Source organism: Devosia sp. (genome assembly GCF_025809055.1).
In the GTDB taxonomy this organism is placed as follows: domain Bacteria; phylum Pseudomonadota; class Alphaproteobacteria; order Rhizobiales; family Devosiaceae; genus Devosia.
On sequence record NZ_CP075529.1, the window covers coordinates 1,358,858 to 1,472,102 of the forward strand.

The 113,245-nt window shown below is 62.9% G+C and carries 109 protein-coding genes and 1 tRNA gene (2 of these 110 cut by a window edge); 68 read left to right on the forward strand and 42 right to left on the reverse strand.

All coding sequences use genetic code 11. From position 1 onward, the window contains the following. Window positions 1-361 carry the start of a M23 family metallopeptidase gene (locus KIT02_RS06650; protein ID WP_297583917.1) on the reverse strand. It extends 1,595 nt beyond the left edge of the window, so 361 of the gene's 1,956 nt are visible here — the first part of the coding sequence; it begins with the start codon at window positions 359-361; the stop codon falls past the left edge of the window. A 146-nt stretch (window positions 362-507) separates the two neighbouring features. After that, the gene (locus KIT02_RS06655; RefSeq protein WP_198874863.1) at window positions 508-936 is read right to left on the reverse strand and encodes a helix-turn-helix domain-containing protein; all 429 of its coding nucleotides are present in this window, start codon (window positions 934-936) and stop codon (window positions 508-510) included. Window positions 937-1,003: 67 nt separating this feature from the next. Here KIT02_RS06655 and KIT02_RS06660 point away from each other — a divergent pair, with 67 nt between their 5' ends. The 6 genes from KIT02_RS06660 to KIT02_RS06685 are packed head-to-tail and all read left to right on the forward strand — an operon-like array spanning window position 1,004 to window position 6,084. After that, entirely contained in the window at window positions 1,004-3,289 is a 2,286-nt protein-coding gene (locus KIT02_RS06660) for a heavy metal translocating P-type ATPase (protein ID WP_297583920.1), read from the forward strand. Further along, window positions 3,286-3,750, forward strand: coding sequence for a hypothetical protein (locus tag KIT02_RS06665; RefSeq protein WP_198874865.1), 465 nt, complete (start codon window positions 3,286-3,288; stop codon window positions 3,748-3,750). Before KIT02_RS06660 ends, KIT02_RS06665 begins: the two co-directional genes overlap by 4 nt. Before the next feature lie 33 nt (window positions 3,751-3,783). Then, the gene (locus KIT02_RS06670) at window positions 3,784-3,951 is read left to right on the forward strand and encodes a hypothetical protein (RefSeq protein ID WP_198874866.1); all 168 of its coding nucleotides are present in this window, start codon (window positions 3,784-3,786) and stop codon (window positions 3,949-3,951) included. Next, entirely contained in the window at window positions 3,948-4,427 is a 480-nt protein-coding gene (locus tag KIT02_RS06675) for a copper chaperone PCu(A)C (protein WP_198874867.1), read from the forward strand. The genes KIT02_RS06670 and KIT02_RS06675 overlap by 4 nt, the downstream gene beginning before the upstream one ends. Further along, on the forward strand, window positions 4,424-5,017 hold the full coding sequence (locus KIT02_RS06680) for an SCO family protein (RefSeq protein WP_198874868.1): 594 nt from the start codon (window positions 4,424-4,426) through the stop codon (window positions 5,015-5,017). Before KIT02_RS06675 ends, KIT02_RS06680 begins: the two co-directional genes overlap by 4 nt. Then, window positions 5,014-6,084, forward strand: a complete 1,071-nt coding sequence (locus KIT02_RS06685) for an NAD(P)/FAD-dependent oxidoreductase (protein ID WP_297583926.1) — start codon at window positions 5,014-5,016, stop codon at window positions 6,082-6,084. The genes KIT02_RS06680 and KIT02_RS06685 overlap by 4 nt, the downstream gene beginning before the upstream one ends. 309 nt (window positions 6,085-6,393) lie before the next feature. On the opposite strand, the gene KIT02_RS06690 is transcribed toward KIT02_RS06685, so the two are convergent. After that, window positions 6,394-7,017, reverse strand: coding sequence for a transglutaminase-like cysteine peptidase (locus KIT02_RS06690; RefSeq protein ID WP_236020629.1), 624 nt, complete (start codon window positions 7,015-7,017; stop codon window positions 6,394-6,396). A gap of 244 nt (window positions 7,018-7,261) precedes the next feature. Here KIT02_RS06690 and KIT02_RS06695 point away from each other — a divergent pair, with 244 nt between their 5' ends. From KIT02_RS06695 to KIT02_RS06710, 4 genes are all read left to right on the forward strand, one after another. Beyond that, on the forward strand, window positions 7,262-7,609 hold the full coding sequence (locus tag KIT02_RS06695; RefSeq protein ID WP_198874870.1) for a hypothetical protein: 348 nt from the start codon (window positions 7,262-7,264) through the stop codon (window positions 7,607-7,609). A gap of 129 nt (window positions 7,610-7,738) precedes the next feature. Beyond that, window positions 7,739-8,986 carry a L,D-transpeptidase family protein gene (locus KIT02_RS06700; RefSeq protein ID WP_198874871.1) on the forward strand — a complete coding sequence of 416 codons (1,248 nt, stop codon included), beginning with the start codon at window positions 7,739-7,741 and terminating at the stop codon, window positions 8,984-8,986. A gap of 13 nt (window positions 8,987-8,999) precedes the next feature. Continuing rightward, window positions 9,000-10,694: a penicillin-binding protein 2 gene (locus KIT02_RS06705; RefSeq protein WP_297583933.1), complete on the forward strand. Its 1,695-nt coding sequence runs from the start codon at window positions 9,000-9,002 to the stop codon at window positions 10,692-10,694. Window positions 10,695-10,735: 41 nt separating this feature from the next. Continuing rightward, window positions 10,736-11,665: a cation diffusion facilitator family transporter gene (locus KIT02_RS06710; RefSeq protein WP_198874873.1), complete on the forward strand. Its 930-nt coding sequence runs from the start codon at window positions 10,736-10,738 to the stop codon at window positions 11,663-11,665. A 4-nt stretch (window positions 11,666-11,669) separates the two neighbouring features. Here the strand turns inward: KIT02_RS06710 and KIT02_RS06715 are convergent, their stop codons facing one another. Further along, window positions 11,670-12,854: a ZIP family metal transporter gene (locus tag KIT02_RS06715; protein ID WP_297583936.1), complete on the reverse strand. Its 1,185-nt coding sequence runs from the start codon at window positions 12,852-12,854 to the stop codon at window positions 11,670-11,672. Between the two features lies 1 nt (window position 12,855). Next, complete coding sequence (locus KIT02_RS06720; protein ID WP_198874875.1) at window positions 12,856-13,992, reverse strand: multicopper oxidase domain-containing protein; 1,137 nt, start codon at window positions 13,990-13,992, stop codon at window positions 12,856-12,858. Between the two features lie 81 nt (window positions 13,993-14,073). Here KIT02_RS06720 and KIT02_RS06725 point away from each other — a divergent pair, with 81 nt between their 5' ends. From KIT02_RS06725 to KIT02_RS06735, 3 genes are all read left to right on the forward strand, one after another. Next, window positions 14,074-14,733 carry a hypothetical protein gene (locus KIT02_RS06725; protein WP_297583939.1) on the forward strand — a complete coding sequence of 220 codons (660 nt, stop codon included), beginning with the start codon at window positions 14,074-14,076 and terminating at the stop codon, window positions 14,731-14,733. A 112-nt stretch (window positions 14,734-14,845) separates the two neighbouring features. Further along, complete coding sequence (locus tag KIT02_RS06730) at window positions 14,846-15,883, forward strand: DNA cytosine methyltransferase (RefSeq protein ID WP_297583941.1); 1,038 nt, start codon at window positions 14,846-14,848, stop codon at window positions 15,881-15,883. Then, a complete protein-coding gene (locus KIT02_RS06735) occupies window positions 15,880-16,296 on the forward strand; it encodes a very short patch repair endonuclease (RefSeq protein WP_297583943.1) in 417 nt (138 codons plus the stop codon). Before KIT02_RS06730 ends, KIT02_RS06735 begins: the two co-directional genes overlap by 4 nt. A 194-nt stretch (window positions 16,297-16,490) precedes the next feature. Here the strand turns inward: KIT02_RS06735 and KIT02_RS06740 are convergent, their stop codons facing one another. Continuing rightward, a complete protein-coding gene (locus tag KIT02_RS06740; RefSeq protein WP_198874878.1) occupies window positions 16,491-17,225 on the reverse strand; it encodes a hypothetical protein in 735 nt (244 codons plus the stop codon). A 263-nt stretch (window positions 17,226-17,488) separates the two neighbouring features. Between KIT02_RS06740 and KIT02_RS06745 the strand changes: the two genes are divergently transcribed. Both KIT02_RS06745 and KIT02_RS06750 read left to right on the forward strand, forming a co-directional pair. After that, window positions 17,489-20,449 (forward strand): ATP-binding protein, encoded by a 2,961-nt coding sequence (locus tag KIT02_RS06745; protein WP_198874879.1) that lies wholly within the window; start codon window positions 17,489-17,491, stop codon window positions 20,447-20,449. Window positions 20,450-20,464: 15 nt separating this feature from the next. After that, window positions 20,465-22,231: a response regulator receiver domain gene (locus KIT02_RS06750; protein ID WP_198874880.1), complete on the forward strand. Its 1,767-nt coding sequence runs from the start codon at window positions 20,465-20,467 to the stop codon at window positions 22,229-22,231. 74 nt (window positions 22,232-22,305) lie between these two features. Here the strand turns inward: KIT02_RS06750 and KIT02_RS06755 are convergent, their stop codons facing one another. After that, window positions 22,306-23,940, reverse strand: coding sequence for a hypothetical protein (locus KIT02_RS06755; RefSeq protein ID WP_297583948.1), 1,635 nt, complete (start codon window positions 23,938-23,940; stop codon window positions 22,306-22,308). A gap of 223 nt (window positions 23,941-24,163) precedes the next feature. On the opposite strand from KIT02_RS06755, the gene KIT02_RS06760 reads away from it, so the two are divergent. Beyond that, window positions 24,164-25,057, forward strand: coding sequence for a hypothetical protein (locus tag KIT02_RS06760; RefSeq protein ID WP_297583950.1), 894 nt, complete (start codon window positions 24,164-24,166; stop codon window positions 25,055-25,057). A gap of 142 nt (window positions 25,058-25,199) precedes the next feature. Here KIT02_RS06760 and KIT02_RS06765 read toward each other — a convergent pair whose 3' ends face one another. Together KIT02_RS06765 and KIT02_RS06770 are read right to left on the reverse strand one after the other, a co-directional pair. Then, window positions 25,200-25,961: a hypothetical protein gene (locus tag KIT02_RS06765; RefSeq protein ID WP_297583951.1), complete on the reverse strand. Its 762-nt coding sequence runs from the start codon at window positions 25,959-25,961 to the stop codon at window positions 25,200-25,202. Between the two features lie 259 nt (window positions 25,962-26,220). Beyond that, window positions 26,221-26,296 (reverse strand) — tRNA-Ile (locus KIT02_RS06770). Between the two features lie 217 nt (window positions 26,297-26,513). On the opposite strand from KIT02_RS06770, the gene KIT02_RS06775 reads away from it, so the two are divergent. From KIT02_RS06775 to phoB, 7 genes are all read left to right on the forward strand, one after another. Then, window positions 26,514-27,269 carry an IclR family transcriptional regulator C-terminal domain-containing protein gene (locus KIT02_RS06775; RefSeq protein WP_297583953.1) on the forward strand — a complete coding sequence of 252 codons (756 nt, stop codon included), beginning with the start codon at window positions 26,514-26,516 and terminating at the stop codon, window positions 27,267-27,269. Between the two features lie 357 nt (window positions 27,270-27,626). Next, window positions 27,627-28,643, forward strand: coding sequence for a substrate-binding domain-containing protein (locus KIT02_RS06780; RefSeq protein ID WP_297583954.1), 1,017 nt, complete (start codon window positions 27,627-27,629; stop codon window positions 28,641-28,643). A 65-nt stretch (window positions 28,644-28,708) separates the two neighbouring features. Next, window positions 28,709-30,088: a phosphate ABC transporter permease subunit PstC gene (pstC, locus tag KIT02_RS06785; protein ID WP_297583956.1), complete on the forward strand. Its 1,380-nt coding sequence runs from the start codon at window positions 28,709-28,711 to the stop codon at window positions 30,086-30,088. Next, a complete protein-coding gene (pstA, locus tag KIT02_RS06790) occupies window positions 30,085-31,440 on the forward strand; it encodes a phosphate ABC transporter permease PstA (RefSeq protein WP_297583957.1) in 1,356 nt (451 codons plus the stop codon). Before pstC ends, pstA begins: the two co-directional genes overlap by 4 nt. Window positions 31,441-31,511: 71 nt before the next feature. Continuing rightward, window positions 31,512-32,294 (forward strand): phosphate ABC transporter ATP-binding protein PstB, encoded by a 783-nt coding sequence (gene pstB, locus KIT02_RS06795; protein ID WP_297585137.1) that lies wholly within the window; start codon window positions 31,512-31,514, stop codon window positions 32,292-32,294. Between the two features lie 17 nt (window positions 32,295-32,311). Beyond that, a complete protein-coding gene (gene phoU / locus KIT02_RS06800; protein WP_297583959.1) occupies window positions 32,312-33,022 on the forward strand; it encodes a phosphate signaling complex protein PhoU in 711 nt (236 codons plus the stop codon). A 155-nt stretch (window positions 33,023-33,177) separates the two neighbouring features. Next, on the forward strand, window positions 33,178-33,879 hold the full coding sequence (gene phoB, locus KIT02_RS06805) for a phosphate regulon transcriptional regulator PhoB (RefSeq protein ID WP_297583961.1): 702 nt from the start codon (window positions 33,178-33,180) through the stop codon (window positions 33,877-33,879). 29 nt (window positions 33,880-33,908) lie between these two features. On the opposite strand, the gene KIT02_RS06810 is transcribed toward phoB, so the two are convergent. Further along, on the reverse strand, window positions 33,909-34,265 hold the full coding sequence (locus KIT02_RS06810) for an iron chaperone (protein ID WP_297583963.1): 357 nt from the start codon (window positions 34,263-34,265) through the stop codon (window positions 33,909-33,911). A gap of 209 nt (window positions 34,266-34,474) precedes the next feature. Between KIT02_RS06810 and KIT02_RS06815 the strand changes: the two genes are divergently transcribed. From KIT02_RS06815 to KIT02_RS06825, 3 genes are all read left to right on the forward strand, one after another. Then, a complete protein-coding gene (locus tag KIT02_RS06815; RefSeq protein WP_297583965.1) occupies window positions 34,475-35,200 on the forward strand; it encodes a phosphotransferase in 726 nt (241 codons plus the stop codon). 137 nt (window positions 35,201-35,337) lie between these two features. Then, entirely contained in the window at window positions 35,338-36,351 is a 1,014-nt protein-coding gene (locus KIT02_RS06820; protein ID WP_297583973.1) for a LacI family DNA-binding transcriptional regulator, read from the forward strand. 35 nt (window positions 36,352-36,386) lie between these two features. Beyond that, the gene (locus tag KIT02_RS06825; RefSeq protein ID WP_297583976.1) at window positions 36,387-38,303 is read left to right on the forward strand and encodes a beta-L-arabinofuranosidase domain-containing protein; all 1,917 of its coding nucleotides are present in this window, start codon (window positions 36,387-36,389) and stop codon (window positions 38,301-38,303) included. Window positions 38,304-38,350: 47 nt separating this feature from the next. Here the strand turns inward: KIT02_RS06825 and KIT02_RS06830 are convergent, their stop codons facing one another. Further along, window positions 38,351-39,790: an aldehyde dehydrogenase family protein gene (locus KIT02_RS06830; RefSeq protein WP_297585139.1), complete on the reverse strand. Its 1,440-nt coding sequence runs from the start codon at window positions 39,788-39,790 to the stop codon at window positions 38,351-38,353. Window positions 39,791-39,836: 46 nt separating this feature from the next. Beyond that, on the reverse strand, window positions 39,837-40,988 hold the full coding sequence (locus KIT02_RS06835; protein ID WP_297583979.1) for a fumarylacetoacetate hydrolase family protein: 1,152 nt from the start codon (window positions 40,986-40,988) through the stop codon (window positions 39,837-39,839). Window positions 40,989-41,181: 193 nt separating this feature from the next. Between KIT02_RS06835 and KIT02_RS06840 the strand changes: the two genes are divergently transcribed. Further along, window positions 41,182-41,898: an SIMPL domain-containing protein gene (locus KIT02_RS06840; RefSeq protein WP_297583982.1), complete on the forward strand. Its 717-nt coding sequence runs from the start codon at window positions 41,182-41,184 to the stop codon at window positions 41,896-41,898. A gap of 283 nt (window positions 41,899-42,181) precedes the next feature. On the opposite strand, the gene KIT02_RS06845 is transcribed toward KIT02_RS06840, so the two are convergent. Next, window positions 42,182-43,012, reverse strand: coding sequence for a sulfite exporter TauE/SafE family protein (locus KIT02_RS06845; protein WP_297583985.1), 831 nt, complete (start codon window positions 43,010-43,012; stop codon window positions 42,182-42,184). Between the two features lie 2 nt (window positions 43,013-43,014). Continuing rightward, window positions 43,015-43,434, reverse strand: a complete 420-nt coding sequence (locus tag KIT02_RS06850) for a secondary thiamine-phosphate synthase enzyme YjbQ (protein ID WP_297583988.1) — start codon at window positions 43,432-43,434, stop codon at window positions 43,015-43,017. A gap of 256 nt (window positions 43,435-43,690) precedes the next feature. Here KIT02_RS06850 and KIT02_RS06855 point away from each other — a divergent pair, with 256 nt between their 5' ends. The 3 genes from KIT02_RS06855 to KIT02_RS06865 all read left to right on the forward strand — a co-directional run bounded on the left by KIT02_RS06855 (window position 43,691) and on the right by KIT02_RS06865 (window position 47,123). Further along, entirely contained in the window at window positions 43,691-45,934 is a 2,244-nt protein-coding gene (locus tag KIT02_RS06855; protein WP_297583991.1) for an OmpA family protein, read from the forward strand. Between the two features lie 133 nt (window positions 45,935-46,067). Next, window positions 46,068-46,583, forward strand: a complete 516-nt coding sequence (locus tag KIT02_RS06860; RefSeq protein ID WP_297583993.1) for a TIGR00645 family protein — start codon at window positions 46,068-46,070, stop codon at window positions 46,581-46,583. 135 nt (window positions 46,584-46,718) lie between these two features. After that, the gene (locus tag KIT02_RS06865) at window positions 46,719-47,123 is read left to right on the forward strand and encodes a hypothetical protein (protein ID WP_297583995.1); all 405 of its coding nucleotides are present in this window, start codon (window positions 46,719-46,721) and stop codon (window positions 47,121-47,123) included. 86 nt (window positions 47,124-47,209) lie between these two features. Here the strand turns inward: KIT02_RS06865 and KIT02_RS06870 are convergent, their stop codons facing one another. After that, on the reverse strand, window positions 47,210-47,830 hold the full coding sequence (locus tag KIT02_RS06870; RefSeq protein ID WP_297583997.1) for a GyrI-like domain-containing protein: 621 nt from the start codon (window positions 47,828-47,830) through the stop codon (window positions 47,210-47,212). Between the two features lie 90 nt (window positions 47,831-47,920). Here KIT02_RS06870 and KIT02_RS06875 point away from each other — a divergent pair, with 90 nt between their 5' ends. Together KIT02_RS06875 and KIT02_RS06880 are read left to right on the forward strand one after the other, a co-directional pair. Next, window positions 47,921-48,604 (forward strand): tellurite resistance TerB family protein, encoded by a 684-nt coding sequence (locus KIT02_RS06875; RefSeq protein WP_297583999.1) that lies wholly within the window; start codon window positions 47,921-47,923, stop codon window positions 48,602-48,604. Between the two features lie 192 nt (window positions 48,605-48,796). Further along, window positions 48,797-49,399 (forward strand): hypothetical protein, encoded by a 603-nt coding sequence (locus tag KIT02_RS06880; protein ID WP_297584002.1) that lies wholly within the window; start codon window positions 48,797-48,799, stop codon window positions 49,397-49,399. A gap of 21 nt (window positions 49,400-49,420) precedes the next feature. On the opposite strand, the gene KIT02_RS06885 is transcribed toward KIT02_RS06880, so the two are convergent. From KIT02_RS06885 to dnaG, 6 genes are all read right to left on the reverse strand, one after another. Continuing rightward, complete coding sequence (locus KIT02_RS06885) at window positions 49,421-49,912, reverse strand: hypothetical protein (RefSeq protein ID WP_297584005.1); 492 nt, start codon at window positions 49,910-49,912, stop codon at window positions 49,421-49,423. Window positions 49,913-49,926: 14 nt separating this feature from the next. Then, complete coding sequence (locus tag KIT02_RS06890) at window positions 49,927-50,148, reverse strand: hypothetical protein (protein ID WP_297584008.1); 222 nt, start codon at window positions 50,146-50,148, stop codon at window positions 49,927-49,929. A gap of 74 nt (window positions 50,149-50,222) precedes the next feature. After that, complete coding sequence (locus tag KIT02_RS06895) at window positions 50,223-50,513, reverse strand: HlyU family transcriptional regulator (RefSeq protein ID WP_297584011.1); 291 nt, start codon at window positions 50,511-50,513, stop codon at window positions 50,223-50,225. 10 nt (window positions 50,514-50,523) lie between these two features. After that, window positions 50,524-50,817: a DUF2442 domain-containing protein gene (locus KIT02_RS06900; protein ID WP_297584014.1), complete on the reverse strand. Its 294-nt coding sequence runs from the start codon at window positions 50,815-50,817 to the stop codon at window positions 50,524-50,526. A 10-nt stretch (window positions 50,818-50,827) separates the two neighbouring features. After that, window positions 50,828-52,879: an RNA polymerase sigma factor RpoD gene (gene rpoD / locus KIT02_RS06905; RefSeq protein ID WP_297584017.1), complete on the reverse strand. Its 2,052-nt coding sequence runs from the start codon at window positions 52,877-52,879 to the stop codon at window positions 50,828-50,830. Window positions 52,880-53,070: 191 nt separating this feature from the next. After that, window positions 53,071-55,011 (reverse strand): DNA primase, encoded by a 1,941-nt coding sequence (dnaG, locus tag KIT02_RS06910; RefSeq protein ID WP_297584019.1) that lies wholly within the window; start codon window positions 55,009-55,011, stop codon window positions 53,071-53,073. A gap of 58 nt (window positions 55,012-55,069) precedes the next feature. Between dnaG and KIT02_RS06915 the strand changes: the two genes are divergently transcribed. Further along, the gene (locus KIT02_RS06915) at window positions 55,070-55,459 is read left to right on the forward strand and encodes a hypothetical protein (protein WP_297584021.1); all 390 of its coding nucleotides are present in this window, start codon (window positions 55,070-55,072) and stop codon (window positions 55,457-55,459) included. Here KIT02_RS06915 and KIT02_RS06920 read toward each other — a convergent pair. After that, window positions 55,456-56,502, reverse strand: coding sequence for a cellulase family glycosylhydrolase (locus KIT02_RS06920; protein WP_297584023.1), 1,047 nt, complete (start codon window positions 56,500-56,502; stop codon window positions 55,456-55,458). The genes KIT02_RS06915 and KIT02_RS06920 overlap by 4 nt on opposite strands. Before the next feature lie 4 nt (window positions 56,503-56,506). Next, complete coding sequence (locus KIT02_RS06925; protein WP_297584026.1) at window positions 56,507-57,070, reverse strand: DUF308 domain-containing protein; 564 nt, start codon at window positions 57,068-57,070, stop codon at window positions 56,507-56,509. A 225-nt stretch (window positions 57,071-57,295) separates the two neighbouring features. Here KIT02_RS06925 and KIT02_RS06930 point away from each other — a divergent pair, with 225 nt between their 5' ends. Together KIT02_RS06930 and KIT02_RS06935 are read left to right on the forward strand one after the other, a co-directional pair. Then, window positions 57,296-58,483, forward strand: a complete 1,188-nt coding sequence (locus KIT02_RS06930) for an MFS transporter (protein ID WP_297584029.1) — start codon at window positions 57,296-57,298, stop codon at window positions 58,481-58,483. A 108-nt stretch (window positions 58,484-58,591) separates the two neighbouring features. Continuing rightward, window positions 58,592-59,737: a GGDEF domain-containing protein gene (locus tag KIT02_RS06935; protein ID WP_297584032.1), complete on the forward strand. Its 1,146-nt coding sequence runs from the start codon at window positions 58,592-58,594 to the stop codon at window positions 59,735-59,737. Between the two features lie 3 nt (window positions 59,738-59,740). On the opposite strand, the gene KIT02_RS06940 is transcribed toward KIT02_RS06935, so the two are convergent. Further along, window positions 59,741-60,196, reverse strand: coding sequence for a GatB/YqeY domain-containing protein (locus KIT02_RS06940; protein ID WP_297584035.1), 456 nt, complete (start codon window positions 60,194-60,196; stop codon window positions 59,741-59,743). A gap of 189 nt (window positions 60,197-60,385) precedes the next feature. On the opposite strand from KIT02_RS06940, the gene carA reads away from it, so the two are divergent. From carA to KIT02_RS06955, 3 genes are read left to right on the forward strand one after another with little or no spacing between them, the layout of a single operon-like run. After that, entirely contained in the window at window positions 60,386-61,597 is a 1,212-nt protein-coding gene (carA, locus tag KIT02_RS06945; RefSeq protein WP_297584043.1) for a glutamine-hydrolyzing carbamoyl-phosphate synthase small subunit, read from the forward strand. A 33-nt stretch (window positions 61,598-61,630) separates the two neighbouring features. After that, window positions 61,631-62,344 (forward strand): AzlC family ABC transporter permease, encoded by a 714-nt coding sequence (locus KIT02_RS06950; RefSeq protein WP_297584046.1) that lies wholly within the window; start codon window positions 61,631-61,633, stop codon window positions 62,342-62,344. Beyond that, window positions 62,341-62,649, forward strand: coding sequence for an AzlD family protein (locus KIT02_RS06955; RefSeq protein WP_297584049.1), 309 nt, complete (start codon window positions 62,341-62,343; stop codon window positions 62,647-62,649). The genes KIT02_RS06950 and KIT02_RS06955 overlap by 4 nt, the downstream gene beginning before the upstream one ends. Before the next feature lie 6 nt (window positions 62,650-62,655). On the opposite strand, the gene KIT02_RS06960 is transcribed toward KIT02_RS06955, so the two are convergent. Both KIT02_RS06960 and KIT02_RS06965 read right to left on the reverse strand, forming a co-directional pair. Beyond that, window positions 62,656-63,579, reverse strand: a complete 924-nt coding sequence (locus tag KIT02_RS06960) for a neutral zinc metallopeptidase (protein ID WP_297584053.1) — start codon at window positions 63,577-63,579, stop codon at window positions 62,656-62,658. 70 nt (window positions 63,580-63,649) lie between these two features. Then, on the reverse strand, window positions 63,650-65,125 hold the full coding sequence (locus tag KIT02_RS06965; RefSeq protein WP_297584055.1) for a mannitol dehydrogenase family protein: 1,476 nt from the start codon (window positions 65,123-65,125) through the stop codon (window positions 63,650-63,652). Window positions 65,126-65,253: 128 nt separating this feature from the next. Here KIT02_RS06965 and KIT02_RS06970 point away from each other — a divergent pair, with 128 nt between their 5' ends. The 3 genes from KIT02_RS06970 to KIT02_RS06980 all read left to right on the forward strand — a co-directional run bounded on the left by KIT02_RS06970 (window position 65,254) and on the right by KIT02_RS06980 (window position 69,462). Further along, entirely contained in the window at window positions 65,254-66,177 is a 924-nt protein-coding gene (locus KIT02_RS06970) for a sugar kinase (RefSeq protein WP_297584058.1), read from the forward strand. A gap of 251 nt (window positions 66,178-66,428) precedes the next feature. Continuing rightward, window positions 66,429-68,414 (forward strand): bifunctional 2',3'-cyclic-nucleotide 2'-phosphodiesterase/3'-nucleotidase, encoded by a 1,986-nt coding sequence (locus KIT02_RS06975; protein ID WP_297584061.1) that lies wholly within the window; start codon window positions 66,429-66,431, stop codon window positions 68,412-68,414. A gap of 64 nt (window positions 68,415-68,478) precedes the next feature. After that, window positions 68,479-69,462: a ribonuclease gene (locus KIT02_RS06980; RefSeq protein ID WP_297584064.1), complete on the forward strand. Its 984-nt coding sequence runs from the start codon at window positions 68,479-68,481 to the stop codon at window positions 69,460-69,462. 49 nt (window positions 69,463-69,511) lie between these two features. Here the strand turns inward: KIT02_RS06980 and KIT02_RS06985 are convergent, their stop codons facing one another. Both KIT02_RS06985 and KIT02_RS06990 read right to left on the reverse strand, forming a co-directional pair. Beyond that, entirely contained in the window at window positions 69,512-69,703 is a 192-nt protein-coding gene (locus tag KIT02_RS06985; protein WP_297584067.1) for a hypothetical protein, read from the reverse strand. A 62-nt stretch (window positions 69,704-69,765) separates the two neighbouring features. Further along, window positions 69,766-70,218, reverse strand: a complete 453-nt coding sequence (locus KIT02_RS06990) for a MarR family transcriptional regulator (RefSeq protein WP_297584070.1) — start codon at window positions 70,216-70,218, stop codon at window positions 69,766-69,768. 100 nt (window positions 70,219-70,318) lie between these two features. On the opposite strand from KIT02_RS06990, the gene KIT02_RS06995 reads away from it, so the two are divergent. From KIT02_RS06995 to KIT02_RS07005, 3 genes are all read left to right on the forward strand, one after another. After that, window positions 70,319-70,750 (forward strand): organic hydroperoxide resistance protein, encoded by a 432-nt coding sequence (locus KIT02_RS06995; protein WP_297584073.1) that lies wholly within the window; start codon window positions 70,319-70,321, stop codon window positions 70,748-70,750. 86 nt (window positions 70,751-70,836) lie between these two features. Continuing rightward, window positions 70,837-71,589 (forward strand): ABC transporter ATP-binding protein, encoded by a 753-nt coding sequence (locus tag KIT02_RS07000; protein ID WP_297584075.1) that lies wholly within the window; start codon window positions 70,837-70,839, stop codon window positions 71,587-71,589. Further along, window positions 71,586-73,118: a permease gene (locus KIT02_RS07005; protein WP_297584078.1), complete on the forward strand. Its 1,533-nt coding sequence runs from the start codon at window positions 71,586-71,588 to the stop codon at window positions 73,116-73,118. Before KIT02_RS07000 ends, KIT02_RS07005 begins: the two co-directional genes overlap by 4 nt. Before the next feature lie 32 nt (window positions 73,119-73,150). Here KIT02_RS07005 and KIT02_RS07010 read toward each other — a convergent pair whose 3' ends face one another. Together KIT02_RS07010 and motA are read right to left on the reverse strand one after the other, a co-directional pair. After that, window positions 73,151-74,071 carry a flagellar motor protein MotB gene (locus tag KIT02_RS07010; RefSeq protein WP_297584081.1) on the reverse strand — a complete coding sequence of 307 codons (921 nt, stop codon included), beginning with the start codon at window positions 74,069-74,071 and terminating at the stop codon, window positions 73,151-73,153. Between the two features lie 24 nt (window positions 74,072-74,095). Beyond that, window positions 74,096-74,959 carry a flagellar motor stator protein MotA gene (motA, locus tag KIT02_RS07015; protein WP_297584084.1) on the reverse strand — a complete coding sequence of 288 codons (864 nt, stop codon included), beginning with the start codon at window positions 74,957-74,959 and terminating at the stop codon, window positions 74,096-74,098. A gap of 179 nt (window positions 74,960-75,138) precedes the next feature. Here motA and KIT02_RS07020 point away from each other — a divergent pair, with 179 nt between their 5' ends. Next, a complete protein-coding gene (locus tag KIT02_RS07020) occupies window positions 75,139-75,585 on the forward strand; it encodes a hypothetical protein (RefSeq protein WP_297584088.1) in 447 nt (148 codons plus the stop codon). Here the strand turns inward: KIT02_RS07020 and KIT02_RS07025 are convergent. Together KIT02_RS07025 and yghU are read right to left on the reverse strand one after the other, a co-directional pair. After that, window positions 75,582-77,141 (reverse strand): hypothetical protein, encoded by a 1,560-nt coding sequence (locus KIT02_RS07025; protein WP_297584090.1) that lies wholly within the window; start codon window positions 77,139-77,141, stop codon window positions 75,582-75,584. The two genes, KIT02_RS07020 and KIT02_RS07025, sit on opposite strands and share 4 nt — an antisense overlap. 137 nt (window positions 77,142-77,278) lie before the next feature. Beyond that, entirely contained in the window at window positions 77,279-78,145 is an 867-nt protein-coding gene (yghU, locus tag KIT02_RS07030) for a glutathione-dependent disulfide-bond oxidoreductase (protein ID WP_297584092.1), read from the reverse strand. 136 nt (window positions 78,146-78,281) lie between these two features. On the opposite strand from yghU, the gene KIT02_RS07035 reads away from it, so the two are divergent. From KIT02_RS07035 to KIT02_RS07095, 13 genes are all read left to right on the forward strand, one after another. Continuing rightward, window positions 78,282-79,391, forward strand: coding sequence for a class I SAM-dependent RNA methyltransferase (locus KIT02_RS07035; RefSeq protein ID WP_297584095.1), 1,110 nt, complete (start codon window positions 78,282-78,284; stop codon window positions 79,389-79,391). Window positions 79,392-79,506: 115 nt separating this feature from the next. Beyond that, window positions 79,507-79,875, forward strand: a complete 369-nt coding sequence (locus KIT02_RS07040; RefSeq protein WP_297584098.1) for a response regulator — start codon at window positions 79,507-79,509, stop codon at window positions 79,873-79,875. Window positions 79,876-79,954: 79 nt separating this feature from the next. Further along, complete coding sequence (locus KIT02_RS07045) at window positions 79,955-80,155, forward strand: CsbD family protein (protein ID WP_297584100.1); 201 nt, start codon at window positions 79,955-79,957, stop codon at window positions 80,153-80,155. A gap of 128 nt (window positions 80,156-80,283) precedes the next feature. Continuing rightward, window positions 80,284-80,793 (forward strand): Rrf2 family transcriptional regulator, encoded by a 510-nt coding sequence (locus KIT02_RS07050; RefSeq protein ID WP_297584103.1) that lies wholly within the window; start codon window positions 80,284-80,286, stop codon window positions 80,791-80,793. After that, window positions 80,790-81,143, forward strand: coding sequence for a DUF2200 domain-containing protein (locus KIT02_RS07055; RefSeq protein WP_297584105.1), 354 nt, complete (start codon window positions 80,790-80,792; stop codon window positions 81,141-81,143). The genes KIT02_RS07050 and KIT02_RS07055 overlap by 4 nt, the downstream gene beginning before the upstream one ends. A gap of 18 nt (window positions 81,144-81,161) precedes the next feature. Then, a complete protein-coding gene (locus KIT02_RS07060; RefSeq protein WP_297584107.1) occupies window positions 81,162-82,232 on the forward strand; it encodes a DUF4037 domain-containing protein in 1,071 nt (356 codons plus the stop codon). A 122-nt stretch (window positions 82,233-82,354) separates the two neighbouring features. Beyond that, on the forward strand, window positions 82,355-82,837 hold the full coding sequence (gene greA / locus KIT02_RS07065) for a transcription elongation factor GreA (RefSeq protein ID WP_297584109.1): 483 nt from the start codon (window positions 82,355-82,357) through the stop codon (window positions 82,835-82,837). Between the two features lie 362 nt (window positions 82,838-83,199). Next, the gene (locus KIT02_RS07070; RefSeq protein ID WP_297584111.1) at window positions 83,200-83,943 is read left to right on the forward strand and encodes a class I SAM-dependent methyltransferase; all 744 of its coding nucleotides are present in this window, start codon (window positions 83,200-83,202) and stop codon (window positions 83,941-83,943) included. A 180-nt stretch (window positions 83,944-84,123) separates the two neighbouring features. Continuing rightward, the gene (gene carB / locus KIT02_RS07075; RefSeq protein WP_297584113.1) at window positions 84,124-87,435 is read left to right on the forward strand and encodes a carbamoyl-phosphate synthase large subunit; all 3,312 of its coding nucleotides are present in this window, start codon (window positions 84,124-84,126) and stop codon (window positions 87,433-87,435) included. Further along, window positions 87,432-88,298, forward strand: a complete 867-nt coding sequence (locus KIT02_RS07080; RefSeq protein WP_297584115.1) for an aminoglycoside phosphotransferase family protein — start codon at window positions 87,432-87,434, stop codon at window positions 88,296-88,298. The genes carB and KIT02_RS07080 overlap by 4 nt, the downstream gene beginning before the upstream one ends. A 162-nt stretch (window positions 88,299-88,460) precedes the next feature. Next, window positions 88,461-88,964: a hypothetical protein gene (locus KIT02_RS07085; protein WP_297584117.1), complete on the forward strand. Its 504-nt coding sequence runs from the start codon at window positions 88,461-88,463 to the stop codon at window positions 88,962-88,964. Between the two features lie 217 nt (window positions 88,965-89,181). Beyond that, entirely contained in the window at window positions 89,182-89,805 is a 624-nt protein-coding gene (gene catB / locus KIT02_RS07090; protein WP_297584119.1) for a type B chloramphenicol O-acetyltransferase, read from the forward strand. Window positions 89,806-89,900: 95 nt separating this feature from the next. Next, a complete protein-coding gene (locus KIT02_RS07095; RefSeq protein WP_297584121.1) occupies window positions 89,901-90,815 on the forward strand; it encodes a hypothetical protein in 915 nt (304 codons plus the stop codon). On the opposite strand, the gene KIT02_RS07100 is transcribed toward KIT02_RS07095, so the two are convergent. The 4 genes from KIT02_RS07100 to KIT02_RS07115 form a co-directional block, all read right to left on the reverse strand. Next, complete coding sequence (locus KIT02_RS07100; RefSeq protein ID WP_297584123.1) at window positions 90,812-92,104, reverse strand: oligosaccharide flippase family protein; 1,293 nt, start codon at window positions 92,102-92,104, stop codon at window positions 90,812-90,814. The genes KIT02_RS07095 and KIT02_RS07100 overlap by 4 nt on opposite strands. A 9-nt stretch (window positions 92,105-92,113) precedes the next feature. Continuing rightward, window positions 92,114-93,280, reverse strand: a complete 1,167-nt coding sequence (locus KIT02_RS07105; protein ID WP_297584125.1) for a GNAT family N-acetyltransferase — start codon at window positions 93,278-93,280, stop codon at window positions 92,114-92,116. 207 nt (window positions 93,281-93,487) lie between these two features. Continuing rightward, window positions 93,488-94,504 carry a low-specificity L-threonine aldolase gene (ltaE, locus tag KIT02_RS07110; protein ID WP_297584127.1) on the reverse strand — a complete coding sequence of 339 codons (1,017 nt, stop codon included), beginning with the start codon at window positions 94,502-94,504 and terminating at the stop codon, window positions 93,488-93,490. A gap of 48 nt (window positions 94,505-94,552) precedes the next feature. Beyond that, window positions 94,553-95,545: a methyltransferase gene (locus tag KIT02_RS07115; protein ID WP_297584130.1), complete on the reverse strand. Its 993-nt coding sequence runs from the start codon at window positions 95,543-95,545 to the stop codon at window positions 94,553-94,555. Between the two features lie 459 nt (window positions 95,546-96,004). Between KIT02_RS07115 and KIT02_RS07120 the strand changes: the two genes are divergently transcribed. Beyond that, window positions 96,005-96,214, forward strand: a complete 210-nt coding sequence (locus KIT02_RS07120) for a cold-shock protein (protein ID WP_297584133.1) — start codon at window positions 96,005-96,007, stop codon at window positions 96,212-96,214. Between the two features lie 64 nt (window positions 96,215-96,278). Here KIT02_RS07120 and KIT02_RS07125 read toward each other — a convergent pair whose 3' ends face one another. Next, a complete protein-coding gene (locus tag KIT02_RS07125; protein WP_297584135.1) occupies window positions 96,279-97,424 on the reverse strand; it encodes a PQQ-dependent sugar dehydrogenase in 1,146 nt (381 codons plus the stop codon). Window positions 97,425-97,716: 292 nt separating this feature from the next. On the opposite strand from KIT02_RS07125, the gene greA (KIT02_RS07130) reads away from it, so the two are divergent. From greA (KIT02_RS07130) to KIT02_RS07145, 4 genes are all read left to right on the forward strand, one after another. Then, window positions 97,717-98,190 carry a transcription elongation factor GreA gene (gene greA / locus KIT02_RS07130; RefSeq protein WP_297584138.1) on the forward strand — a complete coding sequence of 158 codons (474 nt, stop codon included), beginning with the start codon at window positions 97,717-97,719 and terminating at the stop codon, window positions 98,188-98,190. 156 nt (window positions 98,191-98,346) lie between these two features. Next, complete coding sequence (gene trxB / locus KIT02_RS07135; protein ID WP_297584141.1) at window positions 98,347-99,297, forward strand: thioredoxin-disulfide reductase; 951 nt, start codon at window positions 98,347-98,349, stop codon at window positions 99,295-99,297. A gap of 115 nt (window positions 99,298-99,412) precedes the next feature. Beyond that, the gene (locus KIT02_RS07140; RefSeq protein ID WP_297584144.1) at window positions 99,413-100,306 is read left to right on the forward strand and encodes a LysR family transcriptional regulator; all 894 of its coding nucleotides are present in this window, start codon (window positions 99,413-99,415) and stop codon (window positions 100,304-100,306) included. Between the two features lie 23 nt (window positions 100,307-100,329). Next, on the forward strand, window positions 100,330-101,037 hold the full coding sequence (locus tag KIT02_RS07145) for an HAD family hydrolase (RefSeq protein WP_297584147.1): 708 nt from the start codon (window positions 100,330-100,332) through the stop codon (window positions 101,035-101,037). 1,099 nt (window positions 101,038-102,136) lie between these two features. Here KIT02_RS07145 and KIT02_RS07150 read toward each other — a convergent pair. The 3 genes from KIT02_RS07150 to KIT02_RS07160 all read right to left on the reverse strand — a co-directional run bounded on the left by KIT02_RS07150 (window position 102,137) and on the right by KIT02_RS07160 (window position 104,328). Further along, window positions 102,137-102,649 carry a 2'-5' RNA ligase family protein gene (locus tag KIT02_RS07150; RefSeq protein WP_297584149.1) on the reverse strand — a complete coding sequence of 171 codons (513 nt, stop codon included), beginning with the start codon at window positions 102,647-102,649 and terminating at the stop codon, window positions 102,137-102,139. Then, window positions 102,649-103,851 (reverse strand): pyridoxal phosphate-dependent aminotransferase, encoded by a 1,203-nt coding sequence (locus KIT02_RS07155; RefSeq protein ID WP_297584151.1) that lies wholly within the window; start codon window positions 103,849-103,851, stop codon window positions 102,649-102,651. The genes KIT02_RS07150 and KIT02_RS07155 overlap by 1 nt, the downstream gene beginning before the upstream one ends. A gap of 63 nt (window positions 103,852-103,914) precedes the next feature. Further along, entirely contained in the window at window positions 103,915-104,328 is a 414-nt protein-coding gene (locus tag KIT02_RS07160) for a DUF4864 domain-containing protein (RefSeq protein ID WP_297584154.1), read from the reverse strand. Between the two features lie 251 nt (window positions 104,329-104,579). Between KIT02_RS07160 and KIT02_RS07165 the strand changes: the two genes are divergently transcribed. Both KIT02_RS07165 and KIT02_RS07170 read left to right on the forward strand, forming a co-directional pair. Then, the gene (locus KIT02_RS07165) at window positions 104,580-104,837 is read left to right on the forward strand and encodes a hypothetical protein (protein ID WP_297584156.1); all 258 of its coding nucleotides are present in this window, start codon (window positions 104,580-104,582) and stop codon (window positions 104,835-104,837) included. 118 nt (window positions 104,838-104,955) lie between these two features. Beyond that, window positions 104,956-105,384, forward strand: coding sequence for a CBS domain-containing protein (locus KIT02_RS07170; RefSeq protein WP_297584158.1), 429 nt, complete (start codon window positions 104,956-104,958; stop codon window positions 105,382-105,384). A 6-nt stretch (window positions 105,385-105,390) separates the two neighbouring features. Here the strand turns inward: KIT02_RS07170 and KIT02_RS07175 are convergent, their stop codons facing one another. Further along, entirely contained in the window at window positions 105,391-105,780 is a 390-nt protein-coding gene (locus KIT02_RS07175; protein ID WP_297584160.1) for a GNAT family N-acetyltransferase, read from the reverse strand. Between the two features lie 123 nt (window positions 105,781-105,903). Between KIT02_RS07175 and KIT02_RS07180 the strand changes: the two genes are divergently transcribed. The 3 genes from KIT02_RS07180 (at window position 105,904) to dgt (ending at window position 110,571) form a co-directional block, all read left to right on the forward strand. Then, a complete protein-coding gene (locus tag KIT02_RS07180) occupies window positions 105,904-106,566 on the forward strand; it encodes a Spy/CpxP family protein refolding chaperone (protein ID WP_297584162.1) in 663 nt (220 codons plus the stop codon). A 156-nt stretch (window positions 106,567-106,722) separates the two neighbouring features. Further along, the gene (locus tag KIT02_RS07185) at window positions 106,723-107,955 is read left to right on the forward strand and encodes an aminotransferase class V-fold PLP-dependent enzyme (RefSeq protein WP_297584165.1); all 1,233 of its coding nucleotides are present in this window, start codon (window positions 106,723-106,725) and stop codon (window positions 107,953-107,955) included. A gap of 1,128 nt (window positions 107,956-109,083) precedes the next feature. Next, window positions 109,084-110,571: a dGTP triphosphohydrolase gene (gene dgt / locus KIT02_RS07190; RefSeq protein WP_297584167.1), complete on the forward strand. Its 1,488-nt coding sequence runs from the start codon at window positions 109,084-109,086 to the stop codon at window positions 110,569-110,571. Between the two features lie 1,269 nt (window positions 110,572-111,840). Here dgt and uvrB read toward each other — a convergent pair. After that, a protein-coding gene (gene uvrB, locus KIT02_RS07195; RefSeq protein ID WP_297584169.1) for an excinuclease ABC subunit UvrB crosses the window boundary here: on the reverse strand, window positions 111,841-113,245 show its 3' portion. Its footprint extends 1,196 nt past the window's final position; 1,405 of the gene's 2,601 nt are visible here — the last part of the coding sequence; its start codon lies beyond the right edge, outside the window; the stop codon is at window positions 111,841-111,843.

The following is a 113,245-nucleotide window of genomic DNA, read 5'->3' on the forward strand; positions in this document are numbered from 1 at the left end:
CCTCCCGGTCGGACCGCGTCTCCAGCACCGGTCGCGCCCTGCTCGTCTTGCCGTCAGCGGCAGCCGGCGGCACATCGCGTTCGACCTCGAGCGATTTGTAGGCGGTCGAGTAGCCCTCGATATCCGAGAACGAGACGTAGAGCGCGGCCCCCATGAGAAGGACCGACGTTAGGCCCGTGAGGACGGTTCCGGCGAGCCAGGCGCCGCTCAGTTCCCGCGACCCGGGCTCCTTTCCGTCCGCCGAACGCGTGGTGAGAGCCGCCTCGTCCCTGTAGTCCAGGGCCCGTGCGCCGAGCCCGTCGAAAGTCCCGACGCGCCGTCTCCCCGATTTCTTGTGCCCGCCCAGCATCTGCCCCGTCATGTCCCCGCGATTCGTGGGTGGAATTTGAAGGCATGGAAAAAGGCGGACAATCGGCGACCACGTTCACGACCACGTGATGTCGTGCTGACGCGGTGGGTTTCGGTGCGGTTCCGACCGTATTGCGCTGAACTGTCGCAGGCCGGGTGTCAGGTCTCACCGTGATACCGGCATTTGCCGTGATCGGCCAGGATCTCGATGACCCGGCAGGTCTCGACGCGACCGTGGCTGCAGCCCTCGACCATGCGCTCCAATTCGTGCTGCAAGGCGGTGAGGCTGGCGATCTTCTTCCTGACCTCCACCAGGTGCGCCTTGGCGATCCCGTCCGCCTGCTCGCAGGACTGGTCGGGCGAATCCTGCAGCTCCAGCAAGGTCTTGATCTCGTCAATATCGAAACCGAGCTCGCGGGAATGGCGGATGAAGGTCAGGCGTTCGGTATCCTTGCCGTCGTAGGTGCGCCGTCCGCCATCCGTGCGCGGCGGGGCGGGCAGCAGGCCGATCTGCTCGTAGTAGCGGATGGTCGGCACCTTCACCCCGCTGGCCTCCGACACCTTGCCGATCGCAATCCCGTGATTCATTTTTCGCTTGCTCCTATAGCGGCTAGAGCATGTAGGCCGGCACGAAGGTTTGCAAGGAGCGATTGCGATGTCGGCAAGGATTGAAACGTCACGCTTCCGTGTCGAGGGCATGGATTGCGCGAGCTGTGCCTCCAAGGTGGATACCGCTGTGCGACGCCTGCCCGGCGTGGAAGACGTCTCGGTCTCCGTCGTGGGCGCCTCCATGACCGTCAAGCACACGGATGCCGACCTGGGCGCCATCGCCCGGAAGGTGTCGAGCCTCGGGTACAAGACGGCGCCATTGCCGGCGCGCGGTGCAGGAGCCGACAAGAGCGAGGAGGCTCATGATCATGCCGGTCACGACCAATCCGGCCATGACCATGCGGAGCATGATCACTCGGGACACGACCATGCCGACCACGACCACGGCCCGTCGGAAAAGCCGAAGCGGGCCGAGACCCTGTCGGGTATGCACGGCCACGACCATGGCTTCGAGGACGGACCCTGGTGGCAGTCCTCCAAGGCCAAGCTGACGATCCTGTGCGGCATCGCCGTGGCTCTGGCCTTCGTCGCCGGCCAGCTCATCCCCGCTATCGCGCAGTGGGTCTTCATCGTCGCCATGTTCGTCGGGCTGATCCCCATCGCCCGGCGCGCCTGGATGGGGGCGATCAACGGCAGCCCGTTCTCCATCGAAACGCTGATGACGGTCGCCGCGATCGGCGCCGTCTTCATCAACGCGGCGGAAGAAGCGGCCATCGTGGTACTGCTCTTCCTCGTCGGCGAACTGCTGGAAGGCGTCGCAACCGGGCGGGCGCGGGCCAGCATCAAGGCACTGGCCAATCTGGTTCCGCGCATCGCGTTGCGGGAAGCGGGCGACAAGGTCGTGGAAGTGCTCGCAGATCAATTGGCAGTGGGCGATGTGGTCCTGGTTCGACCGGGCGACCGCGTCCCTGCCGATGGCGTCGTCGTCTCCGGCGACAGTGCCGTGGACGAAGCGCCGGTCACCGGCGAATCCGTGCCCAAGCGCAAGCAGGTCGAGGATCAGGTCTTCGCCGGCACCATCACCCAGGAAGGCGCATTGCGTGTTCGGGTCACCGCCGCAGCGGCGGACAACACGATCTCGCGCATCATCGCCCTGGTGGAGGAGGCGCAGGAATCCAAGGCGCCCACCGAACGCTTCATCGACCGCTTCTCGAAATACTACACGCCCGGCGTCATGGTCGTGGCCGCGCTCATCGCCGTGCTGCCACCCCTGTTCCTGGGCGAGCCCTGGAGCGAATGGGTCTACAAGGGTCTTGCAGTGCTTCTGATCGGCTGCCCGTGCGCCCTGGTCATCTCGACGCCCGCCGCCATCGCCGCTGCGCTTTCGGCGGGTGCCCGTCGCGGCCTTCTCATGAAGGGCGGCGCGGTGCTTGAGCAATTGGGCAAGATCGACATGGTGGCGCTCGACAAGACCGGCACTCTGACCGAAGGCAGGCCGAAGGTCACCGATATCATCGGCGTCGGCAGGCCGGAGCGAGAGGTTCTCGCGCTGTCGGCGGCGCTCGAGGTCGGATCGAGCCATCCGCTCGCCACGGCGATCCTGGCCCGCGCCAAGGCGGACGGGATCGAACCGGCCCGGGCCGACAAGGCCGGTGCGGTCGGCGGCAAGGGCGTGGTCGGCACCGTGGATGGCAAGGAGTTGTTCCTCGGCTCGCCCAAGGCCGCGGCCCAAATGGCCGGCGTCGCCGGCGATCTGATGACCCGGATCGAAAAGCTCAACGACGAGGGCAAGACCGCCTCGGTGCTGCTCGTCGACAACACTTTCGCCGGCATCATCGCCATGCGCGACGAACCACGCGACGACGCCCGTACCGGTCTCGCGGAAATCAAGCGCCTCGGCGCCGATATCGTAATGCTGACCGGCGACAACAAGCGAACGGCCGCCGCCATCGGCGCGAGCCTCGGCATCGAGCCGCGCGCCGAGCTGCTGCCGCAGGACAAGCAGCGCATCGTCGGAGAACTCAAGGCACAGGGCCGGATCGTCGCCAAGGTCGGGGACGGCATCAACGACGCGCCCGCATTGGCCGCGGCGGATATCGGCATCGCCATGGGCGGCGGTACCGACGTGGCGCTCGAAACCGCCGACGCCGCCGTGCTGCACGGCAGGGTGACCGACATCGCCAACATGATGGTCCTGTCGCGGTCCACCATGGCCAATATCGGCCAGAACATCACCATAGCTCTCGGCCTCAAGGCGGTGTTCCTGGTGACGACGGTCATCGGCATCACCGGGCTCTGGCCCGCCATCCTCGCCGATACCGGCGCCACCGTCCTCGTCACAGCCAACGCCATGCGATTGCTGGCCTGGAAGGGGATCGGACCACGTGCATGAAGGGAATAGTGCCGTATTTCGTGTTCGTCTGGCTCATGGCCCTCGACTTGGCCTCGAGAACCCTGGCCGCGGAGCTGGTGGGGGCGATGGACGGCTTCCACGGTCTTCTGCCCGGGATCTCGATCGACTATCTGGTTCGCCCGAACGCCGCGCTGCCAGTCTGGCCGACACTCGCGGTGACGATCATTGCCCTCGTGGTTCTGATCCGGCTCCGCGGCAGCCACCGCAGCGTCGAGCATCTGGCCTGCGCGGCGCTGCTGGCGGGTGGGGCCGCCAATCTGCTCGAGATCGTCTTCAGCGGAACGATGACGACGTTGGTGTCGATCGGGCCCGTCTCCGCGCCCCTTCTTCGCCTCAATCTCGCTCATGTCTGGATCGCCGGAGCGGTGCTGCTCGCCCTGGGCGATGCGTTCGGTCGCGCGGGCGCCAACCTCAGGCCCGGGGAAACGGAAGCCTCATGAGACTTCGCGACGCATTCAAATCCGGCGGGCACCATGCAGACTAAGCCGCCACTGGTCCTCCGCATCTTCCAATGGACGCTATGGCTCCTGATGCTCGCGCTGTTCGCCTATGCGTTCCTGCCGGGCATCCTCTTTCGACTTACGGGCGGCCACGACGCGCCAGTCGTCACGCCGCCGGCCACCGAACAGGTATCGCAATGAAAAGACTTCTCCTGATCGCCATCGCGGCGTTCGCCATCACTCCCGGGGCCATTGCCCATGATTTCGATGCCGGGGCGATCTACATCGATCACCCAATGATCGAGGAGGCGCCACCGAGCGCCCGCGTGCTCGGCGGCTACGTGTCGCTGTACAATCAAGGCGACGAGGACGATCGACTGATCGGGATCGAGAGCACCGCCGCCGAGAAGGTCGAACTGCATCGGTCGGTGGTGACCGACGGTATCGCCCGTATGCAGCCTCTGACCGATGGCATCGAACTGCCCGCCGGCGAGATGGTCTGGCTCGGCTCGGACGGCACGCATGCCATGTTCATCGGCCCCGACAAGCGCTATGTTGTCGGCGATGAGCTGCCGGCCATTCTCGTCTTCGAGAAGGCGGGGCGGGTCGAGGTCACCTTCAGGATAGAAGAGCGCTCGACCACCCGAGCGCCCGGCCACGGGGAACACGCCCAGTGAGCTCCCTGCGTCTCCTCCGTATTGTCCTGTGGTCTCTCGTCGTGGTGGCGGGAGCTGGGTTGGCCTATGTCTATTTCGTCCCGCGCACTGCATCGACGGACGCCGGCCAGACCGTCTATGCGACGGCGTTCACGCTGGTGGACCAGGACGGCGAGGAGGTCACCGAAGCCGACTTCCTCGGCAAGCCATCGGCCTGGTTCTACGGCTTCACCCAGTGTCCCGACGTCTGCCCGACCACATTGTCGGAAATGTCGGCGCTGCTGGAAGCGCTCGGACCGGACGCCGACCGACTGCAGGTCGTCTTCGTGAGCGTCGATCCCGAACGCGACGACGTGGCGACCATGAAGGACTACGTCGACTATTTCGACGACCGCATCGTCGGCCTGACCGGGACCGTCGCGGACGTATCGAGCATGGCCAAGGCCCGCTACATCTTCTTCGAGAGGGTTCCGCTCGAAGGCGGTGACTACACGATGGAGCACAGCGCCAGCGTCCATCTCGCCGATGCCGACGGTGCCTTCTTCGGCACGCTGGATGGCGAGGAACCGTTCGAGACGCGCCTCCAAAAGCTGCGGCGCCTCATCCAATGAAGCGGCTCGACGTCGTCGTCATCGGTGCCGGCCAGGCGGGCCTTGCGACAGGACGGTTGCTCGCCGATGCCGGCCTGGATTTCGCTATCTTCGATGCCGGGGATCGCACAGGCGATTCCTGGAGACGGCGATATGAGGGGCTGACGCTGTTCACCCCGCGCGTTTATAGCGGCCTGGGCGGGATGGCAATGGCCGGCGAGCCGACCGGATATCCCGACAAGGACGAGTTCGCCGACTATCTCGAAGCCTATGCCGCACGCTTCCGCCTGCCCGTAGAGCACCGAGCCGTGGTCGCCTCGATCACCCGGGATAGCGGGGGCCGATTTATCGTCTCGGGTTCCGGTTTCGACACCATCGCCGCCGATGCGGTCGTCATGGCGACCGGCGCGTTCCGTGACCCGATCGTCCCCTCCTGGGCCGCGGCGCTCCCGTCCGAGGTAGCGGCAATGCCTGCCGAGGAATTCGGCGACGGCAGCCATCTGCCGCCGGGGCCGCTCCTGGTCGTCGGCGACGGCGCCAGCGGGCGCGATATCGCCGTGCTGGCGAGACCGAAGCGCGAAGTCGTTCTCGCCACCGGGCGACCGAGACGGCTCCTGCCCGAACGCCTGTTGGGGAAGAGCCTCTGGTGGTGGCTGGACGTCACCGGCCTGGTGCGAGCGCCGACGCGATCCCTGCGCGGAAGGGCGATGCGGCGGAGCGATCCGTTCCCCAACAGGGGGCGGCGGGCGCTGAGCGATCTCGCTGCCGAGGGCATCCGGATCAAGCCGCGCGCAACGGGCGTTGCCGCTGGCATGGTTGGCTTCGCGGACGGGTCCGCGGTACGGCCAGCCGCCGTCGTGTGGGCGATCGGCTATAAAGCGGACTGGTCCCTCATCGACGTCGAGAACGTGCTGGACGGGAACGGCGTCGTGCGGCACGACGACGGCATATCTCCCGTAGAGGGTCTCTATTTCGTCGGGCTGCCCTGGCAGAGGAACCGGGCCTCGGGGCTGGTGATGGGGGTCAGCGCGGACGCCGCCGTCATCGTCGATCACCTGCTGCGAAGACACCTGGCTCGACACCGCTGAGCGAATGGTGCGGCGGATGCATGGGCATCCACGAGGCGAGCATGAAGACCGTCATCACCCCCAGCACGAGCAGGACCACATCGAAAATACGCAAGACGCACCGCCGGAATTGAACGCCCCATGCTGACCTCCGCCTCGTCGTTCCGCAACGACGGCGACTTCAAAGCCCCGTGAAGCCGCGGACAAGTATCGTCGCCGCCGGTTCGAGGCTGCCATAGGACACCGTTGTCACCGCGCAAGCCGACAGGGGTCGATGCGAGAAGCGCAGGCAGCATCGCCGGCAGCGAAACAGGCTTCGCTCGCCCTAGCCTAGTAGCCCGCCGTCACCGTCGTCGCGCCATTCCGTCCGCCGAGGATGTCGACCCATTGGGCGGCATGGGCCTGGCTCTGACGCTTCAGATAGGTATAGGGCGTATCGGTCCACAGCTTGATCTCGGCCGCTTGGTTGTCGAGGACGAAATCGCCCCGGTCGGTCCGAACCATCAATACCGCATGACCAGCCCCGTTGGGCTGGGTCACCACTGTCAACAGCAAGGTGGACGGGGCCCAGTTGCGTTCGATTAGCGCGGCTCGCTTGGCCAGCGCATAGTCCTCGCAATCGCCGTACCCGTCGGTGGGATAGGTCCAGAATTCCTCGACGCCGTAGAAATCCTGGTCGCTGATGGGCTTGATCGCGACATTGTAGTGGTAGTTGACCTCCACCAGGTCGCGCCAGAGCGCTTCATCGAGCGCAACGCTCCGGACCATGTCGGTGGATTGGCATTCGGAAGGCCGACGCTGGCAGAATTCGGCATGGCCGAAGGGAATCGACGTCCGGTCGCCTATCGAGGCGAAGGCGGAGTGGCCTTCGTTCGCGGCTGCCGGTGCGGCAACGCTCAACGACAAAACTATCGCGACAAGTGCCAATAGAATGGTGCCAGCAGCTTTCATCATCACGATCTCCCTGATGGAGACCACGATGGGCGTCGCGAATTGCCCTGATCGAAAAACTACGAAGCAATTTTGAATCGAGTTTTAGTCGGCCGCCTAACGGACTGTTAGCCATGCCATCGGCGCGCCCGGCTCGCTCTCGGGAACACCGTGCTCCGGCTCGGGCGATATCGTCATGCACCGACGTCCATTCCCCAATATCGCCGGATTTAACCGTACGATAAGGATGATCCGCTGATATGACCTCGTGCGTCCGCTGGGTGAAGATGTGTTGGATTTAGGCCGCAGGGTGCTGCCCGCTCTCATCGCGATCTTGGCGCTGGTGATCGCATTGCACCAGCCGGTTGCGCTCGAGTCCGGAACCGGCGTCGCGAACGCGGTCGCGGTCGCGCACACGTCAGCGCCCGAAATCGGCTCCGGCACGGAGCCCCTCCATTCCACCCCGTGCTGCTCCGTGGTGGCGTTCCTGCCCACAACTGCCTTCGAACAGATCCTCTGGGACGGTTCCGCCCAGGTCGCCCATGGCAATACCCGGGATGCCGCCGACCTGCCGAAGCCTCCGTCCAAGCCTTTCCGGCCTCCGCGCATCGCCTGAGCGCCAGCCGTGAACCGAAGGAGCCGAGCGGCTCCGCGGCCTCGCGGATGAACGAGCGAGCAATCGACGATTGCGGCCATCGAGCGCCCATTCGTCGCCCATTCGGACCGGAATCCATTGGACCGCACCATGAAACGCAGAGACTTCATTCGACTCTTTCCCCTGGGAATGGCGGCGACCTTGCCGTTCGCCTCCCCGACCTACGCCCAATCGCTCTGGAGCATGATGAACCGCGACCGCTCCCTCACGGACGCGGACCGCGAAGCCAACAGCGCCGCGGCGCTACAGGCCATCGACACGGTGGAGCCTATCCTCTCCTACGACACCGCCAACAACCTGCAGATGGCGATCGCCCAATACGAACCATTCGTGCTGGCCGGCGGCTGGGAACAGGTGCCGCAGGAGACCTACGGCGTCACCATGGGCGTCTCCCGCGACGGGGTGATCCAGCTCAAGCGTCGCTTGCTCTCATCCGCCGACATGGCGATGGTGGACAATGTCGATGAGGTCTTCGACGCGCCAACCGATGCCGCCCTGCGGCGGTTTCAGGCTCGTCACGGCTTGCGCGTGAGCGGGGAGGTCGACGAGGCAACCTGGTATGCTCTCAACGTCCCCGCGGAAACGCGTCTGCACCAGTTGCGCCTCAATCTGCTACGGGTGCAGAACATGGCGGCCCGTCTCGCCGACCGCTATGTCGTGGTCAACATCCCCGCCGCCTTCATCGAGATCGTCGAGGGCGGCATGGTCTCCCGCCGCCACACCGCCGTGGTGGGGCGCATCGACCGGCAAACGCCGATCCTCAAGAGCCGCATCCACCAGATCAACTTCAATCCGTTCTGGAACGTCCCGGTCTCGATCATCCGGAACGATCTCATAAAATACATGAACGAGAACCCGAACTACCTCACCGAGCAGGGCATCCGCATCTACGACGGCGACGGGCGGGAACTGCAGCCGACCGACATCGACTGGCAGACCGAGCAGGCGGTCAACTACCGCTTCCGGCAGGACCCAGGACCGCTCAACGCCATGGGCAATGTCAGGATCAATTTCCACAACCCGCATTCCGTGTTCCTGCACGACACGCCGACCAAAGGCCTGTTCGGCGACAATGCCCGCTTCCTGTCCTCCGGCTGCGTCCGCGTCGACCAGGTGCAAGATTTCGTGGCCTGGGTCCTGCGCGACAACGGCGACTGGGGGCCCACGGAAATAGCGGATGTCTTCACCAACGGTGCTCGGACCGACGTGGATGTCCGCAATCCGGTCGAGATCCATACGACCTATATCTCGGCCTGGGCCAACAGGCAGGGCATCGTCAGCTTTCGGGACGACGTCTACGAATTCGACATGGCGGGCAAGGTCACGTTCGAGAGTTGATGGAGCCACGACCATGGCAATGGCCGAGACCATCGCGCTCGACGGCGCCCGCAAGCAGCGCGGCGACCTCACGCGGTCGCGCATCCGCTGGATGATCCTGGGCGTCGTGCTCGGCTTCGTCCTGGTCGGCGGGCGGCTGGTGCAGCTCGGTATGGTCGAGACCGACCAGACCATCGAGGGCCAGACGCGTGACGCCATCACCGCCACCAGACCGCCGATCCTCGACCGCAACGGCCTGGAGATGGCGGTCGATATCCGCGTGCCCTCGCTCTACGCCGAGCCGCGCCGCATCGTCGACGTGGAGGAGGCGGTTGAGAAATTGCGGACCGTCCTGCCCGATCTCGACGAGTCCTGGCTGCGCAACCGGCTGACCGGCGAGCAGGGTTTCGTCTGGGTAAAGCGGGAGTTAACGCCGGCCATCGAGCAGCAGGTCATGCGGCTGGGCATTCCCGGCATCGACTTCATCACCGAATCCAAGCGGTTCTACCCCGGAATGCGGGAGGCCTCGCACATCCTTGGCTCCACCAATGTGGACAACCAGGGAATCTCCGGCATCGAGCGCTATATGGATACCGAATCCGTGGCGCTGCTGCAGGAGCTCGGGTTGGCGCGCGGCAATGCGCTGACGCCAGTGGAGCTGAGCGTGGACATGCGCGTCCAGCACGTCATGTATGCCCAGTTGACCGATGCCATGACCCGCTATCAGGCCATTGCCACAGCAGGCGTCATGATGGACATCCGTACCGGCGAGGTCGTGGCATTGGCCTCGCTGCCGGATTTCGACCCGAACGAGCCGTCGACCGCTCTGGTCAAGGATACCTTCAACCGCGTCACCTCGGGCATTTTCGAGGTCGGCTCGATTTTCAAGACAATCACCCTGGCCGGTTCTCTCGACGCGGGTGCCGTGTCAATGACCGACACGTTCGACGCCCGCTTCGGGGTCCGCTTCGGTCGCTACACCATCAGCGACTTCCGCGGCAAGAACAGGATCCTCAGCCTGCCTGAAGTGTTCAAATACTCATCCAACATCGGCACGATCCGCGTCATGCAGGCCATGGGCGCGGACAATTTCCGCGCGTTCCTGACCACCATCGGCCTCGACCGGCGCGTGCCCTTCGAATTGCCGGAGATGCGGCTGCCGTCGGTCAAGTCCTCCTTCGCGGAGGTCGAGGCGGCGACGGCCTCGTTCGGCCACGGCCTCTCGGTCTCTATGCTGCACATGGCCGCTGCCTATTCGGCCATAGCCAATGGCGGCAACTACATCGCGCCGACCCTGTACAAGCGCGAGATGGCCGATGCGGAAGCCGTGTATCAGCGCGTCCTGGCGCCCGAGACGAGCGCCGCCATGCGCTACCTCCTGCGCCTCAACGCCTTGGAGGGGTCGGGGACGCAGATGAACCGGGAGACCCTCGGTTACCGGACCGGCGGGAAGACGGGAACGGCGGAAAAGGTGGTGGACGGCGCCTATTCCTCGAGCAAGGTCACGAACTTCTTCGCCTCGGTCTTCCCCATGGACGCGCCGCGCTACGCCATGGTGATCATGGTGGACGAACCCAAGGCCGAGAACCCGCAATCGGGAACCACCGCCGGGTGGAACGCCGGCGCGGTCAGCGGGAGGATAATCCAGCGCGTGGCGCCGATGCTCGGCGTGGCACCGGATTTCTCGGAGGCACTGGACAGGGATCTTGTACCGGTCACCTTGAGATAGAGACGAGCAGGCAGCAACGATCCGAAAGGAACAGGTCGAAAATGGCGGGAAACGAAGCGGCCACTGGCCACGGGAACGACGACGGGCACGATCACGGCCAGACGGTGACGGCTGACAACGAGAGGCGCATCCGTTTCGTCTTCATCTTCACGGCAGGCTACGCGGCGGTGCAGGCCGTCGGCGGGTGGTTCTCGGGATCGCTAGCCCTGATCGCGGATTCCGGCCACATGGTCTCGGACGCCGCCGCTCTGCTCCTGGCGCTCATCGCCTATCGCGTGGCGCGCCGTCCCGTGGACAGCACGCGCACCTACGGCTTCCATCGCGTGCGGGTGCTGGCGGCCCTGGCCAACGGCGCCTCACTCCTCCTCCTCGTCGCCTGGATAACCTGGGAGGCGATCAACCGCATCAACGATCCGCACGAAGTGCTGGCGGGGCCGATGCTGGTCGTCGCCGTCATCGGCTTGATCGTCAACCTCGCGGGCGCCTGGATTCTCTCACACGGAACGAAAGGTGATAGCAACCTCAAGGGCGCCTTCCTTCACGTCATCGGCGATCTCCTAGGCTCGGTGGGCGCCATCGCCGCGGCCATCGGCATCATGCTGACCGGCTGGACGCTGCTCGATCCGATCCTGTCCGTCCTGGTGGCCATCCTGGTCGTCCGCTCGGCCTGGACGCTGGTCAAGGAATCCATACGCGTCCTGCTGCAGGCCGTGCCCCGCGGGCTGGATGCGCGCAGGGCGGAAGCGGAAATGGCGGAACTGCCCGAGATCGACAAAGCCGGGCATTTCCACGCCTGGACCCTCACCGACGAGACGGTGGTCGCGACCGTTCACGTCGTGCCCGCGGACGGGATAGATCCTCTGACCCTGCCCACCCTGGTGTCGGGATGGCTAAAGTCCCGGTACGACATCGATCACGTCACCGTCCAGGTCGACCCGCGCGGCACTGTCTGGGAGGCGGACACGATTTGAGTAGCTAGATCTTGATCACCGCCGCGGTCACATACATGAATGCCAGGCCGATCAAGAAGCCCGACAGCACCGGGGCCGAGAGCCAGGATTGTCCCTCCCGTTCGGCCCGGCGCAGGAAATAGCTCGTTACCTCGACGATGACCTGCAGGATGGCGCCGGCCCCGATACCCAGGGCGAGCGCCGACCATTGCGGGCCGTAGGCAAGGCTGCCCAACCACATGCCGAAGACCGCTGGCAGGCCCGCGACCAGGGTCAGGGCGCCGAAGGTCCAGAGCGGCGGGCGCCTGTCGACCATGGGGGCGGCGATGCCGATGCCTTCGGTGACATTGTGGATGGCGAAGCCGAGAACGAGGAAGGTGCCGAGGCCCGCGGAGCCGGCGGTGAAGGCGGCGCCGATCGCCAGCCCCTCGCCGAAATTGTGCAGACCGATGCCGAAGGCGATGTAGAAGGCGAGGGCCAGGCCTTCCGGCTGCCCGGATCGACGCCCGATCCCCATCAGGATCAGGAAGGTGGACAGGGCCGCGAGGATAACCATGGCCTGTCCCTGGAACAGGGCGGCTGATTGCAGTGAGAGTTCCAGCGCCTCGAACGTCATGTCGACCAGGAGGAAAGCGAGCAGGCCCACCGTCAGCGCGAGCAGGAATCCCATGCCCAAACTACCCATCCCGCGCAGCGCCGGATAGAACATGAGCCCGATGGCCACCGGCAGGATGCCCACGATTGCCCCCACGATCGCCTGCTGGGTGAGCTGGCCTTGCGTGGCCACCGGCGTCGGCACGGCCACTGGGATCTCGTGCTCGAAGGTGGCACCGGTATTGGTGACGAGATTGATCCGATGTGCCTCTCCGAGCACCCACGGATACGGAACCTGCAACCAGGCCGTGCTGCCGCGCGCCAGCGGCCCGGGCGGGTCCATGGTAAAGGTCCAATAGGCGTTGTCTATCTGGACTTGGGCGATCGTCATCGGTTCGGAGCCGCCCGCGCGGATGAAGGTCTTGATGCCGCCGCTGTCGAGGACGACGCGCTCGAAGGCGATCGCCTCGACCGGCGGAGCACCGTTGTTGAAGCTGCGCAGGGGATCGACCGAAGCGATCCAAGCCACCGCAACCGCGAGTACCAGCAGCGGCGCGAGCAGCCAGGCGAAGCGGCGCCATCCGGCGGTCGGCGCACCAGGGGACGTGTCGGTCATCTCAGGCCTCCACCACATCGAACATGCCCATCCAGCCCAGTTCCGTGAACTCGGCCTGATGGGCGTGGAACATGTATGGACCGGCTTCGTGCTCGGCATAGCTGAACTCGAGGATGCCCCGTTGCGCCTGGCACTGCATGATGAGGTCCACCGTGCGCAGCGTCGGCGTCAGGGTCGTACCGGTATCGAAATAGTCGAAGAAATTGGCGTGCAGGTGAAACGAGTTGATCGGGTCAAACTCGGTGACGTTGACGAGATAGATGCGTACCGGTCGCGACTTCTCGATGCGGATCGGCTGCTGCGCGAAGGCATGGGCGACGGTGTTGACAGCGTAGAACTCGTTCGCGTTGTCGAAATTGGTGTCGAAGGCGTTCATCACCATCACCAGTTCCTGCCAGCGTGCGTTCTCCGGCGTGCCGTAAAGGCGCGATCGCGCGGCATCGGCGAATTCGGGATGCAGCTCCGGGTCGGGATCGATGACGAAGGCGCCGTACATGCCCTTGTGCATGTGCCGCTTCAGCGGCAGGGCATGGCAATGGTAGAGATGGCAGCCGAACGGCCTGGCGTCGAACTCATAGATGAATTCCTCGCCCGGATTGATGAGGCCGGCTCCCGGCACGCCGTCCATGCGCCAGGAATGAATGCCGTGGAAATGCATGGAATGAGGATGGGACCCGTAGTTGCGGAAGACGATCCGCAACCGCTCGCCCTCCTTGGCTCTCAGGGCGGGGCCGGGCACGCGACCGTTGAAGGTCCAGGCCGGAAACGTCACGCCGGGGGCAATCTCGATGTCCTTGTCGATGGCCTCCACCTCGAAGGTGCGCAAGACCCTGCCATCCTCCATGAGCGACACCGTCCCGAAATCCCAATCGGTGAGCATGGCCGTGGGGTCGAAGCCGTTGGCCGCCGCATCCACTCGCCCCACGGTGATCATCTGCCCATGACCACCTTCGTGAATGGACGGAGCCGAGTAAGGGTTCACAGCGCTGGGGGCATCGTCTTGCATCGCCGCCATGTCATGCCCGGGCATGGATTGAGCCGCGGCGACGCCGGCAAATGCCGCAGTGCCGCCGGCAGCCGCGATGCCGGCGATGAGGCTGCGCCGCGAAACCTTCTCTGTTTCATGCTGGGTTGTCATGGGTCGCCCTTGTTGCGAACGGTTCGCAATAAGACGCTCGAACGATAGTTTTTGCAAGTAGGAATTATTTGCAACTTTGGAATGCCGCGTCGCTCGGGTGCGTCCAAAGGCGGCTGCCTCACTCGGGTGACGTCGAAATCCCATCGCGAGATGTCGAAATGCCATCAGCTGATGGCGAATGGCGATCGGCTGATGGTGAAATGTCTTCTGAAGATGTCGAAATGCCATCAGATGATTTCGAAATCCCATCCGAAGATGGCGAAATGCCATCAGCCGGTGGCGAAATCCCGTCATCGTCAACAGTTTCTTCAAGCGTCCGTGCCAGCCTGGGAGCCAGGAGGCACGATGGCGACCAGACCCAAGCTAGAACCCGATGTCACGCTGGGGGAGCTGCTGCTCTTGGCGCGGTTGGCGGAATTGCTCTACGACGATGGCAAGGCGGCGCCGGCAGGAGCCTACGGCTCTGAGACGGGAGTCTCGAAAACCCGTATCAGGAATGCCTTGTTGCGCATCGAGAGCGCTCTGGGCATTGTAGAAATGCAGGGCGCCGGTCGCCGGACCCAGAAGCCGAACGCATTCGGAAGAAACATCGGCAGTGCCGCGCGGCTCGTCGAGCGCCTCATCTATGTAGCCCGCCAGCACGCCACGGATCAGGACAAACTGCATCTAGCCATCCGTACCGCCGAACAAGGGCTCGAACGGCAATGGCGAGCCGGTGATTTCGACAAGGCCGCGTCGTGATGGACGGTTGCGGACACAAGGCCATTCGTCCGGCGAGCTCGCGTCGACCTGCCATCGTCGCGCCGGCTTGCCAGTCGTTCCGTTGTGCTATACTCCCGCGCCCGAGGTGAGTATGCCAACTGCGGTCGATATCTTCTGCGGGTCGGGCGGGGTGACGCAGGGTTTGCGCAGCGCCCGATGGCGCGTATTGGCTGCTTGCGACAACGATCCCGTGGCCGCCGCCACGTATCGTGCCAATCACGCCCGCACTAAGTTGGTCGACGGCGATATCCGGCTGGATGACACCATCGATCGCATCGCGTCCGCCGTGCGTGGGCGAACCGTCGATCTGCTCGTCATCTGTGCCCCCTGCCAGCCGTTCAGCAGCCAGAACCGGCATCGCGGCGACGACGAGCGCGAACAGCTCATCGTCAGGGCTCTGGCGGTCGCGGAACGGCTGAAGCCTGCCATGGTGTTCTTCGAGAACGTCCCTGGGTTGGCGACGCCGACCTATGCATCCATCGTGGCGCAGGTGAGGACGAAACTCGATGAACTGGGTTATGTCGTCTCCGATCCGCTCCTGAGGGATGCGGCGGATTTCGGGGTGCCCCAGCGGCGACGCCGTTGCATCATGCTGGCGGCCAGAACCCGGGACGCCGTCGATACGTTCGTCTCCCTGGACATGACGATGCCGAGAAAGACCGTATTCCGTGCCATAGCGGATCTCGAAAGACTGGAATCAGGACAGGCCAGTGCCGAGGATGCGCTGCACAGGGCCCGCACTCATCAATCGATAGCGGTCGAGCGCCTCAGGCACATTCCCGCGGACGGTGGTAGTCGATCCAGCCTTCCCGCTCATCTCGAGCTCCGTTGCCATGTCGGCAAGCCCAGGTCGTTCTCCGACGTGTACGGTCGCATGGCCTGGCAGGACGTCGCGCCAACGCTGACCACGGGATGCACGGACATCACGCGCGGTCGTTTCGCCCATCCCGAGCAACATCGCGCCATCACCCTGCGCGAGGCCGCGCGCCTACAAAGCTTTCCCAACGATTACGAATTCAGGGGGAATGACAGCGACATCGCAAGGCAGATCGGCAACGCCGTGCCGCCGGAGATGATCAAGGCATTCGTTCCGGCCTTCAGGGCGGCCCTGAAGGCCTCGCAGCGTTGACGATCGAACCACCGCCGCCGGCGAACGCCGGCGTCTCGGCTCGGATGCGGCGGCAGCGCACGAGCGATACGCAGGTCGAGCTGGCGGTGCGAAAGGCCCTGTTCTCCTCGGACGTGCGCTACCGCAAGCACTACCCGGTGCCGGGTCGCCCGCGCCGATCGATTGACATAGCCTTTCCCAGGAAGCGGATCGCCGTATTCGTCGACGGCTGCTTCTGGCATGGATGCGCCCTGCACAAGACGATCCCCAGGTCCAACGATGGCTGGTGGGCAGCCAAGTTGGAGCAGAACAAACAACGGGACACGGAAACTACAGCGCTTCTGACTGAGCAGGGCTGGCGGGTCCTGAGGTTCTGGGAGCACGACCGGCTCGAAGACGTCGTCCAAGCGATCCTGAACGAATTGGCGCGATGACTTGCAGCACGGAGCCACGTTAGGCGCCCAACGATCTACCTTAGCCTGACCGGGCTCGAATGACCCTCGCTGTTGCCCAATGCCCGGCGTGATCCCTGTTCTCATGCTCTCATGTGATGACGGCAGGACTATCCCGACTATCATGCGGCCCCTGGATTTTGAGAAGATCCCGCCCCGGCAGGGCGATGGGGGCGTTACGCGCGGGAAAGACAATCCGCCACCATCCACCGCAACGCCGCAGGCGCTCCCCTCAGAACCACCTCAATATTGGCTTGGGCATCGGATGAGTTCCTGAATTCCCCGCTCCCGACGGCGAGCTGGTATCTGTCGGATGGCGTCATCAACACCATCAGCGGTCCTCTCCTCGCGTAAAGCTCGAATTGATTGTTGAAGCGCGCCGATGTGCACCAACGAGTCCCCATTCCCCACCAGCGGGCCGCCGCCTGGCTCTTGAGACGGACCAGCTTCCAGTGTTCGTCGTCGAACAGCAGTTCACTCTCTGCATATGCCTGGTCGCGTTCCGCCTTCCTCAGGCTCCTCGCACCGAGCACTGTGAGGCGGTTTTCGGCGCAAAGCAGTTCGTCGACCGTCTCGAGACGGTTGATATCGCGCATCTCCATAGGAAGATGCGGACGCACATCGTGGAAATGCCGCAAGCCCGAGGATAATCGGTCCATCTCGGCCATGCCGCAACAGGTTCGCAGACCGTAGTCGGTCCACCAGCGTCGGCGCCAGGCCGAAAGCCACGTGAAGTATTTGCCTTGCGGAGTCGGATCGCATCCGCAGATCAACGTGAAGACGCGCTGCTCCCGCTCGATGCTGAGATACGGGTCGAGCCGTTCGATGCCGGCGCGACGCCAAGCGTGCTGCAGGTGGGAATTCAGGACGGCGTCAACTCGTCGTAGGCTCGGTGCTCGGGACATGCCCAAGCCTGGTCTTCGTTGACGCCGAGGTCGATCCGAATTTTTTGCGGATCCCCGGATTTCCTCCGCTGGACGAGTTCGCTGAAAGGCAACAGCAACCCGGCGACAATGATCGCGCCCATTGGAGTAATAAGTTGTGTAAGAATTTTCAGCTTAGTTTAGGGTACAAAAGGATATGGGCCGAATAAGAAAACAATGACGCAGGCGAGGGATAGAGGCGCAGCCCCGGGGCGAGTGTTCTCCAACATACTTTTCGGAGCGTCCGCATAATGGCACGCATCAAGGTTCGCGCCAGGGCGGTCGACATGCTGGGGCGCCAGCAGATCGCGGGCATTCCAACAGCGGTCCACGAGCTCTTCAAGAACGCCCACGACGCCTATGCCGACAACGTTCGGGTCGACTATTTTCGCGCGGACGAACTCTTCATCCTCCGCGACGACGGCATCGGCATGACGCTGGAGGATTTCGAGGGTCGGTGGCTGACCCTCGGCACCGAGAGCAAGGTCGGTGCGAACGACCCGGGTAAGCAGCCGTGGACCGGACCTCGCAATGCGACCGCGCGCGCCATTACCGGCGAGAAAGGTATCGGACGGCTGGCGATCGCCGCTATCGGACCCCAAGTGCTGGTGCTCACGCGCTCCGTTCGTCCCAGCGGTTTGGGATCACTTGTCGTCAGCCTCATACAATGGGGCCTATTCGAAATCCCGGGATTGGACCTCGAGGCCATCGAAGTGCCGGTCGTCGAGCTGGAGGGTGGGAAACTGCCGGATCTCGGCGTGGTGACGGGCCTTGCCGACCGCATCCGCGCCAACATCTGGCAATTGGGCGATCGAATACCCGGTGACATAGGAAAGCGGTTGTTGTCGGAACTCGACATGGCCGACTTCGACCCGGGCTCCGTCTACGCTCAGATCGACGGACCGACACTGGCCGGCGACGACTTCGGCACGCACTTCTTCATCCGTCCGACGAACCCGGTGCTGGCGGACGACATAGAGCAATCCGACGACGCCGGCTCGGAGGCCACTCCGTTGGAGAAGATGCTCCTCGGCTTCGGCAACACCATGATGCCGCAAGGCGGCGAGCCACCGATATCCGCGCAATTCTGGGATCATCGCGAGGACGGGGTCAGCCGCGACCTCATCGGCGGGTCGGCGTTCTTCACGCCCGCCGAGTTCGACTCCGCCGACCACCACATCGACGGCGAGTTCGACGAATTCGGCCAATTCACCGGCACCGTGTCGGTGTACGGCCAGCCGGCACGGCAGCACACCATCGTATGGCCGGACTCCACAGGACGTCCGACCGAGTGCGGCCCGTTCCGCCTCCGTTTCGCTTATCTACAAGGATCGCTGAAGGACTCGCGGGTTCCACCGGACGAATGGGCTCGGCTGAGCGGCAAGCTCAACAAGATCGGTGGCCTGTACGTGTACAGGGACAACATAAGAATATTGCCCTACGGCAACTCCGACTTCGATTTCGTCGGTATCGAACGGCGGCGCACGAAGTCGGCGCAGGATTGGTTCTTCTCGTACCGGCGCATTTTCGGCGCCGTCGAACTCACCCATTCGCGAAACAGCAATCTGGTCGAGAAGGCGGGACGCGAAGGCTTCAGAGCGAACCGTGCCTATCGGGAGATGACCAGTATGCTGGAAAATTTCTTCGAGCGGCTCGCCATCGACTTCTTCCGCCCCACTTCGCAGTTCGGGTCCGAATTCAACTCGATCAAGGCGGAGATCAACCAGGAGGCCAAGCTGCTGGCCAAGAGGGCGACCAAGACAAAGGAACGCCAGGCGGAATTCAAGACCGAACTCGATACCTTCTTCACATCCATCGAGAAGGGCGACCCTACCCGGGAAGCCGAGCGCATCCGCGCGATGACGGAAGAGCGCCTATCGGCAGTGGCGACGATCAAAAGTCCCGAAGCAGCCGCCGACGCGCTCATCAACGCCGAGGCGGATGCGAGGCGCGCCGTCGCAGCGCTCGAAAAGTCCATCACAGTGGTCAAACCGCGCGCGCTCGGGATGAACAAGTCGCTGACCTCGGATTGGAACGCGTATCAGCAGAATTCCGAGCGGATCAGACGGGAAGTGGTCATGCCTCTGCTCGTGCAGGTCGAGGAGAGGATCAGCGAGGTTGCGGCTGTCAACGAGATCGACGTCGATCGGCGTCGTCGGCTCATCACATCGTTGGAGCAGCGTCGATCGTCGACCGAGAACGAGGCCACCCGTCTCCGTCGCCAAGTCCTCGAACGTACGACGGGTCTGTCGCAGCAGGTCGACACAATGGCGAGAAAGGCCCTGGAGCGCATGGCATCCGGGTTCGACCTGATTTTCGCCGAAGTCGGTCGGACCGATATCTCCGACATGTCGGAGTCGGATTTGACCCATCTACAGCGGGGATGGGAGAATCGGGCGGACGTTATCGCCAAGGATGCCCGGGACCTGCTCGAAGCACTCGGCGAACAACTGGTGTCACTCACAGGGGCGGTCGCGGAAGGCGGAACCCTCGACGCGACGACCGCCGCATTGGAAAGTCGTGCCGATGCCTTGGAAGAGCAGTTGGACATGTACTCGGAGTTGGCACAATCCGGCATGGCGATCGGGATCGTCCAGCATGAATTCGCCAATACGGTGAAACGAATCCGCACGGCCATCGCCCAGTTGCAACCCTGGGCGTATGGAACGTCCGAAATCCGTGAGATACGGGACGACCTGAGCGATGGCTTCGATCATCTCGATAGTTACCTCACCTTGTTCACGCCCTTGAGTCGGAGACTACACAGGAAGCCCGTGGAACTCTCGGGCGAGGAGATACGGAACTATCTTTTCGAGGTGTTCAACGACCGGCTCCGCCGCCACGACATCAAGTTGGTGGCCACGCCGGCGTTCCGCAGCAAGGTGATACTGGCTTTGCCTCCCATCATCCTGCCAAGCTTCGTGAACATCGTGGACAACGCCATCCACTGGATCACGACCGTGCCGGGCGGGGAACGCGAAATCCTTCTCGATGCGGACGAGGATCTATTTCTCATCTCCAACAGCGGCCCCGGCATCCCGTTGCGCATCGCGGACCGCATCTTCGAATTCGGCGCTACGGAGAAGATAGGCGGACGGGGAATGGGGCTGTTCATCGCGCGTCAGGCGCTGCGCTCGAACGGCCTGGACCTAACATTGCAGGCAGCGGGCGAGAACGTCAGACCGCAGTTCGCGATCGGTCCAAGGGAATAATCGGGGGAGTACAAGATGGCTCAGGCCGCCAACGCGTTTCAGGACTATCGGTTGTCGGGGGTGCGACGGTTCCTGCAGACTGCCGTCGTCATCGACAACGAGGCGGAGATGCGAGCCGTCCCGGCACCGTCGACCGAGCCGAAGGTCGCAGTGCGCAAGCCTGCCGGCGTGCTGAAACAAGAACCGGCCTCCGCTGCGGCGCAGCCCGAGTCGGATGAGGTACCCGCCGTCGAGCCCGTGCCCGAAGCCGGGAAACAAAATGCCCCCCTGCACAGCGCAGCAGGCAGCTTGAATGCCAAGCTCCTGACCGATGCCTTCTCGGAGAGGGAGATCATCTGCGGGCTTTATAGGCCGGAGCCCGGCGAGAACATGGTGTCGTTGGCGACGAACGCAGCCAAGCACGCCGACGTGGTGGTCGTGGACTGGCTGCTGGAGAACAATTCCTCGGTGAAGGCCGTGGAGATCATCATCGCGATACTCAAGGACGACATCTCGGGCAATGGCAGGCTACGCCTGCTGTCCGTCTACACGTCCCAGAACGGCGTCTCCGTGATCGCGAAGGAACTGTTCGATCAGATCGTCGCCGTCCCGGAGCTGGCCGACAAATTTACCCTGTCGGGGGTGGCGATCGTCGGCGCCAACGTCCGCATCTGTGTGCTGAGTAAACCCCAGTCGATCGGGGATGACGACGTCGAGAAGGTGAGCGAACAGGACCTGCCCGAACGCCTTCTCAAGGAGTTCGTGCACCTCTCCGCCGGTCTGCTGACCAGTTTCGCCTTGCACTCCATCTCCGCCGTGAGACGATCCGCCCACCACGTCGTGGCGGTGTTCGGCGAGGAACTGGACGGCGCCTATCTGGCCCACCGGTCGACACTAGTCGATCCCGACGAGGCCGTGGAGTTCGCGATCAACCTGCTCCTGGGCGAGCTGCAGAATGCGATAGCGGTCGATGAGCGGCTTGACGGCCAGATCGGTTCGGACGTTCTGAATTCATGGGTGGACGTCAAGAGCGTCTCCCATAAGTTCGTGAAGGGCGGCGCCGAGGCCTCGCCGGAAATCGTCAAGGAGTTCGTTGTCGGTGGATTCGCCAAGCTGAAGGCGACCAAGGACAAGCTGACAAAAGCGGACGGCACCGCCGCCGAAGGTGGTCTCGGCGGACACAACGTCGGGGAAGTATTCTACGCAAGCGCCGCGGACGCATGGCAGAGGCAGATCGAGTTCGCAAGGCTGAGCGCCTTCAAGCGAGAGGCTTACGGGCGAACCCGGTTGCCGCAAGGTTGGCTCCCTACGTTGACGCTCGGGTCCGTCCTCAAGGTTAGAGGCCCGAAGAACGAGGCCGAGAAGCCGAACTACGATGATCTGGGCGCCAACTATCTGGTGTGTATGCAGCCGAGATGCGACAGCGTGCGCCTTGCGGGAGCGACGGGCTTCCCGTTCCAGACAGGGGAGGCAGCAACGAAGGAGTTCAACCTGGTGGTGAAGGAACGGGATCTGTCGGCAGGAACCCCGCTGATCATCAGCGGGAAGCCCGGCAGCACCCAGGTCGTCAAGTTCGAAGCCGATCCTGACGCGAAATCCGTGAGGGCGAAGAAGGACGGCGACGATTTCATCTTCACCGACAGCAAGGGGCGGGAGTATTTCTGGCTCGGCGACATCAAGGACATGAAGGCCCAGCACGACGCCAGCGCTCTGGCCGCAAGCGTACATCGGGTAGGGCTGGTGGAACTCGAATTCCTTCGCCTCGCCGCAGCGAAGGAGATCAAGGTCCCGCAAGCCAAGTGAGAGGACACAAATGTCGCCGAAGCACGACTGGTCCGTACCTGATATCTCTCGGGCGCGGAATTGCCCTCGGTACCTCAACTCACCCTGACTTCGACGGACAGACCGGGAAAACGGTATTCGTTGACGACTGTTTTCCAGTGCCTCGCAGCCGGGCGATCCGCTCTCCGAACAAGGGCCGCGAGGAAGTTATCGTCGCGGTTCTCGGACACCGTCCTCGCGAGCCGCGGCCAACTCGTCCAGATGGCGCGGCGGTCGAAGGTTCGCGTCGCCACGAAATCGGCGACGTGGCGCGTGAGGACCATCAGCGATACGGGGCGGTCGCTGCCGTGCGCGAGATGGAGCGCCTTACAGACATCTGCGGAGTTCCTGCCTGCGATCCAACGGTGAACGCGCTCAACCCATTCGTTGGCCTTCACGAGATTGGTGCGGCGACTTTCGCGTTCCGCCAATGATCGCCCGTATATGTCCGGCCATTTCAATTGGATGAGACAGAGTTCCCCCGTTTTCCTGTCTACGACCGCGGCGTCCACGTCGGTCAGATCGGACCCGTCATCCTTCTGCAGATTGAACCCGTGCCCAGGCACGAAGTATCGCTCGGAGCCCAACTCCTCGGCCAGATCCGTCCTGAACACCGCCTCGCGGGCATTCAACGACCTGTCCCAGTCACGACGATGCAAATGACGGAGCTGACCGGTCATGCCGGCAATCGGGTTCATCAGCGCCCCGAACATCGGCAGCAGAACGAAGTCGCGCCCGAAGTCGATATAGTACGGTATGGGAATCTCATGATTCCGGTCGAGACGCGCCGCCGCGTCCGCATCCAGCCCGAGCAGATCCAGCACTTGGCGACCCTTGGTCCCTCCGCCCCAAAGTTCATGGATATCCTCCTTCCGGGAGAAGACGGTGAGAAGATTTCTCAGGTTCAGCCGGGGCTGCTGCGACTTCAGCTTGGTTGCGCAGGCGATATGATGAAGCACCTTCCCGTATGCCTCGACCGATACACCGTTCCATTCATCGAAACTGCGGCCTCCGATCATGGATGCTGGGGGTAGGCTATCCAACTCGGCGGTGCCCGCGGCGAATACTTCCGCAAGGTCGCGATGGTACCCAAACGTTTCGTCGTCGGGGTCGTAGGCTATGGACCAGCCTCCCGCAGCAGTGGTGTAGCTGCCGATTCGTCGTCCGATGATCTCCTTCTTCGCCACCAGACCGCTCTCCAGCTTAGCGAGCCGCAGGCGTTGCTGCGCGCCTAGCCAGCCCCCTTCGGCTCGCTCCCCGGCCTCCGGTCCGTCGTCCTCGACTTCGATGACGAGTTTGTCGGGGGACGGGAAACTGATTTCCGCTAGTCCGTAGCGTTCGAGCGAGGCCAACCGATGCACCACCGAGAACTTGCCGCATTCGATCAGGTGATCGTCGGCAAGGCGGGCGAGTCGGGAATCCGACGGCGCCCATGGGACGCCCCCCGGGTCATCACGGAGCAGCGTCAACAGTGGTGCCAGAGCGGTGCTCGCCCCCAACATCATTAGGTTTCGGGCGGTATCCTGTTCCAGCAATTCCGCCCCGTTGGGCGCCACATGAAATGCGAAAGCCGTTTCATCTAGGGAGCGAACCAGTTCGAGCAAGAGCTGGCGCTCTAGGCCAGCCCAGGCGCGTCCGACACCAGCCAGGTAGTCGCTGCGGATTTTTTCGATGCGGGTGACGGCTTCCAACAGCTATCCTCGTCTCGTGCGGCAACGTCGAAACACCGATTGCAGCTCCTTGGGGCCGTCAGTCGTCCGCCAGCGGTCAAAATTCGGCATTCCAAAATGCCCAATAGAACCTCAGCTTCCATCGACACTGCGATCGCAAGACAGGACGCGATGACCGCCACTTGATAAGGTGGGGTTTTCGCCACCCACTATGCATGACCACATCTGCGCCGCGGAGGAAATATTGTCTAGCATTGCCCGGGCATGGATCATGTTCGCCCCAGACCGGTGGGGACAGATAGACAAGTTCCACAAGTTCTGGTCGCCGACGTACGAATTCGCCAGCCGCGATCAACGCGCATTGACCGGCGTTCGCGCGCATTTCGACAAGGCGATAAGGCTTGTTCGTCTTGCTGAGCGGCTGAGACCTAATCTCAGACGCGACATAGATCAGCTCAACAAGAACGGTTTCACCCCGGCAGAACATGCCCGGGAGTTGGCCACGATAATAGAAGCCGCGATCCTAGAGCTCTATTCATCTATCGACTGCACCGTGAAGGTCCTCCGCGCAGTTTATGGCCCAGGGACGAAAGGATTCCAGGATTCGACCCGCAAGACTTTCCAGAAGCCACATCGAATGCAAGGAACGTTCCCGGATGAACTAAAGGCCCAACTCGTTGGCGCTACGTGGTATGGGCGATTGCAGCGGCTGCGGGACGATCTCACCCATCTCGACACCGGGCATGTGCATCTCGATGAAGGGTCGGATGTGGTGCGGTATAGCCACTACGGAATGAAGGAGGGGGCGGCCCCACTCACGATCCCCAACGTGTTCGCATGGTTCTTCGAACTTTTCGAGCAGGTGAACAGCTTTCTGGGAGCAATTTTCCACCACTTGAACGCAACTCTAAAGGACGAACCGGTCTTCCAGATGTGCGGTATGGTGGATGGTCGCGTGCTGCATCGCTATGTCAGCCCCGTAGGAAATCTGACATTCGATAGCGGCTCTTGCGGTGCCTGGATCTGGTTCGAGCGTCCAGAGAATCCTAGCTGCCCGTTCAAGGATCAGTGCGGCGCGTACAGCAGGAAAGCACCACCGCAGGGTTGGGAAACAGATGCGACGGCCTTGGACTCCTGAACCAGAACGCGCCGAGTGGAATTCCAGACTGTTGAGCATCGTGTTCCGCGACGCCGGTGGGAACGGAGCGCTAAGTGAAGTCGGCGATCAATGAAACCCTGGCGCGGATTTCCTGCTGCACTTGGCCGCCGCTAGGCGACCATCACCTACCTAGGATCGAGAAGTTGCAGTTGCCCCATAGCGCTTCCGCCCTCTCACGTTGGAGTTTACGGTTTTCCTCCAGGTCGAAATTGGTGCCGGTTATCCAGAGGTAGAGGTCTTCCATCACTTGGGTCGTGATTGCGAGCAGCTCTTTTTCATCCCCGTACTTCATCGGCGCCACGGTCGTCTTGTCCTCGGCGCGCGTTCTCTCCAAGGCGTGGGCCAAGTCCCTGTCGCGAAGATTGCGAACCGAACCCACCAAGTCGGACTCAAGCGTGTCAGGTACCGATTTCCGCAGGGAGGTCAGCACCGCAAGGGCCTTGCCGGCTTCTTCCTGTCGCATCTTGGCATTGTAGTTGGCGAACTCGGTTCGAGACGAGGACTCCGATGCGGTCCGATCCGGCCAGAAATTTCGCACATCGGCCACCAGTCTTTCTACAACGTCGTCGCGGTCGATCAGCGCATGAACCGTTGGAATGCTGTTGTGGGCCAGAGTGTAGTCCGGCTTGTCCCAAAGGGCGCATAGCTGGACGATCTCGAATCCATGCATCGCTCTCTGAAAGACGTTGAAGGCATGTCCGGCGGTGGATGGGGGGATTTGGCCGGAGAGCAATGGAGAATAGACGATCAAGGCGTTGCTCTCCGCCAACGCCAACAGGCCGCTGATCCGGGCCACGACTTGTTTGATCTTGAGCTTTGCCTTTTCCGCTCGCTCGTCTGTGGACATGCGCTCTAAAACATCTGGTAAGGTGGGGCGAGGCATCTGACGTTCCGATTGAGGTGGCGCCGGTCAATCCCAGCCCAAACCACGCTCTCAATTATTAAATTGATGTGCCGTTGGTCCGCCTCAAGGTCATTAGCAGACAAATGGCAGCGTCCCTAGGCGAGATCAGGCCGGAAACGCTGACACTTCACCGATTCCGGCCTCTTGGGCGCTGCGACTCAAAAATTCTGGTCGTCCATTGTTTTTCTTGCGAAAAATCGACTCAGGTATTTCTGGTCGCGTCATGAGAAGGGGAAATTGGTGGGCCCACCAGGACTCGAACCTGGAACCAGACCGTTATGAGCGGTCGGCTCTAACCATTGAGCTATAGGCCCCCGCCCGCCTCATAGCAGGGTCAGGGGCGGTGGCAAAGACCTTTGCGCTTGCGTTCTACCCCTCCACCTTCGCAGCGCCGGCGGCCTGGCCTTGGCATCAGCTATACGGCGGACAGCCGGGCGCGGGATCGTGGGCATAAGCCGGCCGCTTGCCCTTCTACCCGGATGAACGAGGGGCTAATCTGTTCGTAAGGCGAACGGAGTGCGGGAAACGAACATGCGGGACGGCGACATCATCCATGGCCTGATCCGTGGCCTTTCGGTCATCGAGTGTTTCGATGAAGAACATGCGCGCATGTCGATTACTGATGTTGCCCTGCGTACCGGGCTCGAACGCGCCACGGCGCGGCGTTGCCTGTTGACCCTTACTCATCTTGGCTACGCCACATATGACGGCAAGTTCTTCCAGTTGACGCCCCGGGTGCTGAAGCTGGGACATTCCTACCTGGCCGGCACGCCCCTGCCCCGGCTGATCCAGCCGTTCCTCGAACAATTGTCGGCGGCCACCAGTGAAAGCACTTCGGCCGCCGTCCTCGACGGCACAGACATCCTCTATGTCGCCCGCGCCTCGACCCGCCGCGTCATGTCGATCAACCTGGCGCCCGGCGCGCGCCTGCCGGCCTATTGCACGTCGATGGGCCGAACCCTGCTGGCGGCGCTGCCGAGCGAGGAAGCCCATGCAATCCTGCAGCGATCCAACCTCATCGCCTATACCAGTCACACGCGATCCAGCATGACCGATCTGCTGACGGAGCTGGCCGTAGTCGCCGCACAGGGGTTTGCGGTGATCGACCAGGAACTCGAACTGGGGCTGTGCTCCATCGCCGTACCGCTGCACAATGCATCCGGCCATGTCGTCGGTGCCCTCAATATCGGCGCCCAATCGGCCCGCTCGCCGACATCGCGCATGATCGCGCAATTCCTGCCGCTCATGCGAAAAGTGCAGGCCGAGGTCCGGCCGCTGCTGCGCTAGGATTCCATCGAAACACCCCTCACCCCGACCCTCTTCCCGGAGGTGGAGGAGGCAATGGAGCTAGTGGCTCAATTGGCCGTCGACGCTGCTCATCGCCGCGCTGTGGGCTCCTGCGGGGCCTGTTGGCCCGAGTCTGCGGGCCGCATTGCAGTTTTTTGACAGCGGCTGCGGGCAGGCACAGGCTCCGCGCCAATGTTGTCGAACTTAGCGTTTCATTACAGTACCTTAGCCTGTCACAAACCAGTCATTGAACTGCAATAAAACCGTCGTCGGGCGCTCCTATGGTCTGCCACGTCTCAGGGCGGCCCAAGGAAATGGCTGGCCATGTTTGCAAATGAATTCCGAAAGGGAACTTCCATGAAGACCGCACTCTACGCCAGTGCCGCTGTCATCGCTCTCGCTGCGTTCGGCACCAATGCCGCCTTTGCCCAGTCGCGCGACACCATCCAGATTGCCGGCTCGTCCACCGTGCTGCCCTTCGCCTCCATCGTGGCCGAAGAATTCGGCGCCACCTTCCCCGAATTCAAGACCCCGGTCGTCGGCTCCGGCGGCACCGGCGGCGGTTTCCGCCAGTTCTGCGAAGGCGTGGGCGACAACACCATCGACATCGCCAATGCGTCCCGCCCGATGCGCGACAGCGAACGCGAGGCCTGCACGGCCAATGGCGTGACCGACATCCGTGAAATCCAGTTCGGCTTCGACGGCATCGTCTTCGCCTCCTCGGCTGCCGGCGCCGACTTTGCCCTGACCCCGGTCCAGGTATTCAAGGCCATTGCCGCCAAGGTGCCGGTCGACGGCGAACTCGTCGACAACCCCTATACCTCCTGGGACCAGATCGACCCCGCCCTTCCGGCCCAGCCGATCGCCCTGGCCATTCCCGGCTCCAACCACGGCACCCGCGAAGTGTTCCAGGAACGCGTCGTGACCCCGGGCGCCGAAGCCGCCGAACTGCCCGAAGGCCTCTCGGACGAAGAAATCGAAGCCGTTGAAACCACCTTCCGTCAGGACGTCGTGGTGGAAATCGCCGGTGACTACACCGAGACCCTGGCTCGCCTCACCGCCGATCCCAACACCGTTGGCGTGTTTGGTCTGTCGTTCTACGACCAGAACAAGGACACCCTCAAGGTCGCGACCGTCGATGGCATCACCCCGTCGCTCGACACCGTTGCCTCGGGTGAATACCCGGTCAGCCGCCCGCTGTTCTTCTACGTCAAGGGCGAGCACCTCGGCGTCATCCCCGGCCTGGCCGAATACACCGAGTACTTCCTGTCGGAAGGCGTTTCGGGCACCGGCGGTATCCTCGAAGCCGCCGGCCTGATCCCGCAGCCGGCCGAGAAGTCCGCCGAAGTGCTGGCCGCCTTCCAGGCCCAGTAATCAAACGTCCGGCGGGCCACCCAGCGGTGGCCCGCCTCTTTCCTGGCCGATAAGGACCTGACCCCGTGAACACTTTGATCGTTGCCGGACTGCTCCTTGTTCTGCTTGGCCTCGCCTATCAGATGGGCTGGTCGAAAAGCCGGGCGCTCGCGACCCCGCAGGGCGTGCGCGTGCATTCCCGGTCCCAGTATCACGGGACGCTGGCGCTGTTGTGGACGCTGGTCCCGGCCGTGCTGATCCTGGCCATCTGGGCCTTCTTTTCCCCCGGCGTGACGCACTGGTACGCGGTGTCGCAGATCCCTGCCGACGTGCTGACCAGCCTCGACCAGATCGGGCTCAATCAACAGTTGCAGCGCATCCGCGACCTGGCATCGGGCTTCGGCGTCGCCGGCGAAGTGCAGCCCTTTGAAGTGGCTGCGGGTGAAAATCTCGGCCGGTTCCAGTTATTGAGCTTTCTCATCATGCTGGCCGCGGCGGCAGGACTGGGCGTCTTGGGGCTGATGCTGGCCCGGCGCCGCATTTCGGCCAGGCTGCGCGCCCGCAACGAAGTGGAGCGGGCCGTAATCGTCCTACTCATCGCCTGTTCGGCGGTGGCCATCCTGACCACGGTGGGCATTGTGGCTTCGCTGGTCACCGAAGCCTTCCGCTTCTTCACCTATGTGAACCCGCTCGACTTCTTCTTCGGCACCGTCTGGGCCCCCAAATTCAGTTCGACCGGCGCTGGCGATGCCGGTCAGTACGGCCTCCTGCCCCTGCTTACCGGCACGCTGATGATCTCGGCCATCGCCATGCTGGTCGCGGTTCCGGTGGGGCTGATGACGGCCATCTATCTCAACCAATATGCGCACCGCTCGGTCCGCAAGATCGTCAAGCCGATCATCGAAATTCTCGCCGGCATCCCCACCATCGTCTATGGCTTCTTTGCCCTGGTGACAGTGGGTCCCTTCCTGCGCGATTTCGGCAATGCCATCGGCCTGCCCATCAGCGCCACCAGCGCCCTCACCGCCGGGCTGGTCATGGGCGTGATGATCATCCCCTTCATTTCCTCGCTCAGCGACGACATTCTCAACCAGGTGCCGCGCACCCTGCGCGACGGCGCCTATGGGCTGGGGGCCACGCAGTCGGAAACCATCCGCAACGTGCTGCTGCCCGCCGCCCTGCCCGGCATCGTCGGCGCCTTCCTGCTCGCGGTCAGCCGCGCCATCGGGGAAACTATGATCGTGGTGCTCGCTGCCGGCAATGCGCCCATCCTGCGCGGCAATCCGCTGGAGCCGGTCTCGACCATCACTGTCTCCATCGTCAACCAGCTCACCGGCGACACCGATTTCACGGGTCCGCAATCGCTGGTGGCCTTCGCGCTGGGGCTGACGCTCTTCATCATGACGCTCTGCCTCAACATCGTCGCCCTCTATATCGTCCGCCGCTTCCGGGAGCAGTATGAATGACCGACTCCACGCTCGCTTCCGCCGCTGAACGCCGCAAGCTGGTGCGCGCCGGGCTCACCCGCCGCCATGCCGGAGAGCGCCTGTTCCGCGCATTCGGGGTCATCGCCATCTGCCTGGCACTGGGCTTCGTCGCGCTGCTGTTCACAGACGTGCTGCGCAAGGGCATTCCGGCCTTTACCCAGTCCAATATCCAGCTGGCCGTAACCTTCGATCCCGAGCTGCTCAAGGTCGATGCCGCGCCCGAGCGCAGCCCGGGCCAGTCCGACGCCGATTTCCGCGCCGCGCGGCTGGGCTGGGAGCGGCAGGTGGCCATGCTGAACTGGAACACGGTCGTCGAAGCTGCCTTGCGCAATGCCGCGCCAGAAGGCTTCGAGATCGACAGCCGCCAGATCCTGACCATTGCCGAAACCGATGCCCGCCATCGTGTCCGCGAGATTTTCGTCCGTGATCCGGCGCTGCTGGGGCAGACCGTGACCGTCGACCTGCTCGCCTCGGCCAATACCGACAACTGGGTCAAGGGCAATATCGACCGCAACCTGGCCGACAGCCAGCAGCAGCTTTCCGCGCCCGCTCGTGCCCTGATCGACATTTTCGAGGAGAACGGCACCATCAGCCAGGGCTTTGCCTGGTCGCTGTTTTCCAATGTGGACTCGCGGTCCGCCCCGGCCGCGGCCGGCCTGCTCGGCGCGCTTCTGGGCTCCATGTGGATGATGCTGATCGTGGTGATCCTGGCCGTTCCCATCGGCGTCGGCAGCGCCATCTATCTCGAGGAATTCGCGCCCAAATCGCGGCTGACGGACCTGATCGAGGTCAATATCAACAATCTCGCCGCCGTGCCGTCCATCGTCTTCGGCCTGCTCGGTGCCGCCGTCTTCATCAACTGGTTCCGCCTGCCGCTGTCGGCGCCGCTGGCCGGTGGCTTGGTGCTGACCCTGATGACGCTGCCCACGATCATCATTGCCACCCGCGCGGCGCTGAAAGGCGTGTCCCCGGCACTCCGCCAGGCGGCGCTGGGCATGGGCGCCTCGCGCACGCAGATGGTGTTTCACCACGTGCTGCCGGTGACCTTCCCCTCCATCCTGACCGCGACCATTATCGGCGTGGCCCAGGCGCTGGGCGAAACTGCGCCGCTCCTGCTGATCGGCATGAATGCCTTCGTCGCAGCCGTACCGGCGACGCCGATCGATCAGGCTACGGCCTTGCCGGTGCAGATCTATCTCTGGCAGGGCAACGAGAACCGCAATTTCTTCGAGCCCCGGACCTCTGCCGCGATCATGGTGCTGCTCGCCTTCATGATCACGCTCAATGCCGTCGCAATATTCCTGCGCTCGCGCCTCGAAAAGCGCGCTTAAGGAGATCGAGAAAAATGGATATCCTTGCCCAATCGGCCAACAAGCCGGCCACACGGACCCCGAGCGCCGACATGAACCCGCTAGACGTTCTCGCCCACCCGATCCGCCTGACCGCCCGCGACGTCACCGTCCACTATGGGACCAAGCAGGCGCTGCATGGTGTGTCCATCGACATTCCGGACCGCGCCGTCACCGCCTTCATCGGCCCCTCGGGCTGCGGCAAATCGACTTTCCTGCGCTGCATCAACCGCATGAATGACACGATCGAAGGCGCCCGCGTCGGCGGCCGGATCGAACTCGACGGCGAGGACATCTATGACCCCAAGCTCGACGTCGTCGAGTTGCGCGCCCGCGTCGGCATGGTGTTCCAGAAGCCGAACCCCTTCCCCAAATCGATCTACGACAATGTCGCCTATGGCCCGCGCATCCATGGCCTGGCGCGCAACAAGACCGATCTCGACGAGATCGTGGTGTCCTCCCTGCGCAAGGCCGGCCTTTTCGAGGAGGTCAAGGATCGCCTCAATGAACCGGGAACGGGCCTCTCCGGCGGCCAGCAGCAGCGCCTGTGCATTGCCCGCGCCATTGCCGTGGGGCCCGAAGTGATCCTGATGGACGAGCCCTGTTCAGCTCTCGACCCCATCGCCACCGCCATCATCGAAGAGTTGATCGACGAGCTGCGGGCCAATTACACCATCGTCATCGTCACCCACTCGATGCAGCAGGCCGCCCGCGTCAGCCAGAAGACCGCCTTCTTCCACCTGGGCAACCTGATCGAGCAGGGCGAAACCGAAGACATCTTCACCAATCCGGTGAACAAGCAGACCCAGGACTATATCATGGGCCGCATCGGCTGATCGGGAGAGGAAATCAAATGCCCAATACCGGCACCGACCACATCGTCACCTCCTATAACGAGGAACTCCTGTCCCTCGCCCAATCCATTGCGGAAATGGGCGGGCAGGTAGAGGTAGCCATCGAAAATGGCACCCGCGCCTTGCTGAAACTCGATCGCGAACTGGCCGATGTCACCATCATCGCCGATCAGCGCATCGACGACATGCAGCGCAAGATCGACGACATGGCCGTATCCATGATCGCCCGGCGCCAGCCAATGGCCTCGGACCTGCGGGCGATCATCACCGCCATTCACGTTGCCAACGATCTCGAACGCATCGGCGACATGGCCAAGCAACTGGCGCGCCGCTCGCTCAAGCTCGAAGGCATCAACCTGCAGCCCACATTCTACAACGGCGTCAAGAACATGACGGCGCTGGTCCTGCGCCAGGTCAAGGACGCGCTCGACGCCTATGGCAATCGCGAAGCCGATGCGTCGGTGGAGGTGTGCAATCGCGACGATGAAGTCGATGCGATGCACACCTCGCTGTTCCGCGAATTGCTGACCTACATGCTGGAAGACCCGCGCAACATCACCACCTGCACGCACCTGCTGTTCTGCGCCAAGAACCTGGAACGCATCGGCGACCACGCCACCAATATCGCCGAGCGCGCCTATTACCTGGCCACCGGCAAGCAGCTCACGGCCGATGTCCAGCAATTGCAACGGACGCAGATCAAGGCCTGACCTACAGGCCCGGCACACCAGTAGACCTCATCCTGAGCCTGTCGAAGGACGAGGTCGTGCCAATAAACTATCGATTGCTCGACCTCGTGGTTCGACAGGCTCACCATGAGGTCTTCGAGCCAGCGGTGAATTGCGCTCAAAGGGAGCACGTCCATATGCCCGCGACTATTCTTGTTGTCGAAGACGAAGGCGATATCGCCCTGCTGTTGCGCTACAACCTGGAAGCGGAAGGCTTCCGGGTGGTCACCGCCGAAACCGGCGACGAAGCCCAGCACGCCATCGCCGAAAAGCTGCCCGACCTGATCCTGCTCGATTGGATGCTGCCCGAAATTTCTGGCATCGAACTCTGCCGGCGCCTGCGAGCCCGCGAGGAAACCAGCCGTGTGCCGATCATCATGTTGACGGCGCGCGGCGAGGAAGAGGAGCGGGTGCGCGGCCTGACCACCGGCGCAGATGACTATGTCGTCAAGCCGTTCTCGGTGCCGGAACTGCTGGCCCGCATCAATTCACTATTGCGCCGCGCCAACCCCAACCTGGTCACGGCCGCCCTGAAGGTCGGCGATCTGGAGCTAGACCGGACCACCCACCGGGTGCGCCGCGCCAATCGCGACGTGCACCTGGGCCCCACCGAATATCGCTTGCTCGAATATCTCATGCGCCACCCCGGCCGCGTCTATTCGCGCGAGCAGTTGCTCGACGGGGTCTGGGGCAATGACGTTTATGTCGATGAGCGGACTGTGGACGTCCATATCGGCCGGTTGCGCCGCGCCATCAATCGCGGCCGCGAATCCGACCCCATCCGCACCGTTCGCGGCGCCGGCTACGCCTTTGACGAGCGCTTCGCGGCGACGGCCTGAGGCCGCGGCGACCGGGCCACGCGAGTGTCCTAGACTCCAAGTGCCTCGCGTGATGCCAGAGCCAGGGCAACTACGAGATCATCGGGGATAGGCTTTGCCGGTGAGAAGGTGACCCCGGTCTTGCTGGCCTTGAGCCCGGCTGCGGCGATTGCCTCGGCCTGGGCGGCAATCGCCCCCTTGTCGACATAGAGGCCGCATTGCTTGCTGAATGCACCGTAGCCGGCAATCATCGACTTGCCGGAGGCGAACCCCGGCATGTTGTATTGCATGACCTCTTCCGCGTCGGGCAACGTCTTGGCCAGAAGGATCCTGAGCTGCGCGAGCATCGGACGAAGCGCCTCCGATGCGGCAGCAATGTAGGCGTCGTGGTCGGCTGGTCCGGTCATGCTGCACTATCGGCCATTGCACAGATCGAGGCAACCAGAGGCGCATGCGTCCTGAACCTTTTCCGATGGTCCAAGGCCATACACGCTGCTACCACAAGGCGCCGAAACGTGGAGAACCGGCATGGCCCAATTTGCTCATGGAATGATGCAATCCCTCGGTGGCCTTGCCGGCCACGAGCGCCTCGACGACGAAACGGTGTGCCTGAGCTATGTCCCTGCCTGACGATACCGCTGACCAGACTGAAACCCTCCTCACCGGCGGTCAGGTCAATCACGTGGTCCGCATCGGCGATACGGTGCGCCGTGCCACCGGACGCGATATGTCGCGCCAGCACGCGCTCTTTGCGCATCTGGCTGCCAAGGGATTTGCCGCGACACCGCGATTTCTCGGACACGACGAAAAGGGCCGGGAAATCCTGAGCTTCGTGCCCGGTGAAGTCCTGTTCGAGAAGGACGACTTCTCGGACACCCAACTGATTGCCGCCGCCCGGCTCCTGCGCGCCTATCACGACGCCACCGTGGATTTTCCGCCCGTTCAAGAGGCCTGCGGCGAGGTCATGTGCCACAATGACTGGACACCGGCCAACACCACCTTTGTCGACGATCTGCCCGCGGGCATGATCGATTTCGACACGGCCATGCCGGGAACGCGGCTGTGGGACCTCACCTATTCCACATGGATGTGGCTGGGTCTCAACGAGCCGGTCTGGACTGCCGAAGACCAGCGGCGGCGTCTCGTCCTGTTCGTCAGTGCCTATGGCCACCCCACCTGCACCCCGCATCTGGTTGCCGCCTGCCTGCCGTCGCGCCAGGCCGGCCGCATTCATGTGGCGCGTCAGAAAGGCATGCATGCCGCCGTCACCTGGGCCGAAAATGCCATGGCCTGGACGCTGGACAACATCACCGAACACTTTCAACCATCCGGCCTCACCTGACCGCTTGCAGCCGCCAGATCGCCGCGATACGATGATCGCGGAAAAGCTTTTCCGATCTCCGTCATGGCACGCCCGTCCTCCCAAGGCTCCGGCGCCATACATTTCGGAAAAGCTTTTCCCAGTCTAGCGAGCACCCCGTGACCGACACCTTGAACCGCACCACTCTCCGCGACGTCGCCCGCAAGGCGGGCGTGAGCCTCGGCACGGCGTCCAAGGCGCTCAACAAGTCTGGCACTCTGCGGGCGGAAACCCGCGAAAAAGTCCTTGTGGCAGCGCGCGAGCTCGGTTTCCGGCCCAATGACCTGGCCCAGGCCCTGCATCGCGGGCAGAGTTATACGGTTGGCCTGATCTCCAATGACAGCTTCGGCCGCTTCACCATGCCGATCATGGAAGGGCTTGAGCGCGTGCTGCATGAAGAGGGCATTGCCCTGTTCATGTGCAATGCCACCGACGACCCGGCGCGCGAACAGCGCCATATCGACCAGTTGCTCGGCAAGCGGGTCGATGGCCTGGTCTTCACCGGCCGCCGCGCCGACCGCCGCGCCGCGCCGGGCGTTGCCCTGGGCGGTGTCCCGGCTCTCTATGTTTTCGCGCAGAGCGATGCGCCGGGCGCCGCCTGTCTGCTGCCGGATGACGAAGGCGGTGCCCGCCTTGCCGTCGCCCATCTGCTCAACACGGGACGGAAGCGTCTCGCCCATGTTTCGGGCCCCGAGGATTTCGAGGCCGTGCGGCTGCGTCGCGCCGGCTTCGAAGCCGCCCTGGCCGAAGTGCATATGCCTGTCCATCCGGACATGATTCTGCACGGCGCCTGGTCCGAGGCCTGGGGCCGCGCGGCCGCACGGGACCTTCTTAACCGAGCTGAACCGCCCGACGCGATCTTTGCCGGAAACGACCAGATCGCCCGTGGCATCCTCGACACGCTGCATGACCGGGGCCTGTCGGTTCCCGGCGAAATCGCGGTCATCGGCTTTGACAACTGGACAATCATGGCCGAGGCCGCGCGTCCCGCGCTGACGAGCATCGACATGAACCTTGATGCACTCGGCGAGGAGGCCGGCCGCAGGATCGTCCGCATGATCCGCGGCGACACCGTGTCGGGCATTACCCGGCTGCCCTGCACCCTGGTTCGCCGCGCCAGCACCACACAATAGCAACGAGGCCCAACAAAAGGGCTGGAGGAGACCAGATGCGCCGCTATTCCCCCGTCGATTTCACCCGCGTGAGCCTCACCGGACAGTTTTGGGCCGAACGCCTGGAAACCGTGCTGACCCGCACGGTGCCGAGCCAGTATGACAAACTGGGCGAGAGCGGCATCCTCGAATCCCTTGAACTCAAGGACCCGCCGCCGCCGCTGCGCATCCCCCGAATGGGCGGCCCCGACGGTCACACCCACCAGGTGTTCTGGGACAGCGATATCGGCAAATGGATCGAAGCGGCCGGCTACGCCCTGCGCCATCGCCGCGACGCGGGACTGGAAGCCAAGGTCGATGCCATCGTCGACCGCCTTGCCGAGGTGCAGATGGCCGATGGCTACCTCAACCTCTGGTATCAGGGCCATGAGATCGACAAACGCTGGACCAATATGCGCGACCGGCACGAACTCTATAATGCCGGCCACCTGCTCGAAGGCGCCATTGCCTATTTCCAGGCCACGGGGCGGCGCAAGCTGCTCGATGTCCTCGAACGCTATCTCGATCATATCCGCACCATGTTTGGCACCGGGCCGAACCAGAAGCGGGGATATTGCGGCCATCAGGAAATCGAGCTGGCCCTGGTCAAGCTCTATCGCCTGACCGGCGAGAGAAAGCAGCTGGACCTGGCCGCCTATTTCATCGACCAGCGCGGCCAGCAACCGCACTATTTCGACGAGGAAGCGGTGGCGCGGGGCGCCGATCCCAAGGATTTCCACTTCTACAAGACCGGCAACCACCAGTATTCGCAGTCGCACAAGCCGGTGCGCGAACAGGACAAGGTCGTCGGCCACGCTGTGCGGGCCATGTATATGTACACGGCCATGGCCGACCTTGCGGCGGAATTGAACGATAACAGCCTCCGCCAGGCTTGCGAAACGCTGTGGAAGGATGTCACCACCACGCGCATGTATGTGACCGGCGGGTTCGGCCCCTCCGCCTCCAACGAGGGGTTTACCACCGATTACGACCTGCCCAATGACACGGCCTATTGCGAAACCTGCGCCTCGATCGCCTTCATCTTCTGGGCCCAGCGCATGCTCAATCTCGACCTCGATGGCCAATATGCCGATGCCATGGAACTGGCGCTCTACAATGGCGCCCTTTCCGGACTGTCTCGCGACGGCGAGCTCTATTTCTACGAGAACAAGCTCGACAGCGCCGGACAGGATCGCCGCTGGCCCTGGCATCCCTGCCCCTGCTGCACCATGAACGTGTCCCGCCTCGTGGCTTCGGTCGGCGGCTATTTCTATTCGGCCGGACCGGATTCCATCGTGGTCAACCTCTATGGCGGCAATCGCGCCGAACTCGAGGTGAGCGGGCGCCGCGTGCGTATCGAGGACCATTCCAACTATCCCTGGTCCGGCAAGATCAAGCTCACGCTGCATCCCGAGGGCTCGGGGGCGTTTGCGCTGAAATTGCGGGTGCCAGGCTGGGCAGGCGGCGCAACCGGCGCCGTCAATGGCAGCCCTCTGGACATGACTGGCCCGCTCGAAAACGGCTATCTCGTCATCACCCGGGACTGGGGCGATGGGGACGTGGTCGAACTCGACCTGCCCATGCCGCCACGCCGGCTCTATGCCAATCCCAAGGTGGTCATGGATCGCCACCGCGTCGCCCTCGCGCGCGGCCCGCTGGTCTATTGCGCCGAGCAGGCCGACAACAGTGTGGCGGTTCCCGACCTGAGCCTCAGCCGGACCGCCGCGATCCGTGAGCAGCAGAGGGATGACCTGTTCGACGGCATCGTCGCGCTGACGGCCGAGGCCGAGACCATCGCCACGGACGATTGGGGGCCAGACCTCTACCGCACGACGCCGCCAAAGGCGACACCGGTCACTCTGACCGCAATACCCTATTATCTGTGGGCCAACCGGGAGCCGGGCCCGATGCAGGTCTGGATCCGCGAGAGCTGACAAAAAACGGGGCCAGATGGCCCCGTTCTTCTTTAAACCCGGATCGATCAGCCGGCGGCGGTATAGGCCGTCTTGACCACGGTGAAGAACTCTGCCGCATAGCGGCCCTGTTCGCGCGGACCAAAGCTCGAGCCCTTGCGGCCGCCGAAGGGCACGTGGAAATCGACGCCGGCGGTCGGCACATTGACCATCACCATGCCGGCTTCGGCATTGCGCTTGAAGTGCGTCGCGTATTTCAGCGAGGTGGTGACGATGCCCGCCGACAGGCCGAATTCGGTGTCATTGGCCGTGGCGAGGGCTTCCTCGTAGTCCTTGACCTTGATGACCGCAGCGACCGGCCCGAAGATTTCCTCGCGTGCGATACGCATGGAATTGGTGGCCTCGGTAAACAGGGTCGGCTGCAGGAAGTAGCCCTCGGTATCCTTGCTCACACGGCCACCGCCGGCTGCGAGCTTGGCGCCTTCGGACTTGCCGATCTCGATATAGTCGGTGTCCTGCTTGAGCTGGCCCGGATCAACGACCGGCCCGATCTCGGTGTCCTTTTCCAGCGCATGGCCGACACGGAGGCCAGCCGTGCGCTCGGCAAGTGCTGCCACGAACTTGTCGTGGATGCCTTCGGTCACAATGACGCGGCTCGAGGCCGTGCAGCGCTGGCCCGTCGAGAAGAAGGCCGACTGCGCGACGCTTTCCACCGCGACCTTGAGGTCGGCGTCGTCGAGCACGATGGTGGGGTTCTTGCCGCCCATTTCGAGCTGGAACTTGCGTCCATGCTCGATCGAGGCCGCGGCAACGCGCTTGCCGGTACCCACCGAGCCTGTGAAGCTGATGGCGGCAATGTCCTTGCTGTCCAGCATGGTCTGGCCGACGACCGAGCCCTTGCCCATGACCAGGTTCAGCACGCCCTTGGGCAGGCCTGCCCGCACCAGAATATCGACAATGGCCCAGGTTGAACCGGGCACCAGATCAGCCGGCTTGATGACCACTGTATTGCCATAGGCCAGGGCCGGGGCAATCTTCCAGGCCGGAATGGCAATCGGGAAGTTCCAGGGCGTGATGATACCGACCACGCCAATCGGCTCGCGGGTGATCTCGACACCAACGCCCGGACGCACCGACGGCAGCACTTCGCCCGAAAGGCGCAGCACTTCACCAGCAAAGAAGTCGAAAATCTGGGCGGCGCGGGTCACTTCGCCAATGCCCTCGGGCAGGGTCTTGCCCTCTTCGCGGCTGAGCAACTCGCCCAGTTCCTGCTTGCGGGCGGTGATCTCGTCGGAAGCCTTGCGCAGGATGGCGTGGCGCTCGAGAATGCCCGACCGCGACCATGCCGGAAACGCAGCCTTGGCGGCAGCGATGGCCTGCCTGGTTTCTTCGGCTGTGGCACGGGCATAAACGCCCACCACTTCGTTGATATTGGACGGATTGATATTCTCCGTCCCATCCGAGCCAACCCACTCGCCATCGATCAGGTTCTTGTGCAGTTCGGTCATCATTCGGCCTTTCAAGGTGGTGTAGCGCCCGGGAGGAGCAGCGGAACTAAAGGAGATTGGCGCGCGCCAGATCGCGCAGCAGATGGCTGGTCCCGTAGGTCCAGGGCGGACATTTGGTGGAAAGATTGACGCGGTTGGTCAACCTACCCAGGCTGGGTGTCGAAATCGAGACGACGTCCCCGATCTTGTGCGTAAATCCCTTGCCGGCCCCGTCGCGATCTTTGACCGGTGCAAACATGGTGCCGAGATAGAGCACCAGGCCGTCGGGATACTGATGATGTTCGCCCAGCGTGGCGGCGACCAGCGATTCCGGGCTGCGCGAAATCTGGCCCATATTGGACTGGCCTTCGAGCACGAAGCCGTCCGTTCCCTCGACCCGCAGGGCGATCTCTGCCTGCTTGACCGTCTCGAGGGTAAAGTCCCCATCGAACAGCCGGATAAAGGGGCCGAGAGAAGCCGACGCATTATTGTCCTTGGCCTTGCCGAGCAGCAGCGCCGAACGGCCCTCGACGTCGCGCAGGTTGACGTCATTGCCCAAGGTCGCGCCAATGATCGCGCCGGTGCTGGTGACCAGCAGCGCCACTTCCGGCTCGGGATTGTTCCAGCTCGAAATCGGGTGCAAACCCACTTCGGCGCCATGGCCGACAGAGCTCATGGGCTGGCCCTTGGTGAATATCTCCGCGTCGGGGCCGATCCCGACTTCCAGATACTGGCTCCAGACATTCTTCTCGATCAGCGCCGCCTTGACCTTCATGGCTGCCTCGGAGCCCGGAACAAGCTGGCTGAGATCGGTGCCGATCAGATCGAGGATTTCGCCCCGGAGCGCATCGGCCCGGGACTTGTCGCCACGCGCCTGTTCTTCGATGACGCGCTCGAGCAGCGACACCACGAAGGTGACGCCCGATGCCTTGATCGCCTGCAGGTCGATGGGCGAGAGCAGACGCGGCAGGGACGGGTCGGGCGTCGCCGCCAGAGAATTGGCAACAACGGCATCAATGGCGCCGACCGCTTTCCCGGTTGCGCTGCGCACATGGGCAGCCGCATCACCGGCCTCGGCAATGTCCCGCACGGTGGCGCGGCCGGCCGCGGTGATATCGACCAGCTGGCCATCGCGTACCGTAACGATACGGGGATAATCGTGGCCCGGCAGCTGGGCGCGGCCCAGCAAGATCCCTGCAGGGATATCCATCGCAGTCATGCAATTTCCTCTGACATGTCAGCACGTGACTAGCCCAGCGGCCCGGCCCAGCGCAAGCGCACATTGGGTTAAATCATACTTATGTCGATGCCGATGCCGGAACCTGCCCGTTCAACTCCGGTTCATCTGCGCCGCAATACTGACGTATTGGCTGGAGACACGTGTTCGCCAGCAGATACTCAAGGAGATTTTCATGCGTGCCCTCAGCGTCCTCGCTCCCCTCGCCTTGCTCGCCACCGCCCTGCCCGCCTATGCCGGCACCATTTCCATCGAAGGCCGCGGCGAAGTCCGCGCTGCCCCCGACATGGCCACGATCAATTCCGGCGTGACCACCCAGGGCGCGACTGCGCGCGAGGCGCTCGACGCCAATACCGCCGCCATGTCCGAGTTGATTGCCGCGCTCAAGGAAGCGGGGATCGAGGCTCGCGACATCCAGACCTCCGGCTTCTCGGTCAATCCCAATTACGTCTATTCCGACGCCCGCGACGATCTTGGCTATTCCCTGCCGCCGCGGATCAACGGCTATCAGGTCGCCAATACGGTGACGGTCGTGGTGCGTGACCTCGAAGACCTCGGCGCCATACTCGACCGGTCGGTCACGGTGGGTGCCAATACCGTCAATGGCGTCAGCTTCTCGGTCGCCGATCCGGCCGAACTGCTCAACGAGGCCCGCAAGGCCGCATTCGCCGACGCCCGCGAAAAGGCCGAACTCTACGCCACGGCCGCCGGCGCCGAACTGGGCGAACTCGAATCGATCAGCGAACGGCAGGACTTCAACGGTCCACAGCCCTATCCGATGTATGCAAGGGCCGAAATGGCGCAGGCCGCCGACGTGCCGGTTGAGGCGGGCGAACTGACCTTCGCAATCTCGGTGAATGTTGCGTGGGATTTGAACAACACGGCCGACTAAACGGTTGAAGTTTGCACCGGCCGCCACGATTTAGACAAACCAGAACGGCCAAAGGTGCGTTGTACAACTGGGCGGGTTGCCCTCGCGCCGCCCGCCTGACCCCGATCCCCTCATCAGAGGGGGCTTGGGCGGTGGGGACGGATCCACCGTAGTCACCCCGTCCCCACCAACCCCCTTTCCAGTCGCCCGGCAAACCGGCGACTGGCTTTGCGGCGGACCCCAGAGCGTTTTCAAGAAAGGTGGACACCACCTTTCTGGTTCGAAAGCGCGACCAAACCAGCATCTAGCCGAAAATCACTTTCCACAGCATGTTGAGCCCTACGGCGACGAGGAAGATCGCGAAGACATATTTCAGCGTCTTCTGATCCATGCGGTGCGCGAGGGCGGCACCCAGAGGCGCGCACAGGGCCGCGAGCACCCCCACCAGGGCCAGTGCCAGCAGATTGATATAGCCAAAGCTGAGCGGCGGCAGGTTGGCAACGCTCCAGCCGGATATGATGAAGCCCAGGGTTCCCGACACCGCGATGGCCACGCCGATGGCCGCCGAAGTCCCGACGGCCCTGTGCATGGACTGCCCGAAGGCGACCAGCGTCGGCACGGTCAGCGAACCGCCGCCAATCCCCATCAGTGACGACATGTAGCCGACGATGAATGCCGAAATGCGGTGCGTCAGCGACGAGCCGTGCAGGTGCCCCATGAGCCTGGTCTGGAAACCGAAGACGATATTGGCCGCGATCACGAAGGCCATGACCGCAAAGACCACGCGCAGCACGTCGCCGGAATACCAGCCCGCCATCAGCCCACCGACGAAGGTGCCGATCACGATCACCGGGGCCCAGAGCTTGAGGATATCCATGTCGAGCGCCCCCCGCTTGTGATGGGCCCGGGCGCTCATGATTCCGGTCGGGATGATGATGGCGAGGGAGGTGCCGACCGCCACATGCTGGACGATGTCGCCGTCGTAGCCCATCAGCAGGAGGGCATTGCTGAGAGCCGGCACGATGACCGCGCCCCCGCCAATACCCAGCAGGCCCGCAGCGACCCCGGACACCACTCCTGTGGCCATCAGTCCCAAGACGAAGGGCCAGTAGGCGAGCAGGCTGCCCAAATCCATGTTCATTCTCCCGATAGATGCAGCACGATTTCCCGCCGATGCGGCCGGCGCCTGTGCTCGAATAGATAAAGCCCCTGCCAGGTGCCCAGCACCGCGCGCCCGGACATGATGGGAATGCCGATCGACGTCTGGGTCAGGGCGGCGCGTATATGGGCCGGCATGTCATCCGGCCCTTCAGTGGTGTGGACCAGCCAGTCCATGCCCTCGGGCACCAGCCTGGCAAAATAGCCGTTGAGGTCGGTCTGCACGTCCGGGTCGGCATTTTCCTGGATGAGCAGCGAACACGATGTGTGCCGTACGAAGGCCGTCACCAGTCCCGTCTGCACGGCATTGGACGCAACGAACGCGGCGAGGCTTTCAGTCACCTCGTAGAGGCCCTGTCCGCGGGTCTGGATCGAAAGCGATTGAACAGCCTGACGCATATCCAGCACCTAGCACGCCGCTCAAAATGGTGGGAGCCCGTTCATCCGCGAACCGTCCACTGCCCCAATGCCGCCGCAAACGCTGCACCTATTCCAAAAGCGCGGAAATCGCCCGGGAACTCCAACACCCCGGATGCGTTGGGAGACTGCGGGGTTTGCTGGCATCAAATGGCTTTGGGGGACGTTCATGTCCAGTTCAGGTGCCACTTGGATGCTTTTGCAAAACATGTGCGAAAACGACAAGAAGGAAAGAACAATGCGCCTCAAGACATGGCTGCTAACAGGAACGAGCATCGGCTTCATCGCCCTTGCACCGCTGGCCGCCTCGGCTCAAGACGCCGAACTGCGAGCCGCTTATGACGCCTATGTGCAGGCTCAGGCTTCCGGTGACGCAGCAGCGCTCGATGTCGCCCAGTCGACCCTGACAGAACTCTGCATCGTGGCCGGCTATGCCAGCCTTGAAGACTGTATTGCTGCGGTGAACGCCGAGCACTCGTCCTCGTCCGAAGCACAGGCTGCCCCTGCTGAGGAGCCCGCGGCTGAGGAGCCAGTGGCCGAAGAGCCAGTGGCGGAAGAACCCGCCCCCGAAGAACCGGTGGTGGAAGAAGAACCCGTGATGGAAGAACCGGCGCCCGAGGAACCGGTTGTCGAGGAGCCCGCTCCTGAGGAGCCGGTTGTCGAAGAAGAACCCGTCGCTGAAGAGCCCGTGGCCGAGGAGCCGGTTGTCGAAGAACAGCCTGCCCCTGAAGAGCCCGTGGCCGAGGAACAGGCGCCTGTCGCCGAGGAAGCTGCTGCGGAAGAGGCCCCTGCTGAAGAAGCACCGGCCGAGGAACCTGCTGCCGAAGTGGCTGTCGACATCAGCGCCGAGCTGTCGGCTCAGGTCGATATCTACAACCAGGCCATTGCTGACCTGCTGGCCGGTGGCGACGCTGCCGACGCACAGGCCCGCATGGATGGCGCCCGCGCCGAAATCGAGGCCCTGTGCGCCGATGCCGGTCTTGGCGATGTCGACACGTGCCTGGCCCAGTACGGCCTGGCCCTGCCTGCCGTCCCGGCCATTGCTGCCGAGCCGGCCGCCGAAGGCCATGGCGAAGACATGACCAGCGAAGAACCCGCGGTTGAAGCAGAGGCCGAAGCTGAAGCTGAGGTTGAAGCCGAGCAGCCGGCACCGGTCGAGGATACGACCTCGAGCGGTGAAGTTGCCGAACCCATCGTGGAACTTCCCGAGGGCGTGACGGCCGAGCAGATCGCGCCGGTCCTCGATAGCGCCAAGGATGTCGACTTTGTCGTCGAGTCCGGTGCCGAGACCACGACCGAGGGCGAAGTCGCTGTCGAAGAACAGCCCGCCGAACCCGCTGCTCCCCCGCCGGAGAGCGATGAGGCTGCCCAGTCCGAGGAAGTCCGCGCCTTTGCCGCCGAGGCCATCCCCGCCGTGACGGCCGAGGAAGGCACCGAGGTGACGGCCACGGAAAACACCACGGTCAACCAGACGGTGATCAACAACTATATCAACAACATCACCAACAACACGACGATCAACAACGAAACGACCGTCAACAATACGACCAACAACACCACCAACAATGTCGAAAACAACATTGGTCAGCAGAACAATGTGACCGTTGTCGAGGCACCGGAAGTGCAGACCAGCTCGGGCGACACCATCGCCCAGGTGATTCTGCAGGTGGGTACGCAGTTGATCGTCAATTCGATCGGTCAGGACACCGACCGGTTCTATGACCCGGCTGAAGACCAGATCTACTACGAGAACCTCAGCAATGGCCGGGTTCGCGAAGTGATCACGCGCCCGGACGGCACCCAGATCGTCACGGTCCGCAACCGCAACGGCGACATCCTGCGTCGCTCGCGCATCACGCCGGACGGTCAGGAATATGTGCTGGCCTACTTCGACGACCGCTACGGTCAGCAGCTCGACACCTGGTATGATCCGGGTCGTGACCTGCCGCCGCTGCGCCTGAACATTCCCGTGCAGGACTACGTGCTCGATGCACGCTATGCCGACGAGAATGAGCTGGAAACGTTCTTCGCCCAGCCGCCGGTCGAACAGGTCGCCCGTATCTACTCGATCGACGAGGTCAAGCGCTCCGCCCGAGTTCGCGACTCCGTGCGCAAGCTCGAAGTGGGCAACCTGACCTTCGATACCGGCGCGGCAACCATTGGCCGTGACCAGGTTGGTGCCCTCTCGGTGGTGGCCAATGCCATGCTGGCGCTGCTGGAACGCAATCCCAATGAGACCTTCCTGATCGAAGGCCATACGGATGCCGTGGGCGCTGACATTTCCAACCTGCGCCTGTCGGATATGCGTGCAGCCACCATTGCCCGCGTGCTGACCGACTTCTACGGCGTGCCGCCGGAAAACCTGGCCACCCAGGGTTATGGCGAACGCTACCTGAAGATCCGCACCGAAGCGGCAGAGCGCGAAAACCGTCGCGTTACGATCCGCCGCATCACGCCGCTGATCACGGTCGCCAGCCGCTAAGGCTTTCGATCCGAAATTTGAGAAAGGCCGGGCTCACCCCCGGCCTTTTTTTCATGCCTGCCCTGCACGCGCGACGCCATCTTGTCACCGCAAATTGGCTTGCTAAGGATGCGCCAGCCTTGGAGTTGGTGACATGAAAAGCCTGGAAATCTTCGTTGAACGCATCATCCTGGCCTCGCGCTGGTTGCTGGTGGCCTTTTATATCGGCCTCGGCATCGCGCTGGCCTTTTATGCACTGACCTTCTTCATCAAGCTGTGGGACTTTGCCAGCCACCTGACCGGCATGGACGAGACCGAAACCATCCTCAAGATCCTCGGGCTGATCGACGCGGCGCTGATCGCGAGCCTGGTGGTGATGGTCATCATCTCGGGCTACGAGAACTTCGTGTCACGCTTCGACAACGAGGAAGAGGTCCACTGGCTCGGCCAGATCGATGCCGGCTCTCTCAAGATCAAGGTGGCCTCCACCATAGTGGCGATCTCCTCGATCCACCTGCTGCAGATTTTTCTCAATGTGCCCAGCTACACCAATGAGCAGATCTTCTGGTACACCGTGCTGCATCTGACCTTTATCGTTTCGGCATTTTTTCTCGCCGTGATCGATAAAATCTCAAAAAAGCCACAAAAGATCGACCTGCAGAACCTTTGATCAGGTCCAGCAAGCCACTGATTCAAAACGGTATTATCAAAAATCTTGCTCCAAATTCGTGCTCTTCACGAACTTGGGAACTCTCGGTCATTGGCCGCGTTTCTTTGCCAGCGTTTAAACAAAGGAGCGAAACAGATGGCTACCCCCGAACGCGATACTGTTTATACAAATGACGGCAACCGCACCGTCTATACCCGTGAGAGCAATGGTACCGGCTGGTTCGTTGGTATCATCGTTGCCCTGGCCCTTCTGGCCATTGGTTATCTCGTCTTCTCGGCCAATTCCGGTCCCTCGACCACTGTCGATGTGAACGGTGCCCCGGCTGTTGAAGCCCCCGTGACCGATCCGGCAGCCGCTCCGGCCCCGATGACCGAAGCCCCGGCCGCTGACGCGATGGCTCCCGCCACCGACGCAGCCCCGATGACTGAGGCTCCGGCCGCCGAAGCCGCCCCGGCTGAAGCCGCCCCTGCGGCCGATGCTCCGGCCGGCACGGAAACCGAGGCTGCTCCGGTTGCTGAACCGGCCGCCCCCGGCGCCTAATAGCCAGCCTTACTGAGTAGGCTAGCTTCCCCGGCTCTGTCCCTCCCTTCAGAGCCAAAAGGACCCCGGCGCCCCACCGGGGTCTTTTATTGCGCCACCGGCCTGACCGGTTGGCGCAATATTGTTTTCAGCCGGTCGGCGGCTGTGCGGCGTGGATCGCTGAGATAGATTTCGTGGTGCGGCCCGTTAAAGGTGAGCCCCATGTCTGGCATGATCGCATCATGCAGACGCGCCAGTACCGGCCCCTCCGCATCGTAGCTGCCCACATGCAAAGCCTGGAGGCACAGGCCTTCTGCCAACTCGGCGACACGAAAGCCCGGCGGAGTCGCCCCCCGCTTCCCTTCGGCCTTGGCGAGGGCCAGATCGAGGCTCGATTGCCCAACCCTGTCGGGCAGCATGATCATCATCGTCCACTGCCAGTTTTGTTTGCGCCGGGCGACGAAATCCGCGGGATCCTTGCTCCACCACAGCCCTTCGAGCGGCGGCACCACAAAGTCGCCCTCCCCGGCCGCCCTGGCGGCGAACTTTGCGCCATAGCTGACCGTATAGAGCCACTCGACCGCGCGGACATAGTCCGGGCTGACATTGGGATCGCCCGCCCCGTCCACCATCAGGAACCGCAGCCGGGGCACGGTGACCAGCTCAAAATCCCGGTTCGCCGGTGCATAAAGCGTCTTGAGCGACTTGCGGACATCCAGCTTCGTCATGGGCTCGCCCCATTCACATTACAATCGGTTCACAAACATTGCAGAACGCCGCTGCACCCCCCATCTTTGCCTGAAATAACGGGAGCCGACATGTTCAATATCGACCAGATCCTCAAGACCCTGCAAACCGACAAGAATGCCCAGCGTACCGCCATGACCGGCGCCGCCGGCCTGGCAGCAGGACTGCTGCTGTCTGGAGGAAAGCCCGGAAAGCTGCTCGGCAATGCGGCAAAGGTGGGCGCCATGGCAGCCGTCGGGGGTCTCGCCTACAAGGCTTGGCAGAATTACCAGCAGGGCCAGAGCGGTCAGGCTTCGCCTCCGAGCGAGGACAAGTTCATTCCCGCGCCCGACACCGCCGCGCAGGAAGAACTGGGCAAGACCCTGGTTCGGGCCATGATCGCCGCCGCCAAGGCGGACGGCCGCATCGACGCCGAGGAAAAGGAAGCGATCTTTGAACGGCTCAAGACCATGCCGCTCTCGGCTGAGGAAAAGGCCTGGGTCTTCGACGAACTCTCGACGCCGCTCGACATCAATGCGGTCGTAGCCCGCGCCGATACGCCCGAGCATGCCGCCGAAATCTACGCCGCCTCGCTCGTGGCCATCAGCGCCGACACCGCCGCCGAACAGGCCTATCTCGAGGCACTGGCAACCAAACTCAAGCTGGACCCGGCCCTGGTCACCGAAATCCATCGCCAGGCCGGCGAAAAAGCCCCCGAGCCTGCACCGGTCCCCGCTTCGCCCTGGGCCTATACGCCAAACAGCAGCAATGTCTGACCGTTTGCCGCGCGGTGTTTCATCCGCGCGGCACCGACCTTTGCATTTCTGAACCGGGTCGATGGCTGCACGGCATGATTGAGAAGGCCGGGCACGTCCACCGAACCAGCCGAGCCGAGGCTATCCCCCTAAAAGGGTGATGACGGCCACCCGGCGCCATGCTTGATTGGCGCATCCTGGGGGTGCCATGCCATGTCCGAACCTGCCCAAGCCGACCGCCCACCCGTTCGCCATCCGCTGTTTCTGGGCTGGGGCGGGTTCTTTCTGCGCCTCAAGGACCAGGGGATCACCCCGGAAGCCGAGGGCCTGAGGTTCCCGCGCGACGGGAAAATCACCTTCAAGCCCTATAGCGACATCGTCGAGGTCAACCTGTCGATGAACGCCATGCCGCGCGGAGCAGCTACCGCCCAGACCAGCATCCGCTTCTTCAACGGGCTGATCCTGCGGGTGTTGAACACAGATGCATGGGGCAATGCCAATGACGACCAGACGCAGCACTATTACCGGTTCAAGGCCGACTTTCACGAGCGGCTGCTGGCCAACGGTGCTGCCCGCAACATCCGCTTCACCACCGGCACGACGCCAGGGCGGGCCAAGGCCCAGAAGGTGATCCTGGCGATTGCGGCAGCCTTCTTCATTGGCACGCCGATCGTCTTGTTCGTCATCACCCGACAGGCCGAAGCCCTGTTCATCATGCTGGGCGGTGCCGCTCTGGTGATCCCGTTCTTCCGGGCCGCCGACCGCAACGCGCCCGCCAGTTACAACCCCAGCGATCCACCCGACATGCTGCGTTGAGCATCCGCAGGCACCCAAGCCTCAGCGGCGTACTTCTCCGGCCCAGGCCCTGATCTGGTCGGCCGGATCGGAAGTCGCGGCATAGCTGCACCGCAGGCCACGCGTCACCGACTTGTCGGGCCATAAAAGCAAGGTGATTGCGTAGTTCCGGCTACCCGAAACAAAATCGTAATCCGCATGGACCCAATCATGGTCCGCGAACGAGACGACTTGCGGACCGCTGCGGCGCGAGCCATCGGCGATCACACTCGGGTCAATATCCTTGCGATCGCTTACCATCGAGGCGAGCATGGCAAAATCGATCTGGCCCCATGGCAAATTGCGGTCATCGGTCAGGTCTTCGGCCCGGAAGGCCTTGCTGCCGGCATGGGAAAAGACCACGCAGACCAACCGCGCCTGCTGGCAAGCACGATCGCAGTCTTGCCGGGCCACGTTCGCCCCGCCCTGCAGCCTCAGGCCCCAGGGGTCTTCCTGACCGAGGGACGGCGCCGCACAAAGGGCCAGGGCGAGCACGGCCGCCCGCAACCTCATTTTCCGGACCGCTTGATCGACTTGATCGCCAGTGGGGGGATGCCGGATTTTTCGGAGATCGCACGGTCCTGTTCCATGATGGCGGCACGCGCCGGCTCATCGCCATCGAGCCCGCCGAGCAGGCTGGCATCGACCTTGCGATTTGACCGCTGGCTGCCGTCTTCATAGACGATGTCGAACATCACGAATTCGGTGCGGGCGGTTGGTTTCTTGGCCATTCTGGCCTCCTTTCAAACGGCAAACCGCGAGCCATTCCGGCTCGCGGTCGCCAAATTCACTGCAAGTGTTGGGGCTAGCGATAGATGCCTTCGCCCTGCTCGTCGATGATCTGCCGGCCCTTGCTGAGGGCCAGGGCGACCAGATCGTCCACCGAGCTCATGCGGTCGGCGCGGATATAGCGATAGCTCTTGAGTTCGCCACCGACATCCTTCTCGATCAACCCGGCGAGCTGATACTCACTGCCCGCGCGCATCTCGATGGCCTTGATGGCAAAGCCCTTGTAGCTCTCCTCACCCAGCACCTTGTCTGCCTTTGGCGCCGCATCGGACGAACCACCGCCAAAGAGTTTTTTCAGAAACGACATGCGGTTCTCCTCACGAAATGATCCTGCGGCCGGGCCGGGGGCGCTCCAGCGCGCCGTGTTTGTCCATCTCCTCCTGCAACCAAAGCGGCGAGATGTCAAAATAGTTCGGCCACATCGGCTTGCCGTTGACCAGTTCGACTTTGGCGAAATAGCGCCGGTCGCGCAGGGGCTCGGTGCCCTCCCCGCGCTCGGCCAGCATTGGCGCCGCGTTGAACGTGCCGAATGTGCCATCCGAAAACGTCACCACCAGCTTGAAGGGAATGGTGGCGCGGATCGAGGTCAGCTTGAGGGGTGGAGCGGCCATTGAGCCGCTCCTAATTATCCAGGAAGCTCCGCAGCTTGCGGCTGCGGCTCGGGTGCTTGAGCTTGCGCAGGGCCTTGGCTTCGATCTGACGGATACGCTCGCGCGTCACCGAGAACTGCTGACCCACTTCCTCAAGCGTATGGTCGGTGTTCATGCCGATACCAAAGCGCATGCGCAGCACGCGCTCTTCGCGAGGCGTCAGCGAGGCCAGAACGCGGGTCGTGGTTTCGCGCAGGTTCGACTGGATCGCCGCATCGATCGGCTGCACGGCGTTCACGTCCTGGATGAAATCGCCGAGATTGCTGTCTTCCTCGTCGCCGATCGGCGTTTCGAGAGAGATCGGCTCCTTGGCGATCTTGAGAACCTTGCGCACCTTGTCGAGCGGCATCTGCAGCTTTTCGCTGAGCTCTTCCGGCGTCGGCTCCCGGCCGATCTCATGCAGCATCTGGCGCGACGTGCGCACAATCTTGTTGATCGTCTCGATCATGTGCACCGGAATACGGATGGTGCGCGCCTGATCGGCGATCGAGCGGGTGATCGCCTGACGAATCCACCAGGTCGCATAGGTCGAGAACTTGTAGCCGCGGCGATATTCGAACTTATCGACGGCCTTCATCAGGCCGATATTGCCTTCCTGAATCAAATCAAGGAACTGCAGGCCGCGGTTCGTGTACTTCTTTGCAATCGAGATCACGAGGCGAAGGTTGGCTTCCACCATTTCCTTCTTGGCGATGGCAGCTTCCCGCTCGCCCTTCTGCACCTTGTGCACGATGCGGCGGTATTCACCGACATCAAGGCCCGCCTCGGTCGCCAGGGTGGCGATGTCACGACGGATTTCGGCAATGGTGTCGGTCTCGCGGCGGGCAAACTCGCCCCAGCCCTTGCCGTCGAAATTCTCAAGTTCCCATTCCCAGCTGGGATCAACCTCGCGGCCATAGTATTTCTCGAGGAAGGACTCGCGCTTGACGCCATAGCTTTCGGCCAGGCGCAGCAGGCGGCCTTCCAGGCGCACCAGGCGCTTGTTAATGTCGTAGAGCTGCTCGACCAGGCTTTCGATACGGCCGGCATTGAGCGAGAGCGACTTCACATCGGCAATGACGTCGGCCCGCAGTGCGGACAGCTTGGCGGTCTCGGCGTCCGAAACGGTCGCGGTGCGATCCTCGGCGTGGCGATCCTGCATTTCGCGCATGGCCCCATAGGCCTCGGCGATGCTGTTGAAGGTCTCCACCACCTGCGGCTTGAGCTCGGCCTCCATGGCCGAGAGCGACAGCGCATTGTCGAATTCGTCGTCGTCGTCCTCGACCGGATCCTGCGGGGCTTCCGGCTCTTCGGGCACATAGTCGTCATCGTCGCCCGAAGAGGCGCGCTTGGGCGCTGCCTTGGGCTTTTCCTTGACCGGCTCGGGTTCGGGCTTGGGCGCGACGTGAACTTCGGGCGCTGCCTGCTTGGCATCGGGACCGGCATAGGTGGCTTCAAGATCGATGATGTCGCGCAGCAGGATCTCGCCCTGGGCAAGCTGGTCGCGCCAGATGATGATGGCCTGGAAGGTCAGCGGTGACTCGCAGAGGCCCTCGATCATGGTCTCGCGACCGGCCTCGATGCGCTTGGCGATGGCGATTTCGCCCTCGCGGCTGAGCAGTTCGACCGAGCCCATTTCGCGCAGATACATGCGCACCGGGTCGTCGGTGCGGTCGGAGCCCGACTTGGTGTTGGAGGTGCTGGCGACGGCGGTGCCGGTCGACGGCGCGACTTCGGTGCCGCTGTCGTCGTCGTCCTTCTCGACCTCGGTTTCCTCGACCTCGTCCTCATCGACGACATTGATGCCCATTTCCGAGAACATGGACATGAAGTCTTCGATCTGCTCGGAGCTGACCTCGTCGGAGGGCAGGACGGCATTGAGTTCTTCGTAGGTGACGTAGCCGCGCTTCTTGGCGACCTTGATGAGCTTTTTTACGGCCGCATCGTTCTGGTCGATCAGGGGGCTGTCGTTAGAGGTCTCAGGCGCGCCGGATTCCGGCTTTTCGGTATCCTTGGAAACTTTGTTCGCTGCCTTGGTGGCCATCTGCTGCTCCTCGGGACCCGTGGGCGGGCGGTCCCGGCTGTGTCTTAGGTGGTGACAACTCAAGACAAGGTAAAGGGCGTTTCACCGGAGCGTTACGGCTCCCGGCAATTCTGGTCGCTTCCGGGCGCATATGGCAAGTGATTCGCCATAACGCAAAACCGCGCACCGTCGCACGCCTCCAGGGATATCCCCTAAAAACTGCGAGTTGCGCGTCCCGATAGCGAACCAAATCCTTCGATCAATGCCTCTGTGCCATCGACAGTGGTAATCTGGTTCTTGATGTCACGCAGCCTTTCAAAGGTTTCTTCGCTCGGGTCTTCGCCCAGCGCCGCTTCGGCTGCCTTGAGTTCCTTATTTAGCTGAACTTTCTTGTTATGCAAGGCCAGCGCGTGACTCAATCCGGTCTCTGCGTCAGGCAGCGCAGTCTCGGGCGCCACCTGCCACACCCCCTGCTTCTGCAATGTTTCGGCCATGCGCTCCAGGGCCGGGCCGTGCCCCCTGGCGCCCAGCGCAGCGCTCAGGTCCTGGGCGGAAATATCGTGATGACGCACGGCAAGCGCCAGAATATCGCCCAGCACCTTCTGGGCCAGAGGCGTCTCGCAATCGAGTGCCGCCAGCGCCTCAAAATGGTCTTCGACCAGGGCCGGGTGATTGACCAGCGTCAGCACCACGATCGCCTCGCGCGGGGATGCCTCGGCGACGCCGCCAGAGCGCAGCAACCGCGAATTGCGCAGCGTATCCGACACGACGAGGCGCGGCGTGCCCCGGGCCGGATAGCCATAGGCGCCGCTCTGGCCATAGGCCGGCTTGCCGCCGCCGCGCCAGTTGTCCCGCCCGGTCTGGCGCAGGGGCGCAAAGAAGGCCTTGAGCTTTTCATCGAACGCCTGGCCATAGTGGAACCGGACGGTCGAGTCCTGAATGGCATTGGCCCTCTCGCGTAGGCGCGCCTGCAAGGCCGCGCGCTCCTCGGGAGCCTCGGGCACCAGCCCGCCCGTCTCAAAGCTCCAGACCATGTCGGACAGGCTTCGGGCCTTCTCGATCACTTCGGCAAAGGCGCCCCGGCCCTGCGCCTTGATCAGGTCATCAGGGTCCTGGCCCTCGGGCAGCGTGGCAATCTTGACGCTTTTACCCGGCTTGAGATGCGGCAGGATGAGATCGGCGGCCCGCTCGGCGGCCTTGAGCCCCGCCTTGTCGCCATCGAAGCACAGGACAGGATTGTCGCTCATGCGCCAGAGCAGTTGCACATGCTCCTCGGTCAACGCCGTGCCCAGGGGCGCGACGGCCCCCTCGAACCCGGCCGAAACCGCAGCGATCACATCGAGATAGCCTTCCACCACGATGACCGTGGCCCCATCGCGCGCCGCCGCCCGGGCCGATTGCCCGTTATAGAGCGTCTGCCGCTTGGAAAAGAGCTCGGTCTCGGGAGAGTTGAGATATTTTGCCGGCACATCCGGCGACATGGCCCGCCCGCCAAAGGCGATCACCCGCCCGCGAAAATCGCTGATCGGGAACATGACGCGGTTGCGAAAGCGATCATAGGTCAGCGGATCGTCGTCGCGGCTGGTGACCAGGCCGGTGTCGATCATCGCCTGTGCGGAAACGCCATTGGCCGCCAGATGCTCCTTGAGCCCATTGCGGCTATCGGGGGCAAAACCGATGCGGAACCGGCTCTGGCTCTGCGGCGACACGCCCCGGTCGAACAGATAGCCGCGCGCCCGCGCCCCGATATTATGGGCCAATGCGGCCTCGAAATATTTCGTCGCCAGGTCCATGACGTCGATCAGGGTGCGCTGGGCCGCCTCGCGTTTTTCGGTGCGTTCGTCCCGCGCCGGCATGGCGACGCCCGCCATCCCGGCCAGCTTCTCGACCGCTTCGGGAAAACTCATCCCTGCCTTTTCGGTCAGGAACCGGAAGTGGTCGCCGCTCGCGCCACAGCCAAAGCAGTGATAGATGCCGCGGCGGTCATCGGCGTGAAAGCTGGGGCTCTTCTCGGCATGGAAAGGGCAACAGGCCCACATATCGCCCTTGCCCGGCTGGCTCTTGCGCTTGTCCCAAAGGACGTGCTCGCCCACCACCTGCGTAATCGGCAGGCGCTGACGGATCTCCTCCAAAAAGGTATCGGTGAAGCGCATATGTGCTAGTTAGGCATTTGCCACGGCAAAGTCACGAGCCAGGAACTTATCCACACCCATGCCGCAAACCAAGATGCCCACGCCCGTGCTGCTCGCCCTGACGGTTGGCCCGGCCATCCTGATCGGCGCAACCCTGTGGGTTGTCGGTGACCTCGTGCCGGCCTGTACGGTGACCGAAGACAGCCGCCAGACCTCGCCCGACGGGCAGTTCGATCTCGTCACCTTCTCCCGTGATTGCGGCGACACGCCCGCCAATATCCAGGCCGCCTTGGTGCCCCCTGACGAAGAGGTGCCATTTGATGCCGCCAGTTTCGTGTCGGTGGCCGCCATGGCCGACCTCGCGCCCCGCTGGGATGGCTATGGCAATATCGAAATCACCCTGCCCCAGGGCGCCGAAATCCTGCGCCAGGACGACGCCGTCGCCGGCATTACCGTCATCTATCGCTAGCCACGTCCGGTCTCCGCACGGATCAGGTTCACCTCATCCGCGCGATAGGGCCGCCCATCGGCATGGAACACATCGTGGAACCACGGGTCGGGTGGCGCCGAAACATAGGGATTGGCCCAACTGTCCCATGGATAAAGCGTCTGCGAACGGCCTGCCACCAGCCCCCAGCAATAGGACGCGATCTTTTCGCGCCGCGCGATGGGCAGGATAGTCTCGAAGGTGCTGCCGGGGGTGCGCGCCATGAATTCGGTCAGGAACAGCGGCCGGTCCCGCGGCAGGCCGAGCAGCTTGGCTTCCAGCTTGTCCGGCGTCTGATAGTCGTGAAAGCTGATGACGTCAGAATTTTCGATCTGGATGCGCGCATGAGCGTCGTCGTAAAGCGTTTCGCCCGACCAGACGCCGGAAGTCAGCGGCTGGGAGGGTCCGGCCGATCGCACCCATTGAAAAACCTGCGGCAGAAGTTCGGAAATCAGCGCCCGCTTGTTCTCGACTTCGGTGAAGCGACCACCATTGAGATTGCTGGGCTCGTTCCAGACATCCCAGACAATGACCCGCTCGTCCTGCCCGAATGTGCTGGCCACATCTTCGCAATAGTGGCGCAAGCGCGACCATTGGCTCCGGTCCGCCAGCGCCCTGCCCGGACCCTGCACCCATTGCGAATTGTGGACGCCTGGCCGTGGCTCGGGCTGCGCCCCCAATGCGACATCGGGGTTCCAGACCGAGTCGAACAGCACCAGCATGGTGCTGATGCCCTTGCCGGCGGCGATATCGAGATAGCGCTCGATCCGGTCGCAAAATCCGTCGCGGTCGGTGTGCCAGAGCAGATCATGCAGAAACACCCGCATGGTGTCCATGCCGATATCGGCGGCCCAGCCCAGTTCGCGGGCGATCGTGACCGCATCGAAGCTTTCCGCCTGCCACATTTCCAACTGGTTGGAAGCTGTCGACGGAACAAAATTGGCCCCGACCAGCCACGGCTGGCCGGCATACCAGGCATTGGCGCGCTCAACGCTCCAGCGCCCCGGTGCTGACTGCTCGCTCATGGGCTCAGCCGGCCTTGCTGGCCTGATAGAGCCGCCAGGCCCAGCCGAACAGACCGACTGCAAAGACGATCAGCAGCACGCCGCCGATGATCATGCCAATCGAGGCGCTCAACAGCGGAAACAGCAGGAACACCAGTCCAAGCAGCACATAGGACACGCCCGACAGCACCACCGGCCAGATACGGGCATAGCTCTCCCGCTCCCGGACAATCACCACGATCTGCATCACACCCACAATGATTGCGGCAATGCCCACCAGGCTCGAAAGGAAGGTCACGGTGAACACTGTCGCCAGCAGCGGGCTGATCAGAATCAGCACGCCCAGGATCAACGATGCCGCATTGGCCGCCACGTCGAACCAGTAATTGCCGCTCTTGCCGCCACCGAAGGTCAGGCTCCAGAGCCCGAGCGCCCCGTCGATGATCAGCAGGATGGCCCCGAACAGCACCAGCACTGCCAGCGCCTCGATCGGCCAGATGATCGCATAGAGCCCTGCCAGCAGCATGAGCGCGCCGCGCAATGCCGTTGCCAGCGCGAACCGGCGCTTGGTTTGGGACGATACCGCCATTTTCATTCTCCCCGCGGCGAGGCCGCTCCGCACATGGCCCGAGCCTAGTGCAATGTTCCGGTTCGGGGAACGGGCCTGTGCGGGAAAATCAACGCCTCATCGGACATGCCCGGATGACGCACCCGCTATAGATTATCTCCACCTCCGCTCCCATTTTGTGCATTGCCGCAATCGCCGCGAACGTGAAAAACCGGGCCCACGATCGACCTCCAATCGCGCAGCATCATGCCCTTGCCCCTGTTCACCCTGTTCCTGGCGGCCTTCGCCTTCGGAACTGCCGAATTCGTCATCGCCGGCGTGCTGCCCGATGTGGCGCTTGGTCTGGGTGTCTCGGTGCCGGTCGCGGGTTATCTGGTCACCGGTTACGCGGCAGGGATCGCCATCGGCGGCCCGCTGCTGGCGATCGCTACCAAGACCATCAATCGCAAGACGCTGGTGGTTACCCTTGCCTTGGTGTTTGCCCTCGGCCAGTGCCTTTGCGCCATGGCTCCGAATTTCGAAGTCCTGCTGGCTGTTCGCATTGCCGTTGCCGTGTTGCATGGCACTTATTTCGGCATCGCTTTCGTGGTCGGCACCGGCACCGTGCCACCCGAGCGGCGCGGCTTTGCCATGGCCGTCATCCTCGCCGGACTGACGGTTTCAAATGTGCTCGGCGTACCCGCAGGAACCGCCATTGGTCACGCTCTTGGTTGGCGGGCCACCTTCTGGGCGGTGGGCGGCTTTGCCTTTGTGGCGGCGCTTGGTCTCATCTTCTTTCTGCCCGCAAAGGCCGGTGCGAGTGCGACAGTTGGCTCGTTCCGCCAGGAAATCCGCACCATCGGGCGCCAGCAGATCTTTGTCGGCCTGCTCATCGCGATACTGGTGATGATCGGGCAATACAGCCTCTTCACCTACATCGCGCCGCTGCTCACGGAGGTGACCAGGCTCGATGCCTCGGCCCTGCCGCCCATCCTGCTCGCCTATGGGGTCGGGTCCACGATCGGGGTCTTCATCGGCGGGCGCATGGCCGATTGGCGGCTCATGCCCTCCGTGCTCATCATCCTCTCGGTTCAGGCGCTGTTGTTCGCAGCCGTCTATTTTGCCAGCCCCTATGCGCTGCCGATGATCATCCTGGTCTTGTTCTGGGGTGGCGCCAATTTTGCGATCGGCTCGCCGCTGCAATCGCGCATGCTGCTCTGGGCCGCCGATGCGCCGAACCTGACCTCGACACTGATTCCGGCCGGCTTCAATGTCGGCATCGCCATCGGCGCCATTCTCGGCTCCTCGCTGCTCGAGGCCGGGATGGGCTATGGCAGCCTGCCCCTTATCGGCACGGCCAGTGTGCTCATGGCCCTGGTGCTGGCGCTGTGCTCGCATTTCGCGGAAAACCGCAGTGGCCGTGCGCCACCCCTGCCAATGGGTGCAACCGCCTGAAATGGCGTAATAAACTGGTGACCATCCGGCGTGATTTCACCCAGCGGAAAGATTTCCGAAGCCTTTGAGACGCTATAGGGCAGGAAATGCTCTGCAACGGCGCGGCTCATGATCGACAACACAACGCTTCAAATCGGCATCGCTTTTTCCGGCGCCTCGCTGACGATCGCGTTGTTGATCGGCTGGCTGAACACCCGCCACGAACGCTATCTGGTCCACGGTTCGGGCGGCATCAGCCTGATCGTGCTGGGCGTCGCCATCATGGGGCTGCGCTCAGGCAGTTATGACCTGCTCCGGACATTCCTGCCCTATTCCCTGGTCGTCGTCGGCATGGCCCTGATCTATGCCGGTTCGCGCCTGTTCAGGGACAATTCCGCCGACCTGCGGTCGTCCATTGTTCTGGCTGTCGCGGTGCCACTCATCATGGCCGTGCCCTTCACGCTGGGCTATTACGGCACCGGCACCATTGTCCTCAATGTCGCTTCCGGCGTCATCATGCTGATGTGCGCGCGCGAATATTGGGATGGACGCGCGGAAGGGCCGATCGCCATGACGGCCAATGCGGTCATCTATGCGGTCATTGCCGTCTCCTTCCTGTGCTGCGCTGCCGTGCTTGCCTGGGACGGAACCTGGGTGATGACCTCTGCCGCCGACAACTGGGCCGAAAACTTCAATTCCATCATGACGCTTGTCGGTTTCACCGGCATCGGGGCGATCACCCTCACCCTCCACCATGCCCGCGCAGCCCGCCTGCATCACGCTGAAGCCAATACCGATGCACTGACCGGCGTGCTCAATCGGCGAGCCCTCTTTGCCCGCTTTGACGAAAACCGGCTGGCCACGGGCATTTGCGTGCTGATGTTCGATCTCGACAGTTTCAAGCAGATCAACGACTCGCGCGGCCATGCCCACGGCGATGTTGTGCTGCAGCGCTTCGCCGGCATAGCCAGGTCGATCCTGCGCCCCGAGGACACAGTCGCCCGTGTCGGTGGCGAGGAGTTCTGCGTGGTGATGGCCGGTCTTCAGCGCGACGCTGCGCGCGCTGTGGCCGAACGGGTCAGGGGCGAATTCGCCGACCTTCTCATCCCGATCAATGCCGAAGGCGATACCGCCTCCGTCAGCGCGGGCCTCGCGATCGGGGGGAAAGATGAAACCTTCTCGTCGGTGATGCGCCGGGCCGATCACGCCCTCTACAAGGCCAAGAACGGCGGCCGCAACCAGGTGCAGGTCGCGGCCCTCCGTCAGGTGGCCTGAGTCTCAGCCGGCGCTCAACGCCGCCCGAACCTGCCCGCTGACCTTGCCAAAATCGATTCGCCCCGGATAGTCAGCCTTGAGTCGGGCGATCACCTTGCCCATGTCTTTTGGACCTTCGGCGCCGGTGGACGAGATTGCCGCCGAAATTGCCGCCAGCACCTCTTCCTCGGTCAGGCCCTTGGGCAGGAATTCGTTGAGAATGTCGATCTCTTCCTTTTCCACCGTGGCGAGGTCGGCGCGGCCGGCCTGGGCATAGATCGCAAAGCTTTCCTCGCGCTGCTTCACCATTTTCTGGATCATGGCGAGAATTTCATCGCTGGTCGCCGGACCCTTGCCGTCGCCGCGATTGGCAATGTCCCGATCCTTGATCGCCGCATTGATCGAGCGCAACGTCGCCGTGCGCCGCTGATCGCGGGCCTTTAGCGCCTGCTTGAGCCCTTCGCTGATGTCTTCACGCATGTGAGCGCGCTCCTTGCTGAGCCAAATGATGTCCCCATATAGGCAAGATTGACGCCATCCGCCACTTGCGCTGGCGCGCATGGGCTTCTAAAGGGAAGCCTCAACCGACATCATCGCCGCGACGCTGGGGCAGGCTCCCGCCTCCGATCTCGACGCGCGACCACATCAAACTGTGCTTGGAGACCCAAAGTGACCGGCTGGCAGCAGAAACCCGCGACCGCTCTTCTGATCCTGGCGGACGGCACCCGTCTTGAGGGCCATGGCATTGGCGCGGTCGGGCACGCAGCCGGCGAAGTCTGCTTCAACACCGCCATGACCGGTTATCAGGAAGTGCTGACCGATCCGTCCTATGCCGGCCAGATCATCACCTTCACCTTCCCCCATATTGGCAATGTCGGCGCCAATGACGAAGACATCGAGACGGTCAACATGGCCGCCCTGTCCGGTGTACGGGGTGTCGTGCTCAAGGCCGACATCACCAATCCCTCGAACTATCGCGCCGCCGAAAAGCTCGATGCCTGGCTCAAGAAGCGCAACATCGTCGGCATTGCCGGCGTCGATACCCGCGCCCTGACCGCCCGCATCCGCGAAAACGGCATGCCCAATGGCGTCATTGCGCACGAGCCCACCGGCCTCTTCGACGAAGGTTCGGTCATGGCCGAACTCAAGGCCTTTCCGGGCCTTGAAGGGCTCGACCTCGCCAAGGAAGTCACCACAGCCCAGACCTATCACTGGGACCAGACCGGCTGGCAGTGGAATGTGGGCTACGGCACGCTCGAGAACCCGGACTTCCACGTCGTGGCCATCGACTATGGCGCCAAGCGCAATATCCTGCGCTGCCTCGCCGATCAGGGCGCCAGGGTGACCGTGGTCCCGGCCACCGCTTCGGCGGCCGATGTGCTCTCGCACAATCCCGATGCCATCTTCCTCAGCAATGGCCCGGGCGATCCGGCCGCCACCGGCAAATATGCCGTCCCCACCATCCAGAAGCTGATGGAAGCCGGCAAGCCGATGTTCGGGATCTGCCTCGGCCACCAGTTGCTGGGCCTCGCCCTCGGCGGCAAGACCTCGAAGATGCATCAGGGCCACCATGGCGCCAATCATCCGGTCAAGGATCTGACAACCGGGAAGGTCGAAATTACCTCCATGAACCACGGCTTCGCCGTTGATTCGGACAGCCTGCCCGCTGGCGTCACCCAGACCCATATCTCGCTGTTCGATGGCTCCAATGCCGGTCTCGCGGTCGAAGGCAAGCCGATCTTTTCGGTGCAGTACCACCCCGAGGCCAGCCCCGGCCCCAAAGACAGCCATTATCTGTTCACGCGCTTCCTCAACCATGTCCGCAAGGCCAAGGGCCTGCCCGAGAAGCCCGAGCACCTCGCGCCCGGCGAAGCGGCCTGAACCTGAGCCTGTCCAAGGCGGCAGTGGATCGGCATGACCAAGCGTGACATTCTCGACGGCCTCAAGGGTGGCGCGATCATCGCGCTGTCGGCCTGCCCCTTTGCGGTGCTCTTTGGCGCCGTCGCCGTGGACAATGGCCTCAGCGTGTTTGACGTCGCCCTGATGAGCGCCACCATCTATGCCGGCGCCAGCCAGCTCGTGGGCATCGAGCTCTTCGGCCAGCAGGTCGCGCCCTGGCTGATCGTGCTCTCGATCTTTGCCGTCAATTTCCGCCACATCCTGTATTCGGCAGCCATTGCCCGGCATATCCGGACCTATTCGGTCACGCAGAAGGTTATTGCGTTCTTCTTTCTCATCGACCCCCAGTTTGCCGAGGCCGTAAGGCGTGGCGAGGAAGGCCGGCCGGTCAGTTTCACCTGGTACATGGCCTTCGCCCTGGTGATCTATTTTCCCTGGCTACTGTTTTCGGTACTCGGCGCCTGGTTCGGATCCATGCTCGGCGACCCGCGTGTCTGGGCCATCGATGTCCTGTTGCCGATCTATTTCATGGGCCTGGTCATGGGCTTCCGCCGCAAGGCCGGATTCTACCCCGTGGTGGCGGCCTCCATGGCCGGCTCCGTGGCCGGATACTACCTGATCGGCTCGCCCTGGCACGTCAGCATCGGCGCCGCCTGCGGCGTCCTGGTCGCGGCCTTGCTGCCCCTGCCGCAAAAGCCCGCACCTGTCGCCGATGAGGTGACACAATGATGGACCCGCTTTCGACTGTCTGGCTGATCCTTGCGGCTGCCGTCGCCACCTATGTCACCCGCTTTGGCGGCTATGTGCTGATCAGCCGTATGCGCACGCTGCCGCCGCGGCTTGAAGCCGCTCTCAATGCGGTACCTGCAGCGGTGCTTACGACGCTCTGGGCGCCGGCATTCTTCACCGGTGGCTGGGATGTCCGCCTGGCGCTGGTCGTCGCGGCGCTGGTCAGCCTGCGCTTTCCGGGGCTGACCATGCTTGCCGCCGGCTGGGCAGCCGCCATGGCCGCCCGCCACCTGTTCGGGCTTTAAGCAGGCCTAGACATTGCCCGAAAATGTATCGCACTGGCTCGGATCGCCGGAGCGATAGCCGCGCTCGAACCAGGATTTCCGCTGCGCCGAGGTGCCGTGATTGAAGGTCTTGGGCACGGCAAATCCCTGCATGCGCTTCTGCAGCGTATCGTCGCCAATCTGATTGGCGGCGTTGAGGGCCTCTTCGATATCACCCTGATCCAACAGGTTCTGCTGGCCCGCATAATTGGCCCACACGCCGGCATAGCAATCGGCCTGCAATTCGACGCGCACCGAATAAGCATTGGCCTGTTCCTGGCTCATGCTCTGCCGGCGCTGGTTGAATTCGGGCAGCACGCCGGTCAGGTTCTGCACATGGTGACCCACTTCATGGGCCAGCACATAGGCCTGGGCAAAATCGCCCGGCGCACCGAACTGCCGGTGGAGCTGATCGTAGAAGCTGAGGTCGATATAGACCTTGCTGTCACCCGGGCAATAGAACGGGCCAACCGAAGAGTCAGCCGCGCCGCAGGCCGTGTTGACCGCATTGGTGAAGAGCACCACGTTCGGCTCGGGATAATCCTCGCCAACCGCTGCAAACTTTTCGTTCCACAGGTCCTCGGTTTCCTTGACGACGACGCCGACAAAATCGGCCAGCTCGTCCTCGCCCTGGGCCGGCAACTGCGTGGAGGTGGCGCTCGAGCTCGGTCCGCTCGACGTGCCGCCGGTCAGGATATCGAGCGGGTTCTGCCCGGTGGCGAACCAGATGATGCCCAGCACCACCACGATGCCGATCAGCCCGCCAATGCCGCCGCGCGAGCCGCCACCGCCGGTGGGAATCCGAATCCCGCCGCGATTACCCAGTCCGCCAAGGCCCCCCAGCCCGCCGCCGCCGCGCTGCCCGCGACGATCTTCGATGTTGGAGCTGCGCTCCCGACCCTGCCACTTCATGATCTCGACGCCTTTCCGATAGTCCCCTAAACGCTATCAGTAAGTCCGCCGGGGGGAAACAAGTTCCACCCTAGGCCCCAACCACGCTGGCAACCGTCGCCCGTGCGCCCTCTTCAAAGAGGGTTTCGAGATGGCCGACAACAGCGGTCCTGAATGCCGCGTTCTCCGCGAGGTCGGCCCCGAAAATCTCGCTCATGGCAACAAGGCCATCGAACAGCGCTTCTGGATCGTCTCCAGCATCGGCGGCGATGGCGTGCATCTTGAGGGCATGGGGATCGCGCACATCGATCTCGCTGCCATCCTCTGCAATGCCGGTGACATAGCGCATCCAGGCGGCAACCCCCAGCGCCAGCCGATCGATGCCCTGCCCATTCGCCAGGCGGTCGCGGATCGTGCCCAGCAGGCGCTGCGGCAGCTTCTGGCTGCCATCCATGGCGATCTGCCATGTGCGGTGCTTCAGCGCCGGATTGCGGAACCGCTCCAAAAGCTGGTCGCGATAGGCACCCAGGTCGACGCCTGGCATATCCAGCGTCGGCATTGCTTCATCGGTCATCAATCCGTGGATCAGCGCGACATAGGCGGGGTCACCCATGACCTCGGCAATGTACTCGTAGCCGCCGAGATAACCGGAATAGGCCATGGTCGAATGCGAGCCGTTGAGCATGCGCAGTTTCATGTGCTCGAAGGGTTCGACATCGGCGACAAGCTGAGCGCCGGCCTTTTCGAATGCCGGCCGGCCGCCGGGGAAATGATCTTCGATCACCCACTGGGTAAAGGGTTCGGTCATGATCGGCCAGGCGTCCTCCGCCCCGATCAGCCCGGAGACTTCGGCCCGGTCGGCATCGGTGGTCGAGGGCACGATGCGATCGACCATGGTCGAGGGAAAGGCGACCCCGGCCACCCAATCGCCCAGTTCCGCGTCCCGCAAGGCGGCAAAGCGCGTAACGATCCGCTTCGCGGTTTCGCCATTGCTCGGCAGGTTGTCACAGCTCATCACCGTGAACGGCGCCACTCCCGCGGCCTTGCGGCGCGCCAGGGCTTCGACCAGCATGCCCGGAGCCGATTTCGGCGCGGCCGGATTGGCCAGGTCATGCACGATGTCGGCATGCTTGGTGTCCAGTTCTCCCGTTGCGGGATCGTGGCAATAGCCCTTTTCGGTGACCGTCAGCGAAACGATGCGGATAGCCGGGTCAGCCATCAGCGCCAGCAATTCCTCGCGTTGCGTATTGGCATCCATGACCGACAGGATCGACCCGATGACCCGCGGATGCGTGCCCGCCGCATCGCGCACGGCGATCGTGTACAGCCCATCCTGCGGCTCCAGGGCCTCTTTCGTGTCCGGGCGGCGCAGGCTGGCCCCGACAATGCCCCAGCTCGGATCGGCTTTCAGCAGGTCATCGACATAGACAGCCATATGCGCCCGATGAAACGCCCCAATGCCCAGATGCACGATACCCGGGGTCACGCCGGACCGGTCATATGCGGGTACATGCGTCCCCTCGGCCAGCTTTGGCAGGGTTTGCGAACTGAGGCGAAGCTTGGTCACATTGGTCTCCCACTCGAAAGGCAGCATCTTGTATGGAAGATGATGCCAAGGTAGGAGCCTGTTTATGCGCAAGCCCTTGCCGGAGCAAGCCCGCACCGGCATAACCCCGCTTACGCTTTCGGAGGAGAATGGCAGTGGCCCGGCGCATCGTCTCAATCGGAGAATGCATGATCGAGATGAGCGGCGGTGAAGACCGCACCTATCGCCTCGGCTATGCCGGCGACACGCTCAACTCAGCCTGGTATCTGCGGGCCCTGCTTGGGCAAGACTGGTCGGTCGACTATGTGACCGGCCTGGGCGAGGACCGGTATTCCAACGATATCCGCAGTTTCCTCGATGGCAATGGCATTGGAACAAGCCACATCCAGACCATTCCCGGCCGCCGCCCGGGCCTCTACATCATCCATCAGGAAAAGGGTGACCGCCATTTCACCTATTGGCGCGACACCTCCGCTGCCAAGCTGTTGGCCGATGACAAGCAGGCGCTGGCCAAGGCGGTCGAAAAGGCAGAACTCGTCTATTTCTCCGGAATCACGCTGGCCATTCTGGCCCCGCGCGCCCGTGGCCGGCTCCTCGGCGCCATCGTCAAGGCGCGCGACAATGGCGCACGGATCGCGTTCGACACCAACATCCGCCCGGCCCTCTGGTCGAGCCCGCGCGTCATGTGCTCGGTGCTGACCGCTGCCGCCAGCCTTTGCGATATCGTCCTGCCCACCCACACCGACGAGGCACCTTTGTTTGGCGACAAGTCGGCCGATGAAACCGCCGACCGCTATCTCGAACTCGGCGTCGAGGAAGTGGTCGTCAAGGACGGAGCCGGCGAAGCGGTCATCGCGACGGCGGGCGAGCGGGTTCGCATTGCGCCCAGGCCCGGCGCCAAGGTCGTGGATGCCACCGGCGCCGGCGACAGTTTCAACGGCGCCTACCTTTCGGCCCGCCTCAACGGCAAGGGCCTGGCAGCGGCGGCGGAAGCGGCCCACCGGACCGCCGGCATTGTCATCGGCCACAAGGGCGCACTGGTCGATCCCAAGCTGATTCAGCAACCGGCCTGACCCATCCCCGAGCGCGGCCCCCCGGCCATTGCACGTCACCCGGTTATCCGCCCGGGCGATGCTTGCATTGTCATAATTTGACCACTCGGTAAAATCTTCATACCGTCTCCACCCAATCGTCATGCCCGCGTCACCCCAATGCGGCATGAGCGAGCCCGCTCCGGTGCGGCCGGAGCACACGAACCGGCATTGATCCGGCAACCATGGGAGCGCGGCCCCCATGGCCGAGGCGTTTCACATGGAGAACATCGATGAATTTTCTTCCCAGCCTTTCCCGGCGCCACTTCCTCGCAGGCTCAGCCAGCGTCGGCGCCATGGTTGCCATGCACCCCTTCGCGGTGCTGGCCCAGTCCAACCAGGCCCATCTGCGCATCATCGAGACGACCGATATTCACGTCGCCATCCTGCCCTATGACTATTACGCCGACGCCCCCAACGACACGATGGGGCTGGCCCGCACCGCTGCCATCATCGAGGAGATTCGCGCCGAAGCCGGCAATGCCGTCCTGTTCGACAATGGCGATCTCATCCAGGGCAATCCCATGGGCGATTATATGGCCTATGAGAAGGGCCTCAACCAGGGTGACATCCACCCGGCCATCGCCGCGCTCAACAGCCTCGGATACGATGCCGGCACCCTGGGCAATCACGAATTCAACTATGGCCTGGAATTCCTCGACCGCGCCCTTGAAGGCGCCGAATTTCCGCTCGTCTCAGCCAATCTGGTGCGCGGCGCCGACCTTGGGGCCGATGCCCTCTCCGACGACACCTATATCGAGCCCTATCGCATCATCGAAAAAGAACTGACCGATGGCGCGGGCGGCACCCATACGATCAAGATCGGTGTCATCGGCTTCCTGCCGCCCCAGATCATGACCTGGGACGCGACACACCTGACCGGCAATGTCGCGGTGCGCGATATCGTCGAAACCGCCGAAGCTTACGTGCCGAAAATGCGTGAAGAAGGCGCCGACATCATCGTCGCTCTCTCCCATTCAGGCATCAATGCCGAAGAGTATGTTTCCGGCATGGAAAACGCCTCTTTCCACCTCGCCGGCGTCGAGGGGATCGACGTGGTCCTGACCGGCCACAGCCATCTGGTTTTCCCCAGCGAGACCTATGACGGCATTGAGGGCATAGACGCGGCGGCCGGCACGCTGCAGGGCAAGCCCGCGGTCATGGCCGGCTTCTGGGGGAGCCATATGGGCCTCGTCGATCTGCTGCTCGAGGTCGACGCTGAAGGCAAGTGGTCCATCGTCTCCCATACGTCCGAAGCCCGCCCGATCGTCGAGCGCGTGGACAACAAGAACGTGCCCACGGTCGAGTCCGTCGCAACGGTCGAAGAAGTGGTTGCCGCAGCGCATCAGGAAACGCTCGACTACATCCGCCGCCCGGTCGGCGAGACCGCCGCGCCGCTCCACTCCTACTTTGCGCTGGTGGCCGACGATCCGTCCGTGCAGATCGTCTCCCAGGCGCAGTCCTGGTATATCGAGCAGATGATGGCAGGCACCGAATGGGAAGGCCTGCCCATTCTCTCGGCGGCGGCGCCCTTCAAGGCCGGTGGCCGTGGTGGCCCGGACTACTACACCGACGTCCCCGTCGGTCCGGTCGCGATCAAGAACGTGGCCGATCTCTATCTCTATCCCAACACCATCCAGGCCCTGTTGATCACCGGTGCCGAGGTCAAGGACTGGCTGGAACGTTCCGCCGGTATCTTCAACCAGGTCGAGGCCGGCGCCGCAGACGCCGACCTCATCAATCCGGACTTTCCGTCCTACAATTTCGACGTCATCGATGGGGTCACCTACAAGATCGACCTCACCCAGCCCTCGAAATATTCCAGCGACGGCAAGGAAACGCTCAACCCCGACGCCAATCGGATCGTCGATCTCATGTATGACGGCGCCCCGATTGATCCGGCGCAGCAATTCGTCATCGCCTCCAACAATTATCGCGCTGGCGGCGGCGGCACGTTCCCGGGCACCGGGGCGGACAAGATCATCTTCATCGGCCCCGATACCAACCGCGATATCATCGTCCGCTTCATCATCGAAAACGGCACCATCGACCCCAAGGCCGACAGCAACTGGTCGCTCGCGCCCATCGAAGGCACGACGGTCCTGTTCGCGACAGGTCCGAAGGCGGCCGAGCATGTCGGCGACGTCACGGCTGTCAGCATCGAGGCGACCGGGGAAACCGACGCCGATGGCTTCGGCATCTACCGGATCACCCTGTAGCCGACCGCCTTTGCAATCTGTCTGGGGAGCCGTTATGGCTCCCCGGTACTGACCGGGAGGCGAGATGCCAAAACCTGTTTTCGTTCTGGCCCTCGCCCTCTCGCTCGTCGCCCTGCCGGTCCATGCTGAAGTGCCGCTTACCGGTTCTTTCAACGTGACCGAGACCTGTCCCGCCTACCAGTCGATCAGCCGTGAGACCAATCCCGGCAATATCGAGATACGGCCGGGCGAGACCTATGACCTTCTCGCCGCCAACAAGACGCCCGCTACTCATGTTCGCATCGAAATCGCAGGCGCTTCGCCTGCGCAGCGCTGGGTCGAGGTCGATTGCGGGACGACCGGCCAACCCCTGTCGCAGCCGGAGGACGCCGCGCCGGTCTCACAGACCTATCGCGGCACGCAGTATATTCTGGCCGCGAACTGGCAACCTGCCTTCTGCGAACTCAACACGCGGGTTCGGGAATGCCGCGACCAGCACCCGAACAGTTTCGAGGCAACCAACTTCACCCTGCATGGGCTTTGGCCGCAGCCGCGCGACAATGAATATTGCGATGTTTCCGAGCGGGACCGCTGGGCCAGCATAGACGGCCGCTGGCGCGACCTGCCCGCGCTCGATCTGACCATCGCGCAGCGCCGCGAACTGGACGAAGTCATGCCCGGCAGCCTCTCGGGGCTCGACCGCCACGAATGGGTCAAGCACGGCTCCTGCTATGACGGCGACCAGCGCGCCTATATCGGCGCCTCACTCGATCTCATGCTGGCGCTCAACGCTTCTGAAGTCTCGGAGCTTTTCGCGGGCAATACTGGCAGGCGCATAACCCTGGTCGATATCCGCTCGGCCTTTGACCGCGCCTTCGGCCCGGGGGCCGGCGAGCGCGTGGCCATCGACTGCGAACCCGATGGCAACCGCACGCTCATCACCGAATTGCGCATCGCGTTGACGGGCAAAATCGCCGGGCCGGACGATTTCGCGGACCTGATCCTTGCCGCTGACCCGCTGGATAGCGCCTGCCGGTCCGGCCAGGTGGATGCTGTCGGCCTGCGATAACAAAACGGGCGCCCCGAGGGACGCCCGCTGAATAATCTGGATTGGAGGTCTATTGCCCGTCGGGCGTCACGTCCACGCTGACGGCTGGAACGTCGATATCGACTGTGCCGCCGCCGCCCTGGCCATTGAAAAAGACGAAATAGCCGACGACCAGCAACAGCACGACAATAGCCACGCCACCGATCACGGCCATGCCGCTGCCACCCCGTTCGACGATCACCGTTTCACGTTCATTACTCATGCGAGCCTCCTTGTATCTGCGGTGAAAACGGCACCGCCGCAACAAAGGTTCCGATTGAGAACTTAGCGCTCGTCCGCGAGCGCCGCGTCCAGCCGCTCCCGCAAGGCGAGCAATTCCACCCGCAAACGATCGGCATCCGCCTGCGTCCCGCCGACCCCCTTGGCAACGGCCAGCGGCACGGTCAGCGCCCTGTCCTTCAGCGCCCTGCCCTCCTGCGTCAGCGTAATCCGCACCTGCCGCTCATCGTCCTCGTCGCGGCGCCTTTTGACCAGCCCGCGCGCTTCCAGGCGCTTGATCAATGGCGTGATCGTGCCCGAATCGAGGAACAATTTGTCGCCCAATGCTTTGACCGTAATGTCATCCTGTTCCCACAGCACGAGGAACACCAGGTATTGCGGATAGGTGAGATCCAGCGCGTCCAGTCTCGGCTTGTAGAAGCGGGTAAAGGCGTGCCCCGCCGCGTAAACGGTGAAACAGAGCATCTGGTCGATTGTGGCCATCGGCTGTTCGGACATGATGGGTTCCCGGAACTTTCGATCAAACTATCACACAAAATTTCATTGCACACAATTGAATTGCACGATAATGAATGATCCATCAACCAAGGAGAGAGCCATGAGCATCAAATCCGCCGTTTACACAGCCCACGCCCACACCACCGGCGGCCGCACCGGCACCAGCAAGACTGATGACGGGCGCCTCGAGGTAACCCTGGACACCCCCAAGGCCATGGGTGGCAATGACGGTCCGGGCACCAATCCCGAACAGCTTTTCGCCGCCGGTTATTCCGCCTGCTTCCTCGGCGCCCTCAAGGCCGTCGCCAGGGGCGAAAAGGTCAAGATTCCTGACGACACCACCATCGACGCCTCCGTCTCCTTCGGCGAAAACGCCAAGGGCAGCGGCTTCAATATTGCCGCAGAACTCAAGGTCACCATTCCCGGAATGGACAAGGCCCAGGCCGAAGACCTGGTCCACAAGGCCCACCAGGTCTGCCCCTATTCCAATGCGACGCGCGGCAATGTCGACGTCACCCTGACCGTGGTCTGATCCCGGCCGGGACGATTCATTAACGATCGTCCTTCACAGGACTGAAAGGGCGGCACGCCTAGTTTGTACCCAGAAATGGAGCTCAAATGCCTGCCGCCCTGCATCTCTCCGGCCTCGCCAAATCGTTCGACCGGCCCGTCGTGAAGGGCGTCAACCTCAAGATCGAGCCCGGCGAGTTTTACGCCCTGCTCGGACCCAATGGCGCGGGTAAGACCACGATCCTGCGCATGGTCGCGGGCCTGCTGAGGCCGGACGCCGGCACAATTTCGATCTTCGGCATCGACGCCCTGGCTGATCCCGTTGCCGCCAAGCAGAAAGTGGCCTGGGTTTCCGATGAGCCCATGGTCTATGAGCGCCTCACTCCCCTCGAATATCTCGATTTCGTTTCCGGGCTCTGGCAGGTGGATGCTGATCGCGCCCGACAGTCCGCTCACGAGCTGATCGATTGGCTCGGCCTCGGCCCACACGCCAATCAACTGTGCGGTGGCTTTTCCAAGGGCATGCTGCAAAAGGTGGCGCTTGCCGGCGCCCTCGTCCACGATCCCCAGCTCATCATCCTCGATGAACCGCTGACCGGCCTCGACGCCGGATCGGCCCGCCAGGTCAAGGATGTCCTGAGGCAAAAGACCGCCATGGGCGTCACCGTCATCATGACCACCCACATTCTCGAAGTCGCAGAACGCATGGCCGAGCGCATCGGCGTCATTGCCGAGGGGCGCCTCATTGCCGAAGGCACGCTGGCCGAACTCCGCAATCGCATCGGTCGGGAAACCACGCTGGAAGAGATTTTCCTCGACCTCGTGGCCCAGGCGCCCGCCACCGAAGGCGTTGTCGCGTGAACCTGGCGCCGGCATCGCTCGCCTGGTTTGCCCGGCACGAATTCCGCCTCGCCTGGCGCGACGCCCTGGCCATGATGACCGGCGGCCGGCGCACCCGCCTCATCGGTTGGGTGCTTGGCGGCGGCGCGGTCTATGCGGTGATGACGCTCATTGCCTGGTTCACCGTGCGCCCGTGGGTGGAAGCAGGCGTGTTTGCCGACAAATCGACCCTGGTGCTGGTCACCGGAATGGGCCTGCTGTTCTGGACCGTGACCCTGTCGCAGGCCCTGGAGTCGGTGACGCGGGTCTATTACACCCGTTCAGACCTCGATCTCATCCTGTCCTCGCCCGCATCCAGCCAACGCCTCTTTGCGGTTCGCGGCGCCGCCATCGCTGTCACCACGGCCGCGCTCGGTGCGCTATTGATCAGTCCCCTGATCCTCTCGCTCGTTTTCCAGGATGGGTGGCAGTGGCTGTCGAGCTATCTGGTGCTCCTGGCGCTCGCCTTGCTGTCCGTCTCCATCGCCATGGCCCTGACCCGGTTGCTGTTTCAACTCGCAGGCCCGCGGCGCACGCGGCTGCTGGCGCAGATCGTCGCCGGCATTGTCGGCGCCGGCTTCGTCATCGGCATCCAGGCGGCCGCCATCCTGTCCCATGAAGGCTTTTCGCGCCTCGCCTTCCTGCAGTCCGAAGACCTCATCGCCAACGCGCCCGACCTCACGAGCCTTGTTTGGCTGCCCGCACGCGCTGCCATGGGCGACACCGTCGCGGCCCTCGTCCTGCTGGCTCTGGCGCTGGCCATCCTCGGCACCACCATTCTGACCATAGCACCCAGTTATGCCCGGCTAGCCACCTCAGCCGCCGGCCTCAGCCACATCCGCAGCCAGCGCCGCGCCGCCCGCAATGCCTTCGCGCCATCCACCCAGCGCCAAGCCCTGCGGCGCAAGGAATGGAAACTGCTGCAACGCGATCCATGGCTATTGTCGCAGACGCTGATGCAACTGCTCTACCTCGTGCCCCCGGCCCTGCTGCTTTGGGTCAATTACGGTTCGGACGGGGCGAGCTTCATCGTCATCGTCCCGGTGCTTGTCATGGCAGCAGGCCAGCTTGCCGGCGGCCTCGCCTGGCTTGCCATTTCCGGCGAAGATGCGCACGACCTGGTTGCCACCGCGCCCCTCGCCCCCACGACGATCCTGCGGGCCAAGGTGGAATCGGTCTTGGCGGTCATCGCCGTCATCCTCGCGCCGCTGCTCGCGATCGTGGCCCTGATCGCCTGGCCCATGGCTTTAATCATCGCGGTTTGCGCATCCCTGGCGTCCGGCGCCGCCACGGCCATCCAGCTCTGGTTTCGCGTCACCGCCAAGCGCTCCATGTTCCGGCGGCGGCAGGTCGCGTCACGGGCCGCAACGCTCTGCGAAGCGTTCTCGTCAATTCTCTGGGCCGGCACCGGAGCCCTCTGGGCCGCTGGCTCTCCCCTGGCGCTCGGCCCGGCAATCGCCGCGCTTTTCGTCCTCGGCCTGGCCCGCCTGATTGCACCCAGGAGTCCCTGACGAGCCGGGCGCGCTCCGGTCCAAGGCGATAGCTAAGGCTGCAGGCCCACGGGCACCGGCGGCGGCGCGTGCAGGACGGTGATCCGCACGCGTTCATTGGCAGCCATATAAGGATCGTTGGGGAAGAACGGTTCGTCGGTGGCGCGGCCGGTCACCGACTTGACGCGGTCGTCGCCCAGCCCGAACTCGCCGAGCGTGGCGCGGACGACATTGGCCCGATCTGCGGACAATTCCCACGGACCATAGCGCGGATTGTCGTAGCGCCCGCCGGCCGCGGTATGCCCCGAAATGGTGATCTGCGCATTGAGCTGCTGCAGGATCGGCGCCAGCGCCGCAATGGCCGCGCGGGTCGGCTCCAGCGGGTATTTCGATCCTTCGGGAAACATCGGCCGGCCCTGCTGATCGACGATCTGGATATCAAGGCCGTCCTTGGTTTCCTCGATCAGCAGATTGTCCATGAACGGGGTCACTTCCGGCAGCGATTGCCAGGCCTGCTTGATGCTGGCCGCCGCGCTATGGAAGGCCTGCCGGTCGATGGACTGCAGGTTGAACTCGCTGTCGCTGCTCGCCTCGATCTCGCTGCCCTGCTGGCGCGACGGACCACCAATATGGTTGTCGGTCGTCCCTTCGTCCGAACTTTGCGGCGAGGCCGGAGCCTCCTTGATGACGTCGGCGGATGAGCCGGACATCTGGTTGCCCGAATTGTCCATGGCATTGCCGCCCATGACGCCACCGGCGCCACTTGTGGAGAGGCTGACGGCAGCGGGGGCAAAATAGTCGGCCAGGCCTTCCTTCTGCTCGGGCGTCGCCATGCTGATGAGCCAGAGCAGGAGAAAAAACGCCATCATGGCCGTCACGAAGTCGGCATAAGCGATCTTCCAGGCGCCGCCATGGTGTGCATGGCTGGCCTTCTTGACCTTCTTGATGATGATGGGTTGATCGTAGCCAGCCATGGACAGCGGCCTTTCCTAAAGCGTTCAGGCCGTTGCGGGCAGTGTGGCGGTCGCGGCTTCGACTTCGGCAAAGGTGGGGCGCACTTCGCTCATCAGCGCCTTGCGCGCAAACTCGATCGCCATCACCGGCGGCTGTCCGCCGATATGGGCAAGCAGGCCGACCTTCAGCGACAGGAAATACTTCGATTCGGCCTCGAACGTGGTCTTCAGCGACTGGGCGAAGGGACCAAAGAAGCCATAGGCGACGAACACGCCAAAGAACGTGCCGACAAGCGCACCGCCGATCAGGTGACCCAGCACTTCGGGCGGCTCGGAGATCGCGCCCATGGTCTTGATCACGCCCAGCACGGCGGCCACGATGCCCAGCGCCGGGGTGCCATCGGCAATGGCCTGCATGGCCGACACCAACCGCTCCTGCTCCTGGTGATGGGTTTCCAGCTCTTCGTCCATCAGGGCGTCCATTTCATGGACATTGTTGGAACCCATGGTCACCATGCGCATGTAATCGCAGACGAATTCCACCGCGTGATGGTTCTTGGCAAAGGTCGGGAAAGCGTTGAACAGCGTCGAATTGTGCGGGTCTTCGATATGCGGCTCGATCCCCAGAATGCCCTTCTGCTGGATCAGCTTGTACATGGAGAACTGCAGGCCCAGCAGTTCGACATAGGCGGCCTTGTTGTATTTCGGCCCCTTGAGAAGCGTCCCGAACATTTTCGGAACCGCCTTTAGCACCGGCGCACCATTGGCGATGATGAAGGCGCCGACTGCAGCACCCAGGATGATGACGAATTCGAAGGGCTGCCAGAGCACCTCCACATGCCCGCCCATCGCCGCGTAGCCGCCGAAGACGCAGCCGAAGACAACTATGATACCGATGATCAGACGCATGGACGCACACTCAAACTCGAACGCAGTATGGATGCGGCCCCCGGAAAACGCACAATGCCGCCACCGCATAGTGCGGATTTAGGCTTAACAGTGCGTGTATTCACCGCATCACTCTTGCAATTGGCGCAATTTGGTTGGCCTGCTGCACGCAGGGACATTCTCAGCATCGGAGCCAAGAAATGCGCCTGACCATCGCCACCCTCGCCCTGACCGCCTGCCTGGTTGCAAACCCGGTTCCTGCCATGGCGCAGGATGAGGAAGCGGTCTGGGACAATATCGAAAACATTCACGGCAATGCCGATGGGTTCTTTGAGGTTTTCGGCCTGCTTCAGGACGCGCTGATGTTCGGCGATCCGGTGACATTCGGGCAGTATGGCCTGTTCCCGATGGCGATTTCCGCCAATGGCGAAGTCTATGACGTGCTTGAACCCGAGGACCTGGTCGATAATTTCGACATGCTGGTTTCCGCGGACACACAGCAGGCCATCCTCGAGCAGGATGTCGCCGATCTCATCGTCACCAGCGAGGGTGTCGGCATCGGCAATGGCGCCATGTGGATCACCAATATCTGCCTTGATGATGCCTGCGCCGAAACCCAGTGGGGCATTTTCAGCATCAACAATTAGGGCTTGCTTGCGCGACGCGCCGCCGCCCGTGCCGCCAGCGCCCTCACCGCGCCGGCTGTGGAGCGGTCGATCTCATCGATGCGCGCGGCTGCCCGCTCCAGTTCCGCAATGGACCATTGCCGCTCGAGCCACGGATCGGCGCGGGAAAAATGCTGTTCCAGCACCCTTACCGCCCCGGCAACCATTTCGGGCGGCCCTTCCCTGAGCGGCCAGGCGAGGCAGGATTGGACCAGCTTGCCGTCCACCTCAGGGGCCTGCAACGCCTCGAGCGCCAGGCCCACGAGGGCGACCAGGGCCACGGGCGCGCGGTCCACCTGCCAGCGCTGGGTCAGCGCCACGCGCAGCAAATCGGGCGGCATATCGGGCAATATGGCGCGCAGTTCGGCCAAAGCCACTTCAGGGTCCTGCGTCGAAGTCGCCCTAACCAGCGCATCCACCCCAGCCATGACCTCACCTTGCCGGGCCACGCCCATTTCGGCCATGCGCTGCCGCTCGGCCTGCACCTGGTGCGGGCTCAACGCCTCATCCAGCCAATCGTAGTTGGCACTGGGCCCATGCAACCACACGGCCTGGTCAAGCGCCGTCTGCAATCTGGCATGGTGCTCCGGGCTGTCGAAAAAATAGTCGCCGATGAGATCTGCGGCCTGCACGGCGGAAAAATCCGAAACGCCTGCGTCAGGTGACACGAGCCCCGCGCACAGCCGCTCAACGGCGGCACCGGCATCGAACCCGTCCAGCCCGTGCGGCGCATCGTAAAAATGGTGCAGCACCGCCTTGTCGAACCAGATATGCGCCGAGAGCGCTTCATTGGCGTCATGCTGATCGATCAGGGCATGAACATGTTCGCCAAGCTCCGCAAAGCCCGGCCAGCACTGTTTGGCAAGCTCTCCCACTCTGGTCTTGAGATCGACATCACCCGCGTCTTCCTGCCTCTCGATTGCGAAAAGCAGGCTGTCGAAGGCTTGTTTACGGATTGGCACCGTCACCTCATCCGCAACGCGGCGCAGCCGGTCGGCGACGGCGGGAGCATCGACCTCGACCCGCGCAGCGGCATCGCGCAGGGTCACGGGCAAACCCGATGTCTTGACGGTGGGCGGGATAGTAGCGAAACCGGCTTCGATTCCCGTTGCGATCTGATCAAGCAGCGGCGCCGCGCCATCCTTCAGCGCCCGCCACAGCATCGGGCTCATATTGGTCTTGCCCAGCAAGGCCAGTCCCGCCAGCGCCGCCAAAGCCTGCGGCCGCCTCTGAACTTCCCAGCCATGCAGCATCAGCGCCTGGTAGTCATGCTCGGACCGGTCCGGCGCTTCCGCCCTGAGCCTGTCCAAAGCCTCGCGCGGCCCGACCGTTTCCGGCAGCAGCGACATGGCAGCCATGACGGCATGTTCCGACGCCACCGCCGCCGATAGTTTCGCATTGGCATCCTGCAACCGGGTGAGCAGCATGTCGCCGGTCGCACGCGTCCGCTGGCGCGCTTTTTCCGCTCGCCGCACCCACCACAAGCACCCCAGCGTGAACACCGCCGTTGCGGCAATAACCAGATAAATCCACTGCATGTCGCGTCCATCGCCAGGATCAGACCATATCCTAGCGCGCCCGAATGACCCGGCCACCCCCGGTTCATGGTGCCAGGCACAGCAGGCAAAAAAAGAACGGCCCGCTGGGCCGTTCAGGGAGTGTATCGCGGGATCAGTTAGACCGTGCCGCGTTCCTTGCGGATCGCCAGGACCTTGTCCACGTCCGCCGCAGCGTGCCGCTCGTGCAGATGCTCGTCCTCTGGCCCACCGGCGGCATTGACGCACCGTCCGCGCTTGACGGGTTCGCGCGCATCCACCTGCTTGGCCCAGCGCAACAGGTTCTTGTAACTCGCAACGTCAAGGAACTCGCCGGCATTGTAGGCGCGGCCCAGCACCATGCCGCCATACCAGGGGAAGATGGCCATGTCGGCGATGCTGTAATCGCTGCCAGACACATATTCATGCTCGGCCAGGTGCCGGTCGAGCACATCGAGCTGGCGCTTGGTTTCCATGGCATAGCGATTGATCGGATATTCGAGCTTCACCGGCGCATAGGCATAGAAATGCCCGAATCCACCGCCGACAAAAGGCGCGCTGCCCATCTGCCAGAACAGCCAGTTCATGGTTTCGGCGCGCTTGGCCGGGTCCTTGGACAGGAAGGCATCGAACTTGTCGGCAAGATAGACCAGGATCGAGCCACTCTCGAAGAGCCGGACCGGCTCGGCCGGACCGTAGTCCATCATCGCAGGGATCTTGGAATTGGGATTGATGGCGACGAAGTCTGATCCGAACTGGTCGCCCTTGCCGATATTGACGAGGTAGGCGTCGTATTCGGCATCATGCCCGGCCGCCAGCAGCTCTTCGAGCATGATGGTGACCTTCTGCCCATTGGGGGTCGCCAGCGAATAGAGCTGGAACGGATGGGCGCCGCGCGGCAGTTTTGCATCATGCGTGGCCCCGGCAATCGGGCGATTGGTGCTTGCAAAGGCCCCGCCATTTTCCTTGTCCCAGGTCCACACCTTTGGCGGCACATATTCAGTCATCGGCCATGCTTTCTGTTTGGTTTGGAGGATGGCAATCGATTCATCGCCTTGTGCCGATATAAGCACACTTGTCCCGGGTGGTAACCCCGCTCGCGTAATTCTTGCCAGTGTGTCCTTGCCCGGCTAAGCCTCCGCAATGATCACGCCACCCTTCTCCATCTTCGCAGTCTCCACGCCCGGACTTGAACTGCCCCTGGCCGAGGAGATCCGGGCTGCCGGGTTTGCAGACGCACAGCTCGTGGACGGTGGCGTGGAATTTGCGGGCAATTGGAACGAGGTCTGGCGCGCCAATCTGGTATTGCGCGGCGCCACCCGCATCCTGGTCCGCGTCGCATCCTTCCGTGCCATGCATCTGGCGCAGCTGGACAAGCGGGCGAGCAAGCTCGAATGGGAAAAAATTCTCCGCCGCGACATTGCGCTCCATGTCGAAGCCAGTTGCCGACGCTCCCGCATCTACCATGCCGGCGCCGCCGCCCAGCGCGTCGCCAACGCTATTCGCGACGGCTTGGGCACCGAAATTTCCGAAACGGCGCAACTGCGTATCATGGTCCGGATCGAGGACGATCTCGTGACCATCAGCATCGACACAACCGGCGAGTCGCTGCACAAGCGCGGGTTCAAGGAGGGCGTGGCCAAGGCGCCCATGCGAGAGACCATGGCCGCCATGTTTCTGCGCCAATGCGGGTTCACCGGCACTGAACCGATCCTCGACCCCATGTGCGGATCGGGCACCTTCCCCATTGAGGCCGCCGAAATCGCGGCCGGACTGCTTCCTGGTCGCCAACGGGCCTTCGCCTTCGAACACCTGCCCGGATTTGACCCCGCAGCCTGGAACCGGATGCGCGAAACGGCGCCGCCGAGGCTACCCGCGATCCAGTTCTACGGCTCGGATCGCGACGCCGGGGCCATCCGCATGGCCACCGAGAATGCCGGGCGCGCCGGTGTCTCGACCCTGACGCGGTTCACCCAGGCGAGCATCGAGACCCTCGAGCCGCCCCAGGGCGAACCGGGTCTCGTCATCGTCAACCCGCCCTATGGCACCCGCGTCGGCAGCAAGGGTCCGCTGATCGGTGTCCATCGCACCCTTGGCCAGGTGCTGCGCACCCGCTTTTCCGGATGGCGCGTGGGCGTCGTCACGGCCGACCGGCAACTGGCGGAGGCAACCGGGCTTGCCTTCGAGCCCATGCTGCCCCCGGTTCTGCATGGTGGCATAAGGGTCGCGCTCTATCGCACGGCACCGCTGTGATCCGCGCAATTTGAACCAAATGATAACCATGCTGCCAGCCATGCGCTGGCTGCATGCAACCAGGCGGCCGGTTCTGTCTTCACTCCCTTGCGTATTGCGTTCCGAGGGGAAGACAATGACCATCAAACCGCGAATTCTTGTCGTCGAGGACCAGGCCCTGCTGCTGCTCGACCTCGTCGATCAGCTCAACGAACTGGGTTTTGATGCCGTGCCGGCCAGTTCGGCGCGCAGCGCGGCGCATCTGCTCAATGCCCGTTTCGACGCCCTCGTGACCGATATCGAACTGGGTGATGGCCCCAACGGGCTGACGCTGGCGCGCCTGGCCCATGGCCGCAACCCGGCCATGCCCATCGTGGTGGTCTCCGGCGGCGTCACCCCCCGCGCCCGCGACCTGCCGCATGGGGCCCGCTTCGTGCCGAAACCCTATCGCATCGAACATATTCTCTCGGCGCTGGAGCAACAGACGGTCGCCCACGCTGCCTGATCACTTTCCGGTTGATTGGGGAACACCACCGCCCCCTGGACGTTTCTCCCTCACACGCACCAAGTCGAGGAGAGAAAAAATGGATTGGAACCGCATCGAAGGCAGCTGGAAGCAGCTTGCGGGCAAGGCCAAGGAACAGTGGGGCAAGCTCACTGACGATGACATTGCCCAGATCAACGGCAATCGCGAACAGCTCGAAGGCAAGATCCAGGAGCGCTACGGCAAGGCCAAGGACGAGGTCCGCAAGGAAATCGATGACTGGTCCGGCCGTCTGCACTAAAAGCTGACTGCCTCGAAAAAGGCCCGGCACGTCCGGGCCTTTTTCGTGTCCGGCGCTCCCCGCTCACGAACTTTGCCTTGTTGCGTGAAATGCGGGATAGTGCGCTCAGATAAAGCCGAGACCCCGATTTGCCCCGCGACAGCCGCCTTTCGCGCATGTTGCACCTGCTGATCCACATGGACCGGCACGTGCATCGCGCCACCTCCGAGACCCTGGCAAAAATGCTCGACACCAACCCGGTCGTCGTCCGCCGCATGATGGCGGGCCTGCGCGATCTGGGCCTGGTCACCTCGGAAAAGGGCCATGGCGGCGGCTGGGAACTGGCGCGGCCCCTCGATGCCATCACCCTGTGGGACGTCTATGAAGCCGTCGGCAGCCCGGCCCTGTTCAATATCGGCCCCAATGCCGATCAGCCGGACTGCCTCGTCGAACAATCGGTCGATGCCCGCCTTGGCAATGCGCTGACCGAAGCCGAGGCACTTTTGCGCGCCCGCTTCCAGTCCGTCCGCCTCTCCGATATTGCCGCCGATTTCGAGACCCGTTTTGCCGATCTCAAGGCCCGGGGACAGATCGGCTCCCATGTCCGATGGGACCCCAACCCCCATGGATCGGCCGATGAGCAGGAGCCAAAACCATGAACAGCAGCCACCGCATCTATGCCATGAGCGTCGCCAGCGTTTACGTCCACTATGTCACCAAGGTCGAGCGGAAGGGGCGCAACACCGATGAGCTCAACGAGGTCATCCGCTGGCTGACCGGCTATAGCCAGGCCGAACTCGAGGGCCACCTCGCGGACAAGACCACGTTCGAGGCCTTCTTCGCCCAGGCCCCTGCCCTCAACCCCAATCGCCCGCTCATCAAGGGCGTCATCTGCGGCGTGCGCATCGAGGAGATCGAAGACCCGCTGATGCGCGAAATCCGCTACATGGACAAACTCGTCGATGAACTTGCCAAGGGCCGGCCGATGGAGAAAATCCTGCGCGCGTAACAGGACACGGCCCGCATCATGCAAGGTATCGAACTTTCCCGCCGCTTCTATGCTGATTTGGTCCGTCCCTGGCTGGCCGGGGCTGCTCCCGGCTTGCGCCATGCCGCGGCGCTCACGGGCTATGGCTCGGAACTGCTCGGCTTCGATGATGCCATGTCGCGTGACCACAATTGGGGCCCGCGCGTGCATCTTGTCGTCTCCGAGGCCGATTTCAAAACCCATGCCAGGCGGCTCATCGAAGATTTCGGCCGCAACCTGCCGGAGACATTTGCAGGCGAACCCATGGGCTGGCGTGCCCGGCCGCATCCGCCGGCCGACGACCCCGGCGCGCTCGGCGCCAGCCAACACGGGCTCGAAATCCACACGCTGGCCAGTAAACTCAAGGGCGCCCTCGCGATTGCGACCCCCCAAGGCCTGACCGCGATCGACTGGCTCGGCTTGCCCGAACAACGCCTCCTCGCCTTCACCGCCGGCGCCGTGTTCCACGATGACGACGGGCACTTGTCCGCCGCCCGCGCCGAGCTGGCCTATTTCCCGGACCATGTCTGGCTCTACAAGATCGCCTGCCAGTGGCGCCGCATTGCAGAGCAGCAGGCCTTTGTCGGCCGTACCGGCATTGTCGGCGATGACCTCGGCTCGCGCGTCATCGCGGCGCGTCTGGCTCACGACGTCATGCACATGGCCTTCCTGCTGGCCCGCCGCTATGCGCCCTATGCCAAGTGGCTCGGCAGCGCCTTCAAGAGCCTGCCACTGGCACAGGACCTCGCGCCACATCTCGATGCCGCCCTCGCCGCGCCCGGCTGGCAGCAGCGCGGCGAAGCCCTGGCCGCCGCCTATCTGGTTCTGGCGCAAGACCAGTTGCAGCAGCGCATAGGCGATCCGTTCGAGCCGGTCATCGGCCCCTATCACGACCGCCCCTTCGCCACGATCAATACAGACGACATCGTGGCGGCCACCATGTCGGCAATTGCCGACAACGAGATGAAAAACTGGCCGGTCATCGGCAGCATCGATCAGGTCAGCGACCTGACCCCGCTTCTGGAAGACCCTGCCGCCTGTCACGATGTGACCGCCGCGATTCTGTCATGACCCTGGCCAGAGGCTTCCCCGGCCAGCGCCCGGGCCGTTCCGGTCAAGACCCGTCCGCCCGGGCGCGCAAACCGGGGCATCCTCCCCGTCATTTCTCTTTTGCCCAATCCCAGGAATTTTCGATGAGCGTAGCCTTTACCAAGGAAGACAGCGCCGAGACGGCAGCGGAAACCATGCTGCCCGAAAAGCCCATTCCCGAAGGGCCCAACCTTGTCACCGCAGAGGGCCTTGCAAGGCTCGAACAGCAACTGGCCGAGGCCAAATCCGCCTATGAAACCGCGCTGGCCATCGAAGACATCAACGAGCGCCGCCGCCAGGCCGCCAATCCCCACCGCGACCTGCGCTACCTCACCGAGCGCCTGCGCACCGCCCAGGTCATGCCGCCGCCCGACACCACCACCACGGTCGCCTTCGGCTCCCGCATCACCATTGAACGCGACGACGGCCGGACGCAGACCTACACGATCGTCGGCGAAGACGAAGCCGACCCCAAAACGGGAACGCTGTCCTTCGCCTCACCCCTGGCGCGAGCGCTGATGGGCAAGGCGGTGGGCGATGTGGCGATGGTGGGAGAGGCAGAGGTGGAGATTGTAGGGATTGGGTGAGGGGCCACGCGGCTTCCCCCAACCACCGCGCGTCACCCTCGGGCTTGACCCGAGGGGACTGCACTTGGCAATGCCAGCGCACGCACCAACACCGACAATTGAGCCTCACCAGCGCGTGCAGGACTGCGCCCGCATTCGCCATCTGAAGGACAGAGCCCTCGGGTCAAGGCCGAGGGTGACGGCCGGTGTGTAGGACGACATAAGAGACAGGACGAATGCCCCCTCTTTACCTCCCCCTAGAATGGGGGAGGTAGCGACGCTAGGCCCGACGGGCCGTAGCAAAGCTAGGTGGGGGTTCTTTACCGCCAATTGCGCTCTCTCCAATAATCTCCAACACTGTCGGAAACTTGCACGGGTGCCACATGAGCTCACTTTACGATGACGCGGGCCTGTACGACTTGGTAGCGCCACCCGACGCTGCCATGGAGCGCTACTACGTCGACAATGCCGGAGGCCCCGGCCGTCGTGTTCTTGAGCTCGCCTGCGGCACAGGCCGCTTCACAGTACGGTTGGCGGCCAGCGGCGCCGATGTCACTGGCGCCGACCTTTCAGCAACCATGCTCGCCGGGGCCCGCCAACGGCTCACCGAACAAGGCCTCCGCGCCGACCTGATCGAGTTGGACATGCGTGGCTTCGATCTTGGCGTGCAATTTGACGCCGTTGTAGTTGCCGCCAATTCCTTGATGCACCTGCATACGCAGGACGATTTCACCCGGGCCATGTCGTCGATACGCCGCCACCTCGCACCCGGCGGCGTGTTTGCCTTTGATGTCTTTGTCCCAAGCGCGCGGCTCCTAGGTCGTCCGCCTGATCAGCGCCACCCCCTCGGCACCTTTGCCCGCGAAGGCCTAGGCCCTGTCGTCGTCGAGGAAACGGTCTCCTACGACCCCATCACCCAGATCAGCCGCGCCGATTGGTACTGGTCCACCAACACCCAAAGAGACTTTCGCCACACACGCCTCGACCTCCGCCAAATCTACCCCCAGGAACTGCCCATGTTGCTTGGCTTGGGCGGCCTCAAACTCGCACAGCGTTACGGAGACTTCGCACTCGGGACACTGACGCCCCAAAGCTTCCGGCAAGTCTGCCTCGCGGTTCTCGATTGAACCGCACCCCCTTCCCTTTCCGCTCCTCTTCCGCTACACCGCCCGCTTAACCACCATGTTCGGTCTTTTCCCCTGCGCTGCTGTGCTCAACGGCCACGCGGGTTTCGCGCGGACGGGTGTGTTCGGGCGATTCTCTCCCTCGCCCGCTAGTGTCCGACTGTGAGCGAGCGAGCCCAAAAAATGCCAAAGCGTACCGACATCAAATCGATCCTCATCATCGGTGCGGGTCCGATCATCATCGGGCAGGCCTGCGAGTTCGACTATTCCGGCACCCAGGCGTGCAAGGCGCTCAAGGAAGAGGGCTACCGGATCATCCTGGTGAATTCGAACCCGGCGACGATCATGACCGATCCGGACCTGGCCGATGCCACCTATATGGAGCCGATCACCCCCGAAGTGGTCGCCAAGATCATCGAGAAGGAGCGCCCCGACGCGCTGCTGCCCACCATGGGCGGCCAGACGGCGCTCAACTGCGCGCTCTCGCTGCGCAAGATGGGCGTGCTCGACAAATTCAATGTCGAGATGATCGGCGCCACCGCCGAGGCCATCGACAAGGCCGAGGATCGCGAGCTGTTCCGCGATGCCATGAAGAAGATCGGGCTCGAAACCCCGCGCTCCATGCTCGCCCACAACACCATCGAAGCCCTGCAGGCGCTCGAGGTCATCGGCCTGCCGGCCATCATCCGCCCCAGCTTCACGCTCGGCGGCACCGGCGGCGGCATTGCCTATAATCGCGAGGAATATCTGGCCATCTGCGAAAGCGGCATAGACGCCTCGCCCACCAATGAAGTGCTGGTCGAGGAAAGCGTGCTCGGCTGGAAGGAATACGAGATGGAGGTTGTCCGCGATAAGAAGGACAACTGCATCATCATCTGCTCCATCGAGAACATCGACCCGATGGGCGTCCATACCGGCGACTCGATCACCGTCGCCCCCGCCCTGACGCTGACCGACAAGGAATACCAGATCATGCGCGACGCCTCGCTGGCGGTGCTGCGCGAGATCGGTGTTGAAACCGGCGGCTCCAATGTGCAGTTCGGCATCAATCCCGAAGATGGCCGCATGGTTGTCATCGAGATGAACCCGCGCGTATCGCGCTCCTCGGCGCTGGCCTCGAAAGCCACCGGCTTCCCCATTGCCAAGGTCGCAGCGCGCCTGGCTGTCGGCTACACGCTCGATGAACTCGAGAACGACATCACCGGCGGCGCCACCCCGGCCAGCTTCGAGCCGACCATCGACTATGTCGTCACCAAGATTCCGCGCTTTGCCTTCGAAAAGTTCCCGGGCTCCGATCCGCGCCTCACCACCTCGATGAAATCGGTGGGTGAAGCCATGGCCATCGGCCGCACCTTCCAGGAATCGCTGCAAAAGGCCCTGCGCAGCCTCGAAACCGGCCTCACCGGCCTCAACGAGGTCGGCATTCCGGGCCTCGGCGAAGGCGAGGACGCGGCCGCCATCAAGCAGGCTCTCGGCACCCCGACGCCCCAGCGCCTGCTGCATGTCGCCGAAGCCATGCGCCTCGATGTCTCCAACGAGGACATCTACGAAGCCTGCAAGATCGACCCCTGGTTCCTCGAACAGATGCGCGGCATCGTCGACATGGAACAGAAGGTGCGCGAATTCGGCCTGCCGCAGGATGCGGCCAGCCTGCGCATGCTCAAATCCATGGGCTTTTCCGATGCGCGCCTGGCGCAGCTGGCCAATCTGAAAGTGTCCGACGTGCGCAAGCTGCGGCACAGCCTCGAAGTCCGGCCCGCCTACAAGCGTATCGACACTTCGGCCGCCGAATTCGCCTCGCCGACGGCCTATATGTATTCGACCTATGAAACGCCCTTCGCCGGCAAGGTCGATGACGAGGCCCGCCCCTCCGATCGCAAGAAGGTCGTCATCCTCGGCGGCGGCCCGAACCGGATCGGCCAGGGCATCGAGTTCGACTATTGCTGCTGCCATGCCGCCTTCGCGCTGGCCGATGCGGGCTACGAGACCATCATGGTCAACTGCAACCCCGAAACCGTCTCGACCGATTACGACACCTCCGACCGCCTCTATTTCGAGCCGCTGACCGAGGAAGACGTCATCGAAATCCTGCTCACCGAAAAGCAGAACGGCACGCTGCACGGCGTCATCGTCCAGTTCGGCGGCCAGACCCCGCTGAACCTGGCCGAAGCCGTGCAGAAGGCCGGCGTGCCGATCCTGGGCACCCAGCCGGACGCCATTGACCTGGCCGAAGACCGCGACCTGTTCATGAAGCTGCTCAACCGGCTCGAGCTGACCCAGCCCAAGAACGGCATTGCCTACTCGCTGGAGCAGTCTCGCCTAGTCGCCGAGCGTCTGGGCTATCCCCTGGTCATCCGCCCCTCCTACGTGCTGGGCGGCCGCGCCATGGCCATCGTCCATTCGGCCAAGGAATTCGAAAGCTATGTGCAGGACACCCTGACCGGCCTGGTTCCACCTGATATTCTCCAGCGCTACCCGAACGACAAGACCGGTCAGATCAATTCGGTCCTGTCCGACAATCCGCTGCTGTTCGATGCCTATCTCTCCGGCGCCACCGAAATCGACGTCGATTGTCTCTGCGACGGCGAGGATGTCTTCGTCGCCGGCATCATGGAGCATATCGAGGAGGCCGGCATCCACTCGGGCGACTCTGCCTGCTCGCTGCCCCCGCGCACCCTGCCCGCCGAGGTCATCGCCGAACTCAAGCGCCAGACCCGCGAACTCGCCTTTGCGCTCAAGGTCGGTGGCCTGATGAACGTGCAGTTCGCCTATAAGGACGACACGATCTATCTCATCGAGGTCAATCCGCGCGCCAGCCGCACCGTGCCCTTCGTCGCCAAGGTCATCGGCGAGCCGATTGCCAAGATCGCCAGCCGCGTCATGGCCGGTGAAAAGCTGTCGAGCTTCGGGCTCACCGAAAAGCCCCTCAAGCATATCGCCATCAAGGAAGCGGTCTTCCCGTTCAACCGCTTCCCCGGCGTCGATACGGTCCTGGGGCCGGAGATGAAATCGACCGGCGAGGTCATCGGGCTGGACACCAATTTCGCCATCGCCTTCGCCAAGTCGCAGATGGGTGCCGGACAGAAGGTGCCGACCGCCGGCAAGGCCTTCGTCTCGGTGCGCGATGCCGACAAGGAATACATCGTCGACATGGCCCGCCACCTGGTCGAAGCCGGCTTCGAGATTTTGGCCACCGGAGGCACGCAACGCTATCTAAGTGATAACAATGTGCCAGCGACAAAGATCAATAAGGTACTCGAAGGTCGCCCACATATCGTCGATTCAATGAAGAATGGCGGCGTGCAGCTGGTCATCAACACCACCGATGGTCTCAAGTCGATCAGCGACAGCCGCGACATCCGCCGCACCGCGCTTCTGGCAAAAATCCCTTATTATACAACCATCGACGGCGCCCTGGCGGCAGTCGAAGGGATTGTGGCCCTGCGCAATGGCAGCCTCGGCGTCCGCGCCCTGCAGGAATACTTCGCCGCATGACCGGGCGCGCGCCGGATGCCGATATTCTGGCGCGCGCCTCTCGCATTCTGGGCTGGCAGCCGACACAATGGTCGGCAGTTTCCGGCGGCTACACGCCTGCCGCCCGCTATCGCGCCGGTGACGGCACCCGCTCCGTTTTCGTCAAGCACGCAACAACGCCGCTGACCGCGCGCATGCTGCATAACGAGATCAAGGTTTACGACCAGCTGAGCGCGCCTTTCATGCCACGACTCTATGGCGTGGACGACGACCCCGACCGTCCGATGCTCATCATCGAGGATCTGAGCGGCGCCACCTGGCCGCCGCCCTGGACCGATGACAGGTTGGATGCGGTTCTTGAAACCATCGGTGTCATGCACGCGACCCCCAGCACGCTGGAAAAGGGCGGCCTCCTGCACGGTCGCGATGCAGGTTGGCCGGTCGTTGCCGCAGACCCCGAGCCATTCTTGTCGCTGGGCATGATCTCCGCCACCTGGCTCGAACGCGCGTTGCCGCACCTGATTGCTGCGGAAGCCGCCTGCACGCTCGAGGGCGACGCGCTGACCCATCTCGATTTACGCAGCGACAACCTGTGCCTGACCACCGATGGCGTGAAGATCATCGACTGGGCCGAGGCCTGCCGTTCCGATGCCCAGGTCGATCTTGGCTTCTTCCTTCCCAGCCTCGCCTTTGAGGGTGGGCCGCTACCCGACACGATTCTGCCGGACGCCCCTGCTGTTGCCGCCACCGTTTCCGGCTTCTTCGCCGCGCGGGCCGGCCTGCCCGATATTGCCGACGCCCCCTACGTGCGCCGCGTGCAGCGTCAGCAACTTGCAACCGCCTTGCCCTGGGTTGTGCGCGCCCTCGACCTGCAGGCGCCCTAATCTGGCCTTGCCACGCCTTTGGCTTGGCGCTACCCACCGCGCAACATGAAGTCAGCAGACAGACGCAGCGCATAGCGAGACCACTGCCTGCCTCAAGTTGCTTTTTCTCATCCACCAATCAGGCGGCCATGCTAGGTTCGCCTGGTCATGTGGAGAGAGCCGATGCGTCTGCTTCCGTTTCTGGTCTTCCTGGCAACAGCAACTGCGGCTGCCGCCCAGGACCCTGGCATAAATCTCCACCAGGCAGCGCTCGACGCCATGCCCATGGAGGACGCGCTTCCGCTGATCGAGGCCGCCTACGGTCCGCTCCGCGAGCAACACCCCCATCCCTCCTTCGTCAGCGATGCCGTGACTGTCCTGGCCACGGACCAGGGTCCACCATTGTCGGTCTTCATGTTCTGCGACGGCAAGTTCGCCAGTTTTTCAGCTGTGATGTCCCCATCGGCAGCCGCAGAAATTCTCGCGCCTTTGACCCGGAGCGGCGAACCGGCGCCCGATATCTATCCAAACGATAGCGGTGTCTCTCTGACGTTCCGACAGGCCGATCTGCTCGCCGTCTATTCCGGTGTCGGCACAAAGCAAAGTTACGTGAGTATCAACTACCCGCACGAACTCCTGTTGACCATGGACTTTGCTGGCCACTGCGAGGAACTGACAGGCGAATAGTCCTTCGCTGGACTCTGCCCCCGCAACACGCTACCCACCGCGCACCATGAAGTCCGCAGACATACGCAGCGCATAGCGCCTCTGCCCGCAAGACAAGCGGGAGGATGCGCCCTCTGACCGGTCCCGCGCCGGCGCGTGATGCTGCCTGCCCTCCGGTTCTCAAACAATCTGCACCGATTTGCGCCGCCCCATCCGGCCGCGCCTTCATGGATCAATCATGACCAATTATTTCGACAGCCCGTTCCTGGGCATTCCCCTCGACCGCCAGGTCACCAACCCCAATATCTCGGTTGGTCGCTACAGCTATTATTCGGGCTACTATCATGGGCACAGCTTCGATGACTGCGCCCGCTTCCTGATGACCGATCCCGGTGTGGATCGGCTGGTGATCGGCAGTTTCTGTTCCATCGGTTCGGGCGCGGCCTTTATCATGGCCGGCAATCAGGGCCACCGCAACGACTGGATCTCGACCTTTCCGTTCGCCTTCTATCCCAACGCACCCGAATTCGCCGGGGCCAGCAACGCTTACCGGCCTGCGGGCGACACGGTGATCGGCAATGATGTTTGGATTGGCAGTGAAGCCATCGTCATGCCCGGCGTAACCGTTGGCGATGGTGCTGTCATCGGCACCCGTGCCCTCGTCACCAAAGATGTCGAGCCCTATGCCATCGTCGGCGGCAATCCGGCCAAGTTGATCCGCAAGCGTTTCCCCGATGAAGACATCGCCATATTGATGGAGATGAAATGGTGGGATTGGCCCGTTGAACGCCTCAGCGCCGCCATGCCGCTCCTGACTTCGGCCGACATCGCCGGTCTCCACGCCTTCTGGCGCAAGGCCTGAACAACATGGAGGCGGCAATAGCCGCCTCCACTTTCGCTCATATTCCGTTCAGAATGGCTCCGCTACGAGGGATGACATCTTTCAAGGGGGACTCAATGATCCGCATTGCCACAACCGCTGCGCTCTTGCTCGGCACAAGCATCACCGTGCAGGCCCAAACCCTGGACGAGGAAATCGCCGGTTTCATCCATGCCCCCGGCTTTGTTGCTGCTGATATCGAGGCGCTGGAAACGCGCCTCGCGGATCAGTGGCTCGATCTGTCGGTCATGACGCCGGGCGGTACGGTCGGCCCCATCGAAAAGGCCATGATCATCGCCGACACGTTCATCGAAAGCGGACGCACCCGGACGGCCATCTCCTATGGTGAAATCATCGGCGAGGATGGCACGCCGGTCAGCTTCATCGAACTGCGCCATTTCAACCTTGGCCCTGCCATCCACGCCGAAACCGTTGCCGCCTATGGCGCTGAAAACACGGCTGATGTCGAAGAATTCGGACGCGGTGATCACATCGCCTGGCGCATGGTCTTCCAGCCGGTGATGAACAATTCGGCCATGCTGGTCGACGCGAGCAGCCGGGTACTGTCGGACAAGGATGCGAGAAAATCCGATTGCACAGGCCGGCCATGCCTGGACCTAGCTGCCAGTTTCGATGACGAACCCTGGGAGGACATGGAGGGGCGCCTGCCCTCCTGGCCCGAGCTTTACTCCACCCAGTCCGATGAAACGACGACCCCGGCTCATGCCATCGCGCAATTGGCGGTTCTCGGGTTCTGGGCCAATGCCGAAAGCGGGGCCTATCAGTGGACAGGTGGCGAGCATCCCGAAGCCGCGCGAGGCACCACGCCCTACCGCTTCATCGGCATCGACCGCAATCTGGGCCAGGAGGCAGCTATCGATACTGTCTGGCGTGAAACGCTGGTCAATGATGACTCGATTACCGCCATTGCCTTCCGCCGCGCCGAAATCGCAGGCGAAGCCTATCTGATGCGCTCCAGCCGGGAAGACTAGGCCGGGCTCGAAACCCGGAGGCGCGGCGGACCCAGCGCTACGACCCTGAGTCCCTCGGAACGGAGCAGGACCAGTGCCAGGGCCATGGATCGGCACAACATGGCCCCGGCGCTCGCCAAGGCAGCGCCGACAATGCCGTATGCCGGCACCAGAAGCAGGCACAGCACGATCGTGACTGCCAGGACGCCCAGAGCGACAGCGACACCAAGCGCCTGGCGACCGAGCACGATCAGGGCTTCGCCCGCCTGCCCGACCAGCGCCCGAAGGATCATGCTGACTCCCAGAATGACCATTGCGCCATAGCCGGCCAAAAACCCCTCACCGAAGACACCGAGCAGGAACGGCCCGGCCAGCAGCGCGATGCCAACCGCAGCCAATGTCGCCCAGACCGTCATGCGCGTATTTTCGAGAATGCTGTCCTGCAGCGCCGACCGAGACTTTCCGGCAAGGTCAAGAGCGAAGCGTCGGCCGGCCACAAGCGTCATGGCGTAGGCCACGAAGCCCGCAAGTGCCAGGCTGCGGGCGGCGGCAAAGTAGATGCCGACCTCGGCCGGGTCAGCCAAAAGGCTGAGCATCAGCACGTCTCCATAGCCCGTCAGGTCTTCAAGGCCCGACAGGACAAGGAGCGGCAGCGATGCCATGAGCCAGAGGCGGCGCTGGCTGCGCACGGCAGTCGCCCCGCGCGGCGCCAGCCGGGCGATACGCCGCGACAGGATCAGTGCCAGCCCGGCGGTCACCAGAGCCATCGCCCCGATGAGCACGCCGCCCACCACCGGCAGGGTCAGCGGCACACCAAGTCCGGCGAGCCCGGCGCAGCCGGCCGCGATCAGCAGCGGGCGCACGATATAGACCGGTACCGCCGCCAGCCGGAACCAGCCAAAACTGCGGGCAACGCCTTCCAGGTAATATTCCATGGCCAGAAACGGCAGGCCCAGGGCGATGAGAATGATGGTCAGCCCGGCACCTTCCTCCGCACCAAGGCCCAGGCCAAGAGCCAGGGCGCAGACCATCATGGCGAGGCTGGCCCAGAGCACGACCTGCAGCCCGAAGCGCCAATAACTGCGCAAGGCGGGCAACCGCCCGCGCAGGTGATAACGCGGCAGGAAACGGATGCTGGATTCGGCAAAACCCAGGGCGGCAAAGCTGCCCAAAGCCAGCATCCAGGTCCAGAGGGTAACGAAACCGCCATAAGCTTCGCCGGGCATGAGACGCGCAAGCAGAACCTGCAGGCCAAAGACCAGCCCTGCGCTCAAAACCCTGATGATGAGCGCCATTGCAGCGTCGATCATCGCGGCAACTCAGACATAGAGCAGCAGGCAGGCTGCGGGCCTCAGGAACATGGTCGCCCGATCGACAAAGGCAGGCCAGCGATCATGCAGGCGCTTGATTGCCGGACGCAGCCGCGGCAGCCAGGCGGACACATAGAACCGCCCGCGCCAGGACAGTGGCTCGGCCCGGCCGGAAACAGCGATCTCCGAATTGGTCCAGCTCGACTTGTATTCCGCCGGATTGATGAGCAGGTCGTACGTCTGCACGCCATTGTCGATGAGCCAGCCGACCGTCATGTCCATCTGCACCTTGCCGGGTGACAGGTCTTTGAGATCCCAGTCGAAGCCGCCGATATAGGCGTAATAGTGCCCGCGACGCAGCAGACCAAGCTCCAGCGCCACCACCTTGTCCCCAGCCCGCAACACCGACAGGCACGCACCCGACGCAGCTCCCGGGTCGCCCGAGAGGCCTGCGAGGAAATCGGCATAACCAGACATGGAAAAACCCACGCTGAACCGTCCGGTTTCGTGCAGCCAGCGCTGCTTCATTTCGGTGCATTGATACACGAGGGTGTCGAAGTCGGCGTGGCCGGGCCAGATCACCTCGAACGTAAGATCGCCGAGGCGCGCCAGATGATTGCGCCGCCGGTTACGATTGCGCCGCTGCAGTTTCCCCAACTGGGCCGTGTAGGCTTCACTCGAGGCAAAGCCGGAAAGATCGAGGACCGATGCCACATTGTCCGATCCGGCAATCACCGGCTTGTCGCTGAGCAATTTGTCCAGAGCCGAGCCTTTCGGCACAGCGCGCGAGATGGTCACGTCGCAATTGGAGGCGCGGCCGGCCTGGCGGAGCGCCTTGACGATACCGGCCTCTGAAGCACCGTCCCGGCGCATCAGGATGCCGCAATACTGGCTATGTGGGGCACCCAGCGTTTCGAGCCGCCGTATCCCCGCCATGTCGACAATCATGCGTGGCCACAGGGCGACAAGCCGCCCGCCGCGCCATACGGTAATCACGTAGGGCTGGTGGGTATCGCCAAACTGAGACACCCAGTTGCGGCACCAGTCATAGCTCTGGAAGTAATTCAGCGGATCCGGGCATGCCGTTTCGAGGGCGCGCCATTCATCGGCGATCGCCTCGATTTCGTCCAGCGTGCCGAGCACGCGGCTGGTCATGCCCTCTGCACGCCGCACCACTGCCTTCTCCCCTTATGCTGAGGACAGACTAGCGGGCAGAGTTGAAGACGAGGTTGCCCCGGCCGGTAAACAAGACCTTTCGGTTAGACCGTAAAGCACTGTCGGAATTAGAACGTTTTCAGGAAAAGTGGACACCACTTTTCTGGTTCGAAAACGTGGCAAAACAAAAACCTAGAGCACTCGTTCCGTTCTTTCAGAACGTGTGCTCTAGGCGAAAAAGCGATCCACCAGTTCGATAGCCTGCGCCACGTCGTCATCGCCAATATTGAGATGGGTCACCCAGCGTTGCTGGCCATAGCGACCGGTAATGGCAACGCCGTTTTCGGCAAGATGCGCCCCCAGGGCCTCCCCGACATCGGGCCGGGCATCGACCCAGATGATGTTGGTGTCCGGTATCACGACCTTCAGCGCCTCATGGCGCGAGAGGCCATCAGCCAGCACACGCGCCCGCCGATGATCCTCAGCCAGCCGCTCGATATTGTGGTCGAGCGCATGAAGGCCCGCTGCCGCCAGGATGCCGGATTGGCGCATCCCGCCGCCCAGCATCTTCCGATTGCGCCGCGCTGTATCGATGAGATCCTGCCGCCCGACCAGCACAGACCCCACCGGCGCGCCGAGCCCTTTGGAGAGACAAATCGACACCGTGTCGAAGGGGGCAGCGAATTGAGCGATGCTCCACCCGCCGGCCACGCAGGCGTTAAAGGCCCGGGCGCCATCAAGATGCATACCGAGCTTATGCTCGGCGGCAAGACCGGACACGGCACTCATGTAGTCAAGCGGCAAGACCTTGCCACCAAAGGTGTTTTCGAGGGCGATAACGCGCGTCGTGGCGAAATGGCTGTCCCCCGATTTAATGGCCGCCCTGATGTCAGCCAGGGCCAGCGTACCATCGGGCTGGTGGGCGATGGGCTGCGGCTGGATCGAGCCGAGCACGGCCGCGCCACCCGCCTCATACTTGTAGCAATGTGCGTTCTGCCCGGCGATGAACTCATCGCCGCGGCCGCAATGGCTCATCAGGGCCAGCAGGTTTGACTGCGTGCCCGTCGGCACGAACAGGGCCGCGTCCTTGCCCAGCATGCCGGCCATACGCTGTTCGAGCCGGTTGACGCTCGGATCGTCACCGAACACATCGTCGCCCACCTCGGCCGCGGCCATGGCGGCGCGCATGCCCGCGCTCGGCCGCGTGACCGTGTCGGATCGGAAATCGTGGCGGATGGCGTTCATGGCAAACTCCTCTGGGCTGCCCTATGTGCCAAGCCGCGCCTGATTTGACTAGGCCGCCACATCGCCCCCGGCATCACCATCATTGGCGGCAGCCAGTTCCAGAACCGGCTTGCGGGCAACGACAAGAATGCCGGTGATCGGCGCGCCTCGATCAAACCGCAGGATAGCTGTCTCGTAGCGCAGGATGTCCAGACCGGAAGCGAGGAGAATATTGCGAGTCGCCTCGACCCCATGCGCATAGCGCAGGCTGGGGCGCAGGAAGAGCTCCTCCTCACCGTCATGGGCTTCGAGAGAGAAAGCGACGAGCCCACCGGCACGCAGGGCAGGAACCAGGGCCGTCAGGACAGGCTGCAGGGCGCCACAATAGATGAGCACGTCGGCGGCGGTGACCAGATCGGCATCGGCACGACGCGCGTTGAGGGTCGCCACAAGCTCGCCCTTGTGCAGGCCATCATAGAGTTTCTTGCGCGCCGTCTCGGCGATCATGGCGGCGGAAATGTCCACGCCTTCGAGAAAATCCACCTTGGCCCGCAGGCGTTCGCCCATGAGGCCGGTTCCACAACCCAGGTCGAGTGCCCGCTCGAAGCGAGCCAGGCCCAGGCGATTCATCTCAGCCGCGACCAGGCCATCGAGCAGTTCAGGCACGCGATAGCCGAGCTTGCCGACAAGGGCCTGTTCAAACTGCGGCGCATATTGGTCAAACAGCGCTTCGACATAGCCGACCGCCGTGCCCTCACCCGCAGGACCAGCATCATGCGCGGCCAGCTTGAGACGCGCGCCGAACACCCCATGATCATCCAGCGCTTCGAGCTGCCGCCAAGCGGCAATGGCCCCTGCGACATTGCCGGCCTTTTCGTGGAGTTGCCCGAGCAGGTCCCAGCCCGCCGCCCAAAGGGGCACCATGTCCATGGCCTGCGCCATGAGGTCCGCCGCTGCGGCGTGGTCGCCGGCATCATCCAGCATCCGCGCGTAATCCGCGCGCCTGTCGGCGATCACATCGCCGGAAGAGTAAAACGCCTTGGCCAAGACGAAAGCTTTCATGAGAACCGGCCCGCTCGGCACGGCGCGCGGGGATTTGCCGGAATGCGGGGGAAAAGGCAAGTAAAATAGCATCTTGCGGGGCGTTCATCGCTTTTTGACCTTCCAAAAGCAGATCGCACGCCTACAATGGCATCAACCCGGCCTCAGACCGGTATTCGCTGGACGCAATGTCCAGATTCCCTGACCCGCCTTGCCCAGGGCGGGTGTTGTTGAACAGTCCCTGCTTGCCCCGGCGCGCCTCATGGTTTGCCGGCCGATTTGTCGTGCATAGACCCATATTGATGGATGGGATTTTTCAGGCTAGGGTCGCCGCATCGAATATTGCGGCCGACTGATCTGAAGACGCGAAGTCCATTCGCCACTGCTGACGTCATCTTCCGATATTTCGATATCTTTGAGGTTCCGGCCGGGTGCACGGTACGGGACCGCACCAGCAGACTGCACGAGGGAACGCGCATCATGGCTACGGGTACCGTTAAATGGTTCAACGGTCAAAAAGGGTACGGCTTCATTCAGCCGGATGAAGGCGGGGCGGACGTTTTCGTCCATATTTCCGCCGTTCAAAGGTCGGGCCTGAATGGCCTCGATGAAGGCCAGAAGGTCAACTACGAAATCGTCAAGGACAAGCGGACCGGCAAATCTGCCGCCGACAACCTGACCGCTGTCTGACCGGACCGGTCATTCCGCAGGATTGGGCGCACTCCAAGGAGTGCGCCCTATTTGTTTGGTCCGATCACTTTCCCTCGGGCGCGATCCGGATCAGCCGGCCATTATCGGCATCGGTCAGCGCATAAATGGCGCCATCAGCGCCGACGCGCACGTCACGTATCCGGCCCAACTCCCCCTGGAACAGGTCTTCCTGGCCGACAACCGCATCGCCCTCCAGGTCGAGGCGCACCAGCCTCTCGCCGCTCAGCCCGCCGCTGATGAGATCACCCTGCCAATCCGGAATGAGCGCACCTTCGTATATTGCGAGGCCCGACGGAGACACGGACGGATCCCAGTAGTGGAGCGGCTGCTCGAGTCCCTCCTTGGAATCTCCCTCACCGATCGGCAGACCTGAATAGTCGCGGCCATAGGTGATGACCGGCCAGCCATAGTTCTTGCCGCCTTCAACCAGGTTGAGTTCATCGCCGCCCTGGGCGCCGTGCTCCACCGTGAACAAGGCGCCATCGTCTGGCCGCACAACCGCCCCCTGCGGATTGCGGTGTCCGATGCTCCAGAATTCGGGCGCCCAACCGTCGCGCTGGGGATTGTCCTGGGGGATCGTTCCGTCCGGGGCAATGCGAACGACGCCGCCGGCCAGATCCAGCGGATCCTGCGCGCGTTCCATCCGCCCCCGGTCTCCCAGCGTCACAAACAGATTGCCATCGGTGCCGATGGCGATGCGCGATCCGAAATGGCGGGTCGAGGGATCATATTGCTCCGCCCGGAAGATTACTTCCTGGTCTTCGAGCCGCCCGCCATCTCCGTCGAGTTCGAGACGCCCGGCCATGACTGCTGTCGCCGCTCCGCGTTGCGCACCCACCGCCGAGGCAAGCTCGGCATAAGAGAGGTAAAGGCGCCCGCTTTCAGCGAAATCGGGCGCAAGGACAACGTCCAGGAGCCCACCCTGTCCACTTGCCGCCACAGCGGGAACCCCTTCGATGGGCGGGCCCGCCACGCCCTTTTCCACGACCCTGAGAGCCCCGCTGCGTTCGGTGACCAGAAAACGGCCATCCGGCAGGAAGGCCAGAGCCCAGGGATGATTCAGGCCCTCGGCGAGCACTGTCGCCGTCAGGGCCCCGGCGCTGGATTGAATGGTCTGTGCCTGCGTAGCCGACGTGCCGCTCAGGCCCAGTATCGCGGTCAGGACGATGGCACTCTTGGCATTGATCATGGTGTCTATTCCTCATCTCTGGCTCGGCAACCTCCCACGTTGCGAAAGCCATGGGGAGTGCCTATCTGCTTGGAGCACGACGGCTTGACCGGAACGCGGCAGGCAGGCAAGTTGGTGCGCATCTCCCCAAAAACTTATCGTGAAGCAGTCGCCGAACGAAGTTTGGCCGGGAGCCCCCGTGCCGAAAGGTCTGACCACACGGCACGATGTCAGTTTCAAAGCGTGTCGCGGCTGCGGAGGACGGGCCGCGCGCCATATTTTTGTTTGCCGAGCCGATTGGAGGCAGGATCAAATGGACAAGGTCCCGATGACGATTCAGGGCCATAAGGCCCTTACCGCCGAGTTCGAACACCGCACCAGCAGCGAGCGGCCACGCATCATCGATGCCATCGCCGAAGCGCGTGCGCATGGCGATCTCTCCGAGAATGCCGAATATTCCGCCGCCAAGGAACAGCAGAGCCTCAATGAAGGGCGGATCAAGGAGCTCGAGACCATTCTGGCCCTGGCCGACATCATTGATGTCACCAAGCTGTCGGGCGCCAAGGTCAAGTTCGGCGCCACGGTCACCTTCATCGACGAAGACACCGAAGACGAGAAAACCTACCAGGTCGTCGGCGACCCGGAGGCCGACGCTTCGGCCGGCCGCATTTCGATTTCCTCGCCCATCGCCCGCGCGATGATCGGCAAGGAAGAGGGCGATTCGTTCGAGGTCGCCGCGCCGGGCGGTTCGCGCAGCTACGAAATCACGCGCATCCGCTATATCTGACGCACAATTCTTAGGCACGGGGACCGCTCCCTGTGACTTTTCTGTTCACTCGCGCGGACAACGGCCCGGAGCGTGTGACTTTGCCTTGAAACCAGTCCCCTTCGCCCCTTAACTAAGGACGGAGGGTTCTTCCTGTCGAGTTGGAGAAGCGTTGCGATGCACGCGAAAGTCATCATCATCGGTTCCGGCCCCGCCGGCTACACCGCTGCCATCTATGCCGCCCGCGCCATGCTGGAGCCGCTCATGATTCAGGGGCTGCAACCGGGCGGCCAGCTGACCATCACCACCGATGTCGAAAACTACCCCGGCTTTGCCGATGTCATCCAGGGCCCCTGGCTCATGGACCAGATGAAGGCGCAGGCCGAGCATGTCGGGACCCGCATGGTCAACGACATCATCACCTCCGTGGATTTCGATCGCCGGCCATTCGTCCTGCATGGCGACAGCGGCGATACCTACACGGCCGACAGCCTCATCATTGCGACCGGCGCCCAGGCCAAGTGGCTGGGCCTACCCAGTGAACAGCAGTTCCAGGGCTTTGGCGTGTCCGCCTGCGCCACCTGCGATGGCTTTTTCTATCGCGGCAAGCAGGTGCTGGTGGTGGGTGGGGGCAATACCGCGGTCGAAGAGGCCCTGTTCCTCACCAATTTCGCCGAGAAGGTCATCGTCGTGCATCGCCGCGACGAGTTCCGCGCCGAGCGCATCCTGCAGGATCGCCTGTTCAAGAACCCCAAGATCGAAGTGCGCTGGAATACGGAAATCGCCGAAATCGGAGGGCAGGAAAAGCCGCCCTCGGTCAATACCGTCAGCCTGCGCAATACCACGACCGGGGAAATCTACGAGCAGCCGATCGACGGCGTCTTCGTGGCCATCGGACACGCACCTTCGACCTCGATCTTTGCCGGCAAGCTGGACATGAAGCCCGGCGGGTATCTCAAGGTCAAACCCGGCTCGACCGAAACCAACATTTCCGGCGTCTTTGCGGCCGGCGACGTGACCGACGATATCTATCGTCAGGCGGTCACCGCCGCCGGCATGGGCTGCATGGCCGCGCTCGACGCCGAACGCTTTCTGGCCGAACACGAATTGGCGGAGGCCGCCGAATAGGCGCGATGTCATGAAAGTGTCGGACTCTTCACGCGTCATCGCCCCGCCGGTCGCCTCTCTGGGGACCAATGGCGGCAAGCGGCCTGGCTGAACCGAACTAAGAAAGCGTCAAAACATGCTCGACTGGGACAAGCTCCGGATTTTCCACACCGCCGCCGAGTCGGGCAGTTTCACCCATGCCGCCGAAAAGCTGGGCATGAGCCAGTCGGCGGTCAGCCGCCAGATCTCTGCCCTCGAGGATGACCTTGGGCTCAAGCTGTTCATTCGCCATGCACGCGGGCTGGTATTGACCGAAGTCGGCGAACAATTGTTCCGCACCGCCCACCGGATGCACTGGGAACTCCAGCAGGTGGAAACCCAGATGTCCGAGAGCCAGGATGTGCCTACCGGCCCCCTGATCGTGACCACCACGGTCGGTATCGGCTCGACCTGGCTGTCTTCGCGGCTCGACGAGTTTCTAAAACTCTATCCGCTCATCCAGCTCGAAATCCGCCTCAATGACGCCGAACTCGATCTGGCCATGCGCGAGGCCGATGTGGCCATCCGTCTGCACCGGCCCAACCAGTCCGAAATGATCCAGCGCAAGCTGTTCACGGTGCACAACCACTTCTATGCCAGCAATTCCTATATCGAGGAGCATGGCACGCCCACCGCGCCCGAGGACCTCGACAATCACCGGATCATCAGCTTCGGCGAGCCGGTGCCGTCCTATCTCGGCGACATCAATTTCCTGGAGCGCATGGGCCGCGCCGATTCCAGCCCGCGCCGTGCTGCCCTGCGCGTCAATGCCATCTATGGCATGCTGCAGGCCTGCCGCGCCGGCATCGGTATCGCCATGCTGCCCGATTATGTGACCGAAAAGGAAGACGGGCTCGTCCAATTGCTGCCGGCCGTCGAGCTGCCAGCCTATGAGGCCTATTTCGTCTATCCGCCCGCCCTCAAGAATTCCAAGCGCGTCGGCGTCTTCCGCGACTTCCTGGTCGCCAAGGCCCGCGAGTGGAGCTTCTAACCAAACGCCCTGCCCGAGCACCCATGGCCCGCATCACCACAATAGCTTTCGATGCAGACGATACTCTCTGGCAGAACGAACAGTTTTTTCGCCTGACCGAGCAGCGCTTTGCCGATCTCGTGGCGCCCTATACGGACGCGCCCGACCTCAACGGCCGGCTGATCGAGGCGGTGACGCGCAATCTCTCCTTTTATGGCTTCGGCATGAAGGGATTTGCCCTGTCCATGGTCGAAACCGCCCTCGAGGTCACCGATCACAAGGTGCCCGGAACGGTCATTGCCGAGGTGCTGGCGGCCGGTCGCGAACTGCTCAGCTATCCCATTGAGACCCTGCCCCATGTCGATCAGGCGCTTGGTCGTCTGCAGGAGACACATCGGCTCATCCTCGTGACCAAGGGCGATGTCTTCGACCAGGAGCGAAAGGTGGCCGCCTCGGGTCTTGCCGGATACTTTGCCGCCATCGAGATCGTGAGCAACAAGGATCACGACACCTATCGGCGGGTCTTTGACCGGCATGCCGATGGTCCGGAACGCACCGTGATGGTCGGCAATTCGGTACGCTCCGACATCCTTCCGGCGCTTGAGGCCGGCGCTTATGCCGTTTACGTCCCCCATGATCTTACCTGGTCCTACGAGCACGCCGAGGAACCAGTCGCCCAACCCCGCTATGCGCGCATCGAACACCTCGGCGAACTCGAAGCGGCCCTGACCAGTTTCGAAAAGATCAATTGATCACCAGGCCGCCACTCAGCGGGCCCGCGCTCCAAAACTCTGCACAGACGGGTCAATGCCCTGTGTCAGGCGGTCGCACTCAAATTGCACCCATTGATTTCGTTTGAGAAATTCTCACGGCTTGCGAAAATCGCATGGCTGGCATGTCGGCAGCCTGATTGGCGGGGCGGAAGTCACCGCCTATATGGCACCCATCACAGCGGGTGTTTCTCCTCCCTCCCTTGCGCCCGCTGCGTTCCCTCCTGGCAGGTCTAGGCCTGCCGCCCTTTGGGCTCCGCTCTCCCCTCGAGCGGGGCCTTTCTTTTTGCCTGAAATCCGGCACGGCAAAAACGCATGGCTGACATGTCAGCAGCACTATTGCCGACTAAGTCAGTCGAGTTCATATATGTCCTCGTTGCTGAGGCGCGCTCCGATCTCCTCCTCCCTTCGGACCCCGCATCGCAACACCGAGCCAGACGATCGTATCCTCCTCCCTCGATCCACGGCTCATGGCAGTTGGCATACTCCTCCTCCCTTGCCATCTGCCCCACTTTCGATTTGGCCTCGGCCAGTCATTCGGCCCCATCTTCGGATGGGGCCTTTTTTCTTGGTCGAACCTGTCGCCAGCCTGTCAAACTGCACAATGATTGGTCAATTTGTCGCTGTGCCTAATGCATAGCTGACATGACAAGCCATGCATTGCTGACCAAACGGTCAAAACTTATATTGGCTTTGTCGCTGGTGAAGCCGCTCCGTATCCTCCTCCCTCGGACCCGCTTCTTGCGACACCGGGTTGCAACCGAATCCTCCTCCCTCGGTTGAAGCCCACCGGCCCGGCGCAAATCCTCCTCCCTTGCGCAAGGCCATCACTTGCGATTTGGCTTCGGCCCTATCATCAGGCTCCAACCTCGGTTGGAGCCTCTTTTTTTGCCGCCTGCCGTGTGAATTTGCATGGCAGCACTTCCGATTGCGCGTTTGTGATCGGGGGCCTTTCCGGGGATATTGCCTGCAACGGCGGCGCTCGTGGTGCACCGCCCCTCCAAGGTCAGCGGCCCCGGCCAAAGACCTACGGCCCCGCCCATCCCCTCGGGCGGGGCTTTTTTTGTTGTGCTGCTTGCAGCTAATTGAGATCCACGCCACCCAGAGCCACGACCGGCATGAACCGCGCCAGTTCAACGCGTATGACCTGCCCCATGCGGGGTGTCGGCCAGGCGGAGGACGCCACGGCCAGCCCGGCGGCGATATCGCCGTCCATCTGCAAGGTCATATGCGGCGTCCACGAGCCCGGCCGGTAATGCGGCCGAATTTTCTCAAGCGGCAAAGCCCCTGACACGGCTTGATGAAGCCTGTCGAGATCAGGGCTCGCCCCGCAGGCGAGCCAGCCTATGCTGGTGCCGGCAAAGCTGCGCGGCGGGCCAAGGCACAGCGAAAAACCCGGGGAGGCCAACGCCTCCAGTGCCGACCGCAAAGCCGGCTCGGCCGCGTCATCGTCCACCACCACGAGCGAGACGTGGGGCGCATAATCCAGGTCCAGCATGGCCCGGCAAATGTCAGAATCGGCCAGCGTCTTCCAGATACGCCGCACGTCAGCATCAGTTTGACTGTCAAACAGCAGGCTGACAGCCAGGGCCATCAGGAAATGCCCGCGCAGAACCCCTGGATACGACGTACCGCTTCTTCCAGTTCGGCATTGCTGGCGGCGTAGCTCAGGCGGAAATGACCCGGCAGGCCGAAGGCTGTGCCATGCACCAGTGCCACGCCAGTCTCTTCCAGAAGAGCCAGCACAAAGTCCTCGTCGGTCACAAGCCTTGTGCCGCCGGCGCTGGTCTTGCCCAGAAGCCGCTGGCAGGACGGGAACACATAAAACGCCCCTTCCGGCGTCAGGCAGTCGAGGCCCGTATTGGCGTTGAGACCGGCAACCACAAGATCCCGGCGTGCCTGAAACACGCTCCGCCATTCGACGAGGAAATCCTGCGGGCCGTTGAGCGCTTCCACCGCAGCCCATTGCGATATCGAGGACGCATTGGTGGTCGATTGTCCCTGCAGCTTCGTCATCGCCGCCAGCAATGGCCGCGGCCCGGTGCAATAGCCGATGCGCCAGCCGGTCATGGCATGGGACTTCGATACCCCGTTCATGGTCAGCGTCCGGGCACGCAGTTCCGGCTCGACCTCAGCGATCGTCGCAAAGGTCTTGCCGTCGTAAACCAGCACTTCGTAGATGTCGTCGGTCAGGATGTGTACCTGCGGATGGCGCAGCAACACATCTGCCAGTCCCTTGAGTTCATCGGCCGAATAGGCGGCGCCGGTCGGGTTGGATGGCGTATTGAGGATAAGCCACTTCGTTTGCGGGGTTATGGCCGCTTCGAGCACATCCGGCGTCAGCTTGAAGCCGGTGGAGGCATCGGCAACCGCAAAGACCGGCTCGGCGCCACACAGTCGCACGATTTCGGGATAACTCACCCAATAGGGCACCGGCACCACCACTTCGTCGCCCGGATTGAGCGTCGCAAGAAGCGCATTGAAGATGATCTGCTTGCCGCCCGACCCGACAAAACAATCAGCGGCGGTCACATCAAGGCCGTTATCCCGCCGGAACTTGGCGGCGACTGCCTCCTTGAGTTCGGCGATGCCATCGACATTGGTATAGCGTGTCTTGCCCTCGTCCATGGCCCGCTTGGCGGCGTCGCGTACATTTTCCGGCGTGTCGAAATCCGGCTCGCCCGCGGAGAGCGCGATAATGTCGCGCCCCTCGGCGGCCATCACGCGCGCCTTCTGACTGATCGCCACCGTCGCGGACGGCGCAACCCGACCCAGAGCCTCAGACAGCAAACCCATTGGTGCCTCCCGATTGACAGGCACCGATGTACTGCAAGGTAAAGAGCGGGGGAAGCCCGTCGCTCAGATATTGAGGCCGGGTATGCGGCGCAGCAGCACGCCGTGCACCCGCCAGCCTTCATCCGGTTCGTTGCGCAACTGATAGAGCGCTTCCCAGCCCACCCGCTCGGCATCGAGCAATTCGACCACCTGGATCACGAAATCAGGTTCGATCTGGCGATACTCGCCGAAACGGTGCGACTGCGACTCTATGATCGGCAAATAGCCGATCCGGCCGATATCGGCGACGAAACGCTCCGGATCGTCATAAACCTGGCGAAAACTCTGGCCGGCGAAACTGAGGGCGATTTCGGGTTCGCCGTCGCGCAGTGCCTCGATCTGGCCGGTTACCGTCAGTTGCCAGGGCAAGGCTTCGTCCTGTGCCCAGACCGGAAAAGCCAATAGGGCCATGGTCGTCAAGATCATCATCAAACGCATGTCGTACCTCCCTCTAAAGCGTTCTCAGGAAAAGTGGACGTCGCTTGTCTCCTCGGGCATCGACCTGAAGATCGAAAACGCGACCAGCCGAAACGCTCTCGTGCCACAAATTTGCCGTCAAATGGTCCGCCAACAACCGCCTTCGCTTCACAGTCAAACCAAATTGGCGTGGTGTTCTATGAGGACTGGAAGCGAGGAAAGACGTCGGTCCCATGCATAAATCTACGTCCCCCAGGCGCAAAAGTTTCAAATTGCTCTCTGCCCTGGGTACCGGCCTCGTTGCCGCTGTGCCTCTGATTGCCCTTCTCGTCGGCGTGACCCCGGCGCAGGCGGCCAATTTCGTAGCCCAGCCCGACACCCAGATAGCCGTATTCATGGTGCCACTGACCCTGCTTTTGGTGGTGCTGCTTTTCGAGGCCGTCCGATTTGTCCGGCGCGGCACGATACCCGCTCAGGTGCCTTCCCGCCGTCCCCGCCCAATGCACTGGGCCAAGGACGACCGGTCCTGAGCCATACTTCCCCCCTGACGACACTGGCCGGCCTCTGTGCCGGCCTTTCTTTTGACTTTCTGACTATTGCCCATAGCGCCGGAGAGGTTCACACTCGCCGCGATCAGGAGGATAGACCATGCAAGTCGAGACCATCCTTCAAGCCAAGGGCATCACTGTCCTTACCCTGCCCGCCAGCGGCACCCTGGCCGACGCGGTGGCATTGCTCAACGCCCACAATATCGGCGCCGTGGTTATCACCGGGCCCGATGATCAGATCGCCGGCATCCTGTCGGAACGGGACATTGTCCGGCAATTGGGCAAGAACCCGACGGGTGCCCTCTCCCTGCCGATAGCATCCTGCATGACCAAGGGCGTGGTGACCTGCGAACGTCTCACCATGATCGACGAGGTCATGGAGCGGATGACACAGCGCCGCATCCGCCACATGCCGGTGGCCGAAAACGGGCGGCTTGTCGGCATCATTTCCATTGGCGACGTCGTCAAGCACAAGATCGCCGAAGTCGAGCACGAGGCCGAGGCCCTGCGCGAGTATATCGCCAGCTGATGCAGGTCAGTCCCGCAGCCGGATCAGTCCCGCCTCGGTGGGCCTGAAACCGCATTGCCTGTAGAACGCATCCAGATGCGGCTCGAAATCGACATGCAGCCACTCGGCCCCGCGTGATCGCGCCAGTCCAACCGCCTCGCCCACGATCCGTGTGGCAAGCCCCTGCCGCCGGTAGTCCGGATCAACTCCGGTATCGAGCAGGAAGGCATGGACCCCGCCGTCCCAGGCGATATTGACAAAACCTACCACGCGCTCGCCTTCCATGGCCACGACATGGCCGAGGCTCCGCGCCAGCACCGCCTCGTACCGGTCCGAAATGGGCGCGCCCCAGGCCCGGGACCAGAAGGCCGAAAGGGCCTCCAAAGGCACCGGTACATCCGCCAGAATCCGAACCATTCATCCTCCACATTACCAACCTGACCAAGCTTTCATCCAGCCGCAAGGTCGGGAACAGACGGTTCTGCCTATTGTGCTCTGCGTGCCGGTTCCCGGCCAATCCCATGCAAAGGATATTCGACCATGAAGACGATTACGACCACCGCCATCGTGGCCCTGCTGACGACATCGATCGGCCTTGGCGCACTGGCTCCCGTTCTGGCGCAGGACGCCACCACGACCCCTCCCGCCCAGACTGAACAGGCCACGACCGCGCCGGACGCCAAGGCACCGGGTTTCCGTCCCGGCAATGGCGGCCCCGGCCCGCGCCAGGCTGGCGCGCTCGGCGGTCTCTTCGGCTTCGCCCGCGGCGCCGAGGGCGTTGAAATCGCCCTGGTCCGCCTCAGCCACGCCATCGAGATGACCGATGCACAGCAGACGCTGTTCGACACCCTCAAGACCGACGCCCTCGCAGCGGCCGCCCAGTTCGAAACTGCCACCGAAGGTCTCCGCCCCGCCGCCCCGGCTGCCGGCGAAACCCCGGTTCGCCCGGATATTGCAGAGCGTCTCGAGAACCGCATCGCCCTCGAAAGCGCCCAGCTTGCCGCGCTCGAAGCCGTGCAGCCGGCCTTTGCGGCCTTTTTCGACAGCCTGACCGATGAGCAGAAGGCCGAGCTCACCCCGGACCGCCCGGCGCAGCGCCAGTTCGGCGAACGCCATGGCGGCCCCGGCCAGAACCGGCATCAGGACGGCGGCCAGCGCCCGATGCCGCGCCCGGGTGTCCAGGCGCCCGCCGCCAACGGCTGATCACCCCAGACCGGTTCGCCGCTCTCCTTCGGCGGCGAACCATGCCGCGGCACGCCCCCTGCTTCGCCGCGAAGAAACCCCGGCTCTCAACAGCCGGGGTTTGCTTTTGGCCACGGCTCCACTACCAATCGGGCAATTCCCCAGTCCGGACCGACCATGACCACCCTGCCCCTCGATCCCGCCCGCATCCGTGCCCTCTTTCCCGCCTTCGACGAACCGGGGCTGGCGAACCAGGCCTTCTTCGAAAATGCCGGCGGCTCTTACACCGCACAGCCGGTGCTGGACCGGCTCGAGCATTTCTATCGCGCCACCAAGGTGCAGCCCTATGGCGTCTATGCGGCGTCCGCCAAGGCGGGCGAGGCGATGAACCACGCCTTTGAGCGCATGGCTGCCGCCTTCAATGTCAGCGCCGACTGGATCCATTTCGGCCCCTCGACCTCGGCCAATACCTATGTGCTGGCCCATGCCTTCGGCGGCTGGCTCAGGCCCGGCGACGCCATCGTGGTGACCAATCAGGACCACGAGGCCAATACCGGCAACTGGCGGCGGCTGGCGCAGCGCGGCATCGCGATCCGCGAATGGGCCGTCGATCCGCGCACCGGGCGCCTCAGCCTCAACACGCTCGACCCCCTGCTCGACGGCAAGGTGAAGCTCGTCGCCGTGCCGCATTGCTCCAATGTGGTCGGCGAAATCAACCCGGTGGCCGACATCGCCACCCGCGCCCATGCCGTGGGCGCCGTGCTGGCCGTGGACGGTGTGAGCTACGCCCCCCACGGCATTCCCGACCTCATGGCGCTGGGCGCGGACATCTACATGTTCTCCGCCTACAAGGTCTATGGCCCGCATCAGGGCATCATGGCCATCCGGCCCGAGCTCATGGCGCAATTGCCCAATCAGGGGCATTATTTCAACGACAGCAAGCCCCGCTACCGCCTGACCCCGGCCGGCCCCGACCACGCCCAGATCGCCGCCAGCGCCGGCATTGCCGACTATCTCGAACAGGTCGCCGCCCTTGCCGGCGACGCCGTGCCCGGCGCAAATCCCTTCCGCCGCGCCCATACCGCCATGCGGGCGCAGGAGGTGGCGCTGATGCGGCCGCTCATGGATTTCCTCGCCCAGCGCAACGACATCACCCTGATCGGCCCCGCCGAGCCCGAATTGCGCGCCCCCACCATTGCGCTGCGCCATGCCGAACCCGGCCTCGACCTCGCAAAACGCCTCGCCACCCACGGCATCATGGCCTCGGGCGGCAATTTTTACGCCGTGCGCCTGCTCGAAGCCCTGGGCATAGACCCGCACCACCATGGCGTGCTGCGCCTCTCCTTCGTGCACTATACGAGCCCCGAAGAGGTGCAGAAACTGATCACCGCGCTCGACGCCGTGCTTTGAGCCCCGGAGCGTTTTCAGGACAAGCGGCGCCACTTGCCGCAAACGCCCTGAGGCAGAACCCGGACGTGCGGACGCGGCGCGGGGCCGGATGGCGGCGCGCTGGACAGGGTCAGGCGGTGCCCGAGGCGGTCTTCGCCTCGCTGGTTTTAGTTTTGGAGACGCAGATCGCCTCGGGCGCCGGGTTTTCGGATCCGGCGCACCCGGCCTTTGAACGCTCGTCGCGGGCCGCCGCGCCGGAAACGCGAGCACTGGAGCGACCCAGCCTCCCCGGCTCCCCCGCCCGGTCGCTGCAGGCCGCCCCGCGGGAGATGCGGCGATTATGCGGGGGGGTTTAGGGGCGGGGATAAGATTTTTTGGGGTGGGCTGTGCCGCGGCAAGAGTGCCTTGGCGGCTCAATTTTGGGCGAGAAGGTCATGTGCGCGTCCAGCGACAGACCCCACCAAACACCCGATGTCACCCCGGCGAAGGCGGGGTCCATCCTGAGATATTTCGGCCCACACTGCCAGCGGTTTTGCCCGGGCATCCGGAGATGGGCCCCGGGCCAAGCCCGGGTTGACATTCAGAGTGTTGACGGCAATGCGCTCAAGACCGCAACCCTATGGTTGGCAATGCTCTGCACGTTACATTTCCTTCCTTCTCCCCTTGAGGGAGAAGAGCCTGCCCCTGGCGCAAACGGGGGTTCCCGAAGGGCGTATGAGGGGAGTTGTGCATTCTCACGCTCAGCGCCTGTGAACCGGCCGTATGCGCTCACCTGATCTGGCGCTGCGACACCCTGCAAACTTGACTTCGTCCATCCAAGTGCCGTTCGAGTACGGCTGTTCGAGGTTGTCCTTCAAGCAGCGTAAACTATTTTTGGAGCGAATCTCGATCCCCGTCATTCTTCGGCCGTGTCAAGCTTGTTTAGTGATTGAGTCGCACGTATCACTGTCTTGCCTGATGAGGAGCACACCATGGCCAAAGCTCGAACCCTTGATCCGACCGGACAAAGTGGTGCTAGAGAAATATCGACGGGCAGAATATCCTCAGTAAACAGTGTAAAAATCGACAGTAATTCTGGTCGATGGCTTGCGATTCCACCAAGGGGTAAAGATTCTCCTGATCACACTGTGATTCGGAGTGTTGCCCCAGATGGCTCGGCGCGTACTTTACAAAAAAAGTGACTGGAAGCGGCTGGCTGGTGGCGTAGTTGCGTCAACGCTTACTCCAGAGCCATATCGGGCGGAAGTTCGTAAGGACTATGCTCGGCTGATACACTGCCCTGCATTTCGGCGCCTTCAAGGGAAGACCCAACTTTTCCCCGGGCAGGAGAGTGACTTTTTTCGTAATAGACTTACGCACTCGTTGGAAGTCAGTCAGATCGCCAAGTCAATCGCGATCAAGCTCAATCAAACTCGATCTGAGCTAAAGAGCACTCCCATAGATACAGACCTAGTCGAGTTTGCCGCATTGGCGCACGATATCGGGCATCCACCCTTTGGCCACAATGGGGAGCATGCGCTAGATCAGCTCATGATCGACAATGGTGGCTTTGAGGGCAACGCGCAGACGCTTAGACTGATCGCAAAAATCGAAAAGAAGGCGACCGAGGACTTTCCGTCGAAGTCAAATCGCCCCCTCCCCTTTGATGCTGCGCATCGAGACCTTCGAAAGGGCCTCAACCTTACCGCTCGTACTTTGGCGTCCGTGCTAAAGTATGACGCTGAGATACCGGCAAACCGAGCTGCCCGGTTGGCTGCCGGTACGGATAAGAACGCGCATAAAGGTTACTATCAGCTCGAAAATGATCTAGTGACATGGATCAAGGGGTCAGTTGGACACAGTGGAGATCTGCCGTTCAAAACTGTCGAATGCCAAATAATGGATATCGCAGACGATATTGCGTACTCGACGTATGATTTAGAAGATTCTCTGAAGGCAGATTTTCTTTCACCCGTGATGATGATTGCTATGAGCGATGATTTCAAAGGGCGGCTAATAGAGAAGGTCAAAGGTAATATTGAGAAACATTATAGTCACATACCCGTCGCTGACCGCGAATTCACCCTTTCTGAAATGAACGCAATTCTCGCTAAATTGTTCTCTGGCACCCTAACGCCTGGTCCAGAGGTGTTGTCGCGATTCGATCATAGAGTGTCGTTTGAGGAGGCGGCATTTATATTTTCTTCTTCAACATATGACCGGTCTCGTGAACTTGGAAGGAATGGATATTTAAGGACGGCATTTACTTCGTTTTTAGTTGGTTCATTTGTGCGTGACGTGGAATTTGAATACAATTCTTCTGCTCCAGCTTTGTCGAAAGTGCGGCTTTCGCTTTCCACTTTCAAAATTGTGGAAACGCTTAAGCACTTTTCGTTTCAACTCCTGATCGAGTCGCCGCGGTTGAAACTTGCTGAAAAGAGAGGGTCAGAAATAATTGGAAAAATATTCTCCACCCTGAATGATGATCACGCCCTTTTGCCAGATGACTGGAAAGGTATTTGCAAAAGTTACGATAACTCTCATTTTCAGCAACGCACGATTTGTGACTATATCGCGGGAATGACGGATGCATATTGTGTTGAGTTGCATTCACGTATTACTGGTACCAATCCTCCCTCCATGTGGAAGCCTCACTAGGACCTTGAGGAATAGTGTCAGGTGATGCCTCTTGGTTTCACGCCGTTGAGACAGCATATTCGCTCTGAATTTTGGTGAAAGCAGAAAGTCTGCCGCTCAATCGCAAGGAGTGAGAGGGGAGACCGGTGAGCGTTGCGACATCTGAGCTGATTTCCAGAGGTTCAAATGCCATCGAACGTTTCAGGGACGAATAGTCCCTCGGGTCAGGCCCGAGGGTGACGGAGGGTATGGGGAGGCACTTGCGCCAGCCGCCCTCGCGGTTCGAGGCTTCGCTGCGCTCCGCACCTCACCATGTGCGCGGCGGGATTGAGGTTCTTGTTGGGTACCCCCACCTAACCTCCCCCTGATAGGGGGAGGGACTGATCCGGTATGTGGCGCTATCGGTGGATATGCCACTCCTCGCTTGATAGGTGGGACCCATCCGCTATGCCGCGCTATCGGCAATGAACCACTGCTCCTCCCCCTGTCAGGGGGAGGCCGGGTGGGGGTATTTACGAAGCATGCGGACATTCAAGGAAGTGCAGAGCCCTCGGGGCAAGCCCGAGGGTGACGTGCGGTGGGTGTGGAAGGCTCCCTCAACCGGCGCTGCGCGCCGATCATGCCGGTCGAGCGTAGCTCTCACGGCCTTCTCCTTTCGGATTGCTCCACTGGAGCAATCCGGCCTCCGGCACACTGCGAAGCCCCGAAGGGGCGAGGTGATTACGAGACCTCCCCCGCCATTCGAGCGTAACGCTCAGGGACTGCTCCGCTCAAATCGCTCCACTCGAGCGTTTTGCCGATGATAGGTCGGAATAAGACGGCACAAGCAATCACTGGCTGTCATCCCGGCCCCCGGGTCGCGTCGCGCCCGAGGGCAGGCTCTTGAGCCGGGATCCATCTTGAGATCTCAGGATGGGCCCCGGCCTTCGCCGGGGTGACAATCGAGTGTGTGGGTAACGCAGCGAACAGCTACGACACCTCCCCCGCCATTCGAGCGTAGCTCTCATGGCCTCGTGCATTCAAATCTCTCCAGCGGAGAGATTTGCCCGACCGTGGAAGGCCCCCTCACCCGGCGCTGCGCGCCGACCTCTCCCCGTAGGGGCGAGGTGACTAAGAGACCTCGCCTTCGAGAGTATCCAGCTCCATCTCCCGCAGCCGCTTCACCTCGTCCCGCAGCCTTGCTCGGCCATTCGAGCGTAGCTCTCATGGCCTTCTCCCCTGAGATCGCTCCACCGGAGCGATTTCGCCGCGCCGCGGCCGGGTCGAAGTCTCAAAAATTCGAGAAAGCCGCTATGAAATCTCTCCCGCCAAGGTATCGAGTTCCATTTCGCGAAGGCGTTTGACTTCGTCGCGGAGGCGGGCGGCTTTCTCGAATTCCAGGTTCGTCGCGGCTTCGCGCATTTCGCGTTCCAGGTCCTTGATGACCGTGGCGAGATTGTCGCCGGTGACGGTCTTTTCCTTGCCGTCCTTGCCCTTGCCGATGGAGATCGTGACGTGGTCGCGTTCGGCGACGGAGTCGACGATGTCGTTGATGCGGGCTTTCACCGATTGCGGGGTGATGCCATTGGCGGTGTTGAAGGCGATCTGCTTTTCGCGGCGGCGGTTGGTTTCGGCCAGGGCGCGTTCCATCGAGCCGGTTTCCTTGTCGGCATAGAGGATCACCTTGCCGTCGACATTGCGCGCGGCGCGGCCGATGGTCTGGATGAGCGAGGTTTCGGAGCGCAGGAACCCTTCCTTGTCGGCGTCGAGAATGGCCACGAGCCCGCATTCGGGAATGTCGAGGCCTTCGCGGAGCAGGTTGATGCCCACCAGCACGTCGAAGGCGCCGAGGCGCAGGTCGCGGATGATCTCGATGCGCTCGATGGTGTCGACGTCCGAATGCATGTAGCGCACGCGAATGCCCTGTTCGTGCATATATTCGGTGAGGTCCTCGGCCATTTTCTTGGTGAGGACGGTGCACAGCGTCCGGTAGCCGGCCTTGATGGTCTGGCGGATTTCGTCGATGACGTCATCGACCTGATGGGTGGCCGGGCGGATTTCCACCGGCGGATCGATCAGCCCGGTGGGGCGGATGACCTGTTCGGCAAAGACGCCGCCGGTCTGCTCCATTTCCCATGAGCCGGGCGTGGCCGAGACATAGACCGATTGCGGGCGCATGGCGTTCCACTCCTCGAAACGGAGGGGCCGGTTGTCCATGCAGGAGGGCAGGCGGAAGCCGTATTCGGCCAACGTGGCCTTGCGGCGCAGGTCGCCGCGATACATGGCGCCGAGCTGGCCGATGGTGACATGGCTTTCATCGACGAAGACCAGGGCATTGTCGGGCAGATATTCGAACAGGGTCGGCGGCGGCTCGCCGGGTTTGCGGCCGGAGAAATAGCGCGAATAATTCTCGATGCCGGCGCAGGAGCCGGTGGCTTCCATCATTTCGAGATCGAACAGGGTGCGCTGTTCCAGCCGCTGGGCCTCGAGGAACCGCCCTGCCCCGTTGAGCTCCTGCAGGCGCGCGGCGAGCTCGGACCGGATCAGCTTGATCGCCTGGTTCATGGTGGTGCGCGGCGTCACGTGGTGGGAATTGGCATAGACGCGGATGAAGGTGAGATCGGCGCTCTTCTTGCCGGTCAGCGGATCGAATTCGGTGATCGATTCCACCTCGTTGCCGAAGAGCGTCACGCGCCAGGCGGCGGCTTCATAGTGG

Bases quoted from the DNA above. Each gene is read 5' to 3' on its own strand.
- KIT02_RS06685 (WP_297583926.1), top strand. From the start codon at position 5,014: ATGAAGCGGCTCGACGTCGTCGTCATCGGTGCCGGCCAGGCGGGCCTT.
- KIT02_RS06730 (WP_297583941.1), top strand. From the start codon at position 14,846: ATGCCAACTGCGGTCGATATCTTCTGCGGGTCGGGCGGGGTGACGCAG.
- greA (WP_297584109.1), top strand. From the start codon at position 82,355: ATGAGCGTAGCCTTTACCAAGGAAGACAGCGCCGAGACGGCAGCGGAA.
- KIT02_RS06880 (WP_297584002.1), top strand. From the start codon at position 48,797: ATGTCCGAACCTGCCCAAGCCGACCGCCCACCCGTTCGCCATCCGCTG.
- KIT02_RS06930 (WP_297584029.1), top strand. From the start codon at position 57,296: ATGCCCTTGCCCCTGTTCACCCTGTTCCTGGCGGCCTTCGCCTTCGGA.
- dnaG (WP_297584019.1), bottom strand. From the start codon at position 55,011: ATGCGCTTCACCGATACCTTTTTGGAGGAGATCCGTCAGCGCCTGCCG.
- KIT02_RS06980 (WP_297584064.1), top strand. From the start codon at position 68,479: ATGCCAAAACCTGTTTTCGTTCTGGCCCTCGCCCTCTCGCTCGTCGCC.
- KIT02_RS07055 (WP_297584105.1), top strand. From the start codon at position 80,790: ATGAACAGCAGCCACCGCATCTATGCCATGAGCGTCGCCAGCGTTTAC.
- KIT02_RS06675 (WP_198874867.1), top strand. From the start codon at position 3,948: ATGAAAAGACTTCTCCTGATCGCCATCGCGGCGTTCGCCATCACTCCC.
- KIT02_RS06865 (WP_297583995.1), top strand. From the start codon at position 46,719: ATGGCTACCCCCGAACGCGATACTGTTTATACAAATGACGGCAACCGC.
- KIT02_RS06890 (WP_297584008.1), bottom strand. From the start codon at position 50,148: ATGGCCAAGAAACCAACCGCCCGCACCGAATTCGTGATGTTCGACATC.
- KIT02_RS07080 (WP_297584115.1), top strand. From the start codon at position 87,432: ATGACCGGGCGCGCGCCGGATGCCGATATTCTGGCGCGCGCCTCTCGC.
- KIT02_RS07145 (WP_297584147.1), top strand. From the start codon at position 100,330: ATGGCCCGCATCACCACAATAGCTTTCGATGCAGACGATACTCTCTGG.
- KIT02_RS06655 (WP_198874863.1), bottom strand. From the start codon at position 936: ATGAATCACGGGATTGCGATCGGCAAGGTGTCGGAGGCCAGCGGGGTG.
- KIT02_RS07125 (WP_297584135.1), bottom strand. From the start codon at position 97,424: ATGATCAATGCCAAGAGTGCCATCGTCCTGACCGCGATACTGGGCCTG.
- KIT02_RS06705 (WP_297583933.1), top strand. From the start codon at position 9,000: ATGGCAATGGCCGAGACCATCGCGCTCGACGGCGCCCGCAAGCAGCGC.
- KIT02_RS06745 (WP_198874879.1), top strand. From the start codon at position 17,489: ATGGCACGCATCAAGGTTCGCGCCAGGGCGGTCGACATGCTGGGGCGC.
- KIT02_RS06870 (WP_297583997.1), bottom strand. From the start codon at position 47,830: ATGACGAAGCTGGATGTCCGCAAGTCGCTCAAGACGCTTTATGCACCG.
- KIT02_RS06815 (WP_297583965.1), top strand. From the start codon at position 34,475: ATGTCCCTGCCTGACGATACCGCTGACCAGACTGAAACCCTCCTCACC.
- KIT02_RS06845 (WP_297583985.1), bottom strand. From the start codon at position 43,012: ATGGATTTGGGCAGCCTGCTCGCCTACTGGCCCTTCGTCTTGGGACTG.
- KIT02_RS06825 (WP_297583976.1), top strand. From the start codon at position 36,387: ATGCGCCGCTATTCCCCCGTCGATTTCACCCGCGTGAGCCTCACCGGA.
- catB (WP_297584119.1), top strand. From the start codon at position 89,182: ATGACCAATTATTTCGACAGCCCGTTCCTGGGCATTCCCCTCGACCGC.
- KIT02_RS06860 (WP_297583993.1), top strand. From the start codon at position 46,068: ATGAAAAGCCTGGAAATCTTCGTTGAACGCATCATCCTGGCCTCGCGC.
- KIT02_RS06750 (WP_198874880.1), top strand. From the start codon at position 20,465: ATGGCTCAGGCCGCCAACGCGTTTCAGGACTATCGGTTGTCGGGGGTG.
- KIT02_RS07120 (WP_297584133.1), top strand. From the start codon at position 96,005: ATGGCTACGGGTACCGTTAAATGGTTCAACGGTCAAAAAGGGTACGGC.
- phoU (WP_297583959.1), top strand. From the start codon at position 32,312: ATGCCCAATACCGGCACCGACCACATCGTCACCTCCTATAACGAGGAA.
- KIT02_RS07020 (WP_297584088.1), top strand. From the start codon at position 75,139: ATGCGCCTGACCATCGCCACCCTCGCCCTGACCGCCTGCCTGGTTGCA.
- KIT02_RS07035 (WP_297584095.1), top strand. From the start codon at position 78,282: ATGATCACGCCACCCTTCTCCATCTTCGCAGTCTCCACGCCCGGACTT.
- KIT02_RS07170 (WP_297584158.1), top strand. From the start codon at position 104,956: ATGCAAGTCGAGACCATCCTTCAAGCCAAGGGCATCACTGTCCTTACC.
- KIT02_RS06900 (WP_297584014.1), bottom strand. From the start codon at position 50,817: ATGGCCGCTCCACCCCTCAAGCTGACCTCGATCCGCGCCACCATTCCC.
- KIT02_RS06955 (WP_297584049.1), top strand. From the start codon at position 62,341: ATGATGGACCCGCTTTCGACTGTCTGGCTGATCCTTGCGGCTGCCGTC.
- pstB (WP_297585137.1), top strand. From the start codon at position 31,512: ATGAACCCGCTAGACGTTCTCGCCCACCCGATCCGCCTGACCGCCCGC.
- pstA (WP_297583957.1), top strand. From the start codon at position 30,085: ATGACCGACTCCACGCTCGCTTCCGCCGCTGAACGCCGCAAGCTGGTG.
- ltaE (WP_297584127.1), bottom strand. From the start codon at position 94,504: ATGAACGCCATCCGCCACGATTTCCGATCCGACACGGTCACGCGGCCG.
- KIT02_RS06985 (WP_297584067.1), bottom strand. From the start codon at position 69,703: ATGAGTAATGAACGTGAAACGGTGATCGTCGAACGGGGTGGCAGCGGC.
- KIT02_RS06935 (WP_297584032.1), top strand. From the start codon at position 58,592: ATGATCGACAACACAACGCTTCAAATCGGCATCGCTTTTTCCGGCGCC.
- KIT02_RS06715 (WP_297583936.1), bottom strand. From the start codon at position 12,854: ATGACCGACACGTCCCCTGGTGCGCCGACCGCCGGATGGCGCCGCTTC.
- carB (WP_297584113.1), top strand. From the start codon at position 84,124: ATGCCAAAGCGTACCGACATCAAATCGATCCTCATCATCGGTGCGGGT.
- KIT02_RS07000 (WP_297584075.1), top strand. From the start codon at position 70,837: ATGCCTGCCGCCCTGCATCTCTCCGGCCTCGCCAAATCGTTCGACCGG.
- KIT02_RS06925 (WP_297584026.1), bottom strand. From the start codon at position 57,070: ATGGCGGTATCGTCCCAAACCAAGCGCCGGTTCGCGCTGGCAACGGCA.
- KIT02_RS07150 (WP_297584149.1), bottom strand. From the start codon at position 102,649: ATGGCCCTGGCTGTCAGCCTGCTGTTTGACAGTCAAACTGATGCTGAC.
- KIT02_RS07180 (WP_297584162.1), top strand. From the start codon at position 105,904: ATGAAGACGATTACGACCACCGCCATCGTGGCCCTGCTGACGACATCG.
- KIT02_RS06995 (WP_297584073.1), top strand. From the start codon at position 70,319: ATGAGCATCAAATCCGCCGTTTACACAGCCCACGCCCACACCACCGGC.
- KIT02_RS07040 (WP_297584098.1), top strand. From the start codon at position 79,507: ATGACCATCAAACCGCGAATTCTTGTCGTCGAGGACCAGGCCCTGCTG.
- KIT02_RS06835 (WP_297583979.1), bottom strand. From the start codon at position 40,988: ATGACTGCGATGGATATCCCTGCAGGGATCTTGCTGGGCCGCGCCCAG.
- KIT02_RS07060 (WP_297584107.1), top strand. From the start codon at position 81,162: ATGCAAGGTATCGAACTTTCCCGCCGCTTCTATGCTGATTTGGTCCGT.
- KIT02_RS06840 (WP_297583982.1), top strand. From the start codon at position 41,182: ATGCGTGCCCTCAGCGTCCTCGCTCCCCTCGCCTTGCTCGCCACCGCC.
- KIT02_RS06970 (WP_297584058.1), top strand. From the start codon at position 65,254: ATGGCAGTGGCCCGGCGCATCGTCTCAATCGGAGAATGCATGATCGAG.
- KIT02_RS06720 (WP_198874875.1), bottom strand. From the start codon at position 13,992: ATGACAACCCAGCATGAAACAGAGAAGGTTTCGCGGCGCAGCCTCATC.
- dgt (WP_297584167.1), top strand. From the start codon at position 109,084: ATGGCTCGGCGCGTACTTTACAAAAAAAGTGACTGGAAGCGGCTGGCT.
- KIT02_RS06850 (WP_297583988.1), bottom strand. From the start codon at position 43,434: ATGCGTCAGGCTGTTCAATCGCTTTCGATCCAGACCCGCGGACAGGGC.
- KIT02_RS07085 (WP_297584117.1), top strand. From the start codon at position 88,461: ATGCGTCTGCTTCCGTTTCTGGTCTTCCTGGCAACAGCAACTGCGGCT.
- KIT02_RS07115 (WP_297584130.1), bottom strand. From the start codon at position 95,545: ATGAAAGCTTTCGTCTTGGCCAAGGCGTTTTACTCTTCCGGCGATGTG.
- KIT02_RS07010 (WP_297584081.1), bottom strand. From the start codon at position 74,071: ATGGCTGGCTACGATCAACCCATCATCATCAAGAAGGTCAAGAAGGCC.
- rpoD (WP_297584017.1), bottom strand. From the start codon at position 52,879: ATGGCCACCAAGGCAGCGAACAAAGTTTCCAAGGATACCGAAAAGCCG.
- KIT02_RS07025 (WP_297584090.1), bottom strand. From the start codon at position 77,141: ATGCAGTGGATTTATCTGGTTATTGCCGCAACGGCGGTGTTCACGCTG.
- KIT02_RS06775 (WP_297583953.1), top strand. From the start codon at position 26,514: ATGCGGGACGGCGACATCATCCATGGCCTGATCCGTGGCCTTTCGGTC.
- KIT02_RS06940 (WP_297584035.1), bottom strand. From the start codon at position 60,196: ATGCGTGAAGACATCAGCGAAGGGCTCAAGCAGGCGCTAAAGGCCCGC.
- greA (WP_297584138.1), top strand. From the start codon at position 97,717: ATGGACAAGGTCCCGATGACGATTCAGGGCCATAAGGCCCTTACCGCC.
- KIT02_RS07155 (WP_297584151.1), bottom strand. From the start codon at position 103,851: ATGGGTTTGCTGTCTGAGGCTCTGGGTCGGGTTGCGCCGTCCGCGACG.
- KIT02_RS07100 (WP_297584123.1), bottom strand. From the start codon at position 92,104: ATGATCGACGCTGCAATGGCGCTCATCATCAGGGTTTTGAGCGCAGGG.
- KIT02_RS06990 (WP_297584070.1), bottom strand. From the start codon at position 70,218: ATGTCCGAACAGCCGATGGCCACAATCGACCAGATGCTCTGTTTCACC.
- KIT02_RS07140 (WP_297584144.1), top strand. From the start codon at position 99,413: ATGCTCGACTGGGACAAGCTCCGGATTTTCCACACCGCCGCCGAGTCG.
- KIT02_RS06810 (WP_297583963.1), bottom strand. From the start codon at position 34,265: ATGACCGGACCAGCCGACCACGACGCCTACATTGCTGCCGCATCGGAG.
- KIT02_RS06690 (WP_236020629.1), bottom strand. From the start codon at position 7,017: ATGATGAAAGCTGCTGGCACCATTCTATTGGCACTTGTCGCGATAGTT.
- KIT02_RS07160 (WP_297584154.1), bottom strand. From the start codon at position 104,328: ATGCGTTTGATGATGATCTTGACGACCATGGCCCTATTGGCTTTTCCG.
- KIT02_RS06875 (WP_297583999.1), top strand. From the start codon at position 47,921: ATGTTCAATATCGACCAGATCCTCAAGACCCTGCAAACCGACAAGAAT.
- KIT02_RS06950 (WP_297584046.1), top strand. From the start codon at position 61,631: ATGACCAAGCGTGACATTCTCGACGGCCTCAAGGGTGGCGCGATCATC.
- KIT02_RS07070 (WP_297584111.1), top strand. From the start codon at position 83,200: ATGAGCTCACTTTACGATGACGCGGGCCTGTACGACTTGGTAGCGCCA.
- KIT02_RS07175 (WP_297584160.1), bottom strand. From the start codon at position 105,780: ATGGTTCGGATTCTGGCGGATGTACCGGTGCCTTTGGAGGCCCTTTCG.
- KIT02_RS06920 (WP_297584023.1), bottom strand. From the start codon at position 56,502: ATGAGCGAGCAGTCAGCACCGGGGCGCTGGAGCGTTGAGCGCGCCAAT.
- KIT02_RS06780 (WP_297583954.1), top strand. From the start codon at position 27,627: ATGAAGACCGCACTCTACGCCAGTGCCGCTGTCATCGCTCTCGCTGCG.
- KIT02_RS06830 (WP_297585139.1), bottom strand. From the start codon at position 39,790: ATGACCGAACTGCACAAGAACCTGATCGATGGCGAGTGGGTTGGCTCG.
- KIT02_RS06855 (WP_297583991.1), top strand. From the start codon at position 43,691: ATGCGCCTCAAGACATGGCTGCTAACAGGAACGAGCATCGGCTTCATC.
- KIT02_RS06725 (WP_297583939.1), top strand. From the start codon at position 14,074: ATGCCGCGTCGCTCGGGTGCGTCCAAAGGCGGCTGCCTCACTCGGGTG.
- KIT02_RS06665 (WP_198874865.1), top strand. From the start codon at position 3,286: ATGAAGGGAATAGTGCCGTATTTCGTGTTCGTCTGGCTCATGGCCCTC.
- KIT02_RS07185 (WP_297584165.1), top strand. From the start codon at position 106,723: ATGACCACCCTGCCCCTCGATCCCGCCCGCATCCGTGCCCTCTTTCCC.
- KIT02_RS07095 (WP_297584121.1), top strand. From the start codon at position 89,901: ATGATCCGCATTGCCACAACCGCTGCGCTCTTGCTCGGCACAAGCATC.
- KIT02_RS06660 (WP_297583920.1), top strand. From the start codon at position 1,004: ATGTCGGCAAGGATTGAAACGTCACGCTTCCGTGTCGAGGGCATGGAT.
- KIT02_RS06895 (WP_297584011.1), bottom strand. From the start codon at position 50,513: ATGTCGTTTCTGAAAAAACTCTTTGGCGGTGGTTCGTCCGATGCGGCG.
- KIT02_RS06700 (WP_198874871.1), top strand. From the start codon at position 7,739: ATGAAACGCAGAGACTTCATTCGACTCTTTCCCCTGGGAATGGCGGCG.
- phoB (WP_297583961.1), top strand. From the start codon at position 33,178: ATGCCCGCGACTATTCTTGTTGTCGAAGACGAAGGCGATATCGCCCTG.
- KIT02_RS06915 (WP_297584021.1), top strand. From the start codon at position 55,070: ATGCCGCAAACCAAGATGCCCACGCCCGTGCTGCTCGCCCTGACGGTT.
- KIT02_RS06975 (WP_297584061.1), top strand. From the start codon at position 66,429: ATGAATTTTCTTCCCAGCCTTTCCCGGCGCCACTTCCTCGCAGGCTCA.
- KIT02_RS06960 (WP_297584053.1), bottom strand. From the start codon at position 63,579: ATGAAGTGGCAGGGTCGGGAGCGCAGCTCCAACATCGAAGATCGTCGC.
- trxB (WP_297584141.1), top strand. From the start codon at position 98,347: ATGCACGCGAAAGTCATCATCATCGGTTCCGGCCCCGCCGGCTACACC.
- KIT02_RS07045 (WP_297584100.1), top strand. From the start codon at position 79,955: ATGGATTGGAACCGCATCGAAGGCAGCTGGAAGCAGCTTGCGGGCAAG.
- KIT02_RS06670 (WP_198874866.1), top strand. From the start codon at position 3,784: ATGCAGACTAAGCCGCCACTGGTCCTCCGCATCTTCCAATGGACGCTA.
- KIT02_RS06710 (WP_198874873.1), top strand. From the start codon at position 10,736: ATGGCGGGAAACGAAGCGGCCACTGGCCACGGGAACGACGACGGGCAC.
- motA (WP_297584084.1), bottom strand. From the start codon at position 74,959: ATGCGTCTGATCATCGGTATCATAGTTGTCTTCGGCTGCGTCTTCGGC.
- KIT02_RS06765 (WP_297583951.1), bottom strand. From the start codon at position 25,961: ATGCCTCGCCCCACCTTACCAGATGTTTTAGAGCGCATGTCCACAGAC.
- yghU (WP_297584092.1), bottom strand. From the start codon at position 78,145: ATGACTGAATATGTGCCGCCAAAGGTGTGGACCTGGGACAAGGAAAAT.